The 115,343-nt window shown below is 61.9% G+C and carries 105 protein-coding genes, 2 tRNA genes and 2 pseudogenes (1 of these 109 running past the window's edge); 57 read left to right on the top strand and 52 right to left on the bottom strand.

What is annotated here, in order from left to right; translation table 11 throughout:
- The 5 genes from miaB to lnt all read left to right on the top strand — a co-directional run.
- Positions 1-1,281: the 3' portion of a tRNA (N6-isopentenyl adenosine(37)-C2)-methylthiotransferase MiaB gene (gene miaB / locus PG883_RS00545; protein WP_010673772.1), read on the top strand. 153 nt of this gene lie to the left of the window's left edge; the window shows 1,281 of its 1,434 coding nt (coding positions 154-1,434); its start codon lies off the left edge, out of view; its stop codon occupies positions 1,279-1,281.
- A gap of 50 nt (positions 1,282-1,331) precedes the next feature.
- A complete protein-coding gene (locus PG883_RS00540) occupies positions 1,332-2,390 on the top strand; it encodes a PhoH family protein (protein WP_010673771.1) in 1,059 nt (352 codons plus the stop codon).
- Positions 2,387-2,851, top strand: a complete 465-nt coding sequence (ybeY, locus tag PG883_RS00535; protein ID WP_039041101.1) for an rRNA maturation RNase YbeY — start codon at positions 2,387-2,389, stop codon at positions 2,849-2,851. The genes PG883_RS00540 and ybeY overlap by 4 nt, the downstream gene beginning before the upstream one ends.
- A gap of 95 nt (positions 2,852-2,946) precedes the next feature.
- Positions 2,947-3,828, top strand: coding sequence for a CNNM family magnesium/cobalt transport protein CorC (corC, locus tag PG883_RS00530; protein WP_010673769.1), 882 nt, complete (start codon positions 2,947-2,949; stop codon positions 3,826-3,828).
- 180 nt (positions 3,829-4,008) lie between these two features.
- Entirely contained in the window at positions 4,009-5,538 is a 1,530-nt protein-coding gene (gene lnt / locus PG883_RS00525) for an apolipoprotein N-acyltransferase (protein ID WP_270806836.1), read from the top strand.
- Between the two features lie 73 nt (positions 5,539-5,611).
- On the opposite strand, the gene PG883_RS00520 is transcribed toward lnt, so the two are convergent.
- Positions 5,612-6,100, bottom strand: coding sequence for a zinc ribbon-containing protein (locus tag PG883_RS00520; protein WP_041215952.1), 489 nt, complete (start codon positions 6,098-6,100; stop codon positions 5,612-5,614).
- 242 nt (positions 6,101-6,342) lie between these two features.
- Here PG883_RS00520 and leuS point away from each other — a divergent pair, with 242 nt between their 5' ends.
- The 16 genes from leuS (at position 6,343) to PG883_RS00440 (ending at position 21,787) form a co-directional block, all read left to right on the top strand.
- Complete coding sequence (gene leuS, locus PG883_RS00515) at positions 6,343-8,919, top strand: leucine--tRNA ligase (protein WP_043153199.1); 2,577 nt, start codon at positions 6,343-6,345, stop codon at positions 8,917-8,919.
- Positions 8,920-9,067: 148 nt separating this feature from the next.
- The gene (locus PG883_RS00510) at positions 9,068-9,550 is read left to right on the top strand and encodes an LPS-assembly lipoprotein LptE (protein WP_270806835.1); all 483 of its coding nucleotides are present in this window, start codon (positions 9,068-9,070) and stop codon (positions 9,548-9,550) included.
- A gap of 13 nt (positions 9,551-9,563) precedes the next feature.
- Positions 9,564-9,707, top strand: coding sequence for a DNA polymerase III subunit delta (locus PG883_RS00505; protein ID WP_406568584.1), 144 nt, complete (start codon positions 9,564-9,566; stop codon positions 9,705-9,707).
- Positions 9,707-10,741, top strand: coding sequence for a DNA polymerase III subunit delta (gene holA, locus PG883_RS00500; protein WP_270806834.1), 1,035 nt, complete (start codon positions 9,707-9,709; stop codon positions 10,739-10,741). The genes PG883_RS00505 and holA overlap by 1 nt, the downstream gene beginning before the upstream one ends.
- Positions 10,735-11,388: a nicotinate-nucleotide adenylyltransferase gene (gene nadD, locus PG883_RS00495; RefSeq protein ID WP_270806833.1), complete on the top strand. Its 654-nt coding sequence runs from the start codon at positions 10,735-10,737 to the stop codon at positions 11,386-11,388. Before holA ends, nadD begins: the two co-directional genes overlap by 7 nt.
- Positions 11,389-11,600: 212 nt before the next feature.
- A complete protein-coding gene (gene rsfS / locus PG883_RS00490; protein WP_043762188.1) occupies positions 11,601-11,939 on the top strand; it encodes a ribosome silencing factor in 339 nt (112 codons plus the stop codon).
- Between the two features lie 24 nt (positions 11,940-11,963).
- On the top strand, positions 11,964-12,431 hold the full coding sequence (rlmH, locus tag PG883_RS00485) for a 23S rRNA (pseudouridine(1915)-N(3))-methyltransferase RlmH (protein WP_005298242.1): 468 nt from the start codon (positions 11,964-11,966) through the stop codon (positions 12,429-12,431).
- A 64-nt stretch (positions 12,432-12,495) separates the two neighbouring features.
- Positions 12,496-14,409, top strand: coding sequence for a penicillin-binding protein 2 (gene mrdA, locus PG883_RS00480; RefSeq protein ID WP_010673761.1), 1,914 nt, complete (start codon positions 12,496-12,498; stop codon positions 14,407-14,409).
- Positions 14,406-15,509, top strand: coding sequence for a rod shape-determining protein RodA (rodA, locus tag PG883_RS00475; protein ID WP_010673760.1), 1,104 nt, complete (start codon positions 14,406-14,408; stop codon positions 15,507-15,509). Before mrdA ends, rodA begins: the two co-directional genes overlap by 4 nt.
- On the top strand, positions 15,509-16,507 hold the full coding sequence (gene mltB / locus PG883_RS00470) for a lytic murein transglycosylase B (RefSeq protein WP_270806832.1): 999 nt from the start codon (positions 15,509-15,511) through the stop codon (positions 16,505-16,507). Before rodA ends, mltB begins: the two co-directional genes overlap by 1 nt.
- Positions 16,449-17,378, top strand: a complete 930-nt coding sequence (locus PG883_RS00465) for a septal ring lytic transglycosylase RlpA family protein (protein WP_270806831.1) — start codon at positions 16,449-16,451, stop codon at positions 17,376-17,378. The genes mltB and PG883_RS00465 overlap by 59 nt, the downstream gene beginning before the upstream one ends.
- 165 nt (positions 17,379-17,543) lie before the next feature.
- The gene (locus PG883_RS00460; RefSeq protein WP_010673757.1) at positions 17,544-18,773 is read left to right on the top strand and encodes a D-alanyl-D-alanine carboxypeptidase family protein; all 1,230 of its coding nucleotides are present in this window, start codon (positions 17,544-17,546) and stop codon (positions 18,771-18,773) included.
- Between the two features lie 279 nt (positions 18,774-19,052).
- The gene (ybeD, locus tag PG883_RS00455) at positions 19,053-19,316 is read left to right on the top strand and encodes a DUF493 family protein YbeD (RefSeq protein ID WP_010673756.1); all 264 of its coding nucleotides are present in this window, start codon (positions 19,053-19,055) and stop codon (positions 19,314-19,316) included.
- Positions 19,317-19,409: 93 nt separating this feature from the next.
- Positions 19,410-20,102, top strand: a complete 693-nt coding sequence (gene lipB / locus PG883_RS00450) for a lipoyl(octanoyl) transferase LipB (RefSeq protein WP_270806830.1) — start codon at positions 19,410-19,412, stop codon at positions 20,100-20,102.
- Between the two features lie 85 nt (positions 20,103-20,187).
- Positions 20,188-21,153, top strand: coding sequence for a lipoyl synthase (gene lipA, locus PG883_RS00445; protein ID WP_039041111.1), 966 nt, complete (start codon positions 20,188-20,190; stop codon positions 21,151-21,153).
- 145 nt (positions 21,154-21,298) lie between these two features.
- The gene (locus PG883_RS00440; RefSeq protein ID WP_270806829.1) at positions 21,299-21,787 is read left to right on the top strand and encodes a GNAT family N-acetyltransferase; all 489 of its coding nucleotides are present in this window, start codon (positions 21,299-21,301) and stop codon (positions 21,785-21,787) included.
- Between the two features lie 33 nt (positions 21,788-21,820).
- On the opposite strand, the gene nqrE is transcribed toward PG883_RS00440, so the two are convergent.
- From nqrE to PG883_RS00410, 6 genes and pseudogenes are all read right to left on the bottom strand, one after another.
- The gene (nqrE, locus tag PG883_RS00435; protein WP_270806828.1) at positions 21,821-22,420 is read right to left on the bottom strand and encodes an NADH:ubiquinone reductase (Na(+)-transporting) subunit E; all 600 of its coding nucleotides are present in this window, start codon (positions 22,418-22,420) and stop codon (positions 21,821-21,823) included.
- A gap of 154 nt (positions 22,421-22,574) precedes the next feature.
- Positions 22,575-22,985 carry a hypothetical protein gene (locus PG883_RS00430; RefSeq protein ID WP_234030792.1) on the bottom strand — a complete coding sequence of 137 codons (411 nt, stop codon included), beginning with the start codon at positions 22,983-22,985 and terminating at the stop codon, positions 22,575-22,577.
- 218 nt (positions 22,986-23,203) lie between these two features.
- A pseudogene (locus tag PG883_RS00425) lies at positions 23,204-23,708 on the bottom strand (GNAT family N-acetyltransferase).
- A 40-nt stretch (positions 23,709-23,748) separates the two neighbouring features.
- Positions 23,749-24,930 (bottom strand): MerR family transcriptional regulator, encoded by a 1,182-nt coding sequence (locus PG883_RS00420; protein WP_270806826.1) that lies wholly within the window; start codon positions 24,928-24,930, stop codon positions 23,749-23,751.
- A 150-nt stretch (positions 24,931-25,080) separates the two neighbouring features.
- Positions 25,081-26,811 carry a single-stranded-DNA-specific exonuclease RecJ gene (gene recJ, locus PG883_RS00415; RefSeq protein ID WP_113977473.1) on the bottom strand — a complete coding sequence of 577 codons (1,731 nt, stop codon included), beginning with the start codon at positions 26,809-26,811 and terminating at the stop codon, positions 25,081-25,083.
- Positions 26,777-27,481: a disulfide isomerase DsbC N-terminal domain-containing protein gene (locus PG883_RS00410; RefSeq protein ID WP_270806825.1), complete on the bottom strand. Its 705-nt coding sequence runs from the start codon at positions 27,479-27,481 to the stop codon at positions 26,777-26,779. Before PG883_RS00410 ends, recJ begins: the two co-directional genes overlap by 35 nt.
- Positions 27,482-27,740: 259 nt before the next feature.
- Between PG883_RS00410 and mscL the strand changes: the two genes are divergently transcribed.
- Positions 27,741-28,151 (top strand): large-conductance mechanosensitive channel protein MscL, encoded by a 411-nt coding sequence (gene mscL, locus PG883_RS00405; protein ID WP_010673746.1) that lies wholly within the window; start codon positions 27,741-27,743, stop codon positions 28,149-28,151.
- A gap of 72 nt (positions 28,152-28,223) precedes the next feature.
- Here mscL and xerD read toward each other — a convergent pair whose 3' ends face one another.
- Positions 28,224-29,123 carry a site-specific tyrosine recombinase XerD gene (xerD, locus tag PG883_RS00400; protein WP_042014490.1) on the bottom strand — a complete coding sequence of 300 codons (900 nt, stop codon included), beginning with the start codon at positions 29,121-29,123 and terminating at the stop codon, positions 28,224-28,226.
- Positions 29,124-29,306: 183 nt separating this feature from the next.
- On the opposite strand from xerD, the gene fldB reads away from it, so the two are divergent.
- The 4 genes from fldB to PG883_RS00380 all read left to right on the top strand — a co-directional run bounded on the left by fldB (position 29,307) and on the right by PG883_RS00380 (position 33,703).
- Positions 29,307-29,825 (top strand): flavodoxin FldB, encoded by a 519-nt coding sequence (gene fldB / locus PG883_RS00395; RefSeq protein WP_041212516.1) that lies wholly within the window; start codon positions 29,307-29,309, stop codon positions 29,823-29,825.
- Positions 29,826-30,443: 618 nt separating this feature from the next.
- Entirely contained in the window at positions 30,444-31,844 is a 1,401-nt protein-coding gene (locus tag PG883_RS00390; protein WP_041212515.1) for a TldD/PmbA family protein, read from the top strand.
- Entirely contained in the window at positions 31,844-33,184 is a 1,341-nt protein-coding gene (locus PG883_RS00385) for a TldD/PmbA family protein (RefSeq protein ID WP_270806824.1), read from the top strand. Before PG883_RS00390 ends, PG883_RS00385 begins: the two co-directional genes overlap by 1 nt.
- A gap of 141 nt (positions 33,185-33,325) precedes the next feature.
- Complete coding sequence (locus PG883_RS00380; RefSeq protein ID WP_010673739.1) at positions 33,326-33,703, top strand: VOC family protein; 378 nt, start codon at positions 33,326-33,328, stop codon at positions 33,701-33,703.
- A gap of 71 nt (positions 33,704-33,774) precedes the next feature.
- Here the strand turns inward: PG883_RS00380 and PG883_RS00375 are convergent, their stop codons facing one another.
- A complete protein-coding gene (locus tag PG883_RS00375) occupies positions 33,775-34,701 on the bottom strand; it encodes a L,D-transpeptidase family protein (protein WP_041212511.1) in 927 nt (308 codons plus the stop codon).
- 443 nt (positions 34,702-35,144) lie between these two features.
- Here PG883_RS00375 and trhP point away from each other — a divergent pair, with 443 nt between their 5' ends.
- Positions 35,145-36,509 (top strand): prephenate-dependent tRNA uridine(34) hydroxylase TrhP, encoded by a 1,365-nt coding sequence (trhP, locus tag PG883_RS00370; protein ID WP_010675357.1) that lies wholly within the window; start codon positions 35,145-35,147, stop codon positions 36,507-36,509.
- Between the two features lies 1 nt (position 36,510).
- Positions 36,511-36,759: a YfhL family 4Fe-4S dicluster ferredoxin gene (locus PG883_RS00365; RefSeq protein ID WP_010675358.1), complete on the top strand. Its 249-nt coding sequence runs from the start codon at positions 36,511-36,513 to the stop codon at positions 36,757-36,759.
- A 346-nt stretch (positions 36,760-37,105) separates the two neighbouring features.
- Here the strand turns inward: PG883_RS00365 and PG883_RS00360 are convergent, their stop codons facing one another.
- On the bottom strand, positions 37,106-37,498 hold the full coding sequence (locus tag PG883_RS00360; protein ID WP_270806823.1) for a DUF1090 domain-containing protein: 393 nt from the start codon (positions 37,496-37,498) through the stop codon (positions 37,106-37,108).
- A gap of 160 nt (positions 37,499-37,658) precedes the next feature.
- On the opposite strand from PG883_RS00360, the gene PG883_RS00355 reads away from it, so the two are divergent.
- Positions 37,659-38,012 (top strand): DsrE/DsrF/TusD sulfur relay family protein, encoded by a 354-nt coding sequence (locus PG883_RS00355; protein WP_010675361.1) that lies wholly within the window; start codon positions 37,659-37,661, stop codon positions 38,010-38,012.
- 3 nt (positions 38,013-38,015) lie between these two features.
- Here PG883_RS00355 and PG883_RS00350 read toward each other — a convergent pair whose 3' ends face one another.
- From PG883_RS00350 to rlmE, 16 genes are all read right to left on the bottom strand, one after another.
- On the bottom strand, positions 38,016-39,227 hold the full coding sequence (locus tag PG883_RS00350) for an MDR family MFS transporter (protein WP_069652097.1): 1,212 nt from the start codon (positions 39,225-39,227) through the stop codon (positions 38,016-38,018).
- 142 nt (positions 39,228-39,369) lie between these two features.
- Entirely contained in the window at positions 39,370-41,508 is a 2,139-nt protein-coding gene (pnp, locus tag PG883_RS00345; protein WP_029314766.1) for a polyribonucleotide nucleotidyltransferase, read from the bottom strand.
- A 180-nt stretch (positions 41,509-41,688) separates the two neighbouring features.
- Positions 41,689-41,958 (bottom strand): 30S ribosomal protein S15, encoded by a 270-nt coding sequence (gene rpsO, locus PG883_RS00340; protein ID WP_010675364.1) that lies wholly within the window; start codon positions 41,956-41,958, stop codon positions 41,689-41,691.
- A gap of 135 nt (positions 41,959-42,093) precedes the next feature.
- Positions 42,094-43,044 (bottom strand): tRNA pseudouridine(55) synthase TruB, encoded by a 951-nt coding sequence (gene truB / locus PG883_RS00335; protein WP_010675365.1) that lies wholly within the window; start codon positions 43,042-43,044, stop codon positions 42,094-42,096.
- Position 43,045: 1 nt separating this feature from the next.
- The gene (gene rbfA, locus PG883_RS00330) at positions 43,046-43,480 is read right to left on the bottom strand and encodes a 30S ribosome-binding factor RbfA (RefSeq protein ID WP_010675366.1); all 435 of its coding nucleotides are present in this window, start codon (positions 43,478-43,480) and stop codon (positions 43,046-43,048) included.
- Between the two features lie 55 nt (positions 43,481-43,535).
- Positions 43,536-46,238: a translation initiation factor IF-2 gene (infB, locus tag PG883_RS00325; protein WP_029314767.1), complete on the bottom strand. Its 2,703-nt coding sequence runs from the start codon at positions 46,236-46,238 to the stop codon at positions 43,536-43,538.
- A gap of 20 nt (positions 46,239-46,258) precedes the next feature.
- Positions 46,259-47,761, bottom strand: a complete 1,503-nt coding sequence (gene nusA / locus PG883_RS00320) for a transcription termination factor NusA (protein WP_010675369.1) — start codon at positions 47,759-47,761, stop codon at positions 46,259-46,261.
- 14 nt (positions 47,762-47,775) lie between these two features.
- The gene (gene rimP, locus PG883_RS00315; protein ID WP_010675370.1) at positions 47,776-48,234 is read right to left on the bottom strand and encodes a ribosome maturation factor RimP; all 459 of its coding nucleotides are present in this window, start codon (positions 48,232-48,234) and stop codon (positions 47,776-47,778) included.
- A 166-nt stretch (positions 48,235-48,400) separates the two neighbouring features.
- Positions 48,401-48,477 (bottom strand) — tRNA-Met (locus tag PG883_RS00310).
- A gap of 91 nt (positions 48,478-48,568) precedes the next feature.
- Positions 48,569-48,653 (bottom strand) — tRNA-Leu (locus PG883_RS00305).
- 7 nt (positions 48,654-48,660) lie between these two features.
- Positions 48,661-48,987: a preprotein translocase subunit SecG gene (secG, locus tag PG883_RS00300; protein WP_010633113.1), complete on the bottom strand. Its 327-nt coding sequence runs from the start codon at positions 48,985-48,987 to the stop codon at positions 48,661-48,663.
- Positions 48,988-49,752 carry a triose-phosphate isomerase gene (tpiA, locus tag PG883_RS00295; RefSeq protein WP_270806822.1) on the bottom strand — a complete coding sequence of 255 codons (765 nt, stop codon included), beginning with the start codon at positions 49,750-49,752 and terminating at the stop codon, positions 48,988-48,990.
- Between the two features lie 131 nt (positions 49,753-49,883).
- The gene (gene glmM, locus PG883_RS00290; RefSeq protein WP_069652095.1) at positions 49,884-51,218 is read right to left on the bottom strand and encodes a phosphoglucosamine mutase; all 1,335 of its coding nucleotides are present in this window, start codon (positions 51,216-51,218) and stop codon (positions 49,884-49,886) included.
- An 18-nt stretch (positions 51,219-51,236) separates the two neighbouring features.
- Entirely contained in the window at positions 51,237-52,082 is an 846-nt protein-coding gene (gene folP / locus PG883_RS00285; protein ID WP_113977507.1) for a dihydropteroate synthase, read from the bottom strand.
- 84 nt (positions 52,083-52,166) lie between these two features.
- Positions 52,167-54,119 carry an ATP-dependent zinc metalloprotease FtsH gene (ftsH, locus tag PG883_RS00280; protein WP_104455437.1) on the bottom strand — a complete coding sequence of 651 codons (1,953 nt, stop codon included), beginning with the start codon at positions 54,117-54,119 and terminating at the stop codon, positions 52,167-52,169.
- A gap of 45 nt (positions 54,120-54,164) precedes the next feature.
- On the bottom strand, positions 54,165-54,794 hold the full coding sequence (rlmE, locus tag PG883_RS00275; protein ID WP_010675375.1) for a 23S rRNA (uridine(2552)-2'-O)-methyltransferase RlmE: 630 nt from the start codon (positions 54,792-54,794) through the stop codon (positions 54,165-54,167).
- A 97-nt stretch (positions 54,795-54,891) separates the two neighbouring features.
- On the opposite strand from rlmE, the gene yhbY reads away from it, so the two are divergent.
- Entirely contained in the window at positions 54,892-55,188 is a 297-nt protein-coding gene (yhbY, locus tag PG883_RS00270) for a ribosome assembly RNA-binding protein YhbY (protein WP_010675376.1), read from the top strand.
- A gap of 105 nt (positions 55,189-55,293) precedes the next feature.
- Positions 55,294-55,887, top strand: coding sequence for a PilZ domain-containing protein (locus PG883_RS00265; protein ID WP_109112129.1), 594 nt, complete (start codon positions 55,294-55,296; stop codon positions 55,885-55,887).
- A gap of 47 nt (positions 55,888-55,934) precedes the next feature.
- On the opposite strand, the gene greA is transcribed toward PG883_RS00265, so the two are convergent.
- The 3 genes from greA to pomA form a co-directional block, all read right to left on the bottom strand.
- Complete coding sequence (gene greA, locus PG883_RS00260; protein ID WP_045525791.1) at positions 55,935-56,411, bottom strand: transcription elongation factor GreA; 477 nt, start codon at positions 56,409-56,411, stop codon at positions 55,935-55,937.
- 145 nt (positions 56,412-56,556) lie between these two features.
- Positions 56,557-57,450, bottom strand: coding sequence for a flagellar motor protein MotB (locus tag PG883_RS00255; RefSeq protein WP_042878323.1), 894 nt, complete (start codon positions 57,448-57,450; stop codon positions 56,557-56,559).
- Positions 57,451-57,460: 10 nt separating this feature from the next.
- Positions 57,461-58,219, bottom strand: a complete 759-nt coding sequence (gene pomA / locus PG883_RS00250; RefSeq protein ID WP_029314770.1) for a flagellar motor protein PomA — start codon at positions 58,217-58,219, stop codon at positions 57,461-57,463.
- A gap of 234 nt (positions 58,220-58,453) precedes the next feature.
- Between pomA and xseB the strand changes: the two genes are divergently transcribed.
- The 3 genes from xseB to dxs are packed head-to-tail and all read left to right on the top strand — an operon-like array spanning position 58,454 to position 61,483.
- Complete coding sequence (gene xseB, locus PG883_RS00245; protein ID WP_010675381.1) at positions 58,454-58,705, top strand: exodeoxyribonuclease VII small subunit; 252 nt, start codon at positions 58,454-58,456, stop codon at positions 58,703-58,705.
- Complete coding sequence (gene ispA, locus PG883_RS00240; protein WP_041215676.1) at positions 58,706-59,596, top strand: (2E,6E)-farnesyl diphosphate synthase; 891 nt, start codon at positions 58,706-58,708, stop codon at positions 59,594-59,596.
- Between the two features lie 21 nt (positions 59,597-59,617).
- Positions 59,618-61,483 carry a 1-deoxy-D-xylulose-5-phosphate synthase gene (gene dxs, locus PG883_RS00235; RefSeq protein WP_043153238.1) on the top strand — a complete coding sequence of 622 codons (1,866 nt, stop codon included), beginning with the start codon at positions 59,618-59,620 and terminating at the stop codon, positions 61,481-61,483.
- Between the two features lie 221 nt (positions 61,484-61,704).
- On the opposite strand, the gene PG883_RS00230 is transcribed toward dxs, so the two are convergent.
- The 14 genes and pseudogenes from PG883_RS00230 to glyA form a co-directional block, all read right to left on the bottom strand.
- Positions 61,705-62,646: an ABC transporter permease gene (locus PG883_RS00230; RefSeq protein WP_029314771.1), complete on the bottom strand. Its 942-nt coding sequence runs from the start codon at positions 62,644-62,646 to the stop codon at positions 61,705-61,707.
- A 3-nt stretch (positions 62,647-62,649) separates the two neighbouring features.
- The gene (locus PG883_RS00225; protein WP_010675385.1) at positions 62,650-63,624 is read right to left on the bottom strand and encodes an ABC transporter permease; all 975 of its coding nucleotides are present in this window, start codon (positions 63,622-63,624) and stop codon (positions 62,650-62,652) included.
- Between the two features lie 96 nt (positions 63,625-63,720).
- Positions 63,721-65,277 carry an ABC transporter substrate-binding protein gene (locus tag PG883_RS00220; RefSeq protein WP_010675386.1) on the bottom strand — a complete coding sequence of 519 codons (1,557 nt, stop codon included), beginning with the start codon at positions 65,275-65,277 and terminating at the stop codon, positions 63,721-63,723.
- Positions 65,278-65,335: 58 nt separating this feature from the next.
- Entirely contained in the window at positions 65,336-67,060 is a 1,725-nt protein-coding gene (locus PG883_RS00215; RefSeq protein ID WP_010675387.1) for a dipeptide ABC transporter ATP-binding protein, read from the bottom strand.
- Between the two features lie 645 nt (positions 67,061-67,705).
- A complete protein-coding gene (locus PG883_RS00210) occupies positions 67,706-68,194 on the bottom strand; it encodes a phosphatidylglycerophosphatase A family protein (RefSeq protein ID WP_201925248.1) in 489 nt (162 codons plus the stop codon).
- Complete coding sequence (gene thiL, locus PG883_RS00205) at positions 68,191-69,150, bottom strand: thiamine-phosphate kinase (RefSeq protein ID WP_201925250.1); 960 nt, start codon at positions 69,148-69,150, stop codon at positions 68,191-68,193. The genes PG883_RS00210 and thiL overlap by 4 nt, the downstream gene beginning before the upstream one ends.
- Positions 69,151-69,207: 57 nt before the next feature.
- Positions 69,208-69,621 carry a transcription antitermination factor NusB gene (gene nusB, locus PG883_RS00200; protein WP_270806821.1) on the bottom strand — a complete coding sequence of 138 codons (414 nt, stop codon included), beginning with the start codon at positions 69,619-69,621 and terminating at the stop codon, positions 69,208-69,210.
- Positions 69,622-69,635: 14 nt separating this feature from the next.
- Complete coding sequence (gene ribH, locus PG883_RS00195; protein ID WP_010675391.1) at positions 69,636-70,106, bottom strand: 6,7-dimethyl-8-ribityllumazine synthase; 471 nt, start codon at positions 70,104-70,106, stop codon at positions 69,636-69,638.
- A 133-nt stretch (positions 70,107-70,239) separates the two neighbouring features.
- Positions 70,240-71,349, bottom strand: a complete 1,110-nt coding sequence (gene ribBA / locus PG883_RS00190) for a bifunctional 3,4-dihydroxy-2-butanone-4-phosphate synthase/GTP cyclohydrolase II (protein ID WP_039040299.1) — start codon at positions 71,347-71,349, stop codon at positions 70,240-70,242.
- A gap of 137 nt (positions 71,350-71,486) precedes the next feature.
- Positions 71,487-72,140 carry a riboflavin synthase gene (locus tag PG883_RS00185; RefSeq protein WP_270806820.1) on the bottom strand — a complete coding sequence of 218 codons (654 nt, stop codon included), beginning with the start codon at positions 72,138-72,140 and terminating at the stop codon, positions 71,487-71,489.
- A 55-nt stretch (positions 72,141-72,195) separates the two neighbouring features.
- Positions 72,196-73,305, bottom strand: coding sequence for a bifunctional diaminohydroxyphosphoribosylaminopyrimidine deaminase/5-amino-6-(5-phosphoribosylamino)uracil reductase RibD (ribD, locus tag PG883_RS00180; RefSeq protein ID WP_039040300.1), 1,110 nt, complete (start codon positions 73,303-73,305; stop codon positions 72,196-72,198).
- Positions 73,306-73,582: 277 nt separating this feature from the next.
- The gene (nrdR, locus tag PG883_RS00175) at positions 73,583-74,032 is read right to left on the bottom strand and encodes a transcriptional regulator NrdR (RefSeq protein ID WP_010675395.1); all 450 of its coding nucleotides are present in this window, start codon (positions 74,030-74,032) and stop codon (positions 73,583-73,585) included.
- Between the two features lie 134 nt (positions 74,033-74,166).
- Positions 74,167-74,600 (bottom strand): annotated as a pseudogene (locus PG883_RS00170) (hypothetical protein).
- Between the two features lie 87 nt (positions 74,601-74,687).
- Positions 74,688-75,941, bottom strand: coding sequence for a serine hydroxymethyltransferase (glyA, locus tag PG883_RS00165; RefSeq protein WP_010675397.1), 1,254 nt, complete (start codon positions 75,939-75,941; stop codon positions 74,688-74,690).
- A gap of 341 nt (positions 75,942-76,282) precedes the next feature.
- Here glyA and PG883_RS00160 point away from each other — a divergent pair, with 341 nt between their 5' ends.
- From PG883_RS00160 to PG883_RS00110, 11 genes are all read left to right on the top strand, one after another.
- Positions 76,283-76,570 carry a hypothetical protein gene (locus PG883_RS00160; RefSeq protein ID WP_041212498.1) on the top strand — a complete coding sequence of 96 codons (288 nt, stop codon included), beginning with the start codon at positions 76,283-76,285 and terminating at the stop codon, positions 76,568-76,570.
- Between the two features lie 150 nt (positions 76,571-76,720).
- Complete coding sequence (gene torD / locus PG883_RS00155; RefSeq protein ID WP_041212497.1) at positions 76,721-77,389, top strand: molecular chaperone TorD; 669 nt, start codon at positions 76,721-76,723, stop codon at positions 77,387-77,389.
- 7 nt (positions 77,390-77,396) lie between these two features.
- Positions 77,397-77,765, top strand: a complete 369-nt coding sequence (locus PG883_RS00150) for a hypothetical protein (RefSeq protein WP_041212496.1) — start codon at positions 77,397-77,399, stop codon at positions 77,763-77,765.
- Between the two features lie 106 nt (positions 77,766-77,871).
- On the top strand, positions 77,872-79,659 hold the full coding sequence (locus tag PG883_RS00145; protein WP_270806819.1) for a sensor domain-containing protein: 1,788 nt from the start codon (positions 77,872-77,874) through the stop codon (positions 79,657-79,659).
- Between the two features lie 175 nt (positions 79,660-79,834).
- Positions 79,835-81,781, top strand: coding sequence for an acetate--CoA ligase (gene acs / locus PG883_RS00140; RefSeq protein WP_270806818.1), 1,947 nt, complete (start codon positions 79,835-79,837; stop codon positions 81,779-81,781).
- Between the two features lie 283 nt (positions 81,782-82,064).
- Positions 82,065-82,514, top strand: coding sequence for a type II 3-dehydroquinate dehydratase (gene aroQ / locus PG883_RS00135; protein ID WP_039040307.1), 450 nt, complete (start codon positions 82,065-82,067; stop codon positions 82,512-82,514).
- 36 nt (positions 82,515-82,550) lie between these two features.
- Positions 82,551-83,012, top strand: a complete 462-nt coding sequence (gene accB, locus PG883_RS00130; protein ID WP_010675405.1) for an acetyl-CoA carboxylase biotin carboxyl carrier protein — start codon at positions 82,551-82,553, stop codon at positions 83,010-83,012.
- Positions 83,013-83,027: 15 nt separating this feature from the next.
- The gene (gene accC / locus PG883_RS00125; protein ID WP_010675406.1) at positions 83,028-84,368 is read left to right on the top strand and encodes an acetyl-CoA carboxylase biotin carboxylase subunit; all 1,341 of its coding nucleotides are present in this window, start codon (positions 83,028-83,030) and stop codon (positions 84,366-84,368) included.
- Positions 84,369-84,636: 268 nt separating this feature from the next.
- Positions 84,637-84,885 (top strand): YhdT family protein, encoded by a 249-nt coding sequence (locus tag PG883_RS00120; protein ID WP_039040309.1) that lies wholly within the window; start codon positions 84,637-84,639, stop codon positions 84,883-84,885.
- Positions 84,875-86,332, top strand: coding sequence for a sodium/pantothenate symporter (gene panF, locus PG883_RS00115; RefSeq protein ID WP_270806817.1), 1,458 nt, complete (start codon positions 84,875-84,877; stop codon positions 86,330-86,332). Before PG883_RS00120 ends, panF begins: the two co-directional genes overlap by 11 nt.
- A gap of 87 nt (positions 86,333-86,419) precedes the next feature.
- A complete protein-coding gene (locus PG883_RS00110) occupies positions 86,420-87,844 on the top strand; it encodes a PTS transporter subunit EIIC (protein ID WP_223924467.1) in 1,425 nt (474 codons plus the stop codon).
- On the opposite strand, the gene PG883_RS00105 is transcribed toward PG883_RS00110, so the two are convergent.
- The gene (locus PG883_RS00105; protein ID WP_042014452.1) at positions 87,845-88,717 is read right to left on the bottom strand and encodes a LysR family transcriptional regulator; all 873 of its coding nucleotides are present in this window, start codon (positions 88,715-88,717) and stop codon (positions 87,845-87,847) included.
- A gap of 100 nt (positions 88,718-88,817) precedes the next feature.
- Between PG883_RS00105 and PG883_RS00100 the strand changes: the two genes are divergently transcribed.
- The 3 genes from PG883_RS00100 (at position 88,818) to PG883_RS00090 (ending at position 91,966) form a co-directional block, all read left to right on the top strand.
- The gene (locus PG883_RS00100; RefSeq protein ID WP_069784403.1) at positions 88,818-89,834 is read left to right on the top strand and encodes a zinc-binding alcohol dehydrogenase family protein; all 1,017 of its coding nucleotides are present in this window, start codon (positions 88,818-88,820) and stop codon (positions 89,832-89,834) included.
- A 531-nt stretch (positions 89,835-90,365) separates the two neighbouring features.
- Positions 90,366-91,244 carry a 50S ribosomal protein L11 methyltransferase gene (gene prmA, locus PG883_RS00095; RefSeq protein ID WP_010675412.1) on the top strand — a complete coding sequence of 293 codons (879 nt, stop codon included), beginning with the start codon at positions 90,366-90,368 and terminating at the stop codon, positions 91,242-91,244.
- 173 nt (positions 91,245-91,417) lie between these two features.
- The gene (locus tag PG883_RS00090; protein ID WP_270806816.1) at positions 91,418-91,966 is read left to right on the top strand and encodes a sugar O-acetyltransferase; all 549 of its coding nucleotides are present in this window, start codon (positions 91,418-91,420) and stop codon (positions 91,964-91,966) included.
- A gap of 20 nt (positions 91,967-91,986) precedes the next feature.
- Here PG883_RS00090 and PG883_RS00085 read toward each other — a convergent pair whose 3' ends face one another.
- From PG883_RS00085 to PG883_RS00075, 3 genes are all read right to left on the bottom strand, one after another.
- Positions 91,987-93,003: a methyl-accepting chemotaxis protein gene (locus tag PG883_RS00085; protein ID WP_270806815.1), complete on the bottom strand. Its 1,017-nt coding sequence runs from the start codon at positions 93,001-93,003 to the stop codon at positions 91,987-91,989.
- Positions 93,004-93,593: 590 nt separating this feature from the next.
- Positions 93,594-94,142, bottom strand: coding sequence for an NAD(P)H nitroreductase (locus PG883_RS00080; RefSeq protein WP_270806814.1), 549 nt, complete (start codon positions 94,140-94,142; stop codon positions 93,594-93,596).
- A gap of 107 nt (positions 94,143-94,249) precedes the next feature.
- Positions 94,250-96,277 (bottom strand): NADPH-dependent 2,4-dienoyl-CoA reductase, encoded by a 2,028-nt coding sequence (locus tag PG883_RS00075; RefSeq protein ID WP_270806813.1) that lies wholly within the window; start codon positions 96,275-96,277, stop codon positions 94,250-94,252.
- A gap of 321 nt (positions 96,278-96,598) precedes the next feature.
- On the opposite strand from PG883_RS00075, the gene sppA reads away from it, so the two are divergent.
- A complete protein-coding gene (gene sppA, locus PG883_RS00070; RefSeq protein WP_270806812.1) occupies positions 96,599-98,443 on the top strand; it encodes a signal peptide peptidase SppA in 1,845 nt (614 codons plus the stop codon).
- A 62-nt stretch (positions 98,444-98,505) separates the two neighbouring features.
- Here the strand turns inward: sppA and PG883_RS00065 are convergent, their stop codons facing one another.
- Together PG883_RS00065 and PG883_RS00060 are read right to left on the bottom strand one after the other, a co-directional pair.
- On the bottom strand, positions 98,506-99,063 hold the full coding sequence (locus PG883_RS00065; protein ID WP_270806811.1) for an NUDIX domain-containing protein: 558 nt from the start codon (positions 99,061-99,063) through the stop codon (positions 98,506-98,508).
- A complete protein-coding gene (locus PG883_RS00060) occupies positions 99,060-99,863 on the bottom strand; it encodes a DUF2989 domain-containing protein (RefSeq protein WP_042865069.1) in 804 nt (267 codons plus the stop codon). The genes PG883_RS00065 and PG883_RS00060 overlap by 4 nt, the downstream gene beginning before the upstream one ends.
- A 211-nt stretch (positions 99,864-100,074) precedes the next feature.
- Here PG883_RS00060 and PG883_RS00055 point away from each other — a divergent pair, with 211 nt between their 5' ends.
- Both PG883_RS00055 and PG883_RS00050 read left to right on the top strand, forming a co-directional pair.
- A complete protein-coding gene (locus PG883_RS00055; RefSeq protein ID WP_104452419.1) occupies positions 100,075-101,508 on the top strand; it encodes a glyceraldehyde-3-phosphate dehydrogenase in 1,434 nt (477 codons plus the stop codon).
- Positions 101,509-101,568: 60 nt separating this feature from the next.
- Positions 101,569-101,862, top strand: a complete 294-nt coding sequence (locus PG883_RS00050) for a YeaC family protein (protein ID WP_010675423.1) — start codon at positions 101,569-101,571, stop codon at positions 101,860-101,862.
- 250 nt (positions 101,863-102,112) lie between these two features.
- Here PG883_RS00050 and ansA read toward each other — a convergent pair whose 3' ends face one another.
- Complete coding sequence (gene ansA, locus PG883_RS00045) at positions 102,113-103,120, bottom strand: asparaginase (protein WP_043154264.1); 1,008 nt, start codon at positions 103,118-103,120, stop codon at positions 102,113-102,115.
- Positions 103,121-103,609: 489 nt separating this feature from the next.
- Here ansA and gltS point away from each other — a divergent pair, with 489 nt between their 5' ends.
- Positions 103,610-104,809 carry a sodium/glutamate symporter gene (gene gltS / locus PG883_RS00040; protein ID WP_270806810.1) on the top strand — a complete coding sequence of 400 codons (1,200 nt, stop codon included), beginning with the start codon at positions 103,610-103,612 and terminating at the stop codon, positions 104,807-104,809.
- 178 nt (positions 104,810-104,987) lie between these two features.
- On the opposite strand, the gene PG883_RS00035 is transcribed toward gltS, so the two are convergent.
- On the bottom strand, positions 104,988-106,859 hold the full coding sequence (locus PG883_RS00035; protein ID WP_041215693.1) for a methyl-accepting chemotaxis protein: 1,872 nt from the start codon (positions 106,857-106,859) through the stop codon (positions 104,988-104,990).
- A gap of 252 nt (positions 106,860-107,111) precedes the next feature.
- On the opposite strand from PG883_RS00035, the gene prfB reads away from it, so the two are divergent.
- Together prfB and lysS are read left to right on the top strand one after the other, a co-directional pair.
- Positions 107,112-108,210, top strand: a protein-coding gene (gene prfB, locus PG883_RS00030) for a peptide chain release factor 2 (RefSeq protein ID WP_102948437.1) whose coding sequence is annotated in 2 segments (ribosomal slippage) — positions 107,112-107,186 and positions 107,188-108,210 — 1,098 coding nt in all. Because the reading frame shifts where the segments join, the coding sequence is not laid out codon by codon here.
- A 20-nt stretch (positions 108,211-108,230) separates the two neighbouring features.
- Positions 108,231-109,766, top strand: a complete 1,536-nt coding sequence (lysS, locus tag PG883_RS00025; protein WP_010675428.1) for a lysine--tRNA ligase — start codon at positions 108,231-108,233, stop codon at positions 109,764-109,766.
- Positions 109,767-109,872: 106 nt separating this feature from the next.
- Here lysS and PG883_RS00020 read toward each other — a convergent pair whose 3' ends face one another.
- Positions 109,873-110,685 carry a PhzF family phenazine biosynthesis protein gene (locus PG883_RS00020; RefSeq protein WP_270806809.1) on the bottom strand — a complete coding sequence of 271 codons (813 nt, stop codon included), beginning with the start codon at positions 110,683-110,685 and terminating at the stop codon, positions 109,873-109,875.
- A gap of 198 nt (positions 110,686-110,883) precedes the next feature.
- On the opposite strand from PG883_RS00020, the gene PG883_RS00015 reads away from it, so the two are divergent.
- From PG883_RS00015 to PG883_RS00005, 3 genes are read left to right on the top strand one after another with little or no spacing between them, the layout of a single operon-like run.
- The gene (locus tag PG883_RS00015; RefSeq protein ID WP_270806856.1) at positions 110,884-112,671 is read left to right on the top strand and encodes an assimilatory sulfite reductase (NADPH) flavoprotein subunit; all 1,788 of its coding nucleotides are present in this window, start codon (positions 110,884-110,886) and stop codon (positions 112,669-112,671) included.
- Positions 112,671-114,383 (top strand): assimilatory sulfite reductase (NADPH) hemoprotein subunit, encoded by a 1,713-nt coding sequence (gene cysI, locus PG883_RS00010; protein ID WP_270806808.1) that lies wholly within the window; start codon positions 112,671-112,673, stop codon positions 114,381-114,383. Before PG883_RS00015 ends, cysI begins: the two co-directional genes overlap by 1 nt.
- Complete coding sequence (locus PG883_RS00005) at positions 114,373-115,179, top strand: phosphoadenylyl-sulfate reductase (RefSeq protein WP_270806807.1); 807 nt, start codon at positions 114,373-114,375, stop codon at positions 115,177-115,179. The genes cysI and PG883_RS00005 overlap by 11 nt, the downstream gene beginning before the upstream one ends.
- The last annotated feature ends 164 nt before the right edge of the window (positions 115,180-115,343 follow it).

Genomic DNA, 115,343 nt, shown 5'->3' with positions numbered 1-115,343 from the left:
CGCGAGAAGGCCCAGGAGAAGGTGTTCCACCAGCTCGGTCGCTGGAAGAAGCTCAAGGCGAAAAAACCGGGGCTGGTGATCGGGGTGGGCGGCTGCGTCGCCTCCCAGGAAGGGGAGAACCTGCGCAGCCGGGCGCCCTATGTGGACATCGTCTTCGGACCCCAGACCCTGCACCGCCTGCCGACCATGATCAAGCAGGTGCAGGAGGGGCGCGGTGCCCAGGTGGACATCGCCTTCCCCGAAATCGAGAAGTTCGACAACCTGCCCGAACCCCGTGCCGAGGGGGCGACCGCCTTCGTTTCCATCATGGAAGGCTGCTCCAAGTACTGCTCCTTCTGCGTGGTGCCCTACACCCGTGGCGAGGAGGTGAGCCGGCCACTGGATGACGTGCTCTATGAAATCGCCCAGCTCGCCCAGCAAGGGGTGCGCGAAGTGAACCTGCTCGGCCAGAACGTCAACGCCTACCGGGGGCCGACCTTCGACGGGGAGGTCTGCACCTTCGCAGAACTGCTGCGCCTGGTGGCTGCCATCGACGGCATCGACCGCATTCGCTACACCACCAGCCACCCGGTCGAGTTCACCGACGACATCATCGAGGTCTATCGTGATACCCCCGAGGTGGTCAGCTTCCTGCACTTGCCCATCCAGAGCGGCTCGGATCGCATCCTGACCATGATGAAGCGCCCGCACACCGTGCTGGAGTACAAGTCCAAGATCCGCCGCCTGCGCGCCGTGCGTCCCGACATCACCATGAGCTCCGACTTCATCGTCGGCTTCCCGAACGAGACGGACGAAGACTTCGAGGCCACCATGAAACTCATCGAGGAGATCAACTTCGACATGAGCTTCAGCTTCATCTACAGCCCGCGCCCCGGCACCCCGGCCGCGGATCTGCCCGATGACGTTGACATGGAAGTGAAAAAGGCCCGCCTGACCCGACTGCAAAACCGCATCAATCACCAGTCCATGCTCATCGGCCGCGCCATGTTGGGCTCGGTGCAGCGCATCCTGGTGGAGGGGCCCTCCAAGATGGATCCCATGCAGCTCAGTGGCCGCACCGAGAACAACCGGGTGGTCAACTTCGAGGGGCCGCACCGCCTCATCGGCGGCTTCGCCGACGTGGAGATCACCGACGTACGCCCCTACTCCCTGCGCGGCCGCTTCATCCGCGGCGAGGACGAAATGAACCTGCGCATCGCCACGGCCCCGAGCGAGATCCTCGCCCGTCGTCCTGACAACGTGCCCGATGATCTGGGCGTTGCGGCCTTCAGACCCCATTGATGACTCTCTCCCCCGCCCAGTGGCGGGGGAACAACCGATAAGAGGACACCTTGAGCCGACACATCTCCACCCTGAATCTGCATCTGGAACCCGCCGACAACCAGCGCCTCGCCAGCCTGTGCGGACCCTTTGACGACAACCTCAAGCAGCTGGAGCGCCGTCTCGGCATCGAGATAAGCTACCGGGACAACCACTTCCAAGTGATCGGCAAGCAGGCCCAGGTGGAGGCGGCTGCCGTCATCCTCAAGCACCTCTATGTGGAAACCCAGCCCCTCAAGGGGAGCAAGGTGAGCGACATCACCCCCGAGATGGTGCACCTGGCGGTGCAGGAGTCCCGCGTGCTGGAGCAGGACGACGAACCCGCCCCTTCCCTGCCGTATGGCAAGGAGGTCACGGTCAAGACCAAGCGCGGTCTCATCAAGCCCCGCAGCCCGAACCAGGCCCAGTACATCGCCAATATCGTACGCCACGACATCAGCTTCGGCATCGGGCCCGCCGGGACCGGCAAGACCTATCTCGCCGTGGCCGCCGCCGTGGATGCCCTGGAGCGCCAGGAGATCCGCCGCATCCTGCTGACCCGCCCGGCGGTGGAAGCCGGTGAGAAGCTCGGCTTCCTGCCCGGCGATCTTTCCCAGAAGGTGGACCCCTACCTGCGCCCCCTCTACGACGCCCTGTTCGAGATGCTGGGCTTCGAGCGGGTGGAGAAGCTGATGGAGCGCAACGTCATCGAGGTGGCGCCGCTTGCCTACATGCGCGGCCGCACCCTCAACGACGCCTTCATCATCCTGGACGAGGCCCAGAACACCACCACGGAACAGATGAAGATGTTCCTGACCCGCATCGGCTTCAACTCCAAGGCGGTGGTGACCGGCGACATCACCCAGGTGGACTTGCCTCGCAGCACCAAATCCGGTCTGCGCCACGCCCTGGAGGTGTTGCAGGGGGTCGATGGCCTCTCCTTCAACTTCTTCGAGTCCAAGGACGTGGTGCGCCATCCCGTGGTGGCCCGCATCGTGCAGGCCTACGAGGCATTCGATGCCCAGCAGGCGGCCGAGAAGAGCGCAGCCACTCCCCGCAACGAGAACACCAGCAAAGAGAGTGCCCAATGAGCGTGACCCTGGATCTGCAACTGGCCTGCGCCAGCCCGGACGGCCTGCCGACCGAGGCCCAGCTGCAAGGCTGGCTCGACGGCACCATTCTGGGCTTCCAGCCCGAGGCCGAGGTGACGGTGCGCCTGGTGGACGAGGCGGAGAGCCGCGAGCTCAACCACACCTATCGCGGCAAGGACAAGCCCACCAACGTGCTCTCCTTCCCCTTCGAAGCGCCACCGGGTCTCGAGCTGCCCCTGCTCGGGGATCTGGTGATCTGCCGCCAGGTGGTCGAGGCCGAAGCCGTCGAACAGGGCAAGCCCCTGATGGCCCACTGGGCTCACATGGTTGTGCATGGCAGTCTGCATCTGCTAGGTTATGACCATATCGAGGACGAGGAAGCCGAGGAGATGGAGCAGCTCGAGCGCGACATCATGCAGGAACTGGGCTTCGCCGATCCTTATCTGAACGACGAAGAGTAACGAACCGGATGGTCATCGTCTTGAAACAGCCGATGCCCATCCTCATATAGCCACAACGATTTCAAGTGTGTTCATACGAGTAACCAAGAGAGAAAATGACCGACGATCACCCTAGTACCGGCTCGCCGAAGAAAACCTGGCTCGACAAACTCAGCCAACTCTTCCAGGGCGAGCCAAAAGACCGCAACGATCTGGTAGAGGTCATCGCCGATGCCGAAGAGCGGGACCTCATCGATCAGGACACCAAGGACATGATCGAGGGCGTGCTCGAAATTGCCGAGCTGCGCGTGCGTGACATCATGATCCCCCGCTCCCAGATGGTGACCATCGAGAAGTCCCAGCCGGTGGACGAGTTCCTGCCGGTCATCATCGAATCCGGCCACTCCCGCTTCCCGGTGATCAACGAAGACAAGGATCACGTGGAGGGCATCTTGCTCGCCAAGGATCTGCTGCCGTTCGGGTTTGGCGGCCAGCATGCCAGCGAACCGCTCCAGCTGGAGAAGATCCTGCGTCCCACGGTGATCGTGCCGGAGAGCAAGCGGGTCGATCGCCTGCTCAAGGAGTTCCGGGAAGAGCGCTACCACATGGCCATCGTGGTGGACGAATTTGGCGGTGTCTCTGGCCTCGTGACCATCGAGGACATTCTGGAGCTCATCGTCGGCGAGATTGACGACGAGTTCGACGACATCGAGGACGAGCCGGAAGAGATCCGCCGCATCAGCAAGCGGGTCTTCTCGGTGAGCGCGCTGACCGAGATCGAGGACTTCAACGACTTCTTCGGCACCCAGTTCAGCGATGAAGAGGTGGACACCGTCGGCGGTCTGGTGATGCACGCCTTCAGCCACCTGCCCAAGAAAGGGGAAGAGATCGAACTCGACGGCTACCTGTTCAAGGTGATGCACGCCGATCGCCGTCGCCTGCAACAGTTGCAGGTGAAGATCCCCGAGCATCATGCGGCGGCGCAGCCGGAGTCCTGATCCCGCCCAGCCCCACGCACATCCCGCGCCCCTCTCGTCAGGGGCGCTTTTTTTGCCTCTCTCCCGCCGCGCGACCGCCCCTGGGCCCACGCCGACCGCGAGGCTCGCCGTTGACCCGGTTTGCGGTTAAGATGTCGGCCATTGTGTTTCCATTCAGTCCAATTCGAGCCCCGATCCCCCGTGAAATCGAAACTCTTGACCAGCCTGTTTGCCATTGCCAGCGGCGCCATCGCCGTGCTGGCCTTCTCCCCTTTCGGCTACTGGCCCCTGGTGATCCCCTCCCTGCTCGGCCTTTACGCCCTGCTGGACAAGGCCACCCCCAAACAGGCAGCCTGGCGAGGCTTCGGCTACGCCATGGGTCTGTTCCTGCCCGGGCAGTGGTGGATCCACGTCAGCATGACGGAGTTTGGCGGCATTCCGCTGCCGGCCGCCTTCGTGCTGCTGGCCGGGCTCTGCGCCTATCTCTCCCTCTACCCGACCCTGGCCTGCTGGCTCTTCGCCCGCTTCTTTGCCGGCCGCCACTGGAGTCGCTGGCTGCTCGCCTTCCCGGCGCTCTGGCTGATGGCCGACTGGCTGCGGGGCTGGGTGATGACCGGCTACCCCTGGCTCTGGTTCGGCTACACCCAGATAGACGGCCCCCTCAAGGGCTTCGCTCCCCTTCTCGGGGTGCAGGGCATCACCCTCGCCCTGCTGCTCACCGCCTCCGCCCTCTGGCTGGTATGGCAACACCGCAAGCCGGCCTGGCTGCTGCTCCCCGTCGCCCTGGTGGGCGCCGCCCAGGGGCTGATGCAGCTCAACTGGGTGACCCGGGGTGAACCGGTCAAGGTCGCGCTGGTGCAGGGCAACATCGAGCAGTCCCTCAAGTGGGATCCGGAGGCCCTGGTGCCGACCGTGCGCAAGTATCAGGATCTCAGCCGCGAGAACCAGGATGCCGACATCATCGTCTGGCCGGAGTCCGCCATCCCGGCCATCGAGAAGGAGATGGGTACCTATCTGGAGAGCCTGGACAAGGCGATGAAGGTGAACGACACCGGCCTGCTGGCGGGGATCATCCATTACGATCTGAAACAGCAGCGCTTCTTCAATACCGTGCTCGGCATGGGGGTGCAGGATGCAGAAGGCAAGGAGTCCTACTACTACGAGCACAAGAACCGCTACTACAAGTACCACCTGCTGCCCATCGGCGAGTTCGTGCCCTTTGAAGATCTGCTGCGTCCCATCGCCCCCTTCTTCAACCTGCCCATGTCCTCCTTCAGCCGGGGTGACGAGGTGCAGCCGAACCTGATCGCCAAGGGGCTCAAGTTTGCCGCCGCCATCTGTTACGAGATCATCTTCCCGGACGAGGTGCGCCGCAACGTGCAGCCGGATACCGATTTTCTGCTGACCGTCTCCAACGACGCCTGGTTCGGCACCAGCATCGGCCCCTGGCAACACATGGAGATCGCCCGCATGCGTGCCCTCGAGCTGGCCCGCCCGCTGCTGCGCGACACCAACACCGGCATCACCATCGTCACCGAGATAGACGGCAGCATCATCGCCCAGATCCCGCAGTTCGAGGCTGGAGTATTGCGTGCCGAGGTACGCCCCGCCCACGGCGTGACCCCCTATCTGCGTTTTGGCAGCTGGCCCATGTATGGCCTGGCCGCCGCCCTGCTGGGGCTGGCCCTGTGGCTACGCCCCCGTGCCCACCCCTGGGCACTCAAGGGCTAAGACCACACAACCCCGATAAACAAAAGAGGCGCCCTTGGGCGCCTCTTTTTATGGCTTGGCACAGTCTGGCGGCTCAAGGAGACAGCGGCTCACGGTGATACTCATCGGCCCCGCACTCGGGGCAGGTGCCAAGCTGCTCCGGGTGCAGCACGGTATGGCGCCACTCGCAGTGATCGCACACCAATACTCCGAGCCCCACCCAGTCGCCGGCCCGGTAGACCCCCTTGTGCTCCAGCTCGTCCGCCAACTCCTGCCACTCCACCTGGGTGCGGTCGGTCACGTCTGCCAGCCAGGACCAGGCGGTGTCCTTGAGCGCCAGCATGAAGGCGGACTCCTCCACCTGCTCATCCTTGCGCCCTTCGTCATAGTTGCCCAGATCCCGCTTCACATACTCGGCGATCAGCGCCAGCTCGTCCTGGGTCAGATCCCCGGCCGCCTCCAGATAGGCCTGCACCTTGGCGATCATCCGGTTGAGGCGCTCTCCCTGAAACGCTTCCGTCTCTTCCCACTGCTTCTTGAGCTGGGCGATAAAGGCTTCATACCCTTGTCGACGTTTGTCCATGGCCATCACTCCTCTGCTGAATCCCGATCGAGCCAGACCCTGACCTCGGGCTCGGCGGATACGGGCGGCGGTTGCCATTCTCACTTCGTTGCGACTCTCGCGGCTCTGCAAATCCTCGCGGGTACCGGACCTGGCCCGAGACCGGGCGGATGCTGGCGGTTGTTGCCGCCGCAGGATATGGGTATTCTATCGGGATTTCCCAGCCGTTTTATCTATTCATTTCACAGATCCGGATGTCACCAATGCAAGAGCAATACGTTCCCCAATCCATAGAACCAGCAGTGCAGAAGCACTGGGATGCCAAGAAAACCTTCAAGGCGGTGGAGAAAGTAGACAAGGAAAAGTTCTACTGCCTCTCCATGTTCCCCTATCCGTCTGGTCGTCTGCACATGGGGCACGTTCGCAACTACACCATAGGTGATGTGATCTCCCGTTATCAACGGCTCAATGGCAAGAACGTGCTGCAACCCATCGGTTGGGACGCCTTCGGCCTGCCTGCAGAAAACGCCGCCATCAAGAACAACACGGCGCCGGCCCCCTGGACCTACGAAAACATCGAATACATGAAGAACCAGCTGAAGATGCTGGGTCTGGGTTATGACTGGGATCGCGAGCTGGCCACCTGCAAGCCGGACTACTATCGCTGGGAGCAGTGGTTCTTCACCAAGCTCTACGAGAAGGGTTTGGTCTACAAGAAGACCTCCTCCGTCAACTGGTGCCCGAACGACATGACGGTGCTGGCCAACGAGCAGGTAGTGGACAACTGCTGCTGGCGCTGTGACACCCCGGTGGAGCAGAAAGAGATCCCTCAGTGGTTCATCAAGATCACCGACTACGCCGAAGAGCTGTTGAACGACATCGACAATCTGGAAGGCTGGCCGGAGATGGTCAAGACCATGCAGCGCAACTGGATTGGCCGCTCCGAAGGGGTCAACATCAGCTTCAATATCGACGGTCAGACCGAGCACCTCGAGGTCTACACCACCCGTCCGGACACCTTCATGGGTGTGACCTATGTGGGCATCGCCGCCGGTCACCCGCTGGCGCTGCAAGCAGCCCAGAACAATCCGGAGCTGGCCGCCTTCATCGAAGAGTGCAAGAACACCAAGGTAGCCGAAGCTGAACTGGCCACCATGGAGAAGAAGGGCATGGCCACCGGCCTCTACGCCATTCACCCGCTGGATGGCCGCAAGGTGCCGGTCTGGGTCGCCAACTTCGTGCTGATGAACTACGGCACCGGCGCCGTGATGGCGGTTCCGGCCCACGATCAGCGTGACTTCGAATTCGCCACCAAATATGGCCTCGACATCAAGGCGGTGATCAAGCCGGTTGATGGCGGCGTCGACGTGAGCGAAGCGGCTTATACCGAGAAGGGCGTGCTGTTCAACTCCGGCGAGTTCGACGGTCTCGACTTCCAGGGTGCCTTCGATGCCATCGCCAACAAGCTGGAAGGGCTCGGCAAGGGCAAGCGCACCGTCAACTACCGTCTGCGCGACTGGGGGGTTTCCCGTCAGCGCTACTGGGGCGCTCCCATCCCCATGCTGACCCTGGCGGATGGTACCGTGGTGCCGACCCCGGAAGATCAACTGCCGGTACTGCTGCCGGAAGATGTGGTGATGGATGGCATCCAGAGCCCCATCAAGGCTGACGCCGAGTGGGCCAAGACCACCTACAACGGCCAGGAAGCGTTCCGCGAGACCGATACCTTCGACACCTTCATGGAGTCCTCCTGGTACTACGCCCGCTACTGCTCCCCGGACTACGACAAGGGTATGTTGGATCCGGCGGCCGCCAACCACTGGCTGCCGGTGGATCAGTACATCGGCGGCATCGAGCACGCCTGTATGCACCTGCTCTATGCCCGCTTCTTCCACAAGCTGCTGCGCGATGCGGGCCTGGTGAACAGCGACGAGCCGTTCAAGCGTCTGCTTTGCCAGGGCATGGTGCTGGCCGACGCCTTCTACTACAAGGATGAGAAGGGCGGCAACGTCTGGGTCAGCCCCCTCGACGTCAAGGTGGAACGTGACGACAAGGGCCGCATCACCAAGGCTGTCGACCTTGAGGGTCGTGAAGTGATGCACTCCGGCATGACCAAGATGTCCAAGTCCAAGAACAACGGCATCGACCCGCAGTTGATGGTCGAGCGTTACGGCGCCGATACCGTCCGTCTGTTCATGATGTTCGCCTCTCCGGCCGAGATGACCCTGGAGTGGTCCGACTCCGGCGTGGAAGGTGCCCAGCGCTTCCTGCGTCGCCTGTGGCGCATCACCTTCGAGCACGTATCCGGTGGCGCCGTTGCCGCACTGGACGTCGCCGCCCTCACCAGCGACCAGAAAGCCGTGCGCCGCGAGCTGCACAAGACCATCGCCAAGGTGAGCGACGACGTGGGTCGCCGTCAGACCTTCAACACCGCCATCGCTGCCATCATGGAGCTGATGAACAACCTGGCCAAACTGGGCAGCGACGCTCAGGATCGCGCCCTGATGCAGGAAGCGCTGGAAGCGGTCGTGGTCATGCTCTACCCCATCACCCCGCACATCGGCTTCGAGCTGTGGAAAATGCTGGGCAAGGAAGGGGACATCGATGTCGCGGCCTGGCCGGTGGCTGACGAAGCGGCCATGGTCGAGACCGAGAAGCTGGTGGTGGTGCAGATCAACGGCAAGATGCGCGGCAAGCTGACCGTGCCGGCCGAGATAAGCCAGGCCGACGTCGAGAAGCTGGCCATGGCCGATGCGTCCGTACAGAAGTTCACCGACGGTCTGACCGTGCGCAAAGTCGTGTACGTGCCGGGCAAACTGCTCAACATCGTGGCCAACTAATGCCATATCGCTTACTGGCAACCGGGTACCGGTTCAGGTCGACGCAACCGCGTTGCCAACGGATCGGTTGCCAAGCGGTCACAGCAAACGGATGACAACGGCGGGCCCTGCGCCCGCCGCTCTTCCCTTCATGCAAAGAGGATTTTTTATGGGCACCATCTTCACTCGCTGGATGGCCATCGTGCTGGCAGGGCTGCTGCTGCAGGCCTGCGGTTTTCAGATGCGGGGCACCGCCATTCCCCCCGAGTTGATGACCATGAAAGTGGTCGGTGACAACAAGAGCGACTTCTACCGGCTGGTCACCACCCGCCTCAAGGCGGCCGGCGTGCAGCTCGCCGACAAGGAGGGCATCCCGGTGCTGACCCTCGGCACTGTGCGCAGCAGCAGCCAGGTCGCCTCCGTCGACTCCATCGGCCAGGATCGCGAATACCTGCTGGGCTACAGCACCCAGTTCACCGTGGTCATGCCGGGCAAGCCGACCCAGGTCTTCCCCATCACCTTCAACCGCAGCTTCCTGAACAAGCCGGACGCGGCGCTCGCCTCTTCCCGCGAGCAGGAGCAGCTCGGCAAGGAGATGCAGGAACAGGCTGCCAATCTGGTGATCCGCCAGCTCAGCCAGGTCAAGTTCTGATGCAGGTATCTTGATGAGAGTCTATCCGGAGCAGTTCGCGGACCATCTCAAGGCCGGGCTCAAGCCCTGCTATCTCATTTTTGGGAACGAACTCCTGTTCAAGAATGAGCAGGCCATCGACCGTGCATCCTCCCCCCTCAACCAGGCCAGGCTCTGATGCGGATTTACCCTGAACAACTCGCGGACCACCTCAAGGCAGGGCTCAAGCCCTGCTATCTCATTTTTGGAGACGAGCCCCTGCTCAAGCTGGAAGCCATCGACGCTGTGCGCCAGGCGGCCCGCAAACAGGGCTTCGATGAGCGCCACAGCTTCGTGGTGGAAGCCGGCCTGGACTGGAACCAGGTCTATGACGCCTGCCAGGCCATGAGCCTCTTTTCCGCCCGCCAGATCATCGAGCTGGAGCTGCCGGCCAAGGTCGACAAGGATCTCGCCGCCCGCATCAGCGAGATCGGCAAGCAGCTCCACCCCGATCTGCTGCTGGTGCTCAGCGGCGGTCGCCTCAACCAGACCCAGATGAAGGCAGCCTGGTTCGACAAGCTGAGCCAGAGCGGCACCTATGTGCCGGTCAACCACCCCGAGCCCCGCTTCTTCCCGCGCTGGATGAGCGCACGGTTTCAGCGCTTCGGCCTCAAGGCGATGCCGGATGCCGTCAACTTCATGTGTCACGCTTACGAGGGCAACCTGCTGGCCGCGAGCCAGGAGATAGAGAAGCTGACCCTGCTCTCGCCCCCCCAGCCGATCACGGTCGCCTACCTGCAGGAAACCATCATCCGCCACGCCCACTTCACCCCGTTCCAGCTGGTCGATACCCTGCTGGAAGGCAAGGTGAACCGGGCCCAGCGCATCCTGCTGGCCCTGCGCGCCGAGGGCACCGAGCCCGGCATGCTGGCCTGGACCCTGTGCCGCGAGCTGGAGCAGCTCACCGAGCTGGCGCTGGCCGCCCGCGCCGGTCAACCCCTGGTGGAACACTTCACCCGATTGCGCATCTGGCAGAGCCGCCAGCAGCTCATCCAGCAGGCGCTGACCCGGCTTCCCTTCCCCAAGATCCGGCAGCTCTGGCAACTGATGGCCCGGCTGGACCATGCCCAGCGCCATTTCGACACCGAGCAGGCCTGGCTGATGCTGCAAACCATCGCCCTCGGCTTTCGTGACGGAACCCCGCTCCCCCTGCTGGAGACGGAATCATGCTGACACCGCCCATCGGGATCCTCGGCGGCACCTTCGATCCCATTCACATCGGCCACCTGAGGCCCGCCATCGAGGCCCGGGACGCCCTGGGTCTGGCTGAGGTGCGCCTGCTCCCGAACCATATCCCGCCCCACCGGGCCAATCCGCTCTGCTCCAGCGAGCAGCGGCTCGCCATGGTCGCGCTGGCTGCAGCGGACAACCCGGGATTCGTGGTGGATGAGCGGGAGCTCAGGCGCGACACTCCCTCCTGGACCATCGACACCCTTGTCGAGTTGAGGAGCGAGCTGCCGGACACCCCGCTCTGCTTTTTGATGGGGATGGATTCCCTGCTCGGCCTGCCGGGCTGGCACCGCTGGCAGGAGCTGCTCGATTACGCCCACCTGGTGGTGAGCTGCCGCCCAGGCTGGCAACCGGATTATCCCGTCCAGGTGGCCGAGCTGCTGGCCCGCCACCAGACCCGGGACATTCGGGCTCTCCATCGCCAGCGCCACGGTCATGTCTGGCTTTGTGACAATCTGCCGGTCGAGCTGTCGGCCACACGCCTGCGTGCCCTGCTCGCGGCAGGCCAGGATCCCAAATACCTGCTGCCCAACCCGGTCGCCGACTATATCCGGCGCCACGGGCTCTACCGCTCATCGGCAACGCAGTAAACGGCGCCACGCAGGCGGGTCAGCCGACACGTCCGGGCGCACCGGGCCCGGCCCTGACTATTGCCAGGCCGGGTTGCACACTATAGTGATCGTCAAGGGGCCCCTCCCCCACGGGACGGCGCCCCCGGCGATGCTCCCTTTGCCAGGCTGGGAAACGGGAGTGACCATGATATAATCCGCCGCCCTCTGGCGCCGGAAGATAGGAGAAGACATTGCAAGGCCAAGAATTGCTCGCCTTTATCGTCGACAAGATCGATGACATGAAAGGCCGCGACATCATCACCCTCGATGTGCGCGGCAAATCCAGCATCACGGACACCATGATCATCTGCTCCGGCAACTCCAATCGTCACGTCAGTGCCATCGCCCACAACCTCGCCAGCGAGGCGCGCCACGCCGGGCTCGACCTGCTCAGCGTGGAAGGGGAGCTCACTGGCGAATGGGTGCTGGTGGACATGGGATCGGTCATCGTCCACGTGATGCAGGATGAGTATCGCGACTTCTACCAGCTGGAAAAACTCTGGAGCGGCGCCGCTCAGATGAATTCGTAATAAAGGGCGACAGCGTAACCAAAGATGAAAATCCAGTTGATTGCAGTGGGCACCAAGATGCCTGCCTGGGTAGAGCATGGCTTCGAAGAGTACCGTCGCCGCTTCCCCAAAGACATGCCGTTCGAGCTCGTCGAGATAGGCGCAGGCAAGCGCGGCAAGAATGCCGACATTCCCCGCATCCTGCAGAAGGAAGGGGAAGCCATGCTGGCCGCGGCCGGCCGCTCGCGCATCGTGACCCTGGACATTCCGGGCAAGCCCTGGACCACGGAGCAGCTCGCCGTGCAACTGGAAGCCTGGAAGCTGGATGGCCGGGACGTGGCGCTGCTGGTGGGCGGGCCCGAGGGCCTCTCCCCCGAGTGCAAGGCCGCCGCCGAACAGAGCTGGTCCCTGTCGCCCCTGACCCTGCCCCATCCCCTGGTGCGGGTGCTGGTGGCAGAGAGCCTCTATCGCGCCTGGAGCATCACCACCAATCACCCTTATCACAGAGAGTGACCCATGCCGACCCTGAGCATGCATTTCTCCTCTCTCACCCGCACGTCAGCCACAAGGTAACGGCATGCTGAAGAATCGCATTGAAATGCGCGATCACAGTGCCGAGGGACGTCTGTTCTTCCGGCGCACCCTGGTCGCCTACATCGGCATGGTCACCCTCATGCTGGTGCTGCTGGCTAACCTCTACTACCTGCAAGTAGAGTCTTACGAAACTTATCAGACCCGATCCAACGACAACCGCATCCGTGTGGTACCGGTGGCGCCGCCCCGTGGCCTCATCTACGACGCCAACGGTGTCCTGCTGGCGGAAAACCGCCCTGTCTACAGCCTGGAGATCGTGCCCGAAGAGACCGAGAACCTGGAGAAGACCGCGGACGACCTCATCACCCTGCTGGCCCTGCCGGAGGGGACCAAGGAGAAGTTCCTGGCCGAGGTCAAACGTCAGCGCCGCTTCAAGCCCGTGCCCCTGTTCGAGAAGCTGACCGAATACCAGGTCGCCCTCTTCTCGGTCAACCAGCACAACTACCCGGGGGCCAGCATCGAGGCCTACCTCAAGCGCTACTACCCGTTCGGCGATACCCTGACCCATGCCCTGGGCTACGTGGCCAAGATCAACACCCGTGACGTGGAGCGCCTCGAGAAGGAGGAGAAGCTCGCCAACTATGCCGCCACCAAGGACATCGGCAAACAGGGGGTAGAGAAGTACTACGAGGATCAGCTGCACGGCGTGGCGGGTTATCAGGAGGTCGAGGTGAACAACCGCGGCCGGGTGGTGCGCACCCTGAAATTCCAGCCCCCCGAGCCCGGCAAGGACATCTACCTCAACATCGACATCCGCCTGCAGTTGAAAGCCCAGGAGCTGCTGGCCGGCCGCCGGGGCGCCATCGTGATGATGGAGCCCAACACCGGCGCCATCCTGGCCATGGAGTCGAGCCCGAGCTACGACCCCAACCTGTTCGTGACCGGCATCTCCAGCGCCAACTACTCGGCGCTGCTCAACGATCCCGCCCGGCCGCTGGTCAACCGCACCACCCAGGGCATCTATGCCCCCGCCTCCACCGTCAAGCCCATGATGGCGGTGATGGGGCTCAATGAGGGGGCGATCACCCCCAATTACCGCTACTTCGGCGGGCCCAGCTTCTCCATCCCGGGCACCACCAAGAAGTTCCGGGACTGGCGCCGCTGGGGCCACGGCTGGCTCGACGTCTATCGCGCCATCGAGGTCTCGGCGGATACCTATTTCTACGATCTCGCCTACCGGGTCGGCATCGACAAGATCAACAGCTACATGACCAAGTTCGGCTTCGGCCAGTACAGCGGCGTGGACCTCTATGAAGAGACCCGGGGCGTCATGCCCTCCCGGGACTGGAAGATGGCCCGCTGGCGTCAACCCTGGTACCAGGGGGACACCATCTCCATCGGCATCGGCCAGGGCTACTGGAGCGCCACCCCTATCCAGCTCGCCAAGGCCATCAGCATCCTGACCCAGAACGGTCACGACGTGACGCCGCACCTGCTCAAGAGCACCGCCTCCTCCGATGGCGTGGTCAACGCCCCCATCAACCCGAACGTGGCCATCGCCGCCAAGAGCGATACCTACTGGCAGGTGGCCAAGGACGGCATGTGGCGCGTCATCAACGGCCACGAAGGGACGGGGCGCCGCGCCTTCGCCAATACCCCCTACAAGGCGGCGGGCAAGTCCGGCACCGCCCAGGTGGTGGGCCTGAAAGAGAACCAGGTCTACAACGCGGCCACCACCAAGGTGGAGCACCGCGACAACGCCCTGTTCGTCGCCTTCGCCCCCTTCGAGGCACCCAAGGCGGTGGTCGCCCTGGTGCTGGAGAACGCCGGGGGCGGCAGCGCCATGGCAGCACCGGTCGCCCGCCACATGCTGGATGCCTATCTGCTGCCGCCGGAACCCCAGTTGCCACCAGCACCGGAAAAGCCGTCCCAACCGAGTGAGGTCGTTTCCCAATGAGTAATTCTGCCCGCCAGCAGAGCATCTGGTACAAGCTGCACATCGACCTGCCGCTGCTGCTCGGCCTGCTGACCCTGATGGCCCTCTCCATGGTGGTGCTCTACTCCGCCTCGGGCCAGGATCTCGACTCCATCGTGCGCCAGCTGGTGCGCGGCGCCCTGGCCTTCGGTCTGATGATCGGCATGGCCCAGCTGCCGCCCTCCCTCTATGCCCGCTGGTCGGTGCCCCTGTTTGCGGTGGTGGTGCTGCTGCTCATCGCGGTGGACGTGTTCGGCCATATCGGCAAGGGGGCCCAGCGCTGGCTCGATCTCGGCTTCATGAAGTTCCAGCCCTCCGAGGTGATGAAACTCTCCATGCCCATCATGGTGGCCGCCTGGCTCAGCCGGCACTCCCTGCCGCCAAAGTTCAGCCATGTGATGATCGCCCTGGTGATGGTGCTGCTGCCCACCCTGCTGATCGCGGCCCAACCCGATCTCGGCACCTCCATCCTGGTGGCCGCTTCCGGCTTCTTCGTCATCTTCCTGGCGGGGATCAGCTGGTGGCTCATCGGGCTCGCGGTCTTGCTCATCTGCGCCTTCATGCCGGTTCTCTGGTTCTTCCTGATGCACGACTACCAGCGCCAGCGGGTGCTGATGCTGCTGGACCCGGAGAAGGACCCCCTCGGTCGCGGCTATCACATCATCCAGTCCAAGATTGCGATCGGCTCCGGCGGCGTGTTTGGCAAGGGGTGGCTGCAAGGCACCCAGTCCCAGCTCGAATTCCTGCCAGAGCGCCACACCGACTTCATCTTCGCCGTCTTCAGCGAGGAGTTCGGTCTGGTGGGAGTGGCCCTCTTGCTGGTCATCTACCTCTACATCATCAGCCGCTGCCTGTTTATCTCCATGCAGGCCCAGAACAGCTTCGAACGCCTGCTGGGGGGCGCCCTGACCCTGACCTTCTTCGTCTATGTGTTCGTCAACATGGGCATGGTAAGCGGCATCCTGCCGGTGGTAGGAGTTCCCCTGCCACTGGTGAGCTACGGCGGCACCTCCATGGTGACCCTGATGGCGGGCTTCGGCGTTCTGATGTCCATCCAGACCCACAGGCGGCTGCTCGCCTGATGCGGCTCGGCTGGCTGGCTCTATCTCTGTGCACCCTGACGGCGGGTGCTGCCGTCTCGCCGGCCCGACTCAGCCTGCTGGCCGAGCAGCAGCAGGTGCCGCTGGCAGAGTTGCAGGCCGCCGCCGCCCAGGCCAGCCTGCGCCAGGAGGTGCTGGACACCATCCGCCGCCCCTGGGAAGCCAAGCCCTGGCACCGCTACAGACCGCTGTTCGTCACCCCGGAGCGCATCCGGGACGGAGTGGGATTCTGGCAGCGCCATGCCGCCACCCTGGCACGGGCCGAGCAGACCTACCAGGTCCCCGCCTCCCTCATCGTCGCCATCATCGGCATCGAGACCTTTTACGGTCGACAGATGGGCCGCCACCCGGTGCTCGACAGCCTTTACACCCTGGGATTCCACTACCCCGAACGGGCGGATTTCTTCGCCAAGGAGTTTGCCCAGCTGGTGCTGCTTGCCCGGGAAGAGAAGTGGCCGCTCACCACCCTCAAGGGCTCCTATGCCGGTGCCATGGGCATGGGCCAGTTCATGCCCTCCAGCTACCGCCACTACGCGGTCGACTTCGACGGAGACGGCAAGCGGGATCTCTTCGCCAACCCGGCAGATGCCATCGGCAGCGTGGCCAACTACTTCGCCCTGCACCACTGGCGCTGGGGCGAGCCGGTGGTGGAGCCCGCCTTGATCGGATTGGCGCCAGTAGGTACCCTGCTTGCACCCGAGCCCGAGCTAAAACACCGCTGGGCAGAGCTGGCCGCTGCGGGCATTGAAGTCGCCACGCCGCCGTCACCCGAGACGCCGGTAAAACTGCTGGCGATGGAGCAGGCCGAAGGACCGGAATACTGGGTCGCGCGCCACAATTTTTACGTGATCACCCGCTACAATCGCAGCCCTCTCTATGCGATGGCGGTGCATCAACTCAGTCAAGCAATCCAGGACGCTTATGCATTACAGCCACAAACTTCTTCCCCTCAGCCTGACCTTGTTGCTGGCCGCCTGTAGCAGCCAACCCGAACCCCAGCCGCGGCCCCCGGAGCCCGCCCCCCAGGAGAAGCCCCAGGTCATCGAGATCCCCCAGGCGACCGGCGCCATTCCCCGCCCCGAACCCATGAGCGAGAGCGGCAACCGGGACTACTGGATCGGAAAGCAGAAGTTTGAGGTGTGGCGCGACATCAAGCACTACAGCGAGGAAGGCACTGCCAGCTGGCTCTCCCGGGATCTGGACGGCAACAAGACTGCCAACGGCGACGTGCAGGACAGCACCCTGTTCAGCGCCGCCCACCGCAACCTGCCCCTGCCAAGCTACGTGCGGGTCACCAATCTGGACAACGGTCTGGAGACCATAGTACGCGTCAATGATCGCGGCCCCTTCGGCAGCGATCGCCTCATCGATCTCTCTCACGCCGCCGCCGCGCAACTGGAGATGGTGGAAGGGGGTGAGGCCCGGGTGCGCCTCGAACTCATCACCGATCAGCCGGATCAGATGGTGGAGATGGTGCCCATGACCCCGATGACGCCCATGGAGCCTGCGGCGCCAGCAGCCAATTCCTTCGTGAACGAGACGCCGGCCCCCACGGCACCGGCCAAGGCCGCGCCTGCTCCTGCTCCTGCCGCCACGGCAACCACCACCGTCTCCCCCCCCAAGGCCGGTGCGACCCAGGGCAAGATGATCCAGGTGCTCGCCAGCGGCTCGCAGGCGCGGGCCGAGGCCATGGGCAAGGTGATGACCCAGCGCTATGGCGTGCCGTACCAGGTGGTGGCACATGGCGCCGTCTTCCGCGTCCTGCTCGGACCCGTGGCCAGCGACAAGCAGGCCCCCCTGCTCGAGCAGATCCGCCAGGGTGGGTTGGAGCAGGCCTTCATCGTGCCCTGATACCCGCCCCGACCTCGCGCCGGGATACGACGCGAGGTCGGGGACCATCCCATAAAATCCCGTCCAGGTCGCATCTCGGACTATGACCGACACGCACATCTGGTATAGTGGGGCCCGCTTTTTTTCAACTTGGGTACATCCCATCCAGGCACCAGGAATTTCAAGATGTCCAAATTTGCCCGCTCCGTTATTCTGGCCTCCCTGTTAAGCGCCACCGCTCAGGCCAACCAGCCTGTTCCGACCCCGGATTCGGCCCTGCCGAGTGCCCAGCCGGTCCCCACTTTGAACAGCGCCCCCATGGTGGTGCCTGCCGCGCCCGAGATCTCCGCCAAGGCCCACATCCTGATCGACTACTTCTCGGGCCAGGTGCTGGCCGAGCAGAACGCCGACGAGCGTCTGCCCCCCGCCAGCCTGACCAAGATGATGACCTCCTACATCGTCGGCGACGAGCTGCACAAAGGGAACATCAAGGGCACCGACATGGTGACCATCAGCCAGAACGCCTGGTCCAAGAACTACTCCGACTCCTCCAAGATGTTCATCGAGGTGGGCAAGCAGGTCTCCGTCGATGATCTCAACAAGGGCATCATCATCCAGTCCGGCAACGACGCCTGCGTCGCCATGGCCGAGCACCTGGCAGGCAGCACCGACTCCTTCGCCAGCCTGATGAACGCCTGGGCCGCCAAGCTCGGCATGAAGGACTCCCAGTTCAAGAACCCCCACGGCCTGGATGAAGAGGGCCACTACAGTACCGCCCGCGACATGGCCCGCCTGGGTCAGGCCCTGATCCACGATCAGCCGGAGGAGTACAAGATCTACTCCCAGAAGTCCTTCGTGTTCAACGGCATCACCCAGCACAACCGCAACCGCCTGCTGTGGGACCAATCCCTGCAGGTTGACGGCATCAAGACAGGTCACGTCAGCCAGGTCGGCTACAACCTGGTCTCTTCCGCCACCAACAACGAAGGCATGCGCCTGATCGCCGTGGTCATGGGGGCCAACAGCGAGGCCTCCCGCGCCGCCGAGAGCAAGAAGCTGCTCACCTACGGCTTCCGCTTCTTCCAGAGCCTGACCCCCTACAAGGCGGGCACCGAACTGGTCACCCAGAAGATCTGGATGGGCGACAAGCCGGAAGTGAAGCTGGGGGTCGACAAGGACGTCTCCGTGCTGGTCACCCGTGGCCAGGGCAACAACCTCAAGGCGGACTTCCAGCTGGAGAGCGAGCTGAAGGCGCCCCTGGCCAAGGGCCAGCGCGTCGGCACCGTGTACCTCAAGCAAGGGGACAAGGAGATCAAGCAGGTTCCCCTGGTTGCCCTGGAAGAGGTGCAGGAAGGTGGCCTGATGAGCCGCCTGTGGGATTACCTGGTCATGCTGGTCTCCAGCTGGTTCAAGTAACAGACCCTTCCTCAAGCAGCGGCGCCAACAGGCGCCGCTGCTGTCTTTTGCGGTCTGTCCAGTCAATAACCCTGTAATCTGCAGGTTCCGCCGACTGACGATTTGTGGTAAAAAGCAGCATTTCCACGTCTTGCCGCACCGCCGGGTCTTGATCCCGAGGCGGCTCATGCCCATATAGACTGGGAACTGTCCCCTGGGGGCAGATGAGGGGACCGTTTCGGCGGCCCTCAAAGACGTAAAGATGACGTCGCGTCCCGGCGACCCAGAAAGGTGAAGTAGATGAATACCAAGTTTGATGAACTGCTGGAGTTCCCCTGCAAGTTCCCGTTCAAGGTGCTTGGCGTGGCCGATCCCGCCCTGCCCGACATGGTGGTGGAAGTGCTGCAGCAACATGCTCCCGGCACCTACAGCCCGACCGTTCAACCTAGCTCCAAGGGCAACTATCACTCGGTACGGGTGACGGTCACCGCCCAGAGCAAGGAACACATCGAGGCCATGTATACCGCCCTTGGCAAGATCGAGCTGGTTCGTTACGTCCTGTAAGTTGCCTCTTTCGCCCCGCCACCGGGGCGACTGATTATTTGCCGCCCGGTCGCAGCGGCGACCGTACCGACACCGCGCCGCCAGTGAGGAAAGATGTCACTCGAAACGCCCGCCGAGCCACAACCGTCAGCCGGCCAACTGTTCGTCAGACAGCTGGGCCGTCGCCCCTACCAGCCGGTGTGGGACGCCATGAAGGCATTCACCGACAATCGTACCCCCGACACCCCGGACGAGTTCTGGGTGGTGGAGCATGACCCCGTCTACACCCAGGGTCAGGCCGGCAAGGCCGAACACCTGCTCGCCCCCGGCAACATCCCGGTGGTGCAGAGTGATCGCGGCGGCCAGGTGACCTATCACGGCCCGGGCCAGCTGGTGCTCTACGTGCTGGTGGATGTGCGCCGCAGCAAGCTCTCTGTACGGGAGCTGGTGACCTGCCTCGAAACCGCCATCATCAACACGCTCGCCAAAAGCAATATCGAGGCCTACGCCAAGGCCGATGCCCCGGGCGTCTACGTGAAGAGCGATCTGGGTATGGAAGCCAAGCTGGCGTCCCTGGGCTTGCGCATTCGCAAGGGGTGCTCGTTCCACGGGTTGGCTCTCAACGTCAACATGGACATGACCCCCTTCCTGCGCATCAATCCGTGCGGCTATGCGGGCATGGCCATGACCCAGACCAGCGCCCTGGGCGGCCCGCAGAGCGTCGCCGAGGCACAGTCCCTGCTGGTGACGGAGCTGGCCCGCCTGATTGGCTACCAAGAGATCACGAATACCGAAGAGGCGGCATGAGCAACCCCATGCCCCGTGGTCACGAGGGAGCCGCAAGGCCCCTGGTGACCATCAACCAGACAATAACAAACACCGAGAGTGAATCATGAGCAAACCCGTTCGTATGGAGCCGGGCGTCAAGCTGCGCGATGGCGACAAGATGGCCCTGATCCCGGTGAAATTCATGCCGGATCCCAACGAGGAAGTGCTGCGCAAGCCGGAGTGGATGCGGATCAAGCTGCCGCCGTCGAGCCAGAAGATCGAGCACATCAAGAGCACCCTGCGCAAAAACAAGCTGCACTCTGTGTGTGAAGAGGCTTCCTGCCCCAACCTGGCGGAGTGCTTCAACCACGGCACCGCGACCTTCATGATCATGGGCGCCATCTGTACCCGCCGCTGCCCCTTCTGCGACGTGGCCCACGGCCGTCCGTTGCCGCTGGATCCGGAGGAGCCGAAGAAGCTGGCACTCACCATCAAGGAGATGAACCTCAAGTACGTGGTGATCACCTCGGTGGACCGCGACGACCTGCGCGACGGCGGTGCCCAGCACTTCGCCGACTGCATCCGCGAGATCCGCGAGCACAGCCCCCAGACCCGTATCGAGATCCTGACCCCGGACTTCCGTGGCCGGATGGAGCAGGCGCTGGAGGTGTTCCGCGAGACCCCGCCTGACGTCTTTAACCACAACCTGGAAACCGCCCCGCGCATGTACCGGGTTGCCCGTCCGGGCGCCGACTACAAGTGGTCCCTGGAGCTGCTGCGCCGCATCAAGGAGATGCACCCCCACGTGCCGACCAAGTCCGGCCTGATGATGGGCCTTGGCGAGACCAACGAGGAGATCGTCGAGGTGCTCAAGGATCTGCGCGAGCACGGCGTCAACATGCTGACCCTGGGCCAGTACCTGCAACCGAGCCGCCACCACCTGCCGGTGAAGCGTTATGTGCCGCCCGCAGAGTTCGACGAACTCAAGGATGTGGCCATGGATCTCGGCTTCAGCCACGCCGCCTGCGGTCCCTTCGTGCGTTCCTCCTACCACGCAGACCTGCAAGCCAAGGGGGAAGAGGTCAAATAAGCCTCTTTTCCTGCTGGCAGAAAAAAGAGCGCCCCTGGGCGCTCTTTTTTTATCGCCGTCACCTCGCAGGCAGCGGTTGTCCCTTTGTGATTGGCGCCGTTCTAGCGTCACGTGGCCACTCCCCTTCTCTGGAGTGCTGTGCCGGATGCCGACTCTCACCGTTCGCCTGATCCCTCTGCGTGACGCAGACTTTCCCGCCTATCGCGACTACTTCATCGAGGATTACACCCAGGATCTTGCCAGCAACCACGGGATGGCGCTGCCTGACGCCCACCGTCAGGCCGACGCCTCGTTGCAGCAGCTCCTGCCACTGGGTGTCGCCACCCCGGGTCATCACCTGCTCGCCATGGTACCTGAAGCCTCGAATGCGCCGGGCGAGCCTCTGGGCTATCTCTGGCACGCCATCGACGGCGCCGCCGACACCACCTTCATCTACGACTTCTATGTGACACCTCCCCATCGTGGTCGCGGCCTCGGCAAGGCAGCCATGGCCGCCCTGGAGGCGCAGCTCGCCCCCCTAGGCATCCACCAGATCAAGCTGAGGGTGGCCCATGACAACCCGAGGGCACTGGCGCTCTATCAGGCGCTGGGCTTCACCATCACCGGCTACAACATGGCAAAGCGTCTGGATTGAGCACCTTCATTGGGCCACCACCCGGCCCATGGCTCAGAGCGAGATGCCGGAAAAGGACATGAAGCCGAGGGACATCAGCCCGGCCACAATGAAGGTAATGCCGATACCCCACAGCCCCTCGGGCACATCCGAATACTTCATCTTCTGGCGCAATCCCGCAATGGCGACGATGGCCAGCAGCCAGCCCAGCCCTGAGCCCGCCCCGTAGACCACGGATTCGATGAAGTCGTAATCCCGCTGGGCCATGAACATTACCCCGCCGAAGATGGCGCAATGCACCGTCAGCAGCGGCAGGTAGATGCCGAGCGCGTGATGGAGCGCCGGGAAATGTTTGTCGAGCACCATCTCCATCACCTGTACCAGGGCCGCCAGCACCCCGATGTAGACGATGAAATCGAGAAAGCCCAGATCAAACTCCCCGAGGAAGGTACTCTCGGGACGCAGGATATGGCGGTAGATCAGGTTGTTGAGGGGAATGGCGATCACCATGACCACCAGCACCGTCATGCCAAGGCCAAAGGCGGTGTTGATGTTCTTGGAAACGGCCAGGAAGGTGCACATGCCAAGGAAGAAGGCCAGCGCCAGGTTTTCGACAAAAATCGAGTGAATAAACAGGTTTACATAATAATCCATCGGGTCGGCTCACAACGTGTACGGGGTGGGAGCCGCCTTCGTGCTCGCCGGCGGGCAGGCAGGAAGACGGTGCAAGGAGGGCACCGGACCGCACGGGCATGCCTTCGCGGCTGACATCAATCAGCGAGGGAGAAAGCCTTGGGCGGACGGGCGCTCAGCAAGCAGCCAGGTACGAGTCGCTGTGGCAGAAACGAAATTGCAGGTGATGGCAGCTCAAGCGCCACCGGTGCAGATAACCGAAGTAGTCGCTCAGTTGCCTGAGGTAGATGAGGGGCAGGAAGAACAGCAGGCCGCAGAGCAGGCCGAGGATATCGTGCTGGAACCAGGCCAGCAGCACCTGATAGAGCTCGGCTTGAGCGGCCCCTTCCAGCCGTCGACCCTGCTCGAAGCTGAGCCGCCACTGGCCGCCCGGAGGCAGGCTGACGCTGTTGACCAGCCCGGGATCGGCCGGCTCATGCAACTGCATCGAGGCGCCCTGGCCGACCGCAGCCTGACGTACGGCGGCACCGACCTCTGCCGCGGCGAAGGCGGCAAGCCACAGAAGGCAGGCGATGGCGAGCGCCATCGGCCAGGTCGAGCGTCGGCCAGCGGGTGACAAGCGGGGAGTCCCTTCTTGAAAAGAGGATTCAGCGAGGCCGAATATATCACAATTCATCTTTTTATTGAATTTGAAACCCTGCAAACACCCACGAATCGATACTAAAAACCCTCGTTATCAATAAAGCTGGCAATTAAAAACCACAATGAGCGCAAGGAGCACCCTCTTTGCCCTCACGATGACCCTCACGCCTGCACAAAGGCCGGGTGATAGCGCACTTCACCACTGGGCATGGCAGCGCCGAACGAGCGGGTCATGAAGTACTCGGGCGGCACGCCGGGCAGCGTCAACCCCGGCTCGGACACGAAACCAAAACGGCCGTAGAAGCCGGGATCCCCCAGCACCACGCAGCCGGCCGCTCCCATCCCCTTGAGCTCGGCCAGACCCGCGTCCATCAGCCGTGACCCCAGCCCCCTGCCCTGAAGCGCAGGGGAGACGGAAATGGGGCCAAGGCCATACCAGTGCGGGCTGCCATCGCTGATGGTGACCGGCGAGAAGCAGAGGTGGCCGACCACCCGCCCCGCCTGCTCCGCCACCAGAGACAGGCTGAGTGCCCCGGCCTGGCGCAAGGCGCGCACGATCAGCTGTTCGTTGTGATCGGTATTGGGGGGCATTGAGGAACGCGGCCACGGTCAGCGCTTCAATGGCGTCGTGATCGGCGCCCGTTTCAGGTCGAATGAGAATATTCATAAGGTTTTCTCCGTTTGTTATCTTGCAATGGATGGCCTGATCAGACTGTCTGCAGGCAGCAGATCACATAGCCATAGCTGCCCAGGTATTGGCGGTGGATGGCCACTTCCCGGCTCAGATCCTGCCAGGCTGGGCTATCCCCCAGCTCGGCACGGTGGCGCGCCAGATTGCGCTCGATGGGATCCAGATAGTTGTCCCAGGCCCTTTGCTGTAACGGGGTGTGCCACAGGCAGCGATAACCCGCCTCCTGCACCGTTTTGAGCAGGCCCGCCAGGGTCTGCATGGCGGGATAATCCCGCTGCCAGAACGCCAGTGCCTCCTCTGGGGGCGTGTCCGTCAGCCACACCAGGTCGCTCAGCACCAGGCAGGCAGCAGGGCCGGCAAGGTACGGCCGCCATGCCTGCAAGGCGTTGGCCACCCCGATGGTGTAGGCGCTCCCCTCGGCCCAGATGAGATCGGCGGGGGCAAGATCTGCCGGCAGCGCCGCCATGTTGGCGCACAGGGTAGTGACCTGACTCAGCCCCGCCGCACTGGCCGATCTCGCCACGGCGGCCAGCGCCTCCTCGTCCAGATCGATGGCCACTATGGTGGCGTCCGTCACCTGTGCCAGCGCCAGGGTGGCGGCGCCGCGCCCGCAGCCCATGTCGAGGATCCGGCGAGGCTGGCTGGGCAGCGCGGCAAATTGCTGCTGGGTGAAGAGGCTATCGCCCGGCCCCCAATAGCTCATGCCATCCAGCAGCAGCTTGAAATCCCGGATGTAGCGTTCATGTTCATTCATGTCTTTGCTGAGCCACTGCAGGTGGTAACGCTCTTTTTCACTGAATCCCTGCTTCATCACCCAGGCAAAGTAAGCCTGCGGGGCTTGATGCTGCAGTTGCTGCTGCCAGGCCTTGAACTCGTCGCCGGAGTGCGCACGCAAACCGGCGAGATCCGCCAGCAGATCCCGGGCGCGTTGCATCCGCGCCAGCTCTTCATCCAGCTCCCTGACCCGGGCTTCCAGCGTTGCCTGCTCCAGCTCGCCCGCCAGACAGGCGAGGCACTGCTTGAGGCTGAGGCCACCCGCCTGCAGGGCCTGTACCATCCGCAGCCGCTGCAGATCGTCATCGTCGTAGTAGCGATAGCCGTTGGCGCCCCTCGTGCCCGCAATCACCCCCAGCTTCTCGTAATAGAGCAGGGTGGAGCGGGCCAGGCCGCAGCGCCGGGCCAGTTCGGATATTTTCATGACAGCCACTCGCTGAGGGGTCCGTGACCCGATGAAGGGAAGCTTAAACTGTGAAGCAATAGACGGGTCAACGACAACATCCGGGTTCACACCATAAAAAAACGGCCACCCTGAGGTGGCCGTCATCGACAGCAAGAGAGACTCGCGGGATCAGAGGCCGGCGGCTTCCAGATGCTCCACCAGCAGCTGCACGCTGCGGTTGCCACGCCACTCGTTGACGTCGAGCCGGTAGACCAGCCGCACCCGCTTCACCGAGGCATCGGGCCAGCGCTGCAAGTCGACGCCAAAGGCGATGGCATCCACCGCGTGGCCGGAATCCGTGGTCAGCATCATCTTGAGGTGCTTCTCCCCCACCAGCCGCTGCTGCACCAGCACGAATTCCCCGTCAAACAGCGGCTCGGGGAAGGCCTGACCCCAGGGGCCGGAGGCGCGAATAAGCTCCGCCAGCTCCAGACTCAGTTCATCGGGCAGCAGCTCGCCATCGGTGAGCAGCACCCCGGTCAAGAGCTCAGGGGTCACCAGCTCGCCGATGACCGCCTCGAAGGCCCGACCGAAGGCCTCGATATTGGCCTTGGGCAGGGTCAACCCGGCCGCCATGGCGTGGCCGCCAAACTTGCCCATCAAGCCGGGGTGGCGGGTATCGAGCAGTTCCAGCGCATCGCGCAGGTGCACCCCAGGGATGGAGCGCCCGGATCCCTTGAGCTCGGTCTCGCTGCTCTCGGCAAAGGCGATGACCGGGCGGTAGTACTTCTCCTTCACCTTGGAGGCCACCAGCCCCACCACCCCCTGATGCCACTCGTTTCGGTGCAGCACAATGCCGGAGGGCACCTCGCCGTCACGAAAACGGATCTGCTCCAGGGTGGCGAGCGCCTCCTGCTGCATCCCCTGCTCGATCTCCTTGCGCTCCTGGTTGAGGCTGTCCATTTCGGAGGCGAACTGGCGCGCCAGGTTGATGTCGTCACAGAGCAGACAGGCGACTCCGAGGGACATGTCATCGAGCCGGCCCACCGCGTTGAGGCGCGGCCCCAGCGCAAAGCCGAGATCGGCAGCGCACAGGCGACGACCGTCGCGGCCCGACACATCCACCAGCGCCTGGATGCCGGGGCGACAACGGCCGGCCCGGATCCGCTGCAAACCCTGATGGACCAGAATGCGGTTGTTGCCATCGAGCGCCACCACGTCGGCCACGGTGCCGAGCGCCACCAGATCCAGGTAATCCGCCACGTTGGGGGCGCGCAGCCCCTGGCGCTCATACCAGCCGCTCTGGCGCAGATGGGTGTTGAGGGCCGCCATCAGATAGAAGGCGACCCCGACCCCGGCCAGGGACTTGGAGGGGAAGTCGCAGCCATGCTGGTTGGGGTTCACTATCGCGTCGGCGTCAGGCAGCTCCTGACCCGGCAAATGGTGATCGGTAACCAGTACCTGCATGCCTGCCGCCTTGGCCGCCGCCACCCCGGCGATGCTGGAGATGCCGTTGTCCACCGTGATCAGGAACTCGGCGCCGCGGGCCACCGCCAGCTCGACGATCTCCGGGGTGAGGCCATAGCCGAACTCGAAGCGGTTGGGCACCAGAAAATCGATGTGGTGCCCCCCCATGGCGCGCAAGGCCAGCACGCACAGCGCCGAGCTGGTGGCGCCGTCGCAGTCAAAGTCACCGACGATGAGAATGCGTTTTTGCGCCGTCAGCGCCTCGGCCAGCAGCGGCACCGCCTGCGCCATGCCGAACAGACGCTGGGGCGGCAGCAGCTGGTTGGCGCTGCGCTCCAGCAGGGCAGGGTCTTCTACCCCGCGGCTGGCGAAGATCTGGCGAAGTAGCGGGTGCAGGGTGGCGGGCAGATGGGAATCATCAACTCGCGGACGACGACGGATTTGCAGGGGCATTGATGTGATCCAGTATCTTGAGCAGTTGTTCGGGGCTCTGGTAACCGCGCACCAGGTCGCCATTGGGCAGAACCCAGCTCGGTGACGCCTTGATCCCGAGCCATTGGCTCAGGCCGATATGATGGGCAAGGATCGCATTACAGCCGCTCTCAGGCAAACGATCGCTGAAGTTGAGTCCGCGCAGCAGCCCGGGATCGCACCAGCTAGCATGATCCGAGGCGGCGACAGGCGCAGGCAGCAGTTGCACGCTCACGCCCCTCGCCTGCAAGCGGGGCAATTCCTCCAGCGCGATGCGGCAAGGACCGCAGGCGAGATCGGTAAACAGGGTGAGGCGGTGGCGTTCAGGGGTGGCCTTGAGCCAGAGCCGGGCCTCCCCTATCTGGGAGAGCGCCAGCCTGCGTTGCTGCTGCTGGCTGAGCCGGGTGAGGTTTCTCATGTCGTGGGCCAGATCCAGCATGGAGCCCTGCAGCACATAGTCTCCCCTGGCATCGCTATAGAGCAGTCCCTGGGCCGTGCCCAGCAGATAAAGGCCCGGCATGGGGGTCTCGTCCACCAGGTAGACCTGCACACCGAGGCGCTGCTCTATGGTCTGTTTCAACACATGGGGGTCCATCCCGGCGCTGGCCGCAAAAGCGCACAGCAGCATCATTCCCAGCAGTAAATATCGCATCAGCTCATTCACTTGGCATGATTGAAGGGCCTCATAAGGTAACCCAGACAATTCCCTCTCCCAAAGACCTTAATTATTGATCGATTAATAACGTCCGCAAGAAAAAATCACGGGATGACAGGTTGCCAATCGGGCTTGAGCCCCGCAAGCTAATCAGGACGACGGGAGACATCTTTAGTCATCCCTCTGTTTTGCTGATGTTTTATTATTCAAATCGACGTGCGCTCAGGTGGCACGTCGTCCATTTCTAGGGGGAAAAATGAGTCTGATTCAAGAGTTCAAGGCCTTTGCATCCAGGGGCAATGTGATCGACATGGCGGTCGGTATCATCATAGGTGCCGCCTTTGGCAAGATTGTCTCCTCCTTCGTGGGAGACGTGATCATGCCCCCCATCGGGCTGATCCTGGGGGGCGTGGATTTCAGCGATCTCGCCGTGACCCTGAAGGCCGCCGAAGGGGATGCCCCTGCCGTGGTCATCGCCTACGGCAAGTTCATCCAGACCTGTATCGACTTCCTGATCATCTCCTTCGCCATCTTCATGGGGCTCAAGGCCATCAACACCCTGAAGAAGAAGCAGGAAGAGGAAGCCGCTGCCCCGGCCGGCCCCACCAAGGATCAGGAGCTGCTGACCGAGATCCGCGACTTGCTGAAATCCCAGCAGGGGAAATAACCGTTTCCTCCCTGTCGTGTGCTGAAAAAAACCGCCTTCGGGCGGTTTTTTGTTGCAAGGCCGATGAGGCGATCAGGCTCTGGGGTGGTGCTGGCCGTGCAGTGCCTTGAGCCGCTCGTTGGCCACGTGGGTATAGATCTGGGTGGTGGAGAGATCCGCGTGGCCCAGCAGCATCTGCACCACTCGCAGATCGGCGCCGTGATTGAGCAGGTGGGTGGCGAAGGCATGACGCAGGGTGTGGGGAGAGAGTTCCCCCCTGATGCCGGCTCTCAGGGCATAGAGCTTGATGCGGTGCCAGAAGGTCTGGCGGGTCATCATCCGGGCCCGCTTGGAGGGGAACACCACGTCCGAGCTGGTGCCACCCAGCAGCAGGGTGCGCCCCTCCCGGTAGTAGCGCTCCAGCCAGTGCACCGCCTCCTCCCCCATGGGGACCAGGCGCTCCTTGTTGCCCTTGCCCACCACTCGCACCAGCCCCTGGCGCAGGCTGACGTGTTCGGCGGTCAGCCCCACCAGCTCGGACACCCGCAGCCCGGTGGCGTAGAGCAGCTCGAGCATCGCCTTGTCCCGCAGCTCCAGCGGGTCGTCCACCAGGGGCGCTTGCAGCAGCGCCTCCACCTCGGCTTCGCTCAGATCCGATGGCAGCTTTTTGGGGAGCTTTGGCCCCTCCAGCAGCACGGTGGGATCGTCGCTGCGCAGCTTCTCGCGATTGAGGTACTGGTAGAAGCGGCGCAGGGCCGAGAGGAAACGGGCCGTACTGCTGGCCGCGAACTGGTGGTCGACCCGCCAGGCGAGGTAGTGCTGGATGTCGTCCAGCCCCGCCAGCAGCAGGGAACCGCCTTGCTCATCGAGCCAGAGGGCAAATTTTTCCAGGTCGGTGCGATAGGAGCTGACCGTGTTGTCGGAAAGCCCCCGCTCCAGCCAGAGGGCGTCGAGAAACGGCTCGATCAGGGGATGGGATTCTGCTTTGCTCATGGTGCGCCGCGCTCAGGGAAACAGGTCGCCATTGTAACGTGCCGACCCACCCGGGCCGCAAGGCAAGGCTGCACACCCCCTCAGGCGGTGAAGAGCCCGGCGCAATCTGCTAGACTGGCGCCCTCCCCCCGGGCGCCGCTGTGCCGGTCACGCCCCTTGCCGACTGCGATCAAGAGAAGAGCGATGAAGATAGGTTTGTTTTATGGCTCCACCACCTGCTACACCGAGATGGCCGCCGAGAAGATCCGCGCCCTCATCGGCCCCGAGCTGGTCGATCTCCACAACATCAAGGATGTGCCCCTCGCCCGCATGCAGGAGTACGACATCCTGATCCTGGGCATCTCCACCTGGGACTTCGGCGAGCTGCAGGAGGACTGGGAATCCCGCTGGGAAGACATCGCCGACCTGCATCTGGAGGGACGCATCATCGCCCTGTTTGGCATGGGCGATCAGCTGGGCTATGGGGAGTGGTATCAGGATGCCCTCGGCCTGCTGCACGATCAGCTGGTCCCCAAGGGTGTCAAGCTGGTGGGCTACTGGCCCAACGAGGGGTACGAGTTTGACGCCTCCAAGGCGCTCATCGACGATGGCCGTCACTTCGTCGGGCTGGCCCTCGATGACGCCAACCAGTACGACCAGACCGAGTCCCGCATCGAGCAGTGGGTCGACCAGATCCTGAGCGAGATCCACGAACTGCTCTGACCCTGGCCGTCTGGATGTTCGACGACGCCAGCCAATGGACGACCAGACCGACCCCGCATCGAGCAGTGGGTCGACCAGATCCTGAGCGAGCTCCACGAACTGCTCTGATCCTGATCGCCTGGATGTTCGACGACGCCAGCCAATGGACGACCAGACCGACCCCGCATCGAGCAGTGGGTCGACCAGATCCTGAGCGAGATCCACGCACTGCTCTGACCCTGATCGCCTGGATGTTCGACGACGCCGGCCAATGGACGACCAGACCGACCCCGCATCGAGCAGTGGGTCGACCAGATCCTGAGCGAGATCCACGAACTGCTCTGACCCTGATCGCCTGGATGTTCAACGACGCCAGCCAATGGACGACCAGACCGACCCCGTATCGAGCAGTGGGGCGACCTCATATCAAGCGAGCGCCATGAGCGGCGCCAACCTCCCCTGCCGGTAGCCTGCGCTCGGGCTGCCGGGCGCATAAATCGCACCGATTTTCTCGTTTGGTATCATCGGCTGACGCTATAGCGACTTTTTGCTTCTGGTCTGCAACAATGAGGTCGACACCCCATAACAACACAACGCCGGGTGTCGGAAGCAAACGGACAGACCAGAAAAGGATATTCTATGACTTCATTCTCCCTATTGGCCCCCGCCATCGCCCGCGACGTGCTCGATCACGCGCTGGCTCTGGGTGCCGACTTCGCCGAGCTGTTTGTGGAGCGCAAGCGCCGCAGCCAGCTCAGCCTGCTCTCCAGCCAGATAGAGAACATCAGCGGTGGTCTCGACTTCGGTATCGGCGTTCGCCTGTGCTACGGCCACAAGGTGCTCTATGGCTACACCAATCTGGCCGATCGCAACGAGCTCTTGCGCATCGTTACCCTGCTGGCGGCCAAGGACAGGCGTGACCCCGTGGTCACCGCTACTGCCTTTGACTTCACCCGCCTGACCGACCGCAACCCCATCGCTCTGCCGCTGTCGGCCGACAAGCTGCTGGAGCAGAAGATCGCCTACCTGCATGCCATGGACGCTGCGGCCCGCGCCGAGAGCGACAAGGTGAGCCAGTTCTCGGGCAACGTGCTCGGCTGGGAGCAGGAGGTGGAGATCTTCAACAGCGAAGGGGTGCAGGTGAGCGATCGCCGCCACTACAACCGCATCATGGCCCAGACCATCGCCCTGGACGGGGGCGAGCAGAGCGTAGGTTATGAAGCCCCCGGTGCCATGAAGGGATGGGAGCATGCCGAGAGCATCGACCCCCGCGAGCTGGCTCTCACCGCCACCCGCCAGGCACTGGTAAAGCTGGGCGCCGCCCCCTGCCCGAGCGGCAAGCTGCCGGTCATCATGGAGAGCGGCTTTGGCGGCGTCATCTTCCACGAAGCGTGCGGTCACCTGCTGGAGACTACCTCCGTGGCCAAGAAGGCATCCGTATTCCACGACAAGATGGGCCAGCTCATCGCCAACCCCGCGGTCAGCGCGGTGGACGAGGGCTTGCAGGGCAACGCCTGGGGCTCCATCAACGTCGATGACGAGGGGATGGCGACCCAGCACACCCAGCTCATCAAGGACGGCGTGCTGACCGGCTTCCTGGTGGACAGAATGGGGGCCCTTCGCACCGGCTACGCCCGCACCGGCTCCGGGCGCCGGGAATCCTACAAGTTCGCCCCCGCCTCCCGCATGCGCAACACCTATATCGAGCCGGGCAACTACAGCCTCGACGACATGCTGGCAACCGTGGAACACGGCATCTATGCCAAGCGGATGGGGGGTGGCTCTGTGCAGCCCGGTACCGGCGAGTTCAACTTCAACGTGCAGGAGGCCTACCTCATCGAGGGGGGCAGGATCACCCGGCCCCTCAAGTCGGCCACCCTGATCGGCACCGGCCCGCAGGTATTGAAGGAGATCTCCATGGTGGGGCGCGATCTGGCCCTCTCCGCCGGCATGTGCGGCTCGGTCTCCGGATCCATTCCCGCCTCGGTCGGCCAGCCGCCGCTCAAGGTTGACAATATCCTGGTCGGAGGGAACGCCTGATGAGCCAACTCAACATGAACCAACTGCTTGCCCGTCTGCTGGAGCAGGTCGCCGATCTGGGTGCCGAGGCAGACGTCATCGCCAATCAGGAGAAGGCCTTCTCCCTCAAGGCCGACAAGGGCGAACTCAGTGAATACAAGGTCACCAGCAGCCAGCAAATCGGCATTCGCCTCATCAAGGAAGGCCGGGTCGGCATCGCCTATTCCGAGTCCCTCGACGCGTCGGCCCTGGACGCCATGGTGCAGGATGCGCTCGATGCGAGCCACTTCGCCAAGGTGGACCCGGATCAGCGCATCACAGTGCAGCAGAGCAGGCTCATCACCGACTGCGCCGAAATACATCAGGCCGACACCACGGCGGTGGAAGAGAAGATCGCCCTGACCCTGCGCCTCGAGTCCGACATGCTGGCCCTGCCGGACGTGACCGGCGCCCCCTACAACGGCTTCTTCGAGGGGGAGAGCCGCTTCTGGCTTGCCAACAGCCAGGGCAGCGTCTGCGAACATCAGGAGTTCAGCGTCGGCTGCCACAGCTCCGCTCTCATCGAGCGAGAGGGCCGCCAGTCCATGCACTACCAGGGACAGTACGCACGGCGCTTCGACGAGTTGGAGAGCCAGCCTCTCATCCGCCAGATCCACGCCGTGGCCGATGGCCTGCTGATGGGTGAGGCGGTGCTAAGCGGTCGCTACAGCGTCATCTTCAGCACCCACTGCTTTGCCAGCCTGTTTGGCTGCTTCCAGTCCGCCCTGTCTGGCAAGTGGGCCCAGCAGGGGATCAACCCCTGGCGCGACAAGCTGGGCCAAAGCGTGGCTTCTCGCTGGCTCACCCTGGAGAGTCGTGCCTATATGCCGGGGGGCATGAAGATCAAGGCGTTTGACGGCGAAGGGGCCGCCACTTCGGATCTCCTGCTCATCGGCGAGGGGGAGCTCAAGACCCTGCTGCACAACAGCGCCACCGCCCGCCACTTCGGCGTGACAAGCAACGGTGCAGCCGCCCGAAGTGCCCGCAGTGCCCTGGACGTGGCCCCTCGTCACCTGGTGTTCGGGCTCGGCCCCCACGGCGAGGCCGAGGTACAAAGCGGTGAGTACCTGGAGCTGGTCAAGCTGGACGGCCTGCACTCCGGGGCCGATGCGGTGAGCGGCGACTTCTCGTTCGGCGCCTCCGGCTTCCTCTGCCGAAATGGCGAGCGCGTGGCACCGGTACGCGGCATCACGGTGGCGGGCAACTTCTATCGTCTGCTCGGGGAGCTGGAAGCGGTCGGCAACCAGCTGCACCACGACGATGGCAAGGACTTCTATGCCCCGCTGATCCGCTTTGGCGGGCTCAGCATTGCCGGCAAATAAGAGGGGAGCCTTACTCGGCTCTTCCCCCTTCAAGCGGCGCCATCAGGCTCCGCTTTTTTTATCCATGGCGCCCCCCGACAGCCACTTCTAACCTCAAAGAGCCACCGACCGCGTTGGCCGGGAACTCTGGAGAATACGACGATGGACAACACCCTGGTCTGGGCCGACATTCCGACACGGGATCTGGATCGCGCCATGGACTTCTACTCGGCCCTGCTCGATGTGCAGGTCACCCCCATCCAGGAAGAGACCATGCGCTTTGCCATGCTGCGCCACGACGGCAGCAACGCGGCGGCCTGTCTCGGCCCCATGGACAAATATCACCAGCCCGGCGGTGCCGGTCCCCTCATCTATCTCTCCCTCGGTGACAGGCTGCAGGAGGCGGAGCTGCTGGTCCCCCGGCTCGGCGGGCGGGTGCTGGAGCCTCTGCACAGCATCGGCAGTGGTCATGGGTCCAGGGTCATCATCGAGGATACCGAAGGCAACTGGCTTGCCCTCTATGCCCCACCAGCCAGCTGACGTCCGGATATGCAGAAACAACAACGGCGACCATCAGGTCGCCGTTGTTGTTTAACTGCACTTGCCGGCCATTACGCCTCTGGATTGAGGCGGGTCGGGATGCCGGTACGCTGTTCCAGCACCTGCTTGACCACGTTGGAATCGCTGTCAGCATGGGCGATGAAGCGGGTGGTAGCCGGGGTCATGGGCAGCGGCACGGAGGCGGTGGAGTTGAACTCTTCCTCGGTGCGCGACAGCGGCTCGTGCACTTCCATGTAGCGACCGCCATCCGGCTCGACCGTGGTCTTGACCGGCTGGTTGACGAACTGGACGCGGGTGCCGACCGGCACATGATCGAACAGGTACTTGATGTCGTCGGCGCGCAGGCGCACGCAGCCGCTGCTCACCCGCAAACCGATACCGAAGGTGGCGTTGGTGCCGTGGATGGCGTACAGGTTGCCGATGTAGAGCGCGTGCAGGCCCATGGGGTTGTCCGGGCCGGCCGGCCAGACCGCGGGCAGGGTCTTGCCCTGGGCGGCGTAGCGGCGACGGATATTCTCGGTCGGGGTCCAGGTCGGGTTGGCACGCTTGCGTTCAACCTTGGTGATCCAGTTCTCCGGGGTGTTGACCCCGAGCTGGCCGATGCCGATGGGCAGCACATGCACCACGTTCTTGCCCTTCGGGTAGTAGTAGAGACGCATCTCCGCCACGTTGATGACGATCCCTTCGCGGGGAGCGTTGGGCAGGATCAGCTGATGGGGAATGATCAGCGTGCTGCCCGCCTTGGGCAGGTAGGGGTCGACGCCCGGGTTGGCTTCCATGATGTTGGTCAGACCCAGCTGGAAGTCGGAGGCGATCTGCTCCAGCGGACGGTTGTCTGCGGGCACCACGTATTCCTGGTTCTCACCAATCAGGCGGCTGTTGGCTGCAGGCAGCTGGTATTCAACGGCGGCGGCCTGCTGGCTGACCAGCGCCAGCGTACATAAAAGAGCCGAAGCGGCAATGCGAAGGGGATTCATAAAATTCCTGTATGGTTTCCTGTTCCTGTGGGCCTTTGCCCTGCTCATCATCGGTCTCTTGTGGCCCCGTCACCGGGGACCAACAACCGAGCGCGCATTCTTTCCCGAGCAGGGCAAAATTTCAACTTGGAGATGGTCTTTTTCGCCGAAAAGATCCATTTCACTGCCAACTCGGGGGCCTCTTTCACCCCTTGTACTCTAGCAACCCCAGTCTGAGCGTAAAATGAACATGGCGCAGGCATGCCAGGGTCGTCCCAAATTGCATGACGAGGCGGTCACGAGTACAATCTCGCACCCCGTATATCCGGAGTATCGAGTCACCTCCTGCTCCGATGTACCCCCATCGGATGGCCGTGCGTCGAAGACGGTCGCGCCACCGATGAACCCACACGACGCCATCAGGTGGCGCCGTCCTGATTTGCAATCAGATAAAAGAGTCCAACATGTTCAGACCAGAATTGCTCTCCCCTGCCGGGACCCTCAAGAACATGCGCTACGCCTATGCCTATGGCGCAGACGCCGTCTATGCGGGCCAGCCGCGCTACAGCCTGCGGGTACGCAACAACGAATTCGATCACGAGAATCTGCAGCTCGGCATCAACGAGGCCCATGCCCTCGGCAAGCAGTTCTATGTGGTGGCCAACATCCAGCCCCACAACTCCAAGCTCAAGACCTTCATCCGCGACATGCGCCCCGTGGTGGATATGAAGCCGGATGCACTCATCATGTCCGACCCCGGCCTCATCATGATGATGCGCGAAGCCTTCCCCGACATGCCTATCCACCTCTCGGTGCAGGCCAACGCGGTCAACTGGGCCACGGTGAAGTTCTGGCATCAGATGGGACTGACCCGTGCCATCCTCTCCCGCGAGCTGTCTCTCGACGAGATCGAGGAGATCCGCATGCAGGTGCCGGAGATGGAACTGGAAGTCTTCGTCCACGGGGCGCTGTGCATGGCCTACTCCGGCCGCTGCCTGCTCTCCGGCTACATCAACAAGCGTGACCCCAACCAGGGTACCTGCACCAACTCCTGCCGCTGGGAGTACAAGGTGCACGAGGGCAAGGAAGATGACGTGGGCCAGATCGTCCACCGCCAGGAGCCCATCGCCGTGCAAAAGGTGGATCCGACCCTGGGCGCAGGCAAGCCGACCGATGCCCTGGTGCTGCTGGAAGAGTCCAACCGCCCGGGCGAGTTCATGACTGCGTTTGAAGACGAGCACGGCACCTACATCATGAACTCCAAGGATCTGCGCGCCGTCGAGCACGTTGAGCGCCTGACCAAAATGGGCGTTCATTCCCTGAAAATCGAAGGCCGTACCAAGTCCTTCTACTACTGCGCCCGTACCGCCCAGGTCTATCGCAAGGCCATCGACGATGCGGTGGCTGGCCGTCCGTTCGATCCGACCCTGATGGGCACCCTCGAGAACCTGGCCCACCGCGGCTACACCGAGGGCTTCCTGCGCCGTCACAACCACAGCGAATACCAGAACTACGACTACGGTTACTCCGTCTCCGACACCCAGCAGTTCGTCGGCGAGATCACCGGTCGCAATGGTGACATGGTCGAAGTCGAGGTGAAGAACAAGTTCCTGCTGGGCAACAGCCTGGAGCTGATGACCCCCCAGGGCAACCTCAGCTTCAACCTGGAGCAGATGCAGAACCGCAAGGGCGAGCTCATCGACACCGCGCCGGGCAACGGCCACGTGGTCTACGTGCCGGTTCCCAAGGAGATCGACGTGAATTACGGCATCCTGCTGCGCAACCTCGGCGAGCGCGAGGATACCCGTCAACCTCACTCGGCGGCCTGAGATGGCACTGCTCATCACCGACAAGTGCATCAACTGTGACATGTGCGATCCGGAGTGTCCGAACCAGGCCATCACCCTGGGGAGCAAGATCTACGAGATAGACCCGGATCGCTGCACCGAATGCGTCGGCCACTATGAGAAGCCCACCTGCATCAGCGTCTGCCCCATCGACTGCATCATCTGGGATCCCGCCCACGTGGAGACCGAAGATCAGCTGATGGAAAAGTTTGTGCGGATGCACAGGCAGTAGCAGTAGCAGTAGCAGTAGCAGTAGCAGTAGCAGTAGCAGTAACGCCTGCATCAGCGTCTGCGCCCCTTGTACGGCATCCTCCGGGATCCCGTCCATAGGGTGGAAACCGAAGATCAGCTGATGGAGAAATTCGTGCGGATGCACAGGCAGTAACGCCTGCATCAGCGTCTGTGCCCCATGTGCGGCATCCTCCGAGATCCCGTCCATAGGGTGGAAACCGAAGATCAGTTGATGGAAAAGTTCGTGCGGATGCACAGGCAGTCAGCGTCTGACACTCGCAGAGTGCATTATCCAAAAATAGAAAAAGCCGGGCATGCCCGGCTTTTTCTATTGCGCTGCCCTTCCCTCAGGGTTTGACCAGTTTTTGCAGCGCCTCGAGTTCGCGCTGGGCTTCCAGCAACTCGGCCTGGGACTCCTCCAGCTTGGACTGCTTCTTGGCAATCTTGTCCGGCTTGCCCAATACCCGTGCGCTCTGCAACTCGGCCAGCCGCTCTTCCACTTCTTCCCTCTGCTTGACCACCTTGCGCTGCTGCTCCTCAAGGAGCCCGGCATCGGTACAATGGGCCTCCAGGTTGCGCAGTGCCCGCTCAAGGCCGGCTACCTGCTCCTGGTTGTTGTGCGCCCTGGCGAACGCAAGCTGATCCGTCACGGCCTGCTGTCTGGCCTTGCAGCCGATGTTTTCACTACCATAGGCTTGTCCGGCCAACAACAATAAGCCTATTCCGGCGATCTTCCACATAACAACCTCTTTGTTCTGTCATACTGGATGGCCGTCCATGAGACCTGACTCCCTGTGTGAGGTCAAGACACACGGGGCCGGGCTACGACAGAGTGTGCTCTGCATCATGCCGGGCCGCTTTCGCCAAAGCTACAATGGCCCTTTCAATCAGGAGAGCCACATGACCCAACACATTCTCATCATTGCCAACGGCGCCCCCTATGGCAGCGAGTCCCTGTTCAATGCCCTGCGCCTCGGCATCGCCCTCAAAGAGGAGGGAAAGGTAGACCTCAACCTCTTCCTGATGTCGGATGCCGTCACTGCTGCTCTGGCCGGGCAGGCTCCGGCCGAGGGCTACAACCTGCGCCAGATGCTGGAGATACTGCTGGCTCAGGGCACCCGGATCCGGCTTTGCAAGAGTTGCACCGATGCGCGCGGCATCACCCCGCTACCCCTTGTCGAGGGCATAGAGATAGGCACCCTCCCCTTGCTGGCCCAATGGACTCTGGCCGCCGACAAGGTGCTGACCTTCTAGCCGTCAGGGCCCGACCCGGACCAGCGCAGTGCGCGAGGTCCGGGTACTCAGACCATAGAGCATCAGGATCACCAGGCAGAGCAGCGCCATCAGGGCATAAAGCCAGCTCCCGCCCCAGTGGGCCAGCACCCAGCCTCCCAGCAAGGCCCCCATGGCCACCCCGAGTCCGGAGATGGAAGCCGCCCCGAAATAGCTCCCCTTCAAATGACCAGGCGCCATCTGATCGATCAGCACATTGAGCAAGGGGAAGAGGATGCACTCCCCGACGCTCAGGAGGATCACCGCCACTATCCAGTGCCACCAGATGGCGGTATCCCCCAGCGCAAACTGCAACTGGGCGCCGAGAAAGAGCGCCACCCCGAGTTGCAGCTTGCGCCGTGTGGACCAGCGGGCAGTCAGGTGCAGCAGGGGAAACTGCAGCATCACTATGGTCAGCGCGTTGGTCGTCACCAGCCAGCCGATGAGCCGCTCCACCTCCGGCGTCCCCGCGCGGGTCAGATACTGGATGAGGGGCGACTCGAACTGGGCATAGACCAGCATCAGCAGCAGATTGGCCATGATCAGCAGCAGAAACCCCCTGTCCTGCCAGAGCACCCGCAGCACGGCACGCATGCCGGGCCCGGCCGCCTGGCTGGTGTGGCAACCTGCCAGCCTGAACCCGATGACAAAGACGATGCCAAGCAGCAGATAGCTGGCACTGAGCAACAGGAAGGTCTCCTGACGCGCGCTCAGGCCATAGGTGACGCCGAGCAGAGGACCGATGGCCGCCCCCAGGTTGAGCAGGAAATAACGCAGGTGCAGCGCCAGCTCACGGGCTTTGGGCTCGGCCAGATTGTCGGCCATCAGTGCCTTGCCCGGTGAGTCGATGAGCCCGTAGGAGAGTCCGCTGCCGATCACCCCGAGTGCCAGCCAGCCCACCTGGTGGGAGAGGCCGAGCAGGGCCACACTGGCGGCGGAAACCAGGCAGCCGAACAGCAGGATGTTGCGCCGCCCCCATTTGTCCGAGAGCCAGCCGCCATAGAAGCTGACAAGCGTGGAAAGCGCCGCCGTGGCCCCCAGAATCAGGCCTATCAGGGTCGCCGAAAGTCCGTAGTCACGGTAGAGCAGGATCGAGAGAAAGGGCCAGACCATGAAGAAGGTGGTACGCACCATGAAAGTGCCCAGGATGACGATCCAGACCAGGGAAGGAAACTGCCTGAGGTAGGCCCATGACATGCTGCAATTCCTTTTGCCAACGAAGCGGGGTCGTCCCTTATATCAAGGGGCGCCAAAAGGAACAAGGAGACAATCTGCGCCATGCCGGGCGACAGGCACAAAAAAGCCGACCCAAGGGTCGGCTCTTTCACATACGGCAGCCTTATTCGGCAGCCGGCTCTTCGACGGCAACGGCAGCAGGAGCAGCAGCCGCTTCAGTCGGTGCGTTCGCTTCCTTGATGGAGAGACGCACACGGCCCTGACGGTCCACTTCCAGTACCTTCACCTTCACCACGTCGCCGATTTTCAGGAAGTCGGCCACGTTCTGCACGCGGGCATCGGTGATCTGGGAGATGTGCACCAGACCGTCTTTACCCGGCAGGATGTTGACGAAGGCGCCGAAGTCAGCCAGGCGCACGACCTTGCCTTCGTAGATGCGGTTCACTTCGATCTCGGCGGTGATGGCCTCGATGCGGCGGATCGCTTCCATGGCGGCTTCGTTGGCCACGGCGGAGATGCGAACGGTACCGTCATCATCCAGCTCGATGTTGGTGCCGGTCTCTTCGGTCAGTGCACGGATCACGGAACCACCCTTGCCGATCACGTCCTTGATCTTCTCAGGATTGATCTTGATGGTGTGGATGCGCGGTGCGAAATCGGAGATCTGGGCACGGGGAGCCTGGATAGCTTCGTCCATCACCTTCAGGATGTGCAGACGAGCGCCACGAGCTTGCTTCAGCGCAATCTCCATGATCTCTTTGGTGATGCCTTCGATCTTGATGTCCATCTGCAGCGCGGTCACACCTTCGCTGGTACCGGCTACCTTGAAGTCCATGTCGCCCAGGTGATCTTCGTCACCCAGGATGTCGGACAACACGACGAAACCTTCTTCTTCCTTCACCAGACCCATGGCGATACCGGCAACGGAGGCCTTGATCGGCACACCGGCATCCATCAGCGCCAGGGAGGAACCACAGACAGACGCCATGGAGGAGGAGCCGTTGGATTCGGTGATTTCAGAGACCACGCGCACCACGTACGGGAACTCGGCGGCGCTCGGCATCACGGCAGCAACGCCGCGCTTGGCCAGACGGCCGTGACCGATTTCACGACGCTTCGGGCTGCCCATCATGCCGGTCTCGCCGACGCAGTAGGGCGGGAAGTTGTAGTGCAGCATGAAGCGATCGGCACGGTTGCCGGTCAGCTCGTCGATGTTCTGGGCGTCACGCTCGGTACCCAGAGTGGCCACCACGATGGCCTGGGTTTCACCACGGGTGAACAGGGCAGAACCATGGGCACGGGGCAGGATGCCGGTACCGACGGAGAGGGCGCGGATCATTTCCGGATCGCGACCGTCGATACGCGGCTCACCACGTACGACGCGACCACGGACGATGCGGCTCTCCAGGCTGTGGAACTCTTCGCCGATCTTCTTGGCATCTTCTTCCACGCCGGATGCGATGACTTGCTCGACCACGCGGCCCTTGATGGCTGCGATGGTTTCGTAACGAACAGCCTTCTCGGTGATGCGGTAGGCTTCACCCAGTTCAGCGGTGGCCAGTTCGGCAACTTTGGCTTTCAGCGCTTCGTTGACGGCAGGCGGGGTCCAGTCCCAGGGCTTGGTACCGACGTCGGCAGCGAATTCATTGATGGCGTTGATCACGGTCTGCATCTGCTCGTGACCGTAGACCACGGCGCCCAGCATCACCTCTTCGGAGAGGATGGCCGCTTCGGATTCCACCATCAGCACCGCATTGGCAGTACCGGCAACCACCAGATCCAGATCGCTCTGGGGCAGTTCGGTGGTGGTCGGGTTCAGCACGTACTGGCCGTTCATGTAACCCACGCGGGCTGCACCGATCGGGCCGCCGAACGGGATGCCGGAGATGGCCAGGGCCGCGGAGGCACCGATCATGGCAACGATGTCGGGAGAAACGGCCGGGTTCACGGACATGACGGTGGCAACCACCTGAACCTCATTGAGGAAGCCTTCCGGGAACAGCGGACGGATGGGACGGTCGATCAGACGGGAGATGAGGGTCTCACCCTCGCTCGGACGGCCTTCACGACGGAAGAAACCACCCGGGATACGACCAGCAGCATAGGTACGCTCCTGATAGTTGACGGTCAGCGGGAAGAAATCACGGCCGTGATCGGCCTCTTTCTTGCCAACGACAGTCACGAAGACACAGGTATCGTCCATGCTGACCATGACGGCCGCAGTGGCTTGACGGGCCATCACACCGGTTTCCAGTGTGACGGTGTGTTGACCGTACTGGAATGACTTTACAATAGGATTCACGTGAATTTCCTTTTAACAATTTGGCGCTTTAAATTCGCGTGCAAGTATACTTGATTCGCATCAAAAGGTAAGCGCGGACGTCAATTCTGTGAGGCAGGCAACGGCCTGCATCCTGTTTGAAACGGGCAATAAAAAAGGGGAACCTCGCGGTTCCCCTTTTTTGCGAAATCTGATGGTCGATTAACGACGCAGACCCAGCTTGGCGATCAGAGCAGCGTAGCGCTGAACGTCTTTACGCTTCAGGTAGTCCAGCAGCTTACGACGCTGGGAAACCATGCGCAGCAGACCGCGACGACCGTGGTGATCCTTGGCGTGCTCCTTGAAGTGACCTTGCAGATGGTTGATCTGGGCAGTCAGCAGGGCAACTTGCACTTCGGGGGAACCGGTGTCGTTGGCGCCACGAGCGTTGTCGGCAACGATTTGAGCTTTGATCTCAGCATTTAGAGACATGGTATTACTCCAGTAGAGTGTTTAAAGGTTCACAGCCAATCTCTAATTCAGCCGTGAAATGAGGGCGGTATCATAATCGTCCCCGCCCCTTTTCGCAACGGGAAAGACGCGTGACAGACCGATACCACCTGAGGATCACTCCTCGTCGTGGTAGCGAACCAGACGCTTGGGCGCCACGCGCCCCTCGTCATCGATCTCGCCAACCCCGATGAATTCGCGCTCCGGGCCAACCGTCATGCGGACCTGGCCACTTTGGGGGCTACCTGCCACCTGCACGGCCTGACCCTGGTTCACATAGGCGGCCACGGCGACCAGCATGTTCACCTCGGGCAGGGAGGCCACAGCGGTGTCCATCGGCAGCAACAGGGGATCCAGCTGCTCCCGTGGCGGAATGCTTTCGGCCTTGGCCTGCTCGAAGATACACTCGAGCTGCTCCAGGGTCAGCATCCGCTCGTAGGGGTAGCTCGCCACCTGGGTGCGACGCAGCTGGGTGACGTGAGCGCCACAGCCCAGCACTTCCCCCAGATCGTCCACCAGGGAGCGGATATAGGTACCCTTGCTGCAATGCACTTCCAGCTTCACCTCGTCCCCCTCGAAGCCGAGCAGCTTGAGTTCGAAGATGGTGATGGGACGGGCTTCCCGCTCGATCTCGATCCCTTCACGGGCATATTCGTAGAGCGGGCGGCCGTTGTGCTTGAGGGCGGAGTACATGGACGGCACCTGCATGATGGGGCCGCGGAACTGGTCCAGCGCCTCGATCAGGGTGCCCACCGCCACGTTCACCGGGCGGGTGGAAACCACCTCGCCGTCGGAGTCACTGGTATTGGTGCGCTCGCCCAGCTTGGCGGTCACCTCATAGCGCTTGTCCGCTTCCAGCAGATACTGGGAGAACTTGGTGGCCTCCCCGAGGCAGATCGGCAACATGCCGGTGGCCAGGGGGTCCAGGGCGCCGGTATGGCCAGCCTTGGCGGCGTTGTAGATCCGCTTGACCTTCTGCAACACATCGTTGGAAGTCAGGCCGGTCGGTTTGTCCAGCAGCAGGATGCCGTGTACGTCACGGCCTTTGAAACGACGTCTACGAGACATCTCAGGCGTTATCCTCAGTCGTGTCATCCGGTGCGGATTGCTCTTCGTCACGACCGGCTTCAGTCATGCGACGCTTGTCTTCACGCACAGTGTTGGTCACCAGGTTGGAGAGGCGCATCCCCTCGACCAGGGTCTGGTCGTAGTAGAAACGCAGCTCGGGCACCACCCGCAGACGCATGGCGCTGCCCAGCAGGCTGCGGATGTAACCGGCAGCCTCGGTCAGGCCCTTGAGCCCTTCCTTGATGCGCTCGGCGTCATTCTCCAGTTGCAAGAAGGTGACATAAACCTTGGCATAGTTGAGGTCCTTGGAGACCTCCACGTCGGAGACGGTCACCATGCCGATGCGCGGGTCTTTCACCTCGCGCTGCAGGATCAGCGCGATTTCACGCTGGATCTGCTGCCCGACCCGACGGGTCCGGCTGAATTCTCTGGCCATATTCTATCCTGCGATAAAAGGGGGCCGCGGCCCCCTATTTTGTCTAACGCTCGGCTTACAGAGTCCGCTGGATTTCAACGGTCTCGTACACCTCGATCTGGTCGCCTTCACGCACGTCGTTGTAGTTCTTGACCGCGATACCACACTCGTAGCCGTTGCGAACTTCGTTGACGTCATCCTTGAAGCGGCGCAGGGATTCCAGCTCGCCTTCATAGATAACCACGTTGTCACGCAGAACGCGAATGCGGTTGGAACGCTTGACCACACCTTCGGTAACCATACAGCCGGCAACGGCGCCGAACTTCGGCGACTTGAAGACGCTACGCACTTCAGCCAGACCGATGATCTCCTGACGATACTCAGGAGCCAGCTTGCCGCTCATGGCCTGCTTCACTTCGTCGATCAGGTCATAGATGACGGAGTAGTAACGCAGATCCAGGCTCTCGGATTCGATGACCTTGCGCGCAGAAGCGTCGGCACGGACGTTGAAGCCCACCAGGATGGCGCTGGAAGCCGCGGCCAGGGTCGCGTCGGTTTCGGTGATGCCACCTACGCCGGAACCCACGATCTTCACCTTCACTTCGTCGGTGGAGAGTTTGACCAGCGCATCGCAGATCGCTTCCACAGAGCCTTGTACATCGGCCTTGATCACCACGTTCACTTCGGACACTTCGCCCTCAGTCATGTTGGCAAACATGTTTTCCAGCTTGGCCTTCTGCTGGCGAGCCAGCTTGACTTCGCGGAACTTGCCCTGACGGTAGAGCGCCACTTCACGGGCTTTCTTCTCGTCACGCACGACCGTGGCTTCGTCACCGGCAGAGGGAACGCCGGACAGACCCAGAATTTCCACTGGCAGAGAGGGACCTGCTTCCTTGATCTCGCGACCCAGTTCGTCACGCATGGCGCGAACCCGGCCGTACTCAAGACCACACAGCACAATGTCGCCCTGACGCAGAGTGCCTTCCTGTACCAGCACGGTGGCAACCGGACCACGACCTTTATCCAGGAAGGATTCGATCACGACGCCGTTGGCCATGCCGTCAACCACCGCTTTCAGCTCCAGGACTTCGGCCTGGATCAGGATGGCTTCCAGCAGGTCGTCGATGCCTTCGCCAGACTTGGCGGAGACGTGCACGAACTGGCAATCGCCACCCCACTCTTCGGACATGACGTTGTAACGGGCCAGCTCGGTCTTGACGCGATCCGGATCCGCTTCAGGCTTGTCGATCTTGTTCACCGCAACAACCAGCGGCACACCGGCCGCCTTGGCGTGCTGGATAGCTTCGATGGTTTGCGGCATCACGCCGTCGTCAGCTGCAACAACCAGCACAACGATGTCGGTCGCCTTGGCACCACGAGCACGCATGGAGGTAAACGCCGCGTGACCCGGGGTATCCAGGAAGGTGATCATGCCGCTGTCGGTCTGTACGTGGTACGCACCGATGTGCTGGGTAATGCCACCGGCTTCGCCTGCGGCGACCTTGGCTTTACGGATATAGTCCAGCAGCGAGGTCTTGCCGTGGTCGACGTGACCCATGATGGTCACGACCGGCGCACGCGGCTTGGCTTCGGAGGTCTCGTCACGATCGCTAAGTACCGCCTCTTCCAGCTCGTTCTCACGGCGCAGCACTACCTTGTGACCCATCTCCTCGGCGACCAGCTGAGCGGTCTCCTGGTCGATCACCTGGTTGATGGTGGCCATGGCACCCATCTTCATCATCACCTTGATGACTTCAACGCCCTTGACGGCCATCTTGTTGGCGAGCTCCGCCACTGTGATGGTCTCGCCGATGACGACGTCACGGTTGACCACGGCAGCCGGCTTGTTGAAGCCGTGTTTCATGGCGTTCGGCATGGCCATCTTGCCACGCTTGCCTTTGCGGGCACGGGGATCGCGGGAGTTGCGGTCATTGCGGTCGTCTTCGCGACGGCCGACCTTCTTCGGCGCCTTGGCAGCGGCAGCCGTGCGACGGCTGGTCTCTTCCTTACGATCCAACTCATCTTCGGCCGCTTGCGCGTGCTTGTTGGTGGTCAGATGGTAATCGCTGCTCTCTTTGGCGCGAGCCGCTTCTTCTTCAGCCCAGCGGGCCGCATTCTGTTCCGCCATGATGCGAGCCTCTTCGGCTTTCTTCGCGGCGAGTTCTTCAGCTTTTTGCAAAGCTGTCTGTTCCTGTTGGCGCTTCAGTTCTTCTGCTTCGCGCTTGGCCATCTTTTCTGCCTCTTGCTGAGCTGTGCTAACGGCTGCTTTGGCGGGCTGTTGAGCCTGTCGAGCCTTCTGTTGTGCCTCGATCCGCGCCTTTTCCTCAGCTTCACGACGAGCCTGCTCAGCCTCACGGCGAGCCTTCTCTTCAGCGTCGAGGCGGGCCTTCTCTTCGGCCTCGCGACGAGCTTTTTCTTCTGCTTCCAAACGCGCTGTTTCCTCGGCTTCCGCCTGGCGCTGTTCATCTTCCAGCGCCGAGCGTCTTACATAGGTGCGAGACTTGCGCACTTCTACCTGCACTTCCTTGTTCTTGCCACCAGTCCCCTGAACACTCAGGGTGCTCTTGGTCTTGCGCTGCAAGGTCATGCGAGCAGGTGCGGTGACCTCGTCACCTCCATGCTGTTTCTTCAGATGTGCCAGCAGAGTCTGTTTCTCAGACTCGCTGACCATGTCGTCGGCCTTGCTCTTCACGATGCCGGCATCGACAAACTGCTGGAGAAGACGATCAACCGGCGTGTCGATGTCAGTGGCAAGTTGCTTAACTGATACTTCTGCCATTCATTTTCCTCCGTTTGACCTTATTCAGACTGCTCTTCTCCGAACCAACAGATATTGCGAGCAGCCATAATGAGCTCACCTGCCTTCTCGGCGGTCAACTCTTCGATGTCGGCAAGGTCATCGATACCTTGCTCTGCCAAATCTTCCAGGGTGCCGACGCCGCGAGCGGCCAGGGCATAGGCCATTTCACGACCGAGGCCGGAGAGATTGAGCAGTTCTTCGGAAGGCTCGACGCCTTCAAAGGATTCTTCTTTGGCCAGGGCCTTGGTGGTCAGGGCATCCTTGGCACGCTTGCGCAGCTCTTCGACCATGTCTTCATCCAGACCGTCGATGGCCAGCAGCTCGTTGACCGGGACGAAGGCGATCTCTTCCAGGGTGGAGAAGCCCTCTTCCATCAGCAGGCCGGCGAAATCGTCGTCGATGTCGAGGGTGCTGGTGAACAGGTTCATGATGCGGTCGTTCTCGGCCTGGTGCTTGGCACGCATGTCCTCGACGGTCATCACGTTCAGTTCCCAACCGGTCAGCTGGGAGGCCAGACGCACGTTCTGACCGTTGCGGCCGATGGCCTGGGCCAGGTTGGCGGCTTCCACGGCGATGTCCATGGTGTGGTTGTCTTCATCGACGATGATGGAGGCCACATCGGCTGGCGCCATGGCGTTGATCACGTATTGGGCCGGGTTGTCATCGTACAGCACGATGTCGGCACGCTCACCGCTCAGCTCGGCGGAGACGGCCTGAACGCGGGCACCACGCATGCCGATACAGGCACCGATCGGGTCGATACGACGATCGTTGGTCTTGACCGCGATCTTGGCGCGGGAACCCGGATCACGGGCGGCGCCCATGATTTCAATCATCTCTTCGCCGATTTCCGGCACTTCGATGCGGAACAGCTCTTTCAGGAAGTCCGGGCTGGAGCGGCTGACGAACAGCTGGGAACCACGGGCTTCCGGACGCACGGCGTAGAGCAGGCCACGGATGCGGTCGCCGGGACGGAAGGTCTCACGGGGCAACATGTCGTCACGGAAGATCACGGCTTCGGCATTGCTGCCCAGATCCAGGATCACGTTGTCGCGGTTGCTCTTCTTGACCACGCCGCTGATGATGGTGCCTTCCTTGTCCTTGAACTGGTCAACGACCTGGGAACGCTCGGCCTCGCGCACTTTCTGCACGATGACCTGCTTGGCGGTCTGGGTGGTGATACGGTCGAAGGTCACAGAGTCAATCTGGTCTTCAACATAGTCGCCGATCTGGATATCCGGCTGCTCGATCTGAGCGGCTTCGAGAGTGATTTCCCCGTACGGGTTCTCCATGGAAGCCTGATCGGCCACCACGACCCAACGGCGATAGGTGTCATAGTCACCGGTCTTGCGATCGATCTCGACACGCACTTCAATCTCGCCTTCGTATTTTTTCTTGGTCGCAGTCGCCAGCGCAGTCTCCAGAGCCTGGAAAATCTTCTCGCGGGGGACAGCCTTCTCGTTGGACACAGCGTCAACGACCAGCAAAATCTCTTTATTCATATCCGATAGCCTCGTTAACCAAAGTTCGGCACTATGTTCGCTTTTTGGATATTGGTGAAAGCCAACACCTCGTCCTTACCATCTACCGTCAGAGTGATCATGTCCCCCTGCACGGCTTTGATTACGCCTTTGAACTTGCGGCGGTTGTTTGTTGCCATCCGAAGCGTTACCGCCGCCTCCTGGCCAACGTATTTTTCGAACTGGGCGACCTTGAACAGTGGACGATCCAGACCCGGGGAAGACACCTCAAGGTAGTACTCCTCGGTGATGGGATCTTCGACATCCATGATGGCGCCGACCTGGCGGCTCACCTCGGCACAGTCTTCCACCGTCACGCCTTGCTCCGAGTCGATGAAAACGCGCAAGGTCGAGTGCTTACCCGCACGGATAAACTCGATACCCCACAGTTCAAAACCCAAGGCAACGACCGGAGCCTCGAGCAGATCGGTCAAACGTTGTTCCAACGTAGCCAAAGTCACCCTCCGAAAAACGAAAAAAGGGCATATAGCCCAGATAGAAATAGATTCAGAGTAAATTGCACATAACAAAAAGCCCCGATGTCAAATCGGGGCTTGGCGCTTTACCCTGATTGTCGCCTCGCAGCGACCGCCTTCCTGAGCGTAGGAAATGCGTGAAATTTGGTTGCGGGGGCCGGATTTGAACCGACGACCTTCGGGTTATGAGCCCGACGAGCTACCATGCTGCTCCACCCCGCGTCCGAAATCGTGCGAGATTATAGCCACTTCACTCTCGTGAGACAAGACTCAGCGGCTATAACATCCCGGTTACCCGGGTTCACTGCTTAATTGGTGCCGTGGGCGGGACTCGAACCCGCACACCCTAGAGCACTACCCCCTCAAGATAGCGTGTCTACCAATTCCACCACCACGGCAAAACTCTTACTCTGGAACGTCAGTATCTTTCTTCACTGGCGCTTTGCTCTGCTCAACTTGTTGAGTCTGTTGCAGATTTTCCCATTCACTACCCTGTTTGACCTTGTTGCTGGACATGGAACCCAGAACCAGACTAATCAAGAAAAACAGAGTAGCCAAAATCGCTGTTGTGCGGGTCAGGAAACTTCCTGAACCACCGGAGCCGAACACTGTATTCGATGCCCCTGCGCCGAAGGAGGCGCCCATATCAGCCCCTTTACCTTGCTGAATCATTACCAGACCAATCAGAGCCAGCGATACCAGCAGATAAACGACCAAAAGAATCTCGTACATTTAACTTGCACCCTTTGCCGCTTCAACTATTCCTAAAAACGCCTCGCCATCAAGACTTGCCCTGCCTATCAGACCGCCATCAATATCGGACTGCGCAAACAAATCTTGTGCATTGGCCGGTGTCACGCTCCCACCATAGATGATTCTGACTTTCTCACCTATTACCGGAGTATCCTCCGCCAAGCGACTGCGAATAAAGGAATGAACCTCTTGTGCCTGCTCGGGTGTGGCGCATTTACCTGTACCTACAGCCCAGATTGGCTCGTAGGCGATGATAGCATTATCGAAAGCCATCGCGCCATTTTTCTCTATGACGATGTCCAGTTCCTCGGCAATCACCTCAAAGGTTCTTCTTGCCTGCCTCGCCGCGCCTGACTCACCCAGACAAAGTATGGGTATCAGACCTGCTGCTCTGACTGCCGCAAACTTCTCTGCGACGATAAAACTGGTCTCACCAAAGAGACGCCTGCGCTCGGAGTGGCCAACAAGTACATATCGGCAACCTGCCTCGACCAGCATCTCACACGAGATTTCACCCGTATAAGCGCCATGTCTGTGCTGACTCACGTTCTGAGCCCCCAGCTTCACTCTTCCCTGCTCACCGAGCAGTTCTGCTGTGAAACCGAGATGCACATGGGATGGACACAAGACCACATCTACGTCTTCATCAATGCGCTCTGTGCACTGACTCGTAAAGTGCTCTAACTGCGACCTACTACCGTGTAACTTCCAGTTGGCTGCTACAAACGGCTTGCGATGTCCCATCGGCAACTCCCTTGCGAAAGCGGGGCTGATAATATCCAGAGGATGCTCAGCTGACAAGTGCTATTTTCAAATTTTCGAATCGTTTGAACAAGATACAACCAAGGCGACTAAAAAGCCGCCTTGATTGTTCATTAAAACGCCGATTCGACCTGTTTGGCGATGCGCTCTGCCATATCGCGCACCTGCTGTTCGTGTTCACCTTCGACCATGACCCGGATCAGGGGCTCGGTGCCAGATTTGCGCAACAGCACCCGGCCACGGCCGGCCAGTTCCTGCTCCACTGCCGCCACTTCCTGCTGAACGGCACCGGAGGTCAGCGGATCCTTGCCTTCGGCGAAGCGCACATTGACCAGCACTTGCGGGAACTTGCTCATGCCCGAACGCAATTTGGCCAGCGGCATCTCGGCACTGCGCATGGCCGTCAGCACCTGCAGGGCGGCGACGATACCATCCCCCGTGGTGGTCTGATCCAGGCAGATGATATGACCGGAGTTTTCGCCCCCGATGCGCCAGCCCTTCTCGTTCATCATCTCAAGCACATAGCGGTCACCCACCTTGGCACGGGCAAAGGGGATGCCCAGGGTCTGAAGCGCCAGCTCCAGCCCCATGTTGGCCATCAGGGTGCCCACCACACCGCCCTTGAGGCGGCCATGGCGCAGGGCATCCCGGGCGATGATGTAGAGGATCTCATCCCCGTCGATGATGTAACCAGTGCTGTCCACCATCACCAGACGGTCGCCGTCACCGTCGAAGGCGACGCCGAGATCTGCCTTGCATTCCTGGACCTTGGCGGCCAGCGCCTCCGGTGCTGTGGAACCGACACCGTCATTGATGTTGAGCCCATCCGGGCTGCAGCCGATGGCGATGACTTCGGCACCCAGCTCGCGGAAGACGGAAGGGGCGATGTGGTAGGTGGCACCATGACCGCAATCCACCACCATTTTCAGCCCTTCCAGGCTCAGATTGGAGGGGAAGGTGCTCTTGCAGAATTCGATGTAGCGACCAGCCGCATCATCAATGCGCTGCGCCTTGCCAAGCTCCGCGGACTCCACGCACTTGAGTTCGTTGTCGAGCTCGGCTTCGATGGCCAGCTCGACATCATCGGGCAGCTTGGTGCCGTCGGCGGAGAAGAACTTGATGCCGTTGTCGTAATAGGGGTTGTGGGATGCACTGATGACGATGCCGGCTTCGGCACGGAAGGTGCGAGTCAGGTAGGCAACCGCCGGGGTGGGCATGGGTCCCATCAGTATGGCTTTGAGACCGGCGGCGGAGAGCCCCGCCTCCAGTGCCGACTCCAGCATGTAACCGGAGATACGGGTATCCTTGCCGATCAGCACCTTCTTGGTCCCTTTCTTGGAGAGCACCTTGCCGGCGGCCCAGCCGAGTTTCATGACGAAATCCGGGGTGATCGGGTATTCACCCACCTTGCCGCGCACACCGTCGGTGCCGAAGTACTTTCTGGTCATTGTCTGTTTCTCGTTTTTCTATTTGGATATGAAATCTTGTCCCGTCATGGTCATCCAGCCTGTACGCAAGACATCCATGGTGGCCCGCACGTCGTGCACCCGGATGATCCTGGCGCCATGTTGCAACCCGATCAGGGCACAGGCCAGACTACCAGCCAACCGCTCGGCTACCGGGCGGTCAAGCAGGTTGCCTATCATAGACTTTCGTGACATGCCCACCAAGAGCGGAAGTTGGTAATCGAGCAGTGACGCCTGCTGTGCCAGCAGCTGATAGTTGTGCGCCAGCGTCTTGCCAAAGCCATAGCCTGGATCCAGTACCAGATGCTCACGCGGGATACCAGCCCCCAGACAAGCGGCAATCCGCTCGTCAAAGAAGGCTCTCACCTCCCCCAGCAAATCGTCATAGTGCGGCTCCACCTGCATGGTACGGGGCTGCCCCTGCATGTGCATGAGGCATACCGGTACGCCAGCCTCGGCCGCCGCGCCCAGCGCTCCCGGCTCTTGCAGAGCGCGGACATCATTGATGAGGTGACCACCTGCAGCACAACCCTCCCGCATGACAATAGCCTTGGAGGTATCGAGGGAGATCATCACATCCAGCTCGGAGACCATGCGCTCCACCACGGGGATGACCCTGTCCAGCTCCTCCTGCTCGCTCACGTCGGGGGCGCCCGGGCGGGTCGACTCGCCACCTATATCGATAAGGGTGGCCCCATCGGCCACCATGTCGCGGGCATGACCCAACGCCAGATCGATCTGCTTGAAGCGGCCACCATCTGAAAAGGAGTCCGGCGTCACATTGAGAATGCCCATGACATGGGGACGGTCGAGAGAAAGGGTACGTCCCTTGCTGATTAACTGCATTGCTTCAACTACCTCCAACAAGAGCGGCAAACTCTTCGTGCAAAGAAAAACCCCGGGCAAGCCCGGGGTTTGTATCATGACAACTTATTTGGCCGGGACATCGTTCGCCTTGTCGATGTCACTCAGAGGTGCACTGCCCTCTTCAGCCGGCGCCTTGGCCTCCGGCTCGTTGTTCACGCTGGCACCACCTTGCGGGGTGTCACCGTGCTCATCATGCCAGTTGCTGGGAGCACGGACCTCGCGACGCGCCATCAGATCATCGATCTGCTTGGCATCGATGGTCTCGTACTTCATCAATGCATCTTTCATGGTGTGCAGCACATCCATGTTGTCCAGCAGGATCTGCTTGGCACGATCGTAGTTGCGATCGATGACCTGCTTGACCTCTGCATCGATGATGCGGGCGGTATCGTCAGACATGTGCTTGGCCTTGGCCATGCTGCGGCCGAGGAAGACTTCACCGTCCTCTTCTGCGTAAAGCATGGGGCCGAGACGCTCGGACATGCCCCACTGGGTCACCATCTTGCGGGCGATGTCGGTGGCACGTTCGATGTCGTTGGATGCACCGGTCGATACCTTCTCGGCACCGTAGATCAGCTCTTCCGCCAGACGACCGCCATACAGGCTGGAGATCATGGACTCCAGATGCTGCTTGGAGTGGCTCCAGCGGTCCTGTTCCGGCAGGTACATGGTCACACCCAGCGCACGGCCGCGCGGAATGATGGAGACCTTGTAGACAGGGTCATGATCCGGCACCACGCGACCAATGATGGCGTGACCCGCTTCATGATAGGCCGTCATCTCCTTCTCGGACTCTTTCATCACCATGGAGCGACGTTCCGCCCCCATCATGATCTTGTCCTTCGCCTTTTCGAACTCCAGCATGGAGACCACTCGGCGGCTCTCGCGAGCAGAGAAGAGGGCAGCCTCGTTCACCAGGTTGGCCAGATCGGCACCGGAGAAACCAGGGGTACCACGGGCAATCAGCGCCGGATTGACGTCATCCGCCAGCGGTACCTTGCGCATGTGCACTTTCAGGATCTGCTCACGACCGCGAACATCCGGCAAGCCGACCACGACCTGGCGGTCGAAACGACCTGGACGCAGCAGCGCAGGATCCAGTACGTCGGGACGGTTGGTGGCGGCGATGACGATGATGCCTTCATTGCCTTCAAAACCATCCATTTCAACCAGCATCTGGTTCAGGGTCTGCTCACGTTCGTCGTGACCACCACCCAGACCGGCGCCACGCTGGCGACCGACCGCATCGATCTCATCGATGAAGATGATGCAGGGGGAGGATTTCTTGGCCTGTTCGAACATGTCACGCACCCGGGAGGCACCGACACCCACGAACATTTCCACGAAATCCGAACCTGAAATGGTAAAGAACGGCACCTTGGCCTCGCCTGCAATGGCTTTGGCCAGCAGGGTCTTACCGGTACCGGGAGGACCTACCAACAGGACGCCGGTCGGGATCTTGCCACCCAGCTTCTGGAATTTGGTCGGGTCACGCAGATAGTCGACCAGCTCCTTGACCTCTTCCTTTGCCTCGTCACAACCGGCTACGTCGGCGAAGGTAGTCTTGATCTGATCTTCGCTCATCAGGCGAGCCTTGCTCTTGCCGAACGACATGGCACCCTTGCCGCCACCGCCCTGCATCTGACGCATGAAGAAGACCCAGACACCGATCAGCAACAGCATCGGGAACCAGGAGATGAAGATGGACGTGATCAGGGACGGTTCTTCCGGCTTCTCACCCATCACCTTGACGTTATGGTTGAGCATGTCGTTGAGCAGTTGGGGATCCGGCGCAGGAATGATGGTGGTGAAACGTTCACCGGTGCGCTTGACGCCATTGATGACCTTGCCATCCATCCGCACTTCACGGATCTGCTCCTGGGTCACTTCTTTCACGAAGCTGGAATAGTCCAGCTGGCGACTGGTGGTATCGCTGGGGCTGAAGCTATTGAACACCGACATCAGCACGACGGCGATGACCAGCCACAGGATTAGGTTTTTCGCCATGTCACTCAAATCAATGACCTCGCAGACTGACAGTTAACGATGAGGGTTAGGGTACTACAGTTTAAAACCGGTAGCCACAATGTAGACTTCTCGTGAACGGGCACGGGACGAGTCTGGTTTTCGAATCTTGACGACAGAGAAAAGTCTACGTATTTCATTGAGATAGGCATCAAACCCTTCCCCCTGGAACACCTTGACTACAAAACTGCCATTACTGCTCAGGACCTGATTGCACATGTCCAGCGCCAGTTCCACCAGGTACATGGCACGGGCTTGATCCACCTGCTGGGTACCGCTCATGTTGGGCGCCATGTCGGACATGACGACATCCACCTTGTCGGGGCCGACTCGCTCCAGCAAGGCGCCGAGTACAGTTTCCTCCCGAAAGTCCCCTTGCAGGAAATCGACACCGGCAATGGAATCCATCGGCAAAATATCACACGCAATGACGCGCCCCTTGTCACCGACCTGGTCGATAGCAAATTGGGACCAGCCACCGGGAGCAGCCCCCAGGTCCACTACCGTCATCCCCGGCTTGAGCAGCCGGTCTTTGCCCTGGATCTCGTCGATCTTGAAAACGGCGCGAGAGCGCAGTCCCAACTTCTGGGCTTTCTTGACGTATTGGTCGTCGAAATGTTCTTTTAACCAGCGGGTTGAACTGGGGGAACGTTTTTTCTGGGTCATGATTGTCGACTTTAAAAAACCACAAGGGTTATTAGTATTAAGGGCTAAGTGGGGGTAGAATACGCCCCTTTCAACCCTGACTTATGAAGAAATTGCCATGATTCTCAACAATAAACAGAAACAGTACCTCAAGGGCCTGGCCCACAGTCTGAAGCCGGTCGTCCTGCTGGGACAACACGGTCTGACCGAAGGGGTGCTGGCCGAGATCGATCTGGCGCTGAACCACCACGAGCTGATCAAGGTTAAGGTTGCGTCTGAAGATCGTGAGATGAAACAGCTGGTGATGGATGCCATCGTTCGCGAGACCGGCGCCATCAAGGTACAGAGCATGGGCCATGTACTGACCATCTACCGTCAGGCCAAAGAGCCCAAGATCCAGTTGCCGCGCAAGTAACAGGAAAGAGCATTCGCTCTTTCCTTCATTTCCCTTCTTCCCAAGTCGCTTGCCAAAATAGTTGCCAGGCCCTTAACCTGCGATGAATAGCCGTGGACACCCACTATGGACAAGCATCAGCTCCTCACCGATGAAGAACTGGCCATGCTGCGGGACCTGGGAAACGATGAAGACATTGCCACCAGCCAATACCTACGCGGCACCCTGCCCCTTCCTCTCCAAAGCCTGTTGCAGCGAGCCAAGCCCCTGACACTCGAAGCCCGCATCGCCGGCTACCAATTGCGTTTCCCGCTCCACTGCACCCAGGCAGAGGAGGGCCACGCCGAGCTGCGCATCGCCGCGCCGACCATTACCGAGCTGGGTTCGCCCCATCTGCGCGCCTGGCGACTCGACGAAAAGGCCGTGCTTTGCACCGAAGACGCGGAGTACGAGGTATACAGCCTCTCCCTTGGAGGTCTCATCGTGGCCGGCTTGCCGGACGCCTTTGCCAAGGGAGATCCACTTGGCGGATACCTTCGCATCGAGGATCTCCCTCCCTTGGCCATGACAGGCACCCTCGTCAGGCACGTGGATGCCAATCCACATCGCCATGACTGGGCCGTCCAGTTCCGGCTGGGCAAGGAGGATCAGGAACAATTGCGGGACTGGCTCTTCCAGCGCCACCAGGACGCCTTCGTCCAGGCCTATCAGGGTGACTAAAGACAACAGGGGAGCCCGGCTCCCCTGTCTCTTTCCCCGACGTTCAATCAGAGATAGGCAACTTCCAGGATCTCGTACTCCACATCGCCACCCGGCGTCTTGACGATGGCAACGTCATCCACTTCCTTGCCGATCAGGGCTCGGGCAATGGGGGAGTTCACGGAAATCATGTTCTGCTTGATGTCCGCCTCGTCGTCTCCCACGATGCGGTAGATCACTTCCTCTTCCGTTTCACTTTTGAGCAGGGTCACGGTTGCGCCGAAGATGACACGGCCATTGTTGGCAATCTTGGTGACATCGATAATCTGGGCATTGGAGAGCTTGCCTTCGATTTCCTGAATGCGGCCTTCACAGAAACCCTGCTGCTCGCGGGCGGCATGGTATTCGGCATTTTCTTTCAGATCGCCATGTTCACGGGCATCAGCAATCGCTTCGATAATCTGGGGACGCAGCTCGGTCTTGAGATAATCGAGCTCTTGACGCAGCTTTTCAGCGCCGCGAACAGTCATCGGAGTATGATTCATAGTCGAAACCTGGGTTGCTTTATAAAGAGAAGCTGCGGCAATCAAAAGAGAGCCGCAGCTGTCGGTTCGGATGGGGCATCTTAATATGAAGCCGCCACAAAATCCATGTCAGCCCCTGCGAGCGGGATCCCGCTTTGGGCCAGCGTTACTTGGATTCCGAGACGCCAAGCGGAGCCGACACCGTCGGTTTGCCCTGCATGATGGCGATCTCGACACGTCGGTTCATGCGCCGATTCTCCGGGCTGTTGTTGGGCACCAGCGGCTGGGAATCCGCCATCCCTTGCACCACCAGACGATTGCCGTCAAAACCGGGCACCTTGATCATCTGGTGGGCCACCGCCACCGCCCGCTGGGACGAAAGCTCCCAGTTGGACTGGAACAACTCGTCCTCGGTGGCCACATTGTCGGTGTGGCCGGAGACGGTGATCTCCCCCGGCACATCCTTGAGCAGCGCAGCCACCTTGCGGATCACCGGCCAGAACTGGGGTTGCAGGAAGGCGGATCCCGCCGGGAACGCCGCTTTCTCGCGAATGCGAATGATGATCTGCTGACCCAGCGCCTCTATCTCGATGGCCCCATCCTGGATCTGGGCCTGCATCTGCTCCGCCAGTGCCTTGGCCAGGGTGTTGGACTGTTCCTGCGCCTTCTGGGCCTCCTGGGCGGTATCGCCACCGCTCTGCTGGCCTTCGGTCTTGTCATGTCCACCCGCCTTGTCCGCATCCCCAGGCTGGAAATCCAGCTCGGTCTGGGTCATGTCGATGGTCTGCTGCATGATGGTGTCAATAGGCGTCGGCTCGGGGCGACCAGGACGAAACTCCTGGGCGATGACGGAGGTTCCCTTGGGGATATCCTTGACCTCCAGGATGTTCTGCACCCCGAACGCCTTCTCCATGGAACCGGCGATCTGCTTGAACTTCTGCACATCCATCTCGGCAAAGGAGAGCAAGAGCACGAAGAAGCACATCAGCAGGGACATGAGATCCGCGAAAGTTCCCATGTAACCGGGCAATCCGGGAGGCGGGCACTTGCACTTTGCCATCTGTGCGCTCCTATTCGGTCCCGTTGTTGCGTTTGGACTGATTCAGGTAGTTCTGCAACATGGCCTGGATCACCCTCGGGTTCTGTCCATCCTGGATCCCCATGATGGCGTCGAGGATCAGGGTGCGGCTCAACTGTTCCTCGCCGCTGCGCAGTTCCAGCTTGTCAGCGATGGGGATGGCAATCATGTTGGCCTCGATGGCGCCATACAGGGTCGTCAGCAAGGCCACCGCCATGGCCGGGCCGATGGATTTGGGGTCGCTCATGTTGGCCAGCATGGCCACCAACCCCACCAGGGTACCGATCATGCCCATGGCCGGACCGAGATCCCCCAGGGAGCGGAACACCTTGATGGCTGTGGCGTGACGCTCGGACGTCAGTTCGATGTCCTTCTCCATCACCGCACGCACCACGTCGGCATCATGACCGTCCACCAGCATGTCGATGCCCTTCTTCATGAAGGTATTGGGGATCTCCGCCGCCTCCAGGGCCAGAAAGCCCCCCTTGCGGGCCGCATCCGCCAGTTCCACCGCCTTGGTGATGAGATCGTCGAGCTTGTCCCCCTTGTACATGAAGGCCTTGCCCGCGACCTTGAAGGCCATCAGAAACTGGCCGAGGTTGAATTTCATCATGCAGATGAACACGGACCCCAGTATGGTGATGTAGACCGATGGCATGTCCACATACATGCTCATGGGGCCGCCCAGCAACATGCCGTACACCACGACCCCGAACCCCAGCACTAAGCCTATCAGACTCCCTAAATCCACATCCCTACTCCTGTCGCCGAACGTGCCGTCTCATTATATTGCGTTGAATTTTCTGCTATTGCGTCCCCGGCAGCAAGCTCGGCACACCGCAATCGCCGATCGGCAATGCGTGGTTGCATGCCCGTTCTTATCGGCCAGGGTCAGGATAGTTTGAGGACGCCGCGTTTTTCTGCCTCCCCCCTGTGGCCGGTCGATGTTAAGATGAGCCGTTTTTTTCAATCCCCGAGGATGGACATGGCCAGTAAAAAAATCGACCGTCTGAGTTTTGATGCCACCCTGGAAGAGCTGGAAACCATAGTGCATCAACTCGAACAGGGCTCGCTCCCCCTCGAGGAGGCACTCAAACAATTCGAACAGGGCATCCATCTGGTGCGTGCCGGCCAGCAGAAGCTGGAACAGGCCGAGCAGAAGATCCAGATCCTCCTGACCCAGGCCGATGGCAGCGAGCAAGCGGTCCCCTTTCGAGCAGAACAAGGAGAGGAGTGAGTGACCCTGGACGATTTCTCCCGCCTGCATCGGCGCCGCATCGACGATTGCCTCTCGGCACAGCTTGACGCCCTGCCCGCCATGGCGCCACGTTTGCGGGACGCGATGAAATACGGCCTGCTGCTCGGTGGAAAACGGGTGCGCCCCTTCCTGGTCTATGCCGTTGGCGAGATGCTGGGCGTCAAGAGCGAACTGCTGGATGGCCCCGCCGCCGCCGTGGAGTGCATTCACGCATACTCCCTCCTGCACGACGACTTGCCCGCCATGGACGACGACGACCTGCGTCGTGGTCAGCCCACCGTACACAAGGCCTTCGATGAAGGCACAGCCATCCTGGCGGGCGATGCCCTGCAGACCCTGGCGTTTTCCATTCTGGCCGACCACCCCATGCCCGATACATTGATGGCCAACCGGGTGCGGATGCTGAGTGCCCTGGCCCGCGCGTCCGGCTATCTCGGCATGTGCGGCGGTCAGGCACTGGATCTGGACGCCGAAGGGCGCCGGATCAGCCTCGCCGAGCTGGAGCAGGTGCACCGCCACAAGACCGGGGCCCTCATCGAGTGCGCCGTGACCCTCGGCGCCCTGTGCAAGGCTGACGTGGAACCCGCCACCCTCACCGCCCTGCAAACCTATGCCGCCGCCATCGGACTCGCCTTCCAGGTGCAGGACGACATCCTCGACATCACGGGCGATACTGCCACCCTGGGCAAGCCGCAAGGCTCGGATCTGGCGCTGGAAAAGAGTACCTATCCGGCCCTGCTCGGACTCGACAATGCCCGTGAGCTGGCTCGCGAACTGCATGACAAGGCCTTAACAGCCCTGCAATCCTTGCCCTACAATACCGACATTCTGGAAGCGTTTGCCGATTACATCATCGAGCGAACCCACTAAACGCTGGATAACAGTAACAATATGAGCGTTGATATTAGCGATTTCCCCAACCTGGCCCTCGCAGACACGCCGGTCGATTTGCGATCCCTCCCCTTCGAGCGGCTGCCCGTGGTGTGCAACGAGCTGCGCGAGTATCTGCTGCGCTCGGTGAGCCGCTCCAGCGGCCACTTCGCCTCCGGCCTTGGCACCGTCGAGCTGACGGTCGCCCTGCACTATGTCTACAACACCCCCTTCGATCGGCTGGTGTGGGACGTGGGCCACCAGGCCTATCCCCACAAGATCCTGACCGGACGACGGGAGCGCATTCACACCATTCGCCAGAAAGATGGCCTGCACCCCTTCCCCTGGCGGGAAGAGAGCGAGTACGACGTGCTCAGCGTGGGCCACTCCAGCACCTCCATCGGGGCGGCGCTCGGCATGGCGGTGGCGGCCGAGAGCGAAGGGCTTGGCCGCAAGGTGGTCGCGGTCATCGGTGATGGCGCCATCACCGCCGGCATGGCCTTCGAGGCCCTCAATCACGCCGGCGACGTCCACAAGGACATGCTGGTGGTGCTCAACGACAACGAGATGTCCATCTCCGAGAACGTGGGGGCCCTGAACAATCACCTCGCCAGGCTGATGTCCGGCAAGCTCTACACCACCATTCGCGAGGGGGGCAAGAAGGTGCTGGCGGGGCTGCCGCCGGTCAAGGAGCTCGCCAAGCGGGCCGAGGAGCACCTCAAGGGCATGGTGGTACCGGGCACCCTGTTCGAGGAGTTCGGCTTCAACTACATCGGCCCCATCGACGGTCACGACATCCACGCCCTGGTCGAAACCCTGCGCAACATGCGCAATCTCAAGGGTCCCCAGCTGCTGCACGTCAAGACCAAGAAGGGCAAGGGCTACGAGCCGGCGGAAAAAGATCCCATCGGTTATCACGCCGTCCCCAAATTCAACCCGGATGACTGTGCCCTGCCCAAGAGCGCCGGTGGCAAACCCACCTTCTCCGCCATCTTCGGTCAGTGGCTGTGCGACATCGCCGCCAAGGACGAGCGCGTGGTCGGCATCACCCCCGCCATGCGCGAAGGCTCCGGTCTGGTGAAATTCAGCCAGCAATATCCGGATCGCTACTTCGACGTGGCCATCGCCGAGCAACATGCGGTCACCTTCGCCGCCGGTCTCGCCATCGCCGATCAGAAACCCGTGGTCGCCATCTATTCGAGCTTCCTGCAGCGGGCCTATGACCAGCTTATCCACGACGTGGCGCTGCAGAACCTGCCGGTGCTCTTCGCCATCGACCGGGCCGGTCTGGTGGGGGCCGACGGCCCGACCCATCAGGGGGCGTTCGACATCAGCTTCCTGCGTACCGTGCCCAACATGGTGGTGATGACCCCGTCCGACGAGAACGAGTGCCGCCAGATGCTCTACACCGGCTATCTGTGCAACGGGCCAGCGGCGGTGCGCTACCCCCGTGGCAGCGGCACCGGTATCCAGGCCGAGAGTGAGATGCAGGCCCTGCCCCTCGGCAAGGGACGTGTCGTTCGCGAGGGCAAGGGGACCGCCATCCTGGCGTTCGGCACCCTGCTGCAACAGGCCAGAGCAGCCGCCGAGGCGCTGGATGCCACCCTGGTGGACATGCGCTTCGTCAAACCCATGGACGAGGCGCTGGTGCTCTCTCTGGCCGCCTCCCACGATCAGTTCGTCACCCTTGAGGACAACGCCATCATGGGCGGTGCAGGCTCTGCGGTGAACGAGCTGCTGATGGGCTGCAAGCAGTGCAAACCGGTGCTCAACCTCGGCCTGCCGGACCGCTTCATCGAGCAGGGCACCCAGGATGAGATCTACGCCCTGCTGGGGCTGGACAGCGTGGGCATTCAGACCCGCATCGAGAGCTGGCTGCAGGCCTGACAAGGGTTATCGCAAGCAATAAAAAAGGGCGCCTGATGGCGCCCTTTTTTGTTATTCACTGTGCCAGACCAACCCTGTTCACATACTGTCGCGAGAAGGCCGTCAACAAGGTTGCAAGCCGCTCAGGAACCGAGACATACCTGAACACTCCTTGGTTCCACATAAGCGAGCAGCACTTGAACCTTGATCACGGCCTCGCAGCCAGTTCGTGGAAAGGTTTATCAGCCCTTGTAGATCTTCGGGTTGAACACATCCCGCAGCCAGTCACCCAGCAGGTTGATCACCAGCACCAGCACCACCAGGCAGAGGCCCGGGAAGGCGGTGATCCACCAGGATCCGGAGAAGATGTAGTTGAAGCCCACGCTGATGAGCGACCCCAGGGACGGTTGATCCACCGGCATCCCCAGACCCAGGAAGGAGAGGGCCGCCTCGCTCATGATGGCGTTCGCCACCTGCACGGTGGAGATGACCAGGATGGGTGACAGGCAGTTCGGCAGAATGTGGCGGAACATGATGCGCGGGGCGCGGAACCCCATCACCTGAGCCGCTTCCACATACTCCTTCTTCTTCTCCGCCAGCACGGAGGCGCGCACCGTCCGAGCATACTGGGGCCACTCGGCGATACCGATGATCACTACCAGCATCAGGATGGCGAACTTCGAGTAGAACTCGGAGCCAAAGGTCGCCTGGAAGATGGCGGAGATGATAATGGCCACCATCATGGTGGAGAACGACAGCTGCACATCGGCAAAGCGCATCAGCAGGTTGTCGATGCGACCACCAAAGTAACCGGCCATCAGACCGATGACGATACCGAGCACCAGCTGCAGCCCCACCGCGAACAGACCAATGGTCAGCGAGATGCGGGCGCCATAGAGGATGGTGCTCCAGATGTCGCGTCCCTGGTTGTCGGTCCCGAGCCAGAAGCGGGCCTCGCCCCCTTCCAGCCAGGAGGGAGGCAGCTCCGCATCCATCAGATCGAAGCTGGTCTGGTCATAGACGTTGTGCGGTGCGATCCAGGGTGCCAGCAGAGCCGCCAGCACGAAGACCACAAACACCGCAAAGCTGAACATGGCTACCTTGTCCCGCAGGAAGTAGTAGACGATGTCGGAATTTTTAAAACGTGCCCAACGGCTTGGGCTTGCAGTTACAGCATTAGTCATCTGTTACCCCTTGGCGGTCAGGTTGACGGTCGGGTTGATCAACCCGTAGAGCAGGTCGACCAGGGTATTGGTCACCACGAAAATGAGGCCGACGAAGATGACGTAGGCTGTGATCAGCGGCGTATCGACCCGGTGGATCGCCTCAAGGAAGAGGAAGCCGGTCCCCGGCCACTGGAACACGCTCTCGGTCAAGATGGTGTAGGCCACCATGGTTCCGATCTGCACACCGCCCACCGTGATGACCGGCAGCATGGTGTTCTTCAGGGCGTGCTGGTAGTAGACCTTGTTGTTGTCCAGCCCCTTGGCACGGGCAAACTTGACGTACTCGGAGGAGAGCTGCTCCAGCATCTCCGAGCGCACCAGCCGGATGAACAGCGGCAGCATGATGGAGGAGAGGGAGACCGCAGGCAGCACCAGGTGCAGGATACCGTCCCAGGTAAAGAATCCCGACTCCCAGCCCAGCAGGTTGTAAGTCTCGCCACGGCCATAGGCCGGCAGCCAGCCCAGCTGGATGGAGAAGAGGTACATCAGCATGATGGCGGTCAGGAAGACCGGGATCGAGATGCCGATGCTGCTCACCGCCATGATGAGCTTAGTCAGGAAACTGCGCGGTCTTATCGCCGAATAAACCCCCAGCGGAATGGAGACCACGACGATGATGAGCGCGGCGGCAAACACCAGCTCAAGGGTAGCCACCAGCTTGTCGAGGATAACCTCGAGGGCTGGTCGCTTGAAGAAATAGGAAGTGCCCAGATCCCCGTGTACCGCGTTCTTCAAGAAGCGGCTGTATTTCACGAGGAAGGGATCATTGAGTCCCATCTTGTCGCGCAGCTCCTGGCGCACGGACTCGGAGACGGATTGTCCCACCAGCTCGCGCAGCGGATCCCCCAGGTTGTCCTGGATGGAGAAGGCGACCAGGCTGATGACGAACATCACTATCACGGCCTGATAGAACCGTTTCAGCAGGAATGTAAACATGCTTGTCCTTCTACGTGGCCTGTGTCTTGGCACAGGCTTCTGTTAATGGCGGGGCAACCATGGGTGCCCCGCCGGGTCCTTCCTTAAACGCTTCGCTTACTTGTTGACCACCAGGTCACCCAGATAAGGGAAGTTCATCACGTTGACCACCGGCTTGATGTCGACGTTCTTCTTGGCGCCATAGGCCAAGTCTTCCCAGTGCAGCGGCACATAGGCGGCGTCGTCGATCAGCATGGCTTCCACCTTCTGCAGGATAGCGGCACGCTTGGCAGGATCGGTCTCGGTGTTGGCTTCCATCACCATCTTGTCAGCTTCCGCGTTGGCATAACCGCCGCAGTTGTACTGACCCATGCCGGTCTTGGCATCTTTGGTGAAGGTCAGGAACTCGAAGAAGTTCGCACTGTCTTCGGTGTCGGAGTGCCAGCCGATCAGCTGCATGTCAGCGGCGCACTTGTCAAACTCCGGCCAGTACTGGGCCACCGGCATGGTCTTCAGATCCACCTTGATGTTGATCTTGGACAGCATGGCGGAGACGGCCTGGGCAATCTTGACGTCGTTGACGTAGCGGGCAGCCGGGGAGATGAAGCTCATCTTGAAGCCCTTCTCGTAACCGGCTTCCTTCATCAGCTCCTTGGCCTTGGCCAGATCATACTGGGGCTTGAGCGCCTCGTTGTAGCCTGCGTAGCCTTTCGGGCTCAGCTGGCCGGCCGGGGTACCGAAGCCCTTGTTGATCTTGTCGACGATGCCCACCTGGTTGATGGCGTAGTTGATCGCCTGACGCACGCGCTTGTCTTTCAGCGCCGGGTTGGTGTTCTGGTTCAGCTCGATGATGATGGCACGGGTACCGGACAGGGTGACCAGCTGGGAATCCTTGCCGTTCTTCACGCGCTCCAGATCGTTCGGGGCAACCGGGTAGATCATGTCCACGTCGCCGCCCAGCAGGGCTGCAACACGGGTGGCGTCTTCCTTGATCGGTACCACGGTCAGGTTTTCGACGTTGCCCTTGGAGGCCTTGTCCCAGTAGTTGGCGTTGCGCACGTATTCCAGCTTCACGCCCTGCTCGCGGAACTTGACGCTGAACGGACCGGTACCGGAGACATTGGTGGAGGCGAAGGAGTCACCGTTCTTCACGATCTCGGCCTTGTCCTTGCCCGCCTCGGTCTTGCCGCTATAGAACTTGGAGTCCATCGGGAAGATGTAGGTGACGGTCTGCAGCACCAGCGGGAACGGCTTGGCGGTGACGAGATCCACGGTGAAATCATCCACCTTCTTGGCTTCGGCGATGGGGTCGAAGATCGCCTTGAAGTCCGGGGAGGCCTTCAGACGGTTGACGGTCCATACCACGTCATCGGCGGTGAAGTCGTTGCCGGAGTGGAACTTCACACCCTTGCGCAGGTGGAAACGGACGGTCTTGTCGTCGATGCGCTCATACTTCTCGGCCAGACGCGGCTCGAACTGCAGATCCTGGGTGTAACGCATCAGGGGGTCGAACACCAGGTGAGACATCTCCAGGGTCTGACCGGAGAGCTGCTCCTGCGGGTCCAGCGAGGTGGCGTCGGACGCGACGGCGACCTTGATGTCGGCAGCAGAAACGTTGAACGCGAGACCAGCGGCGAACAGCGCCATGGCGATCTTGGATAATCCTTTCTTCATGTCTTTCTCCATGCTTTTGGCTTTTTATTGACAGACAAACCGGCGAACCGGTGCTTTCCTAGCTTGCGATTTCCAGCCCCTCGCGGGACATTCCCTTGAATTCCGGCATGAGGGAGATCAGCTTGCGGCTGTACTCATGCTCGGCATTGGTGAACAGTTTCTCGGTCTCGGCCACTTCCACCAGATGACCGTGCTGCATCACACCGATGCGGTCGCACATCTGGCGGATGACCGGCAGATCGTGACTGATGAACAGCATGGTGAGCCCAAGCTCCTGTTGCAAGTCTTTGAGCAGGTTGAGGATCTGGGCCTGCACCGAGACATCCAGCGCCGAGGTCGGCTCGTCGCAGATGAGGAAGCGCGGGCGGGTCGCCAGGGCGCGGGCAATGGAGATGCGCTGGCGCTGACCACCGGAGAACTCGTGGGGATACTTGACCCCGGCGCCGCGGCCCAGGCCCACGTGATCCAGCAGGTCCCCGACGATCTGCTCTATCTGCCGCTCGCTCTCGGCGAGGCGGTGGAAGCGGATCGGCTCGGCGATGATGTCACGCACCTTCATGCGCGGGTTCATCGAAGAGTACGGGTTCTGGAACACCATCTGCATCTGGCGGCGCAGGGGGCGACGCTCGTGCTCCCCTTTCAGGGCGGTGAGATCGATCCCCTCGAAGACAATCTTGCCGGTGTCGGGCGGATAGAGCCCGGTGATGGCACGGGCGATGGTGGATTTGCCGGAGCCCGACTCCCCCACCAGACCGAAAGTCTCACCCTCGAAGATCTCGAAGCTGATGTTGTTGCAGGCGCGCACGTACTGGCGGCGGCTCGGGAAGATGGAATCCTTGGTGACGAACTTCAGATCCACGTTCTCCACCCGCAGCAGCGCGCCTTCATAGGTGCGCTCGTCCTGACTCTGGCCGAGCCAGTGGGTCTTGAGATCGATGCTGGTATCCGCCGCACCGGCATCCTCGATATAGGAGACCAGGGGGAAGCGCACCAGCTTCACATCCGAGCGGGGAACCGCCGAGATGAGGCTGCGGGTATAGGGGTGATTGGGGCGGCCCAGCACCTGTTCCGTGGTGCCGAACTCCACCAGATCGCCGCGGTACATCACCGCCACCTTGTCGGTGACGTTGGAGACCACCCCCATGTCATGGGTCACCAGCATGCAGCCTACCTGGCGCTCTTTGCACAGGTTGCGGATGAGCTGGAGGATCTGATCCTGGATGGAGACGTCCAGCGCCGTGGTCGGCTCATCGGCGATGATGAGCTCGGGATCCCCGGAGAGGGCGATGGCGATCACCACCCGCTGGCGCATGCCACCGGAGAACTGGTGAGGATACTGCTTGATGCGCACGTCCGGGTTCGGGATCCCCACCGCCCCCATCAGCTCGAGGGCCTTGGCAAAGGCCGCCTCGCGGGACAGGTCGGTGTTGGCGAGGATGGTCTCCACCAGCTGCTGCTCCACGGTGAACAGCGGATTGAGGGAGGTCATGGGATCCTGGAAGATGAAACCGATACGCGAGCCACGAATGGCCCGCATCTCGTTCTGGCTCTTGCCGGAGATGAGCTCGCCGTTGAGGTAGATGTCACCACGGGCGATGCGACCGGGCGGGCTCAACAGATCGATGACGGCGTTGCCGATGGTGGATTTGCCAGCGCCGGACTCACCGACGACGCCGACGATCTCGCCCTTTTCAACAGAAAAAGAGAGATCCTTGACCGCGGCAAGCACCCCGTAGCGGGAGGGGTACTCGATCCGCAAGTTTTTGACTTCAAGCAAGGACATGGTTACCTCTGCGGGGGACATCCGTCCCAAATAATTCGTCCGTAAATCAGCCGCAGATGCTGGTTGTGCCTTGGTACTGCTCGAGAGCCGTTGTTGTGTAATTAACGCTCAATCCATGAGGCAGCCAAACCAGCGATCCGGGCGGGTTTTTTGCATTTTTTTGGAATAACCCGCGAGTAAGTTAGTCGGTTTGCCCGCGGGTGTAAATGATCCAGTTATACAATTTCGCAATACTTTGCCCAGAGAATGCCGGCACCCTGGGGTTAAAATGTCGATAAAAGTCACATTACCAGAGATTACGCTGGCAATGCGAGGCCATCAACCAATTATGTTTCAACAAAATAGCAACAAACAATCTTATTCACTATCAGCATTATGCTGACCAGCTTCGAATGAGTAGTGAATATTTATGTGAAATGATTTTTTGACGGCAGCATATCCGGAGTAAGGAAAAATAGGCAGAGCTAAATAGGGACAATGCAGAAGGATCAACCTGGGCCACAGGCCCGCCGGCACGGCAAGCCGGGAGGGATTGCATACAAAAAAACGCAGGCCCCTCAGGGCCTGCGTGTGCGGTATATCCGGCCTCTTTGCAAGAGGAGAGGAGTGAAAAACAGCGAGAGGGCGTTCAGATGCCGCCTCCCCTCACCAGTGGGCAAGCAGTTGCATGCAGGCCAGGGCGAACAGGCCGGCAATGAGATCGTCCAGCATGATGCCAAGCCCGCCGTGAATGCGGCGATCGAACCAGGAGATGGGCCAGGGCTTGAGCACGTCGAACAGGCGAAACAGCACGAAGCCCGCCAGCACCCACTCCCAGCCGGTCGGAGCCGCAATCATGGTGACCCCGAATCCGATCACCTCGTCCCAGACGATGGCCCCGTGATCCGGCATCCCGATGGCGTCGGTGGCGCTCTGGCAGATGCGGATGCCCGCCACGAAACCTACCACCAGCAGGGCGATGAACCAGGAGGTCGGCAGCCCGCTCACCAAGAGATAGAGCGGGATGGCTGCCAGGGTCCCCATGGTGCCCGGCGCCTTGGGGGAGAGACCGGAGCCAAACCCCACCGCCAGGAAGTGGAGCGGGTTTTTAAGGTTCAGCCGCGTCAGTTCGGGCTTTATCTTGAAAGACATCATGCGAAGTGATCCCAGCCCTTGAGGTGCAGTTCGACGGGTTGTTCGTCCTGCAGATAGTCGATGCCAGGCTCCCCGGCCAGGATGCGACCGATGCGGGTGAACCTGACGCCACAATTGGCCAGCGCCGTGTCCAGGGCGCCGTGATGCTCCTGGGGCACGGTGAAGCAGAGCTCGTAGTCGTCGCCCCCGGCCAGGGCCAGTTGCCAGGCATCCATGGCCGGCACCGCATCCTGCAACACGGGGGAGAGGGGCAGCAGATTGAGATCGATCTGGGCCCGCACACCGGACGCCTTGAGGATGTGGCCGAGATCGGACGCCAGGCCGTCGGAGAGATCCAGGGCGCTGCTGGCCAGCCCGCGCAGGGCCTGACCGGCCAGGATGCGGGGATGGGGATGGTCGAGGCGCGGCAGCACGGCCGCCAACTGGTTCTCGTTGAGGGTGCGCTTGCCCAGCAGGTGGGAGAGCGCCAGGGCGGCATCTCCCAGGGTGCCGGTCACGTAGACCCCGTCACCGGCCTTGGCGCCGCTGCGCATCAGGGCGCGACCTGCCGGGACCGATCCTTTCACCGAGACGGTGATGGAGAGGGGCCCGCGGGTCATGTCTCCCCCCACCAGCGCCACGTTGTAGTACTCGGCGAGCTCGAGGAACCCTTCGGCGAAACCGGCGACCCAGCGCTCGTTGATGGCGGGCAGGGTCAGGGCCAGGGAGACCCAGCGCGGCTCGGCACCCATGGCGGCCAGATCGGAGAGATTGACCGCCAGCGCCTTGTAGCCGAGATCCACCGGATCCATGTCGGGGAAGAAGTGCACGCCGCTCACCAGGGTGTCCGTGCTCACCGCCAACTGGGCGTCGGGGGGCAGGGTCAGCAGGGCACAGTCATCTCCAGGGCCCATCACCACGTCCTTGCGGGCGTGGGGGACCTTGAAGTACTTCTCAATCAGCTCAAATTCACCCATACAGTAAAAAGCCAGCAATAAGCTGGCTCCTCTCTTAATTGCTGACGGACAGCAGGATCAGCGCTTGGGCAGCGTCTTGATCACCTTGTCCAGGACGCCGTTGACAAACTTGTGGCTGTCATCGGCGGCGAAAGCTTTGGCCAGCTCGATCGCTTCGTTGATCACCACGCGCGGCGGCACATCTTCACGACGGGTCAGCTCGTAGGTCGCCAGACGCAGGATCGCCTTGTCCACCATGTCCACTTCTTCCAGCGGACGGGAGAGGAAAGGCGCGAACACCTTGTCCAGCTCGTTGCAGTGGACCGCAACCCCGAACAGCAGATCGCGGAAATAGTTCAGGTCCACACCCTTGGTGTCCTGATCGATCTTGAACTGCTCTTCGATGTCGCCCACGTTGGCCTGGGTCATCTGCCACTGGTAGATGGCCTGGGTGGCGCTATGGCGGGCCTTACGGCGCTCGGACGGTTTCAATGCATTTCTCCTCGTTACACGTCCAGTTGTTTCAGGACGTTGATCATTTCGAGCGCGCTCAGTGCAGCCTCTGCACCCTTGTTACCCGCCTTGGTACCGGCGCGTTCGATGGCTTGTTCAATGTTTTCGGTGGTCAGCACGCCGAAGGCAACGGGAATGTCGTATTCCATCATCACCTGGGCCAGACCCTTGCCGTTCTCGCTCGCTACCAGTTCGAAGTGGTAGGTACCGCCGCGGATGACGGTGCCGAGTGCGACGATGGCGTCGTATTGACCGCTCTTGGCCAGCTTCTTGGCCGCCAGGGGAATTTCGACGGCCCCCGGTACGCGCACCAGGGTCAGATTGCTCTCCTGGACCTGACCTTGACGCTTCAGCACGTCCAGCGCGCCGTTCACCAGGCTGTCATTGATGAAGCTGTTGAAACGGGCAACGACAATAGCAACACGCGCCTCGGGAGCGGCGATATTTCCTTCGATAATCTTCATTGGAAATCCTGTCTCTGTGCAATCAATTAGGGGCCGGGCTCAAAAGTGCACGCATTCTAGCACAACAGAGCCGCGACAAAAAACCATGGCCGCAACGGGCGGCCATGGTGATGAATTCAACCGTACGCAGCGCTTACTCGCCGACGTACTCCACCACTTCCAGACCAAAGCCACCGAGGGCATGGTACTTCTTGGGAGAGCTCAATAGGCGCATCTTGCCGACCCCCAGCGCCTTGAGGATCTGGGAACCGACGCCGACCCGGCGCGAGGTGCCCTGCCACTTGGCCCCTTCCGGCGCCAGCCCCTTGTCGGCGGCTTCAAAACCCTTGACCCTGGCCAGCAGCTCGGCGCCATGGGCTTCCGCCCCCAGGATCACCAGCACCCCGCCCTCGTCGGCGATGCGGGCCATGGATTTGGGCAGCGGCCAGCTGCGGGCGCTGTGGCGGTCGGTGAGCAGCAGATCGCTCAGCACGTCGTGCAGGTGCACCCGTACCAGGGTCGGCTGGTCGGCCTTCACGTCCCCTTTCTTCAGGGCGAAGTGGACCTGGTTGTCGATGGTGTCGCGGAAGGTGACGAGGTCGAACTCGCCGTATTCGGTGGGCAACTTGCACTCGGCCACCTTCTCTACCGTGGTCTCGTGCTGGTTGCGGTATTCGATAAGGTCGGCAATGGTGCCGAGCTTGATGCCGTGCTGCTCGGCGAAGATCTCGAGATCCGGGCGCCGGGCCATGGTGCCGTCTTCGTTGAGGATCTCGACGATGACGGAGGCAGGCTCGAAGCCGGCCAGCCGGGCCAGATCGCAGCCCGCTTCGGTGTGGCCGGCGCGGGTCAACACACCGCCATCCTGCGCCATCAGCGGGAAGATGTGGCCGGGCTGCACCAGATCGGCGGCCTTGGCATGGGGCGCCACCGCGGCCTGTACAGTGACGGCGCGGTCGGCGGCGGAGATGCCAGTGGTCACCCCTTCCGCCGCCTCGATGGAGACGGTGAAAGCGGTGGAGAACTGGGCATTGTTGCGATCGACCATCAGCGGCAGCGCCAGCTGCTTGCAGCGATCCCGGGTCAGGGTCAGGCAGATGAGGCCACGACCGTAGCGCGCCATGAAGTTGATGTCTTCCGGGCGGACACAGGAGGCGGCCATGATCAGGTCCCCTTCGTTCTCCCTGTCTTCGTCATCCATCAGGATCACCATCTTGCCAGCCTTGATATCGGCAATGATTTCCTGGGTCGTGCTCAGCGCCATGGGCTACTCCATCAACATGCTTGGGGATTGAGCCAGTCGGCTCGACTTGATACTGCGTATTGTGCTCTAGATGGGGGCACGCGGCCCCGTTTCAATCCGCGCGGGATCACAGAACCGCGTTTTCCCGTCAAAACGGCTCACAAGAATCCGGACTGGGCCAGCTTTTCCAGGGTCAGGGTAGAGGCACTGCTCTGCTCGCGCTTGCCCGTCATCAGCCGCTCCAGATAGCGGGCTATCTGGTCCACCTCGAGGTTGACCCGGTAGCCGGGTTTCCAGCGGGCGATGGTGGTCTCCTGGGCGGTGTGGGGCACGATGGTCAGCCGGAACAGATCCCCCTGAACCGCATTGACGGTGAGGCTGATGCCATCCACCGCAATCGACCCCTTCACGGCGATGTAGCGCGAGAGCTCCCCCGGCGCCTTGATCCAGTATTCGATGGCGCGGCCGCTGGACGATTTGCTCTTCACCTCGCCGATGCCGTCCACGTGGCCGGAGACCAGGTGGCCGCCGAGACGGGAAGTGGGCATCAACGCCTTTTCGAGGTTGACCGGATCCCCCACCTTGGCGGCAGAAAAACCGGTGCGGGAGAGGGTCTCCAGGGAGACGTCGGCGGTATAGCTGTGATCCCCGAGCGCCACCACGGTGAGACAGACGCCGTTGGTGGCGATGGAGTCGCCCAGCTTGACGTCACTGAAGTCCAGGGTCGGCGCGTGCACGATGAGGGCCATGTCCTCCCCCTGGCGACGCAGCTCGGCCAGGGTTCCCACCGCTTCGATAATTCCGGTAAACATGCAGATCACCTTGCTGATGACGGGGGCGATGGATGCCCCCGTGAACATTGAAAAATCAGGCTATTTTCGCAGTGATGCGAATATCCTGGCCAAGCATGCGCACATCCTTGAGGTTGAGTTTGGGGGCCTGGAACAGCCGGGTCAGCCCCGGCAGATGGAACAGGCCGCGCCCCTCATCCCCCATCAGTTTGGGCGCCTGATAGAGCACCAGCTCGTCCACCAGCCCCTTCTCCAGCAGGGCGCCGCACAGCCGCGGCCCCGCCTCCACCAGTACCGAGTTGACGTTCTGTTTGGCCAGCAGCATGAACAGACTGACCAGATCCAGCTTGCCATCCAGCAGCGGCACCTCCAGCTGCTGCACCCAGGCGGGCCACTCACCGGATGCCTTGTGGCGGGCCAGCAGTACCGGGCTCTCGCTCTGGAACAGGGGCAGATCCGGGGTGAGCCGGTTTTGCGAATCCACGATGACCCGCAGTGGCTGGCGCAGGGTCTCTTTGGGATAGACCGCCTTGACCGAGGGAGGCAGCTCGTCCCAGCGCACGGTGAGGGAGGCGCCATCCGCCAGCACGGTCTCGGCGCTGGAGAGGACCGCATCGTGACGGGCCCGCAGTCGCTGCACGTCCCGGCGCGCCTCCGGAGAGGTGATCCACTGGCTCTCGCCACTCGCCATGGCGGTGCGACCATCCAGGCTCGCCCCCAGCTTGACCGTCACCAGCGGAAACGCGGTGCGCATCCGCTTGAAGAAACCGGGATTGAGGGCCTCGGCTTCCGCGGCCAGCAGGCCGAAATCGGTCTTGATCCCCGCCTCGGAGAGCATCCGCAGGCCACGCCCGCCCACCTGGGGGTTGGGATCCACCATGGCAGCCACCACCCGGGTCACCCCGGCCTTGATGAGCGCCTCGGCGCAGGGCGGCGTGCGACCATGATGGGAGCAGGGCTCCAGGGTCACATAGGCGGTGGCACCGCGGGCCTCTTCCCCTGCCGCGTGCAGAGCATAGACCTCGGCATGGGGCTCACCGGCCCGCTTGTGCCAGCCCTCCCCCACCACCACGCCGGCCTTCACCAGCACGGCGCCGACGCAGGGGTTGGGGGCCGTGGTGTAACGGCCGCGCCGGGCCAGTTCGAGGGCCCGGCTCATCCATTGGTAATCGTCTTGACTAAACATCCGGGCTCCTGTGTCCAGCAACCTGTCCCCGGTGGCACGGCCATCCGATGGGACAAGAAAATAGGGTGTACGCGCTTGCAGCACGCCTTCTCGGGCAGATCGGCCATGGCATCTGACGCCATGGCGACGGGCACACACATCGCAGGATGCGGCCGCACGCCCTCATACTTTTTCACCAGTGCAACGATGCGCTATCTGGATGTCTCACTGGTGTAACAACTGGCGCTGCCGCAACGGCAGCCCCTCTCTTATTCACATAGGGAGCGACAGGCCGACGTTACTTCTCCAGCTTGGCGATCTCTTCCCCGAATTCGCGAATGTCTTCAAAGCTGCGGTAGACGGAGGCAAAGCGGATGTAGGCCACCTTGTCCAGGCTCTTGAGCTCATCCATCACCAGATTGCCCACCAGCTGGGAGGCCACCTCCCGCTCACCGGTGGCCCGCAGGCGGGACTTGATGTGGTTGACCGCCTTCTCGATGGCCTCCATGCTCACCGGCCGCTTCTCCAGCGCCCGCAGAATGCCGGCACGCAGCTTGTCTTCGTTGAAGGGCTCGCGGGAGCCGTTGGACTTGATGACGCGGGGCATGACCAGTTCGGCCATTTCGAAGGTGGTAAAACGCTCGTGACAGAGCAGGCATTCGCGACGGCGGCGCACCTGATGGCCCTCGGCCACCAGACGGGAATCGATCACCTTGGTATCAACGGCACTACAGAAAGGGCAATGCATCTGACCTCCGGCGTGGATGAAAATGGGCGCGGGCCCCGGGGGCTGGCGCTAGGCCGGCCAGTGTAACACGGCCATCCAGAACCGGTAAAAGCCCATGAAAACAAGGGACAACCAGCCAGACCTTCGGGCAGGACTCAGTCGTCATAGGGCAACGCCTCGGGGTCGCAATCCTGGTAATCGGGGCAGGATCCGCCGCGAACCGGCGAGCAGCCACATGGCTGTGGCCCAGCATCAGCGCCTTGCCCACCCGGTGCATGCCATCCATCACCCGGCCGGCGCTGTCCAGCAGGATGGGATAGGCGAGATCCGCCGCCATCATGAGCTGGCAATGCGCCACCACGCTGCGCACCGTGGGCGTGGCGTCGCCATGGCCGTACCAGTGGTCGCGGTCAAGCTCGGCAATCTCGCCGAGTGCCACCGCCTGCACCGGCAGGTTGCGGCTCAGCCGGATCAAGCGGCGCACATCCCAGGCCAACAGCCCCTGTTCGCTGGTGCGAAAGTGGTACTGGGCGCGAACCGTCTGCCGCAGTGACGCCTCCAGCGCGTCCTCTTCCATGTCATTGCACATGATCACCTCTGTCTCATCTTGCCAGACGCTGCAAAAAACAATGCCACCCGAGGGTGGCATTGGTCTTCAACCTGAAGGTCAGGCTGATTATGCGTAGACCGGGAAGCGGCGGCAGATGTCCAGCACCTTCTCGCGCACGGTCGCCAGCACTTCTTCGTTGTCGTGGCTGTCCAGCACGTCGCAGATCCAGTTGGCCAACTGGATGGACTCGGCTTCCTTGAAGCCGCGGCGGGTGATGGCCGGGGTGCCGATACGCACGCCGGAGGTCACGAACGGGGAACGCGGGTCGTTCGGTACGGAGTTCTTGTTGACGGTGATGTTGGCCTTGCCGAGGGCTGCGTCGGCATCTTTGCCGGTCAGCTCGCGACCGATCAGGTCAACCAGCATCAGATGGTTGTCGGTACCGCCGGAGACGATCTTGTAGCCGCGCTCGATAAAGGTCGCCGCCATGGCCTTGGCGTTCTTCACGACCTGGGCCTGGTAGGTCTTGAACTCGGGCTCCAGCGCTTCCTTGAAGGCCACGGCCTTGCCGGCGATGACGTGCATCAGCGGACCACCCTGACCACCCGGGAAGACGGCGGAGTTCAGCTTCTTGTACAGATCTTCGTCGTCGGCGGCGGAGAGGATCAGACCACCGCGCGGACCGGCCAGGGTCTTGTGGGTGGTGGAGGTGACCACGTGAGCGTGGGGCACCGGGTTCGGGTAGACGCCGGCGGCAATCAGACCGGCTACGTGGGCCATGTCCACGAACAGGTAAGCACCGATCTTGTCGGCGATCTCGCGCATGCGGGCCCAGTCGACGATGCCGGAGTAGGCGGAGAAGCCGCCGATCATCATCTTCGGCTTGTGCTCAACGGCCAGGCGCTCCATCTCGTCGTAGTCGATCTTGCCGGACTCGTCGATGCCGTAGGGGATGATGTTGTACAGCTTGCCGGAGAAGTTGACGGGGGAGCCGTGGGTCAGGTGACCGCCGTGGGCCAGGTTCATGCCGAGCACGGTGTCGCCCGGTTGCAGCAGGGCCATGTAGACGGCGCTGTTGGCCTGGGAGCCGGAGTGCGGCTGCACGTTGGCGTAGGTGGCACCGAACAGCTCTTTGGCGCGCTCGATGGCCAGGGTTTCAACCACATCCACATACTCGCAACCGCCGTAGTAACGCTTGGCCGGGTAGCCTTCGGCGTACTTGTTGGTCAACTGGGAGCCCTGGGCTTCCATGACGCGGGGGCTGGTGTAGTTCTCGGACGCAATCAGCTCGATGTGCTCTTCCTGACGACGGGTCTCGTCTGTGATGGCCTGCCACAGCTCTGGATCATAGCCGGCGATGGTCATGTCACGTTTCAACATCCGTTTATCTCCTGAAAATCGTTTGCGCGATAGGTGAAGTGGGCCCGCGCATTGTAACGTGAGCTGGATCAAAGAGACAGTCCAACCACCCAAAAAATTGTTTATAAAATGTAAAATACGTCGCAAATTTCGAATCCCGCCCCCTGGCTTCGCTCATCCCCCCGACCTCCCCACACCCGCAATCCGGCTCCAGCCATCGTCTCCGCTTTCCGGGCAAGGCGATAGAAACCAGAGCCAGATCATGGATATAGCATTTACTAACAGATAACATCTTTAGGCCATGGGACATCTGCACGAGCGGGTGTCGCTTCCTGCCATCCCGGAACACAAGGGGAAACGCCATGATGGATCATCTGATGCTGTTCGTGATTGTCGCGGTCTTCGCTCTCTTCTACTGGGTCTACTACACCAGCAGCCGCAAGGGTGCCTGCACCGCCAACTGGGAGACACTTCCCACCCGGGAGCAGTACCTGGCGGCCCATCCCGGCGCCGCCGACGGGGATCTCATTTTCTGCATCCATTGCGGTCACCATCAGCAGCGGGAGGTCGGCCTGGTGCACCAGGTGGATTACCGCCGCCAGCACATCTGCCCCCGTTGCAAGCAGGTGCTCTATCGCGTCGAGGAGTAAGTCGGCCTCCTCGTCGCCCACGGTGATCCCACGAATGCGACCCCCTCTCCTGGCGCTATCCGGTCAAAAGGCCCCATGAGTTTCCTTTATTTTTAAAGTCGTTAGAATCGGGGGCCATCAAGGCTCCCGATTGTCATCCACGGAGGAAAAATGCAGGAATTCATGGCGACCAGCGAACGCCGGGCCGAGCTTTACTGGTGGTTTTCCACCCTGTTTGCTGCCGAACTCAGTGATGCACAGATCGCTGAATACGACACCTATGACGTGCGCAGCTTCTTGAAGAGCCTCTCTACTCTCGACCCCATGCGCGAAGCCGTGGCCGAGCTCAACGATGCCATCGCCCGCCTGCTGGTGCGCCCCGAGCGCCAGACGGCCCTGGCCGCCGACTTCGCCGGCCTGTTCCTGAGCGCTCCCGGGCAGGGTGCCCTGCCCTACGAATCCCTCTACCGGGGCGAAGGCAAGCAGCTGATGCAGGCCCCCATGACCGAGATGCAGGCACGCCTCGATCGCCTCGGCATCAACGTCAGCGACAAATACAATGAGCCTGCCGATCATCTGGCCATCGAGCTGGATCTGATGGGCAGCCTCATCATCCGCGCCGCCGAGTCGACCACCGCCGCCAAGCGTGAAAGCTGGCTCGGCGAGCAGGAGTCCCTGCTGCACGGTCACCTGCTGGGCTGGTTCGAGCGCTTCGAGCAGGCCTGCCGGGCCGCCGACACGTTTGGCTTCTACGGTGCCAGTGCCCGCCTGCTGGGGGTGTTCCTCAAGATGGACGCCAACTACCTCTCCCTGGTCAAACCGGCACCGTCCGCCGACTGAGCCCGGCATGAAGACAGCCCTGCTTCTCATCGCATGCTGGCTGCTGGCCCTGATCCCGCAGGATCAGGGCGTCACTCCCCTCGTGACGCTGCTGTTCAACCCGGACCGCGCGCTCTACGGCACCGCCCAGCTCACCGGCTTTGCCGGCATCCTGCTGACCCTCTACCTCGCCAATCTCGGGGTGGAAGTGGTGCTGCGTCGCCGCTTCCAGATAGCGGGCATGCTGGCCCTGCTCGCCGCCTGGACAGATTTCATCAACAGCAGCGGCACCGAGAGCCACTGGCTGGTGCTCTACGCCATGGCGTTGCCGTTTCATCTGGTGGGCTGGCTGGTATTTGTTCGCGGGATCCAGGCGTTTGGCCGCCAGAAAGGCTGACAGCTCGTTGATTTCACACCCTTCTCACACTTTCTTTCTCTCCTGACACTTCCTGCCATACTGACACAGTCGTCCAAATGACAAAGCAATCAATTCAGGAGCCTCCATGGAAAAAGTGCTGCCCGAATCGGTTCCGACACGGCATTTGTCAGGCCCGCTCTCTCCCTACGAGTTGCAACTGCTGTTCGCCCAGGCGCCCGTCGGGATTGGGGTCTTCGATCACGAATTCAGGTGTCGCGACGTCAACGGACGCTTTGCCGAACTGACCGGCCTCGCGCGGGCAGAGCACCCGGGCAAGACGCTGTTCGACATTGTCCCTGCACAGACTCCCCAGCTGCTCCCGCTGTTTCAGCAACTGCGACAAGGTCCCCCCCGATGCACATTTGAGGTGGAGACAGTCGGTCTCTCCCGCGCGGCCTCCCCCGCACGCTGGCAAGTGAGCGTCAGCTCCGTGTTGGATGAGGACGGCTCCTTCAGCGGCATCTTCCTCGTGATGAGGGAATCCGCGCAGACAGGCCCCCACCTCGACGCACCCGCGTCACCCGGCCTGCAGGAGATAACCCACCGCCATGCACTGCGTCTCTATCAGGCCGAAGCCCGCTTGCAGCACCTCTCCTATTACGATCCCCTCACCGATCTCGGCAATCGCCATCTGCTGCAAGAGCGCCTCACCCTGGAGATAGAGACAGCCAGGGTGAACCACCACGTCCTGGCGCTGTTGTTCATCGATCTCGACGGCTTCAAGCTCATCAACGACAACCTGGGGCACAGTGCCGGCGATCTGCTGCTCAAGCTGTCGGCAGACCGCATTCGCCACTGTCTGCGCCCCGGAGACATCGCCATCCGGCTGGGGGCAGACGAATTTCTGGTGTTGCTGCCCGCCATCAGGGAGACCCAGGATCTGCTGGGTCTCATCGAGGGGTTGCAACGCAGGCTGCACGCTCCCGCCGACATCGGCCAGGAGCGGGTGAGGCTCTCCGCCAGCATCGGCGTCTCCCTTTATCCGGAGCATGGCCAGACCCCGGACAGCCTCATCAGCGCGGCGGACAACGCCATGCATGAAGCCAAGCGCCGTGGCCGCAACGGCTATCTGTTCCACTCCCCCGACATGACGGCACAGACCAGGGAGCGGATGCTGCTGGAGCAGGGACTGCTCAAGGCCATTGAGCAGCAACAGTTTCGCCTGCTCTACCAACCCATGACGGATCTGGCGGATGGTCATCTCAGCGGCCTGGAGGCCCTGATCCGCTGGCAGCATCCCAGCCTTGGCATGATATCCCCGGACCGTTTCATTCCGGTGGCAGAGGAGTGCGGTCTCATCGAACCGCTGGGAGAATGGGTGATGCGCACCGCCTGCCGGCAAGGGCAGCAATGGCTGGCCGAAGGGCGCGCTGTGCCCAGGCTCTCGGTCAATGTGTCGGTCAGGGAGATGCGCTCCCACGACTACGTGGAGCGGGTGACAGCCATTCTGGCTGCGACCGGTTTTCCTGCCGAGCGGCTGGAGATCGAGGTGACCGAGAGCATCATCCAGAGCGTGGATCACAGTCTGAGGCTCTTCACCCGTCTCAAGGCGCTGGGGGTGCAGATCGCCATCGACGACTTCGGCACCGGTTTCTCCTCCCTGAGCCTGCTCAGGAGCCTGCCCATCGATCGCATCAAGATAGACAGGGCCTTCGTCCAGGCGTTGCCCGACGACAAGCACAGCCGCGAGCTGTGCCGTACCATAGTCCAGCTGGCCAGTTCCCTCGGCATGGCCGTCACGGCGGAAGGGATAGAAACCCAGCCCCAGCGCCAGTTCCTGCAATCCCTGCGTTGCGAAGAGGGACAGGGCTACCTGTTCAGCCATCCCCTGCCAGAACCCAGCCTGCCTCCCCTGCTCCCCCTCCGCCATTGAGCCTTGGCCGCGCCACCACGCAAGCAAAGAAGGGAGCCCATGGCTCCCTTCTGCTTCATCATCATGGCTTCCCGCCCGCTATCTTCGTCGCTATCCAAAAGTCTAATTGCCCTCGGGAACCAAAGGTATAAGTTGTTACTCAATCATTAAGAAAATGTATTCACAGGAGTGAGAGATGAGCGAGAGCAAGGTCTACCCGGTCAAGGCCCACATCGGCAACGGCGCCCTGCTGGACAAGGAAGATTATGAAGCCATGTATCAGGCGTCGGTGCAGGATCCGGACGCCTTCTGGGGGGAGCAGGGCAAGATCCTCGACTGGATGACCCCCTACACCCGCGTCAAGAACACCTCCTACGATCCGGGCCACGTCTCCATCAAGTGGTATGAGGATGGCCTGCTCAACGTCTCGGCCAACTGCCTGGATCGCCATCTGAGCGAGCGCGGCGACAAGGTCGCCATCATCTGGGAAGGGGACAACCCGGCTGAAGATCGCAAGATCACCTATCGCGAACTGCACGCCGAAGTGTGCAAGTTTGCCAACGTGCTCAAAGCCCAGGGGGTCAAGCGTGGCCACATGGTCTGCCTTTATATGCCCATGGTGCCGGAGGCGGCCATCGCCATGCTGGCCTGTACCCGCATCGGGGCCGTGCACAGCATCGTCTTCGGCGGCTTCTCGCCGGAGGCGCTCTCGGGCCGCATCATCGACTCCGGCGCCTCCGTCGTCATCACCGCCGATGAGGGGTTGCGAGGCGGTCGCCCCATCCCCCTCAAGAAGAACGTGGATGAGGCCCTTACCCACCCGGATACCAAGGTCAGCAAGGTGATCGTCCTCAAGCGCACCGGTGGCAACGTGGCCTGGCACGAGCACAGAGACATCTGGTGGCATGATGCGGTCAACGCCGCCAGCCCGGATTGTCCGCCCGAAGCCATGGGCTCCGAAGATCCCCTGTTCGTGCTCTACACCTCCGGCTCCACCGGCAAACCCAAGGGTGTGCTGCACACCACGGGCGGCTATCTGGTCTATGCCGCCCTCACCTTCAAATACGTGTTCGACTACCACGAAGAGGACATCTACTGGTGTACCGCCGACGTGGGTTGGGTCACCGGTCACTCCTATCTGGTCTACGGGCCGCTGGCCAACGGCGCCACCACCGTCATGTTCGAAGGGGTGCCCAACTACCCGGCTACCAACCGCATGAGCCAGGTGGTGGACAAGCATCAGGTCACCATCCTCTATACCGCCCCCACCGCCATTCGTGCACTGATGGCCAAGGGCAAGGAGGCTGTCGAAGGCACTTCCCGCACCAGCCTGCGCATCATGGGGTCGGTGGGTGAACCCATCAACCCGGAAGCCTGGGAGTGGTACTACCGCACCATCGGCGACGAGCGCTGCCCCATCGTCGACACCTGGTGGCAGACCGAAACCGGCGGCATCCTCATCACTCCGCTGCCCGGTGTCACCGCGCTCAAGCCCGGCTCGGCCACCCGTCCCTTCTTCGGAGTACAGCCTGCTCTGGTGGACAACCTGGGTGAGCCGCTGGAGGGCGCCACCGAGGGTAACCTGGTGATCACCGACTCCTGGCCCGGCCAGATGCGTACCGTGTTCGGCGATCACGAGCGCTTCGAGCAGACCTACTTCTCCACCTTCCCGGGTCGCTACTTCACCGGCGACGGTGCCCGTCGCGACGAGGACGGCTACTACTGGATCACCGGCCGGGTGGATGATGTACTCAACGTCTCCGGCCACCGCATGGGCACCGCCGAAATCGAGTCCGCTCTGGTGGCCCATCCGAAGATCGCCGAAGCGGCGGTGGTGGGTGTTCCCCACGAGATCAAGGGACAGGGCATCTACGCCTATGTCACCCTGATCGCCGGGGAAGAGCCGAGCCGCGAGCTGCACAAGGAAGTGAAGGAGTGGGTGCGCAAGGAGATTGGCGCCATCGCGACCCCGGACGTGATCCACTGGGCCGAGGGGCTGCCCAAGACCCGATCCGGCAAGATCATGCGGCGTATCTTGCGCAAGATCGCCACCGGCGAAACCGACAGCCTGGGGGATATCTCCACCCTGGCGGATCCGGGGGTCGTGGACAAGCTGATCCGCGAGAAGTCGGAAGCGGCGTGAGTCTCTTCCCCACGTCAACAGAGCCGGCCACGTGCCGGCTTTGTTGTCTTCGGGATCCGGACAGGGCAGAGTTCGTTGGCAGGCAGGGCTTGCGGGCAAACCAGGCCAATAAATAGCCAGATGTAGAGATTAGACCAGTAAAATGCTGCTAATTTTCACGAAATCAATATAATTGCGAAATCTGTGTGTCAGGGCACACCGATTTGTGCAAAAATTGGCTAGATTTTTGGTAGTCCAAAGATAGCTGATAGATAGCAGCATAATCATCGAGGATGTACTCAATATGTCGCAACATCACCGAATCCTCCTGCTTAACGGCCCCAATCTGAATCTGCTGGGCAAGCGGGAACCGGGAATCTACGGCAGCAAGACGCTCGATGAGATCGTCGCCGATCTGACGCGCAGCGCCAGCGAACTCGGTGTCACCCTGGAACATCTGCAATCCAATGCCGAGCACGAGCTGATCGGCCGCATCCATCAGGCCATGGGCCAGGTGGATTTCATCATCATCAATCCCGCCGCCTTCACCCATACCAGCGTTGCCCTGCGCGATGCCCTGCTGGGTGTGGCCATCCCCTTTATCGAGGTTCACCTGTCAAACGTTCATGCCAGGGAGCCCTTCCGTCATCACTCCTATCTGTCTGATGTCGCCAAGGGGGTGATCTGCGGGTTGGGTGCCGATGGTTACCAATTCGCTTTAACCGCGGCCGTGCATCAGTTGCGCGCGGCTTGATAATCACTGATCAGATAAAGAAGAAAGAGAATGCTAATGGATATCCGCAAAATCAAGAAGCTGATTGAACTGGTTGAAGAGTCCGGCATCGCCGAGCTGGAAATCTCCGAAGGGGAAGAGTCCGTTCGCATCAGCCGTAATTTCTCCGGCCAGGTTAGCGTTGCCCCGCAGATGATCATGCCCCAGGCCGCAGCTCAGGTTGCCGCACCGGTTGCCGCTGCTCCGGCAGCCGCCGCTGCACCTGCTGCCGATGCCGCCCCGAGCGGTCATCTGATGCGCTCCCCCATGGTGGGCTCCTTCTACCGCTCCTCCAGCCCGGAAGCCAAGCCGTTCGTGGAAGTCGGTCAGCACGTCAATGTCGGCGACACCCTGTGCATCGTCGAAGCCATGAAAATGATGAACCAAATCGAGTCTGACAAGGCCGGCGTGATCAAAGCGATCCTGGTTGAAAATGGTCAGGCCGTCGAGTTTGACGAGCCGCTGTTCATCATCGAATAAGGGAAAATGCCACCCATGTTGGACAAAGTAGTCATCGCCAACCGCGGTGAAATTGCCCTGCGGATCCTGCGCGCCTGCAAAGAGCTCGGGATCAAGACAGTGGCCGTTCACTCCACTGCCGATCGGGAGCTCAAGCATGTGCTCCTGGCGGACGAAACCATCTGCATCGGCAAGCCTGCCAGCGGTGAGTCCTACCTCAATGTGCCGGCCATCATCGCCGCCGCCGAGGTGACCGGTGCCGTCGCCATCCACCCGGGCTACGGCTTCCTCTCCGAGAATGCCGACTTCGCCGAAGTGGTCGAGAAATCCGGCTTCATCTTCATCGGCCCGCGCGCCGAGACCATTCGCCTGATGGGTGACAAGGTCTCCGCCATCGAGGCGATGAAGAAGGCGGGCGTGCCCTGCGTACCCGGCTCCGACGGCCCGGTGGACAACGATGCCAAGCGCAACGCCGCCATCGCCAAGCGGATCGGGTATCCGGTGATCATCAAGGCCGCCGGTGGCGGTGGTGGTCGCGGCATGCGCGTGGTGCGCAACGAGGCCGAACTGGCCTCTGCCATCGCGCTGACCAAATCCGAAGCCGGCCAGTTCTTCAAGAACGACATGGTCTACATGGAGAAGTACCTGGAGAACCCGCGCCACATCGAGATCCAGGTGCTGGCTGACGGTCAGGGTACCGCCCTCTATCTGGGTGAGCGGGACTGCTCCATGCAGCGCCGTCACCAGAAGGTCGTGGAAGAGGCGCCGGCCCCCGGCATCACCGACGAGATGCGCAAGTTCATCGGTGAGCGCTGCGTGCGCGCCTGTCTCGAGATCGGCTACCGCGGTGCGGGTACCTTCGAGTTCCTGTACGAGAACGGCGAGTTCTATTTCATCGAGATGAACACCCGTATCCAGGTGGAGCATCCGGTCACCGAGATGGTCACCGGCGTCGACCTCATCAAGGAGCAGCTGCGCATTGCCGCCGGTCAGCCCCTGTCGATCACCCAGCAGGACATCCGCATTCGTGGCCACGCCATCGAGTGCCGGATCAATGCCGAAGATCCGGCCACCTTCCTGCCCTCTCCCGGTCTCATCCAGCGCTTCCACGCGCCGGGCGGCCTGGGCGTGCGCTGGGAATCCCACATCTATGCGGGTTACAAGGTCCCCCCCTACTACGACTCCATGATCGGCAAGCTGATCTGCTACGGGGAGAACCGTGACGTGGCCATCGCCCGCATGCGTCACTCCCTCGACGAGCTGGTGGTGGAAGGGATCAAGACCAACATCGCCCTGCAAAAAGAGATCATGAAGGACGAAAACTTCCAGCACGGTGGCACCAACATCCACTACCTGCACAAGAAGTTGGGTCTGTAATGGCTTGAGGCCCGACCCATTGAGCACGGTGGCAGCACAGAGCAGCCACTACCTGCACAAGAAGTTGGGTCTGTAATGGCTTGAGGCCCGGCCCATTGAGCACGGTGGCCGCATGAGCAGCCACTCCCTGCACAAGAAGTCGGGTCTGCAAAGACCCCTTTCATCGGGAAATTGCGCGATCCACCCGGATCGCCAACGTAAAAAAGGGCCATGGCGACATGGCCCTTTTTTGTTATTCTTGCGCCCCGCTCACTCGTCGGAGGCCACAGTGAACCGTTTCGCACTCGCCCGTCGGGAAGCAGCCTTCTGCCTGCTGCTGACCCTGCTCTACTTTGTCGCCTGGTATGGCTCGGCTTATTTCATCCCCGAGGATCTCGAGCTGTGGGACCTGCCCCTCTGGTTCCTGCTCAGTTGCATCCTGATGCCGCTGCTGTTCATCGGCCTCTGCGCCCTCATGGTGGATCGCCTGTTCGTCGATATTCCCCTGGATAGCGAGGTACCACCCCATGAATCTTGAGCTGATGCTGCCACTCTGCATCTACCTGGTGCTGGTACTGGGGGTCGGTTTCTGGGCCAGTCGCCACCGGACCGGCGGCAACTTCATGCAGGAGTACTTCATCGGCAACCGCAGCATGGGGGGGCTGGTGCTCGCCATGACCCTGGTGGCCACTTATACCTCTGCATCGTCCTTCATCGGCGGGCCGGGAGCCGCCTACAAGGTCGGCCTCGGCTGGGTATTGCTGGCGATGATCCAGCTGCCCACCGTCTGGCTCACTCTGGGGGTGCTTGGCAAGAAGTTCGCCATCATCGCCCGCCGGGTCAACGCGGTGACCATCAACGACATGCTGTGGGCCCGCTACCAGAGCAGGGCGGTGGTCATGCTGGGCTCGGTCACCATCATCCTCGCCTTCATCGCCACCATGGTGGTGCAGTTCATCGGCGGCGCCCGCCTGCTGGAAACGGCGACCGGCCTCAGCTATCAGCAGGGGCTCTTCCTGTTTGCCAGTTGCGTGCTGCTCTACACGGTGATCGGCGGCTTTCGCGCCGTGGTGATGACGGATGCCCTGCAGGGCATCGTCATGCTCATCGGCACTGGCGCCCTGCTGGCGGGCATCCTCATCGCCGGTGACGGGTTGCCGAATCTTGTCCACCAGCTCAAGGAGATAGATCCCAAGCTGGTGAGCCCCCAGGGGGCCGGCGACATGCTGACCCAACCCTTCATGCTGAGCTTCTGGGTGCTGGTCTGCATCGGGGTGGTGGGCTTGCCCCACTCGGCGCTGCGCTGCTTTGGCTACCGGGACAGCAAGGCGCTGCACCGGGGCATCCTCATCGGCACCATCGTCTGCGCCCTGCTGATGTTCGGCATGCACCTGGCCGGGGCGCTGGGCCGCGCCATCCTGCCCGGCATGGACAGCCCGGACAAGATCATGCCCTCCCTGATGATGGAGGTGCTCCCCCCCTGGCTGGCCGGGGTCTTCCTGGCCGCCCCCATGGCGGCCATCATGTCTACTATCGACTCCCAGCTGATCCAGGCCTCCGCCACCCTGGTGAAAGATCTCTACCTCAATTACCTCAACCCCAGGCAGGAGAAGCTGGAGGTCCGGGTGCCGCGCCTCTCCCTGCTCTGCACCCTGATCCTCGGTACCCTGGTGCTGCTGGCGGCGCTCCAGCCCCCCGAGATGATCATCTGGCTCAACCTGCTCGCCTTCGGCGGCCTGCAGGCGGTCTTCCTCTGGCCCCTGGTGCTCGGCCTCTACTGGTCCAGGGCCAACGGCCCGGGAGCCCTGGCCAGCATGGTCTGCGGCATCCTCTGTTACGGCACCTTGAGCCAGTGGGGGATCAAGGTGGCCGGCCTGCACGCCATCGTCCCGAGCCTGGCCCTTGGCCTGGCGGCCTTTGTTCTTGTCAGCCTGCTCACTCCTGCCCCGGATCAGCGTGTCCGTCGATTGTTTGATCAAAATTAAGAAAAGGATCAATAAAGGAAGGCTCGCCTATTCCCAAATGGGGGCTCACGGGTAAAATGTGCGCCACGTCACAAATACCGTGCCCCCATGCCAGTCCAGAACGCCAGAAAGATCCTGACCCAGTCCCTGCAGCGCCTCGGCTATGCCCTGTTGCTGCCCGTCTCCATCCTGCCCCTGGCCGCTCTGCTCCACCGGCTCGGCCAACCGGACGTGCTGGATCTGGCGGTGCTCTCCCTCGCCGGTCGCGCCCTCTTCAGCCAGATGCCGCTCATCTATGCGGTGGCCATCGCCTTCGGGTTGAGTCGCCAGGGGCAAGGAGCCCAGGCGCTCGCCGGTGCGGTCAACTTCCTGCTGCTGAGCTCGGCGCTGGGCACCCTGGTGCCCGGGCTGCATGCGGACATGATCTGCGGCCAGCTGGCCGGGCTCGTCACCGCCATGGTCTGCTCCCGGGCCCGCGCTCTGCGGCTGCCGGGCTGGTTGCGCCCCCTGCAGGAAGATCTGCCGGGCATGTTGCTCTCGGCGCTGGCCTGCCTGCTGCTGGTGATCCCCCTCTCCATCCTCTGGCCGCTGCTGGAACAGGGGCTCACCCTGCTCGCCTCCGATCTGCTCACCACGCCCTTTGGCGCCTTCTGCTACGGCGTGCTGAACCGACTGCTGATCCCCCTCGGCCTGCACCAGGTGCTGGGCAGCCTCATCGGGCTCGGGGAGAGCAACCTGCAAGCCCTCTCGACCGCCCAGCCGCTGCATGAAGGCTATGTGGCCGGGCTCTATCCGGTCATCATGTTCGGCCTGCCCGGTGCCTGTTTTGCCATCTGGATCCATCGCCAGCGGATGCAGCAACTGCCCCAGGGAGGGCTGCTGCTCACCCTGGCGCTCACCTCGGCACTGGTGGGCATCACGGAGCCCATCGAGTTCCTGTTTGCCTTCACCGCTCCCTGGCTGTTTCTGGCCCATGCCCTGCTGACCGGGCTGTCGCTGGCCATCTGCAGCGGGCTCGACATCCAGGTGGGCAGCTACTTTTCTGCCGGATTGCTGGATCTGGTGCTGAGCTACCACGCCGGTCTGCACAGCTTCTGGCTCATCCCCTTGGGCATCCTCTTCTTCGTCGTCTATGCCCTGCTCTTCTCCCGGCTGCTGGAACACGCCCCCCTCAGTCTGCCGGGCAAGCCCATCGCCGAGGATCTCTCCCGGCTCGCGACCGTGGCCCCCACCGATCCCCAGATGCTGGCTATCCAGTACCTCAAGATGCTGGGGGGCATGGACAACTTGCAGGCCATGAGCGTCTGCCTGACCCGCCTCAGCCTGCGGGTTCGCGACATGGCCCTGGTGGATCAATCCTGCCTGGCCAGACTGGGCTGCCTCTCCTGGGTCGTGCTCAACGAACATCAGCTGGTGCTGGTGCTCGGCCCCCATGCCGGCCTCATCGAAGGGCAGATCCGCATGCTGGCGGAACGCCAGTCGGTCCCGCTCGGTCTCGAACCGGCTCAGGCTCCCCTTGGCCAGCACCAGTGATCAGGCGAAGGGAAGACGTTCGGCCACGAAGTCCATCAGGCTGCGAAGGGCGGGGGCCAGGTGTTCCCGGCTCGGGTAGATGAGATAGAAGGGGTTCACCGGAACCAGGAGATCCGGCAGCACCTTGAGCAGTCGCCCCGCCGCCAGATCGTCGCCGCAGACATGGGCCGGCAGCAGGGCAATCCCCCCGTCATGGAGTGCCAGCTCCCGCAGCGCCAGCAGGCTGTTGCTCTGGCAGGCCCCGCGAGGGCGCCAGCCCCCCTCCTGCAATGGCCACACCGGCAAGGAGCCATGTACCAGGCAGGCGTGTCCGGCCAGCTCTGAGAGCTGGAGCGGCGTCCCGTTGGCAGCCAGGTAACCGGGAGATGCCACCAGATGGCGCGCCACCTGGCCGATGCGCCGGCAGATGAGGCTGGAATCTTTCAGCGGCGCCGCCCGCAGCGCCAGATCGTAACCTTCCCCCACCAGATCAAGCTGTTCATCGCAAAGGGTCAGCTCCAGCACCACCTCGGGGTAGAGGGCGCGAAATTCGGCCAGTATCCGGCCAAGCAGCAAGGTTCCCGTGGCTTCGGGAGCAGTGATCCGCACCCGCCCTCCAGGAGCCGCGCGCAACCGCGCCATCGCCAGGTTGGCACTACGCGCCAGTGCCAGCAGCTCCTGACAATGGGCCACATAGACCTCCCCCTGGGGCGTCAGGCTGAGCCTGCGGGTGGTGCGTTGCAGCAACCTCACCCCGAGCCGGGATTCGAGGCGCGAGATCTTCTGGCTCACCGAGGACTTGGGCATGCCGAGCACCTCGGCCGCCCCGGTGAAGCTCCCCTGCTCTACCACGGTGGCGAACAGCCCCATCAACTCCAGTTCGACATTGTTCATATATTCAAACAGTCTTTACCAATTACCCATCTTAATCTTGATAATTATCCAGACTAGAGTGAGTGGCAATCCCGAACACTGCTATTTGAAAGGAAAAGCCATGAAAGCCATCGCCCTGACTCACTATCTGCCAAGCAACCACCCCCACTGCTTCATCGAGAGCGATCTGCCCGATCCGACACCGGGCCCGCGGGATCTGCTGGTACGGGTCAACGCCACCTCCATCAATCCGGTCGACACCAAGGTACGCGCCCCCAAGGACAAGGTCGAAAGCAGCCCCCGCGTGCTGGGCTGGGACGCCGTGGGCGAGGTGATCGCCGTCGGTAGCGACGTCACCCTGTTCAAGGCCGGTGACAGGGTCTGGTATGCCGGCGACATCAGCCGCCCGGGCAGCAACAGCGCCTTGCAACTGGTGGACGAGCGCATCGCCGCTATCGCCCCAGTCACCCTGACCGATCTGGAAGCCGCCGCCCTGCCGCTCACCGCCATCACCGCCTGGGAAACCCTGTTCGAGCGCATGAGCCTTACCCGCGAAAGCACCGGGCGACTGCTGATCATCGGGGGTGCCGGCGGAGTCGGTTCCATCGCCATCCAGCTGGCCCGCCAGCTTACCGGCATGGAGGTGATCGCCACCGCATCGCGCCCCGAAACCCGGGAGTGGTGCCTGGACATGGGGGCCCACCAGGTGGTGAGCCATCACCATCTGCAGGCGGAGCTCAAGGCACTCGGCATCAGCGAGGTGGATGCCATCTTCTGCACCAACGCCACCGAGCAGCACTGGAACACCATGGCCAGCCTCATCCGTCCGTTTGGCCACATCTGCACCATCGCCGAGTCCAGTGAACCCTGGGATCTGGGTCTGCTCAAACCCAAGAGCGTCACCTTCAGCCAGGAGTTCATGTTTACCCGCTCCCTGTTCCAGACCCCGGACATGATCGAGCAGCACAACCTGCTCGGCCGGGTCGCGGCCCTGATCGATGAAGGGGTGCTCAAGACCACCCTCAGCAAGGTGGTGCCCGAACTGACGCCCCTCACCCTGGCCCGGGCTCATGCCGAGCTGGAAGCGGGTCGCATGGTGGGCAAGCTGGTGATCGACATGAGCGGCTTCCATCGCTGAGGCACAGCCCAGGCGGGCCTTACCGTCCAGCCTATTCCCTTTTAGGTAAATAAATGCACCATCATGGGGTGAAATCACCAGTGACAAGCCCCAAGAGTGCACAGCCCCGCAGGTAACCTATGTCCCTGACGGGGCATCTCCCCCGAAAAAACCATAAAAAAGAGGCCATCCCGTCGGGATGGCCCTAAAAACCTGAACGTTGGGGTAACAATCACACACATATCCTTATGCAGGACATCTGTAACTTTGCAGATAGCGTGCCAATCTCTGCTTTTCCCTCCCAATTAACCGCTTTTCAGCGCACCGGCATAAAAAAAGCCACCCGAAGGTGGCTGAAAAAAGATGACGGAACTTCATAGAGCAAAGCATTCAGCGGGAACAAGTTGCTTCCCGTCACCCATGAAGGAATACATTAACCGTGCCAACTTGGCAGAGTTACCTCCCTTCCCCATGAGGCCATGGTCAAACCACGACAGCACGGGTCCATGATGATAGAATCCCGCGGTTTCACATTTATGAAGAGCCGACGCCATGCCCTGGATACAAATTCGAATCAACGCCACTGCCAAGACCGCAGACAAGGTGAGCAACATGCTGCTGGGGCGTGGGGCCCAGGCGGTGACCTTTATGGATGCCAAGGATGTGCCCGTCTATGAGCCCATGCCCGGTGAAACCCCGCTCTGGGGCGAGACCGAAGTAATGGGACTGTTCGATGCCGAAACCGATCCGGCTCCCACCATCGCCTTCTTCCAGCAGATCTTCGGCGAAGACGTGGGCTACAAGGTCGAACAGCTGGAAGACAAGGACTGGGTGCGCGAGTGGATGGATCACTTCCACCCCATGCAGTTCGGCGAGCGGCTCTGGATCTGCCCGAGCTGGCGCGACGTGCCGAACCCCGATGCGGTCAACGTCATGCTGGACCCGGGCCTGGCCTTCGGCACCGGTACCCACCCCACCACGGCACTCTGCCTGCAGTGGCTGGACGGGCTGGATCTGGCCGGCAAAACCGTGGTGGACTTTGGTTGCGGCTCCGGCATCCTCGGCATCGCCGCCCTGAAACTGGGGGCCGCCCGGGTCATCGGCATCGATATCGATCCGCAGGCCATCCAGGCCAGCCGTGACAACGCCGAGCGAAATGGCGTAGCCGACCAGATTGAACTCTACCTGCCGGCGGATCAGCCGCAAGACGTCGAAGCGGACGTGGTGGTCGCCAACATCCTGGCCGGCCCGCTGCGGGAGCTGGCGCCGCTTATCGCCGGTCACGGCAAGGCGGGCAGCCTGATGGCCCTCTCCGGCGTGCTGGAAAGCCAGGCGCCAGAGCTGGAGACCATCTATGGCCAGTGGTTCGAAATGGACCCGACTGCGGTGAAGGAAGAGTGGTGCCGCCTCTCCGGCCGCAAACTGGGCTGACAAGCAACAGGCCATGGCGGCAACACTTAGGTCGCTGAACGACAAGGGCACCCCAGGGTGCCCTTGCCGTTTCCGGACGCCCGTTCTCCTTCTGCCCACTCTGGGGAGAGCCTCACGCTTCTCTGCTCCCCGATGGCTTATCCTCTCTTCCTCCACCCCATAGAGGCCCAGTCATGACCGAATACGAGAAGATGATCGCCAGCCAGCCCTACAACTGCATGGCGCCAGAGCTGGAGCTGTTGCGCCGGGAGACGGCTCGCCTGTACCGCCGCTTCAATCGCAGTGACGAGGAGGATGAACAGCTGGCGCTGCTGCTGCAGATCGTCGGCGAGCTGGCACAGGGTGCTTTCATCTGCCCGCCCCTCTACTGCACCTATGGCCGCCACATCCACCTTGGCAAGGGCAGCTACATCAACATGGGGGCCACCCTGCTGGACAATGCCCCCATTCACATCGGTGCCGAGGTGATGATTGGGCCGAACGTACAGATCTGCACCGCCGCCCATGCGCTGGACGCCGATGAGCGCATTCAGGGGGTTGAGACGGCGCTGCCGGTCACCATCGAAGACAGGGTCTGGATAGGCGGCGGCGCCATTCTGCTGCCCGGCGTCACCATAGGGCGGGAAGCCGTCGTGGGTGCGGGCTCGGTCGTGACCAGAGATGTACCGGCCGGTGCCAGGGTAGCAGGCAACCCGGCACGGCTGCTGCCAGTCAAAGGTTGAGCGGAAGGCCCGAGGCTCGCTCAGGCGCTTTCCAGCAAGCGGTCGATACAGTGCACCACCTGCATGCTGGCGTTTTCCATGGTCTTGAGCTGCTCGACCATCCCTTTGATATCCCCCTGCTCGCGCGCGTGCAGGGCTGCCTTGCCGCTCTCGTGGACCCGCTTGTGGGGCCCATCCAGTTCACGAAAGCCCGGCTTGTGGGCGAAGAGCTCCGCACCCTGCCCCTCGAAATACCATTTGCCCAGCCTGCACTGAGCGTGGTCGCTCACCGGCTCGTGAAAATGCTGCTGATCGATGAGCCGATAGATAGTGTTCTTCCAGACGGCGTGATCCAACTTGGTGGTATTGAGGAAGGAGGTGGAGGCCGCACTGTGGATCACCTGCTGCATCCGGCCTGATTGTGCCAGCACCTGGGTCACCACCACATCGATCTGGGAGGAGGAGGTCGCCACCTCGGCGGCACTGGCCTGGTTGTCATCGATGATGGACTTGATCTCCTGCGCCTGGGCCACTATCTGTCTGACCAGCACCTCGATCTGGCTGCTGGCCTCATGGGCCTTGCTCGCCAACTGACGCACCTCATCGGCGACCACGGCGAATCCACGGCCAGCCTCACCGGCCCTGGCCGCCTCGATGGCCGCATTGAGTGCCAGCAGGTTGGTCTGATCCGAAATGCCCTGGATGGCGGTCACGAACTGGTTGATGGCGGATGTGCTGGCATCGAGCTGATGGACGGCTGTGAGGCTGCGAGCCGCCTCATCCGTGATGGCATGGGCGCGCTCGGAGAGACGGGTGATGGCGCCCCGGGTCTGGGCAAAGAGTTGATCCAGCTCGCAGAGCGCTCCCTTTTCCGCCATCAGGTGTTCGGCACTGCCGGCCAGTGCTTCCCGCACGCTCTGCAGCATCTCACCTCCCTGGTTCTGGCAGGTGAAGAGATCGCCACGCTCCCGGCTGGTGCGCTGCATGTGCTCGTATTCACCGATGGTGGCGCGCAATTCGGCCAGTTCGCTCTGGTGCTGCTGCTCTTTGAGAAGCATCGTCTCCCTGAGCTGTTGATTCTCTTTTTCAAGCTTGCGGTTGAACCACATATGGCCTCCGGATGGCAAAGGTGCGGGCAGTCGACGTCAAAGGGAAGCCTCTGGCTCTCTTGTCTCTGCCGATGCTGGCGGATCCCGGGCCGGATTTCACCTGCAAATGCAGGATATTTGACCCTGATCCTGATTCCAATCGAGACCACATCAATGGCTGTGCAAAAGATCGCCACAAAGAGGCCGGGTGAGGTAGAGAAGAGGCAGAGGAGAAAGAACGCTGACGTGCCGATCCCGCAAAAAAATGAAGCCCAATGTCATCAAGACGTTGGGCTCTAAAAAGGTGCTACGGAATTGCGACTCTCATCGCAGAAAATTAGAAGGGGTCACCTTCTAAACTGGCAGTGGGATAATAACGTGGCGCAAACGTTTTACATAGCGTAATAAACCAGGAGTGAGAAGAATCTCTCACAATTCAAAAAATGTCCGGCCAACCCCCTTCTACCCTCTTGGCAAGTGCGCATTTATCAGTACAGCCTGACGGCTTTGTCAGAAAACAAAAAAGCCCTGAATAATCAGGGCTTTTGGCGTTCTGAACTTCAGAAGCTGCGCACGAAGTCCTGGATGGGCAACTCGCGCAGCTTGCGGGCCTCCAGCATGGGGGTACCAAGGTAGAGGAAGCCCACCAGTTGATCCTCCGGTGTCAGCCCCAGTGCACCATGGATCTGCTCGTCGAAGATGAACCAGCCGGAGCGCCAGATGCCGTTGAAGCCCTGGGCCTGGGCCGCCATCTGCATCGCCATCAGGGCGCAACCGGCAGAGAGCTCCTGCTCCAGTTTCGGTACCTTGGGGTGCGCCTGATAACGGGTCGCCACCGCGATCACCAGGGGAGCACGCAGTGGCGCGGTGCGGCACTTCTCGACACTGTCCGCATCCTCGCCACGGGCATGGGCGGCATCGGCCAGCAATGTCCCCAGACGCTCACGCCCCTCCCCTTCAAACAGGATGAACTGCCAGGGGGTCAGAGTGCCGTGATCCGGCGCCCGCAGCCCGGCCTTGAGGATATTGTCGAGCACTTCGCCACTCGGGGCAGGCTCGGCCAGACGACCACAGGAGTGGCGATTGAGTAACAGATGGAGGGCATCCATGGGGCAGTTCCTTGTCAAAGGCGATGATGGCGCTACCTTAGCACAGCACCGGATGAAGAAAACCCCTGGGGTTCAGGGGTTTGTCAGGATACGAAAGGGCCGGGAGGCTAGATGACGGCAGCCAGCTCCGCCCCTTGCCGGATGGCGCGTTTGGCATCCAGCTCGGCGGCCACGTCGGCACCGCCGATGATGTGCACCGGCTTGCCCGCGGCCTGCAGACCGGCCTGCAACTCCTTGAGGGGTTCCTGTCCGGCACAGATGATCACCTGATCCACCGGCAGGCACTGCTGTTGGTCGCCCACCTGGATGTGAAGCCCGGCATCGTCGATACGCAGGTACTGGACGCCGGAGAGCATCTGCACCTTGCGATTCTTGAGCACGGTGCGATGGATCCAGCCGGTGGTCTTGCCAAGGCCGTCGCCCACCTTGCTCTCCTTGCGCTGGAGCAACCAGATCTGGCGCTCGGGGGCATCGATTTCGGGGGTAGTCAGGCCGCCGCGCTCACCCAGTTGCTTGTCGATACCCCACTCCTTGAGCCAGTGATCGCGGTGGCTTTCAGTATCCGGCGATCCTCTCTTCTCCACCAGGTATTCGGCCACATCGAAGCCGATGCCACCGGCGCCGATGACCGCCACCTTCTCGCCCACCGGCTTGTGATCACGCAATACATCGAGGTAGCTCAACACTTTGGGGTGCTCGATACCCGGAATGTTGGGAGTGCGCGGGCGGATGCCGGTGGCGAGGATCACCTCGTCAAAACCGCCGCCCAGCAGGCTCTCGGCACTCTGGCGCTGGCCCAGATAGAGCTCGACGCCGCACTTCTCAAGCCGTTTGGCGAAGTAGCGCAGGGTCTCGTGGAACTCCTCCTTGCCCGGGATCTGCTTGGCAAAGTTGAACTGGCCGCCGATTTCGCTCGCCTGATCGAACAGGCTTACCTGATGGCCCCGCTCGGCGGCGTAGCAGGCAAACGCCAGCCCGGCAGGACCCGCCCCCACCACCGCCAGCTTCTTGGGCTGGGGCACCCGGCCAAACGTCAACTCGGTCTCAAAGCAGGCGCGGGGATTGACCAGGCAGGAGGCACGCTTTTGCTTGAACACGTGGTCGAGGCAGGCTTGGTTGCAGGCGATGCAGGTGTTGATCTCGTCCGCCCTGTCTTCAGCCGCCTTGATGACGAACTCGGGGTCTGCCAGGAAGGGGCGCGCCATGGAGACCATGTCCGCTTCGCCGCCCGCCAGGATGCGCTCCGCCACCTCGGGGGTGTTGATGCGGTTGGTGGTGATGAGGGGCACCTTGAGGTGCTTTTTCAGCTCGGCGGTCACCCAGCTGAAGGCACCGCGCGGCACGCTGGTGGCGATGGTGGGAATGCGCGCCTCGTGCCAGCCGATACCGGTGTTGATGAGGGTCACCCCCACCTGCTCCAGTGCCCGGCCAAGTGCGATCACTTCCTCAAGGGAGGAGCCCTGCTCCACCAGATCCAGCATGGAGAGGCGGAAGATGATGATGAAATCCGTGCCCACCCGCTCACGGATGGCGCGGACAATCTCCACCGGGAAGCGCATGCGGTTTTCGCTGCTGCCGCCCCAGCCATCGGTGCGCTTGTTGGTGCGTTCGCAGATGAACTGGTTGATGAGATAGCCTTCCGACCCCATCACCTCGACCCCGTCATAACCGGCCGCCTTGGCCAGTGCCGCAGTGGCGGCGAAGTCGCGAATGGTGCCGCGGATCTGCCGCTCGCTCATGGCCCGCGGCTTGAACGGGGAGATGGGAGCCTTGAGGGCGCTCGGCGCCAGGCTGAACGGATGGTAGGCGTAGCGGCCCGCATGAAGGATCTGCAGCGCTATCTTGCCCCCTTCCTGATGCACTGCCTCGGTCACCTTGCGGTGTTTGGCTACCTGCCAGGGAAAGCTCAGCTGGGAGCCGTGGGGCACCAGCCGCCCCCGCAAATTGGGGGCGATACCGCCGGTCACGATGAGACCGACCCCGCCACGGGCCCGCTCACCATAGAAGGCGGCCAGCTTGTCAAAGCCCCCCTTTTCCTCCTCGAGGCCGGTGTGCATGGACCCCATCAGTACGCGGTTGCGCAACTGGGTAAAACCCAGATCGAGGGGGGTCAGCAGCGTGGGATAACGGCTCATGATGCACTCCTTGTCGAGGTCGATGTGCACGGGGTCATGCTCCAGCCTTCCTGGCTGCCTCGGGTGACGGGCAGTAAAAAGAAGGGGTAGGTGGAGGTGGGGCCGGCTCATCGGGCCTTTCAGTTAATTTTTTGTTATCAAACTGGAGCTAGAGTAAAGAATCGAAAACTCTTTTTCAAACAAATGTTTGGACATTTTTTCAGCGAACAGCCGTATTCCGAAGTGGCGGGGAGGCAGTCGACTCAAGGGGAAATGGCAATTGGCTGCGCAACTGGTTAATAATGGCTGCTCTCAACCCATTAACAGGGCGACAACGCAGCTATGTCTATTTTCAAAGGTCTGGGATGGCTCTTTCGCAGCCTCTGGCGCCTGCTCAACTTTACCCGCTTGATGCTGGTCAACCTGCTGTTTCTTCTCGTCGTGCTGGTCATTGTCTTCAGCGTCAGCCAGAGCGAGACCCCAAGCACCCCCATCGAGGGGGCGCTCACCCTCAATCTCTCCGGTGTGCTGGTAGAACAGCGCACCCAGACCGATCCCACGGTGCAACTGCTCAGGCAAATGGACAAGGGGGACGAGCAGCCAAGCGAAATCGTCCTCTCCGATCTGCTGTGGGCCATCAAGAGCGCGGGGAATGACGATCGCATCAAGGCGCTGGTGATCAAGCCCCAGGGTCTGCAAGGGGCCAGCCTCTCCAAACTGCAGGAGGTGACGGCCGCCATCGACGCCTTCAAGGAGAGCGGCAAGCCGGTCATCGCCATGGCGGACTACTACAGCCAGGGGGCCTATCTGCTCGCCGCCCACGCAGACCACGTGCTACTCAACCAGAGTGGTGCCGTGGTGATCGAGGGGCTGGGTGTCTACCAGACCTACTTCAAGTCGGCACTGGAGAAGCTCAACATCACCCCGCACGTCTTCAAGGTCGGCACCTACAAGTCCTTCGTCGAGCCCTACACCCGGGACGAGATGTCCCCCGAGAGCAAGGAGGCGAACCAGCGCTGGCTGGATCAGCTGTGGCAATCCTATGTGGCCGACGTGGCGGAGCAGCGGGAGATCGAGCCTGATGCCGTGGCACCGAATAAGGATCACTTCCTCGAACTGCTGCGCAAGGCCGGCGGCAATGCGGCCAGCTACGCCCTCGACAACGGTCTGGTGGATCAGCTCGCCACCCGCGACGAAATGACCCAGGCGGTGATCAAGGAAGTGGGCGAGGCCGATGATCACGGCTGGAAGGGCGTGGGCCTGAAAGAGTATCTGGCCGCCATCCCGGAGCAGTACCCCCAGAGCGGCAAGGATGAGGTAGGCCTCATCACCGCCAGCGGCGCCATTATGGATGGCGTCCAGCCTGCCGGCACCATCGGTGGCGACAGCCTTGCCGATCTGCTGGCCGAGGCCCGCCGTGACGATCAGGTGAAAGCCGTGGTGCTGCGAGTGGACAGCCCGGGCGGCAGCGCCTTCGCCGCCGAGCAGATCCGCGCCGAATTGCTGGCCCTGAAACAGGCGGGCAAGCCGGTGGTCATCTCCATGGGCAGCTACGCCGCCTCCGGTGGCTACTGGATCTCCGCCGATGCGGACAAGATCTTCGCCTCCCCCACCACCCTTACCGGTTCCATCGGGGTGTTCGGCATGTTCGCCACCATCGACAAGGCGCTCTCCCAGTACGGGGTACACACCGACGGCGTCGGCACCACCGACTTCGTGGGGGTCGGGCTGACCCGTGCCCTGCCGGATCACGTGGGTGAAGCCATTCAACTGAGCGTGGAAGACACCTATCAGCGCTTTGTCGGCCTGGTGGGCAAGGGCCGGGGCCTTAGCCCGGAAGAGGCGGAAAAAGCCGCCGAAGGCCGGGTCTGGACCGGGCAGGATGCCAAGGCACTGGGGCTGGTGGACGAGTTCGGCAATCTGGATGACGCCCTCAAGGCGGCCGCCGATCTCGCCAACCTCAAAAGTTGGCAGGTCACCCCCATCGCACCGGAAGAGTCGGCCAGGGACAAGTTCCTGCGCGAGCTGTTTGACAGCAGCGCCCAGGCGCTGGCCCCGCACCTGCAAAGCTGGCTGCCCGCCGGGCTTGGCAAGGCGCTGCTGGAGATGAACCGCACTCTGGACCCGCTGACCCGCTTCAACGATCCCCAGGGCACCTACGCCTTCTGCCCGGTCTGTCTCCCCTGACGCCGGGGACAGCCATAAAAAAACCGCCGACAGGCGGTTTTTTTATGGGGCAAGCGGCCTTGTCAGGTCAGCAAGCCGGACGCTTGCCAGCGGTGCAACTCTGCCAGCACCCGGGTCTCTCGCGCCGTCCACTGGGGACAGGGACCCGCCAGCTGGGTCTTGTTGGTTTGCAGTGCCTCGGCCAGGGGGAACCAGCCCGGCGTGAAGCCGAGGCGGATTTCGTAGGGCTGGGGGCGCGGCGCACTCCAGTGCTCCCCGACCCGGCAGAGGTAATAGGACGATCGGATGCAGTAGGCATCGTAATCCGGCTCGCGCGCGACACGATACTCCCGGGTCTCTCCCAGCAGGGGGCCCACGGCCACCAGCTCGGCGCCACACTCTTCCCGCAGCTCCCGGGCCAGGGCCGCATCGTGCGCCTCCCCGTGCTCGATGCCGCCACCGGGGAACATGAGATCCCCGTTGACGCTGGAGTGCACCAGCAGCAGTCGATCACCACGCATCACCACGGCCCTCACCGTGGCCCGTTCAAGCACCCTGTCCTCGCCGCGGATCTGGCCGTGCACGAGACGGATATCGAAGGGATGGGCCCATTCCCGGGCTTCTGACAGGGTCGGATTCATGGTGTGCGGTAGCTCCCCTGCCTGAGTGCATCGACGATGGTGGCCGCCTGGTCGTCCAGCGTCTCCTGCTCCTCCTTGCCGATGGCATGGTAAATGCCGAGCCGGGTGGCGGAGACCTCGGGGCTCTCCTGGAATGACTCGCTCACCTTGCCCCACAGATAGGCCTGATCAAATCGCTTCTGCCCCATGTAGAGGGTGCTGAGGGCGGTGAGGATCCGGCTGTTGACCTTGTCCCCCTCCCGATAGAGAGAGAGCGCATGGTGCATCAGCCTGATGGCCTTCTCGGGCTCGCTCTTGGCATAAATGCCGCCGAGCGCCAGTTGCAGCTCGGGCTCCTCGAGGCTCGGCGTCCCCTCCTGCGCGAGGAAGCTGGCGCGGGCCTCGGGGCTGGTGTTGTTGGTCCAGTGCCAGAGCAGCAGGTAGGGATCCCGGGAGCCCCGGGTCTGTGCATCCAGTTGCTCCAGTTGACGGCCGGCGGCCAGCATCCCTTCCACTCTGGGGCTCTTCTGCTCCCTGGCCCGCTTGTACTCGATGTTGGTGGAGTGCTCGGCGCATTGCAGATAACGCTCCAGGCCGCGCATCAGATCGTACTTGCGCCTGTCCGTCCCCTCTTCCTGGAGATAGTAACGACCGCGAATGACATCGCTGCGCTCATAGCGACACCAGCCATCGTCCACCAGGTCCGCGCACAGGGCGGGATATTGGGAGCAAATGTTGTGGATCCTGTCGTCGTCGCAGGCCGTCAACGTCAGGCAACAAGCGAGGGAAAGCAGTAACGGACGCTGTGAGAATAGGGTCATGGTTCACATCTGGTTGATAACAATCGCAACCCGCACCGGCCACCGCCAACTAGCAAACAGGCTACATATCCATTACAATACGCGCGCCGTATAAGGCCGCGATTGCAGAATAATATAACGAAACCATCAGCCCTACACTGATCTGCCTTCGACGAATTTCAATTTGCCCAGGCAACTTGCTTCAACAACGTGAAATAAAAGGATCTGGTTAATGACCCACGAGCACTACTTGCAGGCGTGGCAGGAGAGCCAGGAGCTCGCCGAAGCCATGCAACCCTTGATAGGTCGCCTCTACCGACAGCAAGGGATAGAGATCACCCTCTACGGACGCCCCCTGCAAAACGCCTCCACCATCGATATCCTCAAGGCCCACCGGGTCGTTCGCCGCCACCAGGGAGCCCCCCTCCCTATCCAACAGAGCTTTCCCCTGCTGCAAGCCATCCTGGCCCTGAACCCGACCGCCGCCGAAGTCGATCTCGGCAAACTGGCCGTGGGCTACTGGCAGGATCACCAGGATGAAGCCGGCATCGAGGACTATCTGCGCGCCAAGCTGGCACCGGCCCTGAACCGCAGTGCCGTGCCCGCCCCTACCGACGTGGTGCTCTACGGCTTCGGTCGCATCGGCCGCCTGCTGGCCCGTCTGCTCATCGAGCGCACCGGCGCCGCCAACTCCCTGCGCCTGCGCGCCATCGTGGTGCGCGGCGGTCGCGACGGGGATCTGGAGAAGCGTGCCAGCCTGCTGCGCCGCGATTCGGTGCACGGCCCCTTCAACGGCTCCATCGAGGTGGATGTGGAACGCAGCGCCATCATCGCCAATGGCACCTTCATCCAGGTGATCTACGCCAACAGCCCGGCCGACATCGACTACACCGCCTACGGCATCGACAATGCGCTGATCGTTGACAACACCGGCGTCTGGCGTGACGAGGCGGGCCTGTCCGAGCACCTCAAGGCCCGCGGCGCCGCCCGGGTACTGCTGACCGCCCCCGGCAAGGGGGAGATGAAGAACGTGGTGTTCGGGGTCAACCACGAGGTGATAGGTCCGGATGACAAGATAGTCTCCGCCGCCTCTTGCACCACCAACGCCATCACCCCGGTGCTCAAGGTGATGCAGGACAAGTACGGCATCCGCCACGGCCACGTGGAGACGGTCCACTCCTATACCAACGATCAGAACCTCATCGACAACTATCACAAAGGCGAGCGCCGCGGTCGCAGCGCAGCCCTCAATATGGTGATGACCAGCACCGGTGCCGCCAAGGCGGTGGCCAAGGCGCTGCCGGAGCTCAAGGGCAAGTTGACCGGCAACGCCATCCGGGTGCCCACACCCAACGTGTCCCTGGCCATCATCAACCTGTCGCTGGAACAGACCACCGATCGGGAGAGCCTCAACGCCTATCTGCAGCAGATGGCGCTGAGCTCGGCCCTGCATCGCCAGATCGACTTCAGCGCCAGCACCGAGCTGGTCTCCTCCGACATGGTGGGCTCCCGTTTTGCGGGCATCGTCGACTCCCAGGCCACCATCGCCGAGGGGGATCACTGCGTGCTCTACGTGTGGTATGACAACGAGTTCGGGTACAGTTGTCAGGTCGTGCGGGTGATGGAGCAGATGGCTGGCGTAGTCCGCCAGGATCTACCGGTATAGTCCGACAGGATCTGCCCGCCGGAACCCGTGTTCATGGCTCAATTTTTAAGGAGAGGCCGGATGTCGTCTCAGCAAGTGACGTTTCAACAAGCGATAGCGCAGATGCCCAAAGAGGTGTACGAGCGGCTCAAGACTGCGGTCGAGCTCGGCAAATGGCCGGATGGCAAGCCCCTCACCGAGGAGCAGAAGGCCACTTCCCTGCAGGCCGTGATGGCCTGGCAGGCGATGCACCTTGAGAACCCCGAGCACATGAACATCGGCCGTGACGGCGAGATCGTGATGAAGAGCAAGAGCGAGCTCAAGCGTCAGTATCGCGACGAGGAAGAGATAGTACGGGTCGACCTTAGCCACTGAGGCAGGCCGCACGTCACCTATCGCGGTAACGAAACGAAAGAGGGGAGCCATAATGGCTCCCCTCTTTTTTCCTCTCTATGCAGGATGACTCATCCCCCTCATCCCCGGCCCTTCTCCCACCAGGGGAGAAGGGAGCTGGCACGCACCTGCGAGCAGTCAGCGGGCCACCTGCCGGCGATCTTCATGGCAAACCTCGCCACCTCGATCTATCCCCTCTCCCGCTGGGAGAGGGTTAGGGTGAGAGGGAAAGTCAGGGGGTCAGTTCACCCCGCAGAGACTGCTGCATCAGCTCGCGGATGCGCGGCGCCGGCAGATCCTGGCTCAGCAGGAAGTGCAGCTTGGTGAGCGCCGCCTCGGCGGTCATGTCAAAGCCCGAGATGACTCCCGCACGGGAGAGGGCGTTGCCGGTGGCATAGCCCCCCATGTTGACCTTGCCGTGCAGGCACTGGCTCAGGTTGACGATGATGACGCCCCGGGCAGATGCCTCGGAGAGCAGCGCCAGCATGGCCGGGTTCTGGGGCGCATTGCCCACCCCGAAGGAGAGCAGGATCAGCGCACGCACCGGCTGTTGCAGGATGTTCGCTATCACCTCCGCCGATATCCCCGGATAGAGGGTCACCACCCCGATGGGCTGGGGGGTGATGTCGTGCAGCACCAGGGGGCGATCGCACGGCACGCCCAGCTCACCTGCCTCCAGGGAGATGGCGATACCGGCATTGAGCAGGGGCGGGTAGTTGGGCGAGTCGAAGGCGTGGAAGCCGTCGGCGTGCACCTTCTTGCTGCGGTTGCCGCGATAGAGCTGATTGTTGAAGAAAAGCGTCACCTCGTGGATCGGGTAGTTGGCCGCGATATAGAGGGCGTTGAGCAGGTTCTGCTGACCGTCCGAGCGCAGCTCAGCCAAGGGGATCTGGGAGCCGGTGATGATGACCGGCTTGTGCAGATCTTCGAGCATGAAGGAGAGCGCAGACGCGGTGAACGACATGGTGTCGGTGCCGTGCAGAATGACGAAACCGTCGTACTTGTCGTAGTTGCTCTTGATATCCTCGGCGATGCGCTGCCAGTCTGCCGGCGTCATGTCGGAAGAGTCGATGAGGGGGGCATATTCGTGGATATGGTAATCGGGCATTTCCGGTCGATGGAACTCGGGCATCCGTGCCAGACAGTCCTCCATGAAGCCCGCCATCGGTACATAACCGTGGTCGGAACGCTGCATCCCTATGGTGCCGCCTGTGTAGGCAATGTAGATGGACTTCTTCACACCCTCTCCTCTCTCTGGACTGGAAACCGGCAAATCAAACAGGGCTCAACCGATACAGCCCCCGTCCTTCAGATGGTGCGGGCGGGCTCAATATCGGTCATCAGCAGACCTCTTGAGGGTCTGTGTCCTCCCGTGGGGGCGGAACCGGGCGAATTATAGAGAGTGCCGCTGCAAATGACAGCCGCAGCAGCATTGTTGCGATCCGGAGCACACTCGGCGAGACAGTTTTAAATGCCATGTTAACACCACGCTTTAATCATTAATGTGACATATGTGGATGAACTTGGTGTTTTTTGCTAGTATCCGGCGGATCTTTCACAAATCTCATCTGGACGCCCGACGAACACGGGCTCGTGTCGACCCCCTCTTTTACAGAGGGACGGGGCTGCGGCCCCTCTGTCACTGGCGCGTTCGCCACTCTGTTTCATCCCGGCTGGATCCGTGAGTCTTTCTCGCCAAAGACACAGCCGATCAACATGGGAGCACTGAATGCTACAACTTGATGCCTACGCCACCCTGGTCGCCGCGACCCTGGTGCTGCTGCTTGGCCGCCTGCTGGTCAACAAGATAGGACCCCTGCGCACTTTCAACATCCCCAAACCCGTGGCCGGTGGTCTGGTGGTTGCCCTGGTGCTGCTGGTGCTGCGTTCCACCCTGCAGATCGAACTGCAATTTGATACCAGCCTGCAGACGGCCCTGATGCTGACCTTCTTCGCCTCCATCGGCCTCTCCGCCGATCTGGGCAGCCTCAAGCGCGGCGGCAAGGCGGTGGCCACCTTCCTGCTGGTGGTCACCGGCCTGCTGCTGGTGCAGAACAGCCTGGGGGTGGGTCTGGCCACCCTGCTGGGGCTGGATCCCCACATGGGGCTGCTGGCCGGCTCCATCACCCTCTCCGGCGGCCACGGCACCGGGGCGGCCTGGGGCTCCATCTTCACCGAGAAGTACGGCGTGCAATCCGCCGCCGAGCTGGCGATTGCCTGTGCCACCTTCGGCCTGGTGCTGGGGGGCCTCATCGGCGGCCCGGTGGCCCGTTATCTGGTGAAGAAGGTGCAGGTGCCCGGTGAGGAGCACAACCGTGACGGCGCCCCCCAGGGCTTCGAGATGCCGGACATGGAGCGCCCGATCACCACCTTCAGCCTGATCGAGACCCTGGCACTCATCGCCATCAGCCTGAAAGGGGGCGAAATGCTGGCCCTCTACCTCAAGGGCGGCGTCTTCGAGTTGCCGATCTTCGTCTGCGTGCTCTTTGTCGGCGTGCTGCTGCGCAATCTGCTCACCCTGCTCAACTGGCACGAAGTGAGCGACCGTGAGGTCTCCCTGCTCGGCAACGTCAGCCTGTCGCTCTTCCTCGCCATGGCGCTGATGAGCCTCAAGCTGTGGGAGCTGGCAAGCCTGGCCCTGCCCATCTTCATCCTGCTGGCCGTGCAGACGGTAGCCATGGCGCTCTACGCCATCTTCGTCACCTTCCGGGTCATGGGGCGCAACTATGATGCGGCCGTGCTGGCAGCGGGTCACTGCGGCTTCGGCCTCGGCGCCACCCCCACTGCCATTGCCAACATGCAGGCCATCACCCAGCGCTTTGGCCCCTCCCACCTGGCCTTCCTGGTGGTGCCCATGGTCGGTGCCTTCTTCATCGACATCATCAACGCCGTGGTGATCAAGCTGTTCCTGGCCCTGCCCTTCCTGTGATCCCGGACGCAGGCCCCGTATGACAGAGCCCACCTTGCGGTGGGCTCTTTGCTTGCTGGTCCCTGGACGCTGCCCCGACCCCCACCAACGGGCCGACGACAGGCAACAAAAAGCCCCGCACCAAGGTGCGGGGCTTTTTACTGACGCCACGGTAGGTAGGACTGCGGCCTGACCTTCCTTACAAAATAAAGGTCGACACCTGCTGGTTCAGGTTGGTAGCACGCCCCTTGAGGTTGTGCGCCTGATCCAGGTCGCGCATGGCGGAAGCGGTGATCTCGTCGCTCACATCCTTGATGGCGGTGGTGTTCTGGGTGATTTCACCGGTCACCTGGGTCTGCTCCTCGGCGGCGGTGGCGATCTGGCCCGCCATGTCGGAGATGAGGCTGACGGCCTGGGTGATCTCCTCCAGAGCCGCAGCGGCAGCGTCAGCATCCTTCACGCTGTTGTCCGCCAGCCCCTGGCTGGTCTGCATCAGGCTCACCGCGCGGGCCGTGGTCTGTTGCAGGGTTTCGATGGTGGACTGGATCTCCTGAGTGGAATCCTGGGTACGGCGCGACAGCACCCGCACCTCGTCCGCCACCACGGCGAAACCGCGACCCTGTTCGCCGGCACGGGCCGCTTCGATGGCCGCGTTCAGCGCCAGCAGGTTGGTCTGCTCGGCGATGCCCTGGATGGTGGAGAGGATGCCGGAGATGGCCTGGGCGTGACGGCTCAGCTCACCGATGACGCCGGTCGCCTGCCCCACTTCCTCGGCCAGATTGTTGATGGACTGGCGAGTCTGGTTCACCAGGATCTTGCCCTGTTCACTGCTCTGGGCGGATTGCTGGGCGGCGGCAGCGGTGTTCTCGGCGTTGCCCGCGATCTCCATGGTGGCACTCGCCATCTCGGTGACGGCGGTGGCGACCATGGTCACCTCCTGTTGCTGGCGTTGCAGCTCTTCCACCGCGGCCTGGTTGGTCACCAGACTGCGTTCGGCATCGGCGTTCAGCTCGTTGGCAAGCTGACGGATGTTGGCGATGAGCTGATGCTGGCTGCCCACGAAGCGGTTGAAGCTGCCGGCGAGCTGGCCCACTTCGTCATTGGCGTCGATCTTGATGCGCTGGGTCAGATCGCCGTTACCGTCGGCGATGCGGGCCAGGGCCTGGGACACCTTGGTGAGGGGGCCGAGCAGCAGGCTGACCAGCCAGGAGATGGCGAGAATGCTGCCCACCAGCACCAGCAGGGCCAGGCCGAGCTGGGTCATCAGCAGGGAGGAGAGCGGCGCCTCCAGGGTGCTCTTGTCCAGTACCAGCACCAGCTCCCAGTCGGTGTCCGGAATGTCCGTCGCCCACAGCAGCTTGTCACGCCCCTCGTTGTCGAAGAAAGCAGGCACCAGGCTGTTGCTCGCCTTGCTCTGCTCGATCAGGGCATTGGTCAGATCGTTGTCGATCTCGCTGGCTGGCTTCATCGCCTTGGCCGCATCCTTGTAGGCGATGACGGTGCCATCCTTGTGCATCAGGATGGCGAAGCCGTCCGCAGGCAGCTTCATCTTGGTGATGTCATCCACCAGGGAGGCAATGGAGAGATCCCCCCCCACCACGCCGCCCTGGGCAGGCTGGGCCAGGGTCACCACCAGAATGTTGTAGGCCACGTCGAGGTAGGGTTTGGTGACGATCATGCCGCCCTTGGCCATGGCTTCCTGATACCAGCCACGGGAGCGGGGATCGTAACCGTCGCGGTTGATGGAGGGGTCGGAGTCGTTCATCTTGCCACTGCCCTCACCAAAATAGGTGAGCTGGAAACGGCCGGACACCTGGGCCTGTTGCAGGGCGTTGAGGGGCTCGGCACCGGCCTTGTTGCCAAGGGCCTGGATGACGTCACGACGGGCGGCAAGCCAGTCGCTGACGCTGGCGGCCTGCTGGCTGCCAAGGCGCTGCACCTGTTCCTGACTGCCTTGCAGCAGCATGGACTTCTGGCTGGTGTAGCTCTGCCAGGAGAGCAGCAGGATCACCAGTGACAAGGCGATGACCACAGACAACAGTATCTTCTGCTTGAGTGATAGGTTTTTCATCGTGTTTTCTTCTTGTGGGGGTCGGGAACAGGATCAATCGGGAGTGCGTGGCACTGTGTGTTGTTAGCGGCCAATCTGCGCAAAACTGAAGCGGAGAATGGCGTGAGTGACGATATTTTACGCGGAAATTTTAAAAATGCTGCGGAAAATTGGAGCAGGAAAAAGAGCGGGGCCAGCCAACCCTGTTTATTCCTTCTGCAATTGGCTAGAATATCCCGTTTTTAAATCACATCGACCCCGAGAGTTTTCACGATGTTTGAAGTCAATCCTGTATTAAACAAGCTTAAGGAGCTGTCTGAGAGGACCGAGCTGCTTAGGGGGTACCTTTGACTATGACGCCAAGAAAGAGCGTCTAGAAGAGGTCAATGCCGAGCTGGAACAGCCGGATGTCTGGAACGAACCCGAGCGCGCACAGGCGCTGGGCAAGGAGCGCGTCTCCCTGGAGAACGTCGTCAGCACCATCGATACCCTGACCCAGGGCGTCGATGACGTCGAGATGCTGGTCAGCCTGGCCGTCGAAGGCGAAGACGAAGAGACCTTCAACGAAGCCGTGGTCGAAGCGGACGAGCTGGAGGCCAAGCTGGTGGATCTCGAGTTCCGTCGCATGTTCTCCGGTCAGCACGACGGTTCCGACTGCTACATCGACATCCAGTCCGGTTCCGGTGGCACCGAGGCCCAGGACTGGGCCAACATGGTGCTGCGCATGTACCTGCGCTGGGGCGATGCCCACGGCTACAAGCCCGAGCTCATCGAATGCTCCGAGGGCGACGTGGCCGGCATCAAGTCCGCCACCATCAAGTTCACCGGCGAGTATGCCTTCGGCTGGCTGCGCACCGAGACCGGCGTGCACCGTCTGGTACGCAAGTCGCCGTTCGATTCCGGCGGCCGTCGCCACACCTCGTTCTGCTCCGTGTTCGTCTACCCCGAGATCGATGATGACATCGAGATCGAGATCAACCCGGCTGATCTTCGCATCGACGTCTACCGCGCCTCCGGTGCCGGTGGTCAGCACGTCAACCGGACCGAGTCCGCGGTGCGTATCACCCACGTGCCGACCGGCGTGGTGGTGCAGTGCCAGAACGACCGTTCCCAGCACAAGAACAAAGATCAGTGTATGAAGCAGTTGAAGGCCAAGCTCTACGAGCTGGAAATTCAAAAGCAGAACGCTGAGAAGCAAGCCCTCGAAGAGACCAAGTCCGACATCGGCTGGGGCAGCCAGATCCGCTCCTACGTACTGGATGATTCCCGTATCAAGGATCTGCGCACCGGCGTCGAAACCCGCAATACCCAATCGGTACTCGACGGCGACTTGGACAAGTTTATCGAAGCCAGCCTGAAATCAGGCCTGTAAACAGAGCAGCAGGAATCACCATGTCTGAACAAACCACCACCCCGGAAGTCGACCAGACTCTCGAACTGAACAACGAGATGCTTGAGCGTCGCTCCAAGCTGGCCGCCTTGCGCGCCCAGGGCAACCCCTTCCCCAACGATTTCCGTCGTGACAGCCTCTCCGGCGATCTGCACGCCGAATTCGGCGACAAGAGCAATGACGAGCTGGTCGCCCTGGGTAAACAGGTGAAGATTGCCGGTCGCATCATGACCCGCCGGATCATGGGCAAGGCGTCTTTCGCGACCCTGCAGGACATGGCTGGCAAGATCCAGATCTACGTGACCCGTGACGACCTGCCGGAAGGCTTCTACAACGAGCAGTTCAAGAAGTGGGATCTGGGTGACATCGTCGGTGTCGAGGGCACCCTGTTCCGCACCAACGCCGGTGAGCTCTCCGTACACGTCTCCACCATCCGCCTGCTGACCAAGGCCCTGCGCCCGCTGCCCGAGAAGCACAAGGGTCTGACCGACCAGGAAGCTCGCTGCCGTCAGCGTTATCTGGACCTGATCGCCAACGAAGAGTCCCGCAAGACCTTCGTGACCCGCACCAAGGTGGTGGCCGGCATTCGCAAGTTCCTGAATGACAAGCGCTTCATGGAAGTGGAAACCCCCATGATGCAAGTCATCCCGGGTGGCGCCTCCGCACGTCCCTTCATCACCCACCACAATGCGCTGGACATCGACATGTACCTGCGTATCGCTCCGGAACTCTATCTGAAGCGTCTGGTGGTCGGTGGTTTCGAGCGTGTCTACGAGATCAACCGCAACTTCCGCAACGAAGGTATCTCCGTTCGCCATAACCCCGAGTTCACCATGCTCGAGTTCTATATGGCCTACGCCGATTACATCGATTTGATGGATCTCACCGAAGAGATGCTGCGCACCCTGGCACAGGACATCCTGGGCGACACCAGGATCCGTTACGCCAAAGAGGGCGAAGAGGGCCTGACCATCGATTTCGGTCAGCCGTTCCAGCGCCTCTCCATGGTCGACTCCATCCTGAAGTACAACCCGGGTGTGACCCGTGACGATCTGGCCACTCTTGAGAAGGCCACCGCCGTCGCCAAGGGTCTGAAGATCGAACTGATGAAGAGCTGGGAGCTGGGCCACGTGATCACCGCGATCTTCGAAGAGACCGTGGAACACATGCTGCTGCAACCGACCTTCATCACCGAGTACCCGGCCGCCGTCTCCCCGCTGGCCCGTCGCAACGACCAGAACCCGGACGTCACCGACCGCTTCGAGTTCTTCATCGGCGGCCGCGAGCTGGCCAACGGCTTCTCCGAGCTGAACGATGCAGAAGATCAGGCCGAGCGCTTCCAGGCTCAAGTTGACCAGAAAGCCGCAGGGGACGACGAAGCCATGTTCTACGACGCCGACTTCGTGACCGCACTGGAACACGGTCTGCCGCCGACTGCCGGTCAGGGCATCGGTATCGACCGTCTGGTGATGCTGTTCACCAACAGCCACACCATCCGCGACGTCATTCTGTTCCCGGCCTTGCGTCCACAAAAGTAAGAGCCGCAGAAACAGGGCCGCAGCAAAACGCTGCCGTCCATGGCAATCAAAACGCCCCGCAATTGCGGGGCGTTTTTTTATGCAGAACTCACACCGTGACGAGCGGTCAGCGGTCCGCTGGTACGCCAGGCGGCAGCAGCCACTCCCCCTGCCACAGGGTCAGTGCCCGGCCCGCCATCAGCCCCCGTTCCTCCTGCAATTCCAGCCTGAGATCCCCGCCCCGGGCCGAGATCTGGCGGGCCCGCAGCTGCTGCTTGCCGAGCCGCTCGGCCCAGAAGGGCACCAGGGCGCAGTGGTTGGAGCCGGTCACCGGATCCTCGTCTACTCCGACCCAGGGGGCGAAATAGCGGGAGACGAAGTCGTCCTCTCCCCGGCTCGATAGTGCCGTCACCATGATCCCCCGGCCCGGCAGCGCCCGCAGGGCGTGAAAATCGGGGGTGAGCGCGCGGACCGCCTCCTCGCTGGCCAGCTCCAGCAAGAACTTGGCGCCGGCCGCCAGGGTTTGCAGCGGCTGGCAGCCAAGAGCAGCCCCATAGGCAGGGTCCAGCTCGAGGGGCGCCAGGACAATGCGCGGAAAATCGAGCCAGATCCACTCCCCTTCCCGCCGGGCCACCAACTCACCGCTGCGGGTCGCGAAGCGGATGGGGAGCTCCCCCGACACCGCCCCCGTCTGCCACAGCACATGGGCCGCCGCCAGGGTACCATGGCCGCACAAGTCCACCTCCACTTGCGGGGTGAACCAGCGCAACCCGTAATGCCCCTCCCCCAGTTGGGTCAGAAAGGCGCTCTCAGAGAGGTTGAACTCCGCTGCCATGGCCTGCAGCTCGGCGTCGGGCCGCGCTTCCCCCAGCACCACCACGGCGGGGTTGCCTCCGAAGGGGTGATGGCTGAAGGCGTTGACATGATAGAGACGGGACATGGTTGCTCCTTGGGGCATGAGAGATCCCCGGGACAGGGGGCTCGGCAAGGCCATTTTTATATCACGGGCCCCCCGGGGCTGAGATGGATTTTGGCTTTATAAATTCATAAATCGCATAAAGAAGATATTTTTATTCTTTGTTGTTATTCATTACACCCCTTACCCTGACCAAAAATCAGACCATGGAAGACATGTGTGATGCCATTGACAGCCCCCACCCTGAGCCCGCTCTCTGACGAACAGCAGCGCCAGCTCAACCAAGTTCTCACCACCCTCAATACCCAGCAACTGGCCTGGGTCAGCGGTTATCTCTACGGCCTCTCCCAGGCGGGCGTCCAACCCGTGGCGAGCGCAGGCGTAGAAGTCGCTGCTCCCGGCGGCAGCCTGACCATTCTCTACGGCTCCCAGACCGGGAATGCCAAGGGCGTGGCCAGCGCCATCAAGGCCCAGGCCGAGGCCCGCGGCCTGCCGGTGACCCTCACCTCCATGGCGGACTACAAACCCAAGCAGCTCAAGAAAGAGAGCCACCTGCTGGTGGTAGTGAGCACTTACGGGGAGGGGGAGCCCCCCGAGAGTGCCGTCGATCTGTTCGAGCAGCTCAAGAAGGGCAAGGTCGGCAAGCTGGAAGGGCTCAAGTTTGCCGTGCTGGGGCTGGGTGACAGCTCCTATGAGTTCTTCTGCCAGACCGGCAAGGATTTCGATGGCTTCCTCGCCAAGGCAGGGGCAGAGCGCATCCATGAGCTAGCTAGCCTCGATGTGGATTATCAGGATGCTGCCAGGGCCTGGGGCGAGCAGGCCGTTGCGGCGGTCGCCGCCACCCTCTCTGCCGGCGCCGCGACTGCCAGCGTGGCGGGCTCGGTGCAGGCCGCCGTCGGCCACAGCCAGTACAACAAGGAGAACCCCTTCCCGGCCAGACTCTCGGTGAACCAGAAGATCACCGGCCGCGACTCCACCAAGGACATCCGTCACATCGAGATCAACCTGGAAGAGTCCGGCATCACCTATCAACCGGGGGACGCGCTCGGCATCTGGTTCGACAACGACGCCGATCTCGTGGGGGAAGTGCTGGCCCTGACCGATCTGACCGGTGACGAGGCCACCCCCCATGGCAGCCTGCGCGAGGCGCTGACCCGTCACTACGAGCTGACCCGGTTGCACGGGGGCCTGATCACTGGCCTCGCCGAGATCACGGACAACGCGGCGCTGAAAGATCTGGCCGGTGACAAGGCCCAGGTCAACGCCCTGGTGGCCAGCGCCCAGGTGGTGGACGTACTGAAACGCTTCCCGGCTTCCTTGAGTGCCGATCAACTGATCGCACTGCTGCGCCCCCTCACCCCCCGCCTCTACTCCATCGCCTCCGCCCAGAGCGAGGTGGAAGAAGAGGTGCACCTGACCGTCGGCGTGGTGCGCTACCGCCAAGAAGATGGCACAGTGCGAAGCGGCGGCGCCTCCTCCTATCTGGCGGACCGTCTGCCGGAAGATGCCGAGGTCCGGGTGTTCGTGGAGCACAACGACAACTTCCGCCTGCCCGCCAATCCCGACACCCCCGTCATCATGGTGGGCCCGGGCACCGGCATTGCCCCGTTCCGCGCCTTCCTGCAGGAGCGGGAAGCACAGGGGGCAGAGGGCCAGAACTGGCTCTTCTTCGGCAATCCCCACTTCACCCAGGACTTCCTCTATCAGGTGGAGTGGCAGCGTTATGTGAAATCGGGCCTGCTGTCCAAGATCTCCCTGGCCTTCAGCCGGGATCAGGCCAACAAGATTTATGTGCAGGACCGCCTGCGCGAGGCAGGGCTTGAGCTCTACCAGTGGCTGGAAGCAGGCGCTCACTTCTATGTGTGTGGCGACGCCAACCACATGGCGAAGGATGTGCAGGAAGCCCTGCTGGAAGTGATTGCGGAACACGGCCACAAGAGCCGTGAGGAAGCAGAAGAGTATCTGAGCGAATTGCGTCGTGCCAAACGTTATCAAAGGGATGTCTATTGATGAGCAAACAACTTATTCCGGGACCGGTCGAAGGGCCGCTGGCTGACAACGAACGCCTCAAGCGCGAGAGCAACTTCCTGCGCGGCACCATCGCCGAAGATCTGCAGGACCCGCTCACCGGCGGCTTCAACGGCGACAACTTCCAGCTGATCCGCTTCCACGGCATGTATCAGCAGGATGACCGCGACATCCGCCCGGAGCGCGCCGCCCAGAAGCTGGAGCCCCTGCACAACGTCATGCTGCGCGCCCGCCTGCCCGGCGGCATCATCACCCCGGCCCAGTGGCAGGTGATCGACAAGTTCGCCGAAGAACACAGCATGTACGGCAGCATCCGCCTGACCACCCGCCAGACCTTCCAGTTCCACGGAGTACTGAAGCGCGACATCAGGCTGATGCACCAGACCCTCAACAGCACCGGTATCGACTCCATCGCCACCGCGGGGGACGTGAACCGCAACGTGCTCTGCACGAGCAACCCGGTGGAGTCCGAGTTGCACCAGGAGGCCTACGAGTGGGCCAAGAAGATCTCCGAGCACCTGCTGCCCAAGACCCGCGCCTACGTGGAGATCTGGCTGGATGGCGAGAAGCTGGGGGGTGACGAGGAGCCGATCCTGGGCTCCAACTACCTGCCGCGCAAATTCAAGACAACCGTGGTCATCCCGCCCCACAACGATGTGGACATCCACGCCAACGATCTCAACTTCGTGGCCATTGCCGATCACGGCAAGCTGGTGGGCTTCAACGTGCTGGTGGGGGGCGGTCTGGCCATGACCCACGGTGACACCACCACCTACCCGCGCAAAGCGAGCGACTTTGGCTTCATTCCGCTCTCCCACGTGCTGGAGGTGGCGGCCGCCGTGGTCAGTACCCAGCGCGACTGGGGCAACCGGGTCAACCGCAAGAACGCCAAGACCAAGTACACCCTTGAACGGGTGGGGGTAGAGGCCTTCAAGGCCGAGGTGGAGAACCGCGCCGGCATCCAGTTCGGGCCGGTTCACCCCTATGAATTCACCAGCCGTGGCGATCGCTTCGGCTGGGTGGAGGGGATCGACGGCAAGCACCACCTGACCCTGTTTATCGAGAACGGCCGCCTGCTGGACTTCCCGGGCAAGCCCCTCAAAACCGGCATGCTGGAGATCGCCAAGGTGCATCAGGGGGACTTCCGCCTCACCGCCAACCAGAACCTCATCATCGCGGGCGTGCCTGCCGGCGAGAAGGCCCGCATCGAAGCCCTGGCCCGTCAGTACGGTCTGCTGGATGACGGTGTGAGCGAGCAGCGCAAGCAGTCCATGGCCTGTGTGGCCCTGCCCACCTGCCCCCTGGCAATGGCCGAGGCCGAGCGCATGCTGCCTGCCTTCGTCACCGACATCGAGGGGCTGCTGGCCAAGCACGGCCTGGCGGATGACGCCATCATCTTCCGGGTCACCGGCTGCCCCAACGGCTGCGGCCGCGCCATGCTGGCGGAAGTGGGTCTGGTGGGCAAGGCGCCGGGTCGCTACAACCTGCACCTGGGGGGCAACCTCGAGGGGACCCGCATCCCGCGCCTGCATCTGGAGAACATCACCGAGCCGCAGATCCTGGCCGAACTGGACGCCCTGATCGGCCGCTGGGCGAGCGAACGCAACCCGGACGAGTGCTTCGGCGATTTTGTCATTCGCGCCGGCATCATCGCCCCGGTTATCGACTCCGCGAGGGACTTCTATGCAGCCTGAACAGACTGATACAGCCCGGCTGGTGCGCACCGCCGACGGCCGGCTCGACCTCGACGCCCTCCTGGCCCTGGGCCGGGAGGAGCAGGTCGAGGCGCTGGCCCCCCTCAACCGGGAGCTGGACGCCATGAGCGCCCCCGAGCGGGTGCGCTGGGCCCTGGCCAACCTGCCGGGAGAGCATGTGCTGTCGTCGAGTTTCGGCATCCAGGCGGCGCTCATGCTGCACCTGGTGAGCCGCGAGCGGGCCGACGTGCCCGTGGTGCTCACCGACACCGGTTATCTCTTCCCCGAGACCTACCGTTTCATCGACGAGCTGACCGAGCGTCTCGCGCTCAACCTCAAGATCTACCGGGCCGAACTCAGCCCGGCCTGGCAGGAGGCCCGCTTCGGCCTCCTGTGGGAGCAGGGGGTGGAGGGGATCACCCGTTACAACCAGCTCAACAAGGTGGAGCCCATGGACCGCGCCCTGAACGAGCTGGGTGCCCGCACCTGGTTCTCGGGCCTGCGCCGTGAGCAGTCCGGCAGCCGGGGCAAGCTGCCGGTGCTGGCCATCCAGCGCGGTCGCTTCAAGTTCCTGCCGGTGATCGACTGGAGCAACAAGGACGTCTTCTACTACTTCAAGGAGTTCGACCTCCCCTACCACCCCTTGTGGGAGCAGGGTTACCTCTCGGTCGGCGACGTGCACACCACCGCCAAGTGGGAGCCCGGCATGAGCGAGGAGCAGACCCGCTTCTTCGGCCTCAAGCGCGAGTGCGGCCTGCATGAGGAAGGTGGCGAGAGCGACGGCTCCGGCATCTGATCCCCCGGCCCGGCCATGTGCTGCGCCCACAAAAAAACGCCCGGCAACTGCCGGCAATGCTGATCAGTTAAGGATCCATTGACCGATCCTTCTGCTGTAGGACAATCCGGAACCAATCACTGGTTCCGGATTTTTTATGTCTATTGCAAACGATCTGAACGATG

Source organism: Aeromonas sp. QDB25, assembly GCF_027707725.1.
Taxonomy (GTDB): Bacteria; Pseudomonadota; Gammaproteobacteria; order Enterobacterales; family Aeromonadaceae; genus Aeromonas; species Aeromonas caviae.
The sequence above is the reverse complement of the archived record's forward strand: the minus strand, read 5'-3'. Positions and strand labels throughout refer to the sequence as shown.

Coding starts and splice junctions, on each gene's coding strand:
- rlmE (WP_010675375.1), bottom strand. CDS start 54,794: ATGACCCAGAAAAAACGTTCCCCCAGTTCAACCCGCTGGTTAAAAGAA.
- panF (WP_270806817.1), top strand. CDS start 84,875: ATGAATCTTGAGCTGATGCTGCCACTCTGCATCTACCTGGTGCTGGTA.
- PG883_RS00055 (WP_104452419.1), top strand. CDS start 100,075: ATGACCCACGAGCACTACTTGCAGGCGTGGCAGGAGAGCCAGGAGCTC.
- recJ (WP_113977473.1), bottom strand. CDS start 26,811: ATGCCCCTGCAAATCCGTCGTCGTCCGCGAGTTGATGATTCCCATCTG.
- ribBA (WP_039040299.1), bottom strand. CDS start 71,349: ATGGCGCTGAGCACGACCCAGGAAATCATTGCCGATATCAAGGCTGGC.
- lipB (WP_270806830.1), top strand. CDS start 19,410: ATGTCACTCGAAACGCCCGCCGAGCCACAACCGTCAGCCGGCCAACTG.
- rbfA (WP_010675366.1), bottom strand. CDS start 43,480: ATGGCCAGAGAATTCAGCCGGACCCGTCGGGTCGGGCAGCAGATCCAG.
- PG883_RS00005 (WP_270806807.1), top strand. CDS start 114,373: ATGCAGCCTGAACAGACTGATACAGCCCGGCTGGTGCGCACCGCCGAC.
- accB (WP_010675405.1), top strand. CDS start 82,551: ATGGATATCCGCAAAATCAAGAAGCTGATTGAACTGGTTGAAGAGTCC.
- ribD (WP_039040300.1), bottom strand. CDS start 73,305: ATGTTTAGTCAAGACGATTACCAATGGATGAGCCGGGCCCTCGAACTG.
- mltB (WP_270806832.1), top strand. CDS start 15,509: ATGCGGCTCGGCTGGCTGGCTCTATCTCTGTGCACCCTGACGGCGGGT.
- corC (WP_010673769.1), top strand. CDS start 2,947: ATGACCGACGATCACCCTAGTACCGGCTCGCCGAAGAAAACCTGGCTC.
- PG883_RS00505 (WP_406568584.1), top strand. CDS start 9,564: ATGAGAGTCTATCCGGAGCAGTTCGCGGACCATCTCAAGGCCGGGCTC.
- PG883_RS00050 (WP_010675423.1), top strand. CDS start 101,569: ATGTCGTCTCAGCAAGTGACGTTTCAACAAGCGATAGCGCAGATGCCC.
- PG883_RS00105 (WP_042014452.1), bottom strand. CDS start 88,717: ATGAACAATGTCGAACTGGAGTTGATGGGGCTGTTCGCCACCGTGGTA.
- PG883_RS00150 (WP_041212496.1), top strand. CDS start 77,397: ATGAAGACAGCCCTGCTTCTCATCGCATGCTGGCTGCTGGCCCTGATC.
- leuS (WP_043153199.1), top strand. CDS start 6,343: ATGCAAGAGCAATACGTTCCCCAATCCATAGAACCAGCAGTGCAGAAG.
- gltS (WP_270806810.1), top strand. CDS start 103,610: ATGCTACAACTTGATGCCTACGCCACCCTGGTCGCCGCGACCCTGGTG.
- PG883_RS00020 (WP_270806809.1), bottom strand. CDS start 110,685: ATGTCCCGTCTCTATCATGTCAACGCCTTCAGCCATCACCCCTTCGGA.
- PG883_RS00355 (WP_010675361.1), top strand. CDS start 37,659: ATGACCCAACACATTCTCATCATTGCCAACGGCGCCCCCTATGGCAGC.
- aroQ (WP_039040307.1), top strand. CDS start 82,065: ATGTCGCAACATCACCGAATCCTCCTGCTTAACGGCCCCAATCTGAAT.
- PG883_RS00085 (WP_270806815.1), bottom strand. CDS start 93,003: ATGCTTCTCAAAGAGCAGCAGCACCAGAGCGAACTGGCCGAATTGCGC.
- PG883_RS00365 (WP_010675358.1), top strand. CDS start 36,511: ATGGCACTGCTCATCACCGACAAGTGCATCAACTGTGACATGTGCGAT.
- xseB (WP_010675381.1), top strand. CDS start 58,454: ATGGCCAGTAAAAAAATCGACCGTCTGAGTTTTGATGCCACCCTGGAA.
- PG883_RS00210 (WP_201925248.1), bottom strand. CDS start 68,194: ATGATGTCTTTCAAGATAAAGCCCGAACTGACGCGGCTGAACCTTAAA.
- cysI (WP_270806808.1), top strand. CDS start 112,671: ATGAGCAAACAACTTATTCCGGGACCGGTCGAAGGGCCGCTGGCTGAC.
- PG883_RS00100 (WP_069784403.1), top strand. CDS start 88,818: ATGAAAGCCATCGCCCTGACTCACTATCTGCCAAGCAACCACCCCCAC.
- PG883_RS00110 (WP_223924467.1), top strand. CDS start 86,420: ATGCCAGTCCAGAACGCCAGAAAGATCCTGACCCAGTCCCTGCAGCGC.
- ybeD (WP_010673756.1), top strand. CDS start 19,053: ATGAATACCAAGTTTGATGAACTGCTGGAGTTCCCCTGCAAGTTCCCG.
- yhbY (WP_010675376.1), top strand. CDS start 54,892: ATGATTCTCAACAATAAACAGAAACAGTACCTCAAGGGCCTGGCCCAC.
- PG883_RS00410 (WP_270806825.1), bottom strand. CDS start 27,481: ATGCGATATTTACTGCTGGGAATGATGCTGCTGTGCGCTTTTGCGGCC.
- ribH (WP_010675391.1), bottom strand. CDS start 70,106: ATGAAGATTATCGAAGGAAATATCGCCGCTCCCGAGGCGCGTGTTGCT.
- PG883_RS00185 (WP_270806820.1), bottom strand. CDS start 72,140: ATGTTTACCGGAATTATCGAAGCGGTGGGAACCCTGGCCGAGCTGCGT.
- torD (WP_041212497.1), top strand. CDS start 76,721: ATGCAGGAATTCATGGCGACCAGCGAACGCCGGGCCGAGCTTTACTGG.
- sppA (WP_270806812.1), top strand. CDS start 96,599: ATGTCTATTTTCAAAGGTCTGGGATGGCTCTTTCGCAGCCTCTGGCGC.
- lipA (WP_039041111.1), top strand. CDS start 20,188: ATGAGCAAACCCGTTCGTATGGAGCCGGGCGTCAAGCTGCGCGATGGC.
- PG883_RS00440 (WP_270806829.1), top strand. CDS start 21,299: ATGCCGACTCTCACCGTTCGCCTGATCCCTCTGCGTGACGCAGACTTT.
- PG883_RS00465 (WP_270806831.1), top strand. CDS start 16,449: ATGCATTACAGCCACAAACTTCTTCCCCTCAGCCTGACCTTGTTGCTG.
- PG883_RS00265 (WP_109112129.1), top strand. CDS start 55,294: ATGGACAAGCATCAGCTCCTCACCGATGAAGAACTGGCCATGCTGCGG.
- glyA (WP_010675397.1), bottom strand. CDS start 75,941: ATGTTGAAACGTGACATGACCATCGCCGGCTATGATCCAGAGCTGTGG.
- PG883_RS00060 (WP_042865069.1), bottom strand. CDS start 99,863: ATGACCCTATTCTCACAGCGTCCGTTACTGCTTTCCCTCGCTTGTTGC.
- PG883_RS00380 (WP_010673739.1), top strand. CDS start 33,326: ATGGACAACACCCTGGTCTGGGCCGACATTCCGACACGGGATCTGGAT.
- PG883_RS00225 (WP_010675385.1), bottom strand. CDS start 63,624: ATGTTTACATTCCTGCTGAAACGGTTCTATCAGGCCGTGATAGTGATG.
- accC (WP_010675406.1), top strand. CDS start 83,028: ATGTTGGACAAAGTAGTCATCGCCAACCGCGGTGAAATTGCCCTGCGG.
- nqrE (WP_270806828.1), bottom strand. CDS start 22,420: ATGGATTATTATGTAAACCTGTTTATTCACTCGATTTTTGTCGAAAAC.
- PG883_RS00510 (WP_270806835.1), top strand. CDS start 9,068: ATGGGCACCATCTTCACTCGCTGGATGGCCATCGTGCTGGCAGGGCTG.
- PG883_RS00090 (WP_270806816.1), top strand. CDS start 91,418: ATGACCGAATACGAGAAGATGATCGCCAGCCAGCCCTACAACTGCATG.
- PG883_RS00035 (WP_041215693.1), bottom strand. CDS start 106,859: ATGAAAAACCTATCACTCAAGCAGAAGATACTGTTGTCTGTGGTCATC.
- rlmH (WP_005298242.1), top strand. CDS start 11,964: ATGAAAATCCAGTTGATTGCAGTGGGCACCAAGATGCCTGCCTGGGTA.
- acs (WP_270806818.1), top strand. CDS start 79,835: ATGAGCGAGAGCAAGGTCTACCCGGTCAAGGCCCACATCGGCAACGGC.
- nadD (WP_270806833.1), top strand. CDS start 10,735: ATGCTGACACCGCCCATCGGGATCCTCGGCGGCACCTTCGATCCCATT.
- PG883_RS00255 (WP_042878323.1), bottom strand. CDS start 57,450: ATGGCAAAGTGCAAGTGCCCGCCTCCCGGATTGCCCGGTTACATGGGA.
- PG883_RS00220 (WP_010675386.1), bottom strand. CDS start 65,277: ATGAAGAAAGGATTATCCAAGATCGCCATGGCGCTGTTCGCCGCTGGT.
- PG883_RS00350 (WP_069652097.1), bottom strand. CDS start 39,227: ATGTCATGGGCCTACCTCAGGCAGTTTCCTTCCCTGGTCTGGATCGTC.
- PG883_RS00460 (WP_010673757.1), top strand. CDS start 17,544: ATGTCCAAATTTGCCCGCTCCGTTATTCTGGCCTCCCTGTTAAGCGCC.
- truB (WP_010675365.1), bottom strand. CDS start 43,044: ATGTCTCGTAGACGTCGTTTCAAAGGCCGTGACGTACACGGCATCCTG.
- thiL (WP_201925250.1), bottom strand. CDS start 69,150: ATGGGTGAATTTGAGCTGATTGAGAAGTACTTCAAGGTCCCCCACGCC.
- secG (WP_010633113.1), bottom strand. CDS start 48,987: ATGTACGAGATTCTTTTGGTCGTTTATCTGCTGGTATCGCTGGCTCTG.
- PG883_RS00520 (WP_041215952.1), bottom strand. CDS start 6,100: ATGGACAAACGTCGACAAGGGTATGAAGCCTTTATCGCCCAGCTCAAG.
- nusA (WP_010675369.1), bottom strand. CDS start 47,761: ATGAATAAAGAGATTTTGCTGGTCGTTGACGCTGTGTCCAACGAGAAG.
- tpiA (WP_270806822.1), bottom strand. CDS start 49,752: ATGGGACATCGCAAGCCGTTTGTAGCAGCCAACTGGAAGTTACACGGT.
- nrdR (WP_010675395.1), bottom strand. CDS start 74,032: ATGCATTGCCCTTTCTGTAGTGCCGTTGATACCAAGGTGATCGATTCC.
- PG883_RS00360 (WP_270806823.1), bottom strand. CDS start 37,498: ATGTGGAAGATCGCCGGAATAGGCTTATTGTTGTTGGCCGGACAAGCC.
- ybeY (WP_039041101.1), top strand. CDS start 2,387: ATGAGCGTGACCCTGGATCTGCAACTGGCCTGCGCCAGCCCGGACGGC.
- fldB (WP_041212516.1), top strand. CDS start 29,307: ATGAAGATAGGTTTGTTTTATGGCTCCACCACCTGCTACACCGAGATG.
- holA (WP_270806834.1), top strand. CDS start 9,707: ATGCGGATTTACCCTGAACAACTCGCGGACCACCTCAAGGCAGGGCTC.
- PG883_RS00160 (WP_041212498.1), top strand. CDS start 76,283: ATGATGGATCATCTGATGCTGTTCGTGATTGTCGCGGTCTTCGCTCTC.
- PG883_RS00375 (WP_041212511.1), bottom strand. CDS start 34,701: ATGAATCCCCTTCGCATTGCCGCTTCGGCTCTTTTATGTACGCTGGCG.
- PG883_RS00015 (WP_270806856.1), top strand. CDS start 110,884: ATGCCATTGACAGCCCCCACCCTGAGCCCGCTCTCTGACGAACAGCAG.
- PG883_RS00215 (WP_010675387.1), bottom strand. CDS start 67,060: ATGTCCTTGCTTGAAGTCAAAAACTTGCGGATCGAGTACCCCTCCCGC.
- PG883_RS00075 (WP_270806813.1), bottom strand. CDS start 96,277: ATGAGCCGTTATCCCACGCTGCTGACCCCCCTCGATCTGGGTTTTACC.
- PG883_RS00065 (WP_270806811.1), bottom strand. CDS start 99,063: ATGAATCCGACCCTGTCAGAAGCCCGGGAATGGGCCCATCCCTTCGAT.
- PG883_RS00080 (WP_270806814.1), bottom strand. CDS start 94,142: ATGGATGCCCTCCATCTGTTACTCAATCGCCACTCCTGTGGTCGTCTG.
- lysS (WP_010675428.1), top strand. CDS start 108,231: ATGTCTGAACAAACCACCACCCCGGAAGTCGACCAGACTCTCGAACTG.
- folP (WP_113977507.1), bottom strand. CDS start 52,082: ATGCAGTTAATCAGCAAGGGACGTACCCTTTCTCTCGACCGTCCCCAT.
- dxs (WP_043153238.1), top strand. CDS start 59,618: ATGAGCGTTGATATTAGCGATTTCCCCAACCTGGCCCTCGCAGACACG.
- trhP (WP_010675357.1), top strand. CDS start 35,145: ATGTTCAGACCAGAATTGCTCTCCCCTGCCGGGACCCTCAAGAACATG.
- rpsO (WP_010675364.1), bottom strand. CDS start 41,958: ATGTCTCTAAATGCTGAGATCAAAGCTCAAATCGTTGCCGACAACGCT.
- PG883_RS00390 (WP_041212515.1), top strand. CDS start 30,444: ATGACTTCATTCTCCCTATTGGCCCCCGCCATCGCCCGCGACGTGCTC.
- mrdA (WP_010673761.1), top strand. CDS start 12,496: ATGCTGAAGAATCGCATTGAAATGCGCGATCACAGTGCCGAGGGACGT.
- greA (WP_045525791.1), bottom strand. CDS start 56,411: ATGAATCATACTCCGATGACTGTTCGCGGCGCTGAAAAGCTGCGTCAA.
- rodA (WP_010673760.1), top strand. CDS start 14,406: ATGAGTAATTCTGCCCGCCAGCAGAGCATCTGGTACAAGCTGCACATC.
- PG883_RS00385 (WP_270806824.1), top strand. CDS start 31,844: ATGAGCCAACTCAACATGAACCAACTGCTTGCCCGTCTGCTGGAGCAG.
- PG883_RS00230 (WP_029314771.1), bottom strand. CDS start 62,646: ATGACTAATGCTGTAACTGCAAGCCCAAGCCGTTGGGCACGTTTTAAA.
- infB (WP_029314767.1), bottom strand. CDS start 46,238: ATGGCAGAAGTATCAGTTAAGCAACTTGCCACTGACATCGACACGCCG.
- prmA (WP_010675412.1), top strand. CDS start 90,366: ATGCCCTGGATACAAATTCGAATCAACGCCACTGCCAAGACCGCAGAC.
- PG883_RS00430 (WP_234030792.1), bottom strand. CDS start 22,985: ATGGCGCTCGCCATCGCCTGCCTTCTGTGGCTTGCCGCCTTCGCCGCG.
- glmM (WP_069652095.1), bottom strand. CDS start 51,218: ATGACCAGAAAGTACTTCGGCACCGACGGTGTGCGCGGCAAGGTGGGT.
- xerD (WP_042014490.1), bottom strand. CDS start 29,123: ATGAGCAAAGCAGAATCCCATCCCCTGATCGAGCCGTTTCTCGACGCC.
- PG883_RS00145 (WP_270806819.1), top strand. CDS start 77,872: ATGGAAAAAGTGCTGCCCGAATCGGTTCCGACACGGCATTTGTCAGGC.
- PG883_RS00420 (WP_270806826.1), bottom strand. CDS start 24,930: ATGAAAATATCCGAACTGGCCCGGCGCTGCGGCCTGGCCCGCTCCACC.
- mscL (WP_010673746.1), top strand. CDS start 27,741: ATGAGTCTGATTCAAGAGTTCAAGGCCTTTGCATCCAGGGGCAATGTG.